Origin of the sequence: Microbacterium sp. 11MF, assembly GCF_000383475.1 — a bacterium.
GTDB lineage: Bacteria > Actinomycetota > Actinomycetes > Actinomycetales > Microbacteriaceae > Microbacterium > Microbacterium aquilitoris.
Map to the genome: position 1 here is coordinate 1,161,732 of NZ_KB911459.1, position 111,853 is coordinate 1,273,584.

Here is a 111,853-nt window from a genome sequence, read left to right on the forward strand (position 1 = left end):
CCCGTGCTCCTGGTCGCCCACTCGATGGGTGGACTCGTCTCCATCGAGTACATGGGCCGCGAGGATCCTCCCCCGGTCGAGGCGTTCATTCCGGCGGGGTGCACGTCGATCCCGCGCGGCGCGGGCCTCACGATGTACCGGACGCTGGCGCGGGGATTCGATCGTCTCCCCCGGCGTGGTCAGCCGCTCACCGACATGGTGTTGGATCGCACGCTCCCGCCCGAGACACGCGCCGACTTCGCGGCGGGCGGGTACGCGTACGACGCGCAGGACACCGCGCTCCGGAGCCTGTCGGTCCTCGATCTCGTGTCCGCGCTGAAACGCATCTCGGTGCCGATGTGGTTCGTCAACGGGCAGTGGGACCAACTTCGTCTGAACGAGCGGCTCTTCACCGCTCTGAAGCCCGAGGCCGAGCTCATCGTCGTGCCCCGGACATCCCATCTGGTCACCGCCATGCGGCCTCGGGTGTTCAATGCGGTCATCGACCTCGCCCTCGCGACGATGGCGCAGGAGCGGCCGACTTCGGGATGAGCCTCCCACCTGATAAGATCTGTTTTTGGCTTGCGTGTGGGTTCCTCCCTCACACGACCGCTGAGTGACAGCCCTCTTCTGTCGCCGGCACATCCACCTGTACCTCGAACGAAAGATACGTCGAACGTGGCGAACATCAAGTCGCAGATCAAGCGCAACAAGACCAACGAGAAGGCCCGCGAGCGGAACAAGGCCGTCAAGAGCGAGCTGCGGACCGTCGTCCGTCAGACCCGCGCGGCCATCACCGCCGGCGACAAGGCCGCTGCCGAGAAGGCTCTGGTGAAGGCGACCAGGAAGCTCGACAAGGCCGTCAGCAAGGGCGTCATCCACGAGAACCAGGCGGCGAACCGCAAGTCCTCGATCGCGAAGCAGGTCGCTGCTCTCTGAGCCGCGAACGCCGAGCTACGACGAAGGCCCGTCCCGAAAGGGATGGGCCTTCGTCGTTTGCGGCTGACGTGCCTCAGGCGCCGTACGGGGCTCGGGTCGCCACGACCGTGACGAGGCGCTCGACCGCGAACACAGCATCGCGGGACGCGCCTTTGACCTCGGCATCCGCTCGGGCGGCAGCCTGGATCGCGATGCCGAGCGAAAACTCGGTCCAGCCGGCGAGGTCGCGGCGGGCACGGTCGACCTGCCAGTCCTTCATGCCGATGCGCGCGGCGAGGGCGCCGGAGGGCTCGCGGGTGCCGGCGACGCGCGCCATGGTGCGGAGCTTCGAGGCGATCGCCGCGACCATGGGCACGGGGTCCGCCCCGGAGGCGAGCGCGTGGCGGAGGGTGACGAGGGCGTCGCCGTAGCGTCCGGCGATGGCGGTGTCGGCGACGGCGAACGCGGTCGTCTCGACGCGGCCGCCGTAGTAACGGGTGACGACCTGCTCGGTGATGTCGCCCTCGACGTCGGAGATGAGCTGCTGGCACGCGGCCGCGAGCTCGGTGAGGTCGTCGGCGAAGGCCGAGACGAGGGCGCGGAGCGCGGGCGGGGCGATGCGGCGTTTGGCGGCCTGGAACTCGCCCGCCGCGAAGTCGAAGCGGTCGGAGTCACGCTTGACCGCGGGGCAGGCGATCTCGATGCCGCCGCCGGCGCCCGAACGGATCGTGTCGAGGAGCTTCTTGCCGCGAACGCTCGCGCCGGTGTGGCGGAGCACGATCGTCGCGCCCTCCTGCGGCGCTTCGAGGTAGCGGATCGCCTCTGTCAGGAACGCGTCGGAGCATTTCTCGACACCCGAGACGCGGACGAGGCGCGGCTCGCCGAACAGCGAGGGTGATGACACCGCGAAGAGGGTGCCCGGCGCGTAGTCGTCGGCGCGGATGTCGGTGACTTCGAGGCTCGGATCCTCGGCGCGCAGGTATTCACGGATGCCGGCGGTCGCCCGCTCGGCGCAGATCTCCTCGGGCCCCGAGACGAGGACGACGGGCGCGGGCTGCGGCGCACGCCAGGAGATCTGCGGGATCGCCGACTTCGCCGTCTTCGCGGCAGGACGACGGGGGCTCGGCATGGGTCCAGCCTACCGAGGGGCGCCGACGCCTCGCCGTCGTGGCAGGACGATTCGGGACAGCGCCCACACAGCCGCGACCGCCGCGAGGAGCATCGCGCAGAGAGGTGAGCGAAAGGGCCGTGCGGGTGGGAGGCATCCGGTCAGCCTACGAGGGTCAGCCGTCTTCCCCGCGGGACCGCCACAGCCGGATCCCGTCACCGTCGCCCCAAAGAGCGACGTCACCGGACCTGTCGGTGCGGGCGATGATCGCGTGCTCCTCGCGGAGGAGGTCGAGGATCTCGTCCCGTGGGTGGCCGTAGGTGTTCTCTCCGACGGTCACGAGGGCGACGGCCGCGTCGAGCCCTTCATAGAGGCTGTGGTCCTGATCGGCGCTGCCGTGGTGCGCGACTTTGACCACCGAATAGGTGCGGTCGATCGCGTGGGAAGCGAGCAGGGATCGTTGCGGCTGCGCCGACAGGTCGCCGAGGAAGATGGCGTCGGGGACGCGGCATCCGGTGACGTCGATGACGACGCTCGCGTCGTTCCCGGAGGGATAGACCGGGTCGCGCGGCTTGGGCCACAGGGCGCGCCAGCGGCACTCCCCCAGGGCTCCGCTCTGGCCGGCGGACACCTCGAGCGCACGCGCACCGGCCACCGTGAAGCGGGCGATCACGGTGGCCGCTTCAGGATCGGGGATCGGACCGTGCAGGACGAGGTCGGCGCGGCCGACCATGACGTCTGCACCGCCGCGGTGATCCATGTCGAAATGCGTCAAGACGAGGACGTCGACACGGTCGATCGCGAATCGATCGAGGCACGCGCGGAGGGGCGCCGGCTCCGGCCCCGTGTCCATGAGCATGACCGCGTCGCCGGACCGGACGAGGACGGCGTCGCCCTGGCCGACGTCGCACGCGACGATCGCCCACTCGTCCGGGGCACGGGTGCGGTCGATGAGGGTCCGGAACGGCCCCGCCCCCAGCACGACGACGACGATCGCGACGAGCGCCCACCCCGCCCACCGCCGCAACCGATGCCGACGCGCCACGAGCACGATGCCGATCGCGGCTCCTGTCGCGGCGAGGGCGATGAGACCCGGCATCCCTTCCAGCCATCCGATGGATGCCCCGGGCAGCCGCGCGGACACGTCCGCCGTTCCCGCGATCCAGGCGGCGGGCAGCCACGCGATCGCCGCGAGCCCCTGCGCGAGCACGGGAAAAGGCAGCGCGAGGCATGCCAGCAGTCCGAGGACGGTCGCGGCCGGCGCCGCGGGTCCTGCGAGCAGGTTCGCAAGCACGCCGACGAGGGGCACGGTCGGCTCGATCAGCACGAGCAGCGGGCCGCAGGCGAGCTGCGCCGCGAGCGGCACGGAGAGGGCGAGCGCGAGGGGCGCCGGCATCCATCGCGACATCCCGTCGGCGAGCGACCCGGCGAACAGCAGGAGCGACCCGGTCGCCACCGCCGACAGGGCGAAGCCGAGGGAGGCCGCGAGCCACGGGTCGAGCACCAGCAGCACGCACACCGACGCGGACAGGATGGACATGCCCGCGCCGATGCGTCCCAGCAGGACCCCGAGCATCGCGATCGCCGCCATCGCTCCCGCGCGGACGACGCTGGGCTCGGGTGAGACGAGCACGATGAACGCGATGAGCGTCGCGAGTCCCGCCGTGACGCGGGTGCCGCGCCGCGCCCCGCAGAGGGCTGCGATGCCGAAGGCGATCCCGACGACGAGCGCGCAGTTCGCCCCGGAGACTGCGGTGAGGTGCGAAAGCGATGATGCCTTCATCTGCCGGTCGAGGTCGCCGGTGACCGCTGACGTGTCGCCGACGGCGAGCCCCGGGACGAGCCCCGCACCGGGGTCAGGGAGGCCGTCGACCGCGTTCGCCAGGCCCGTCCGCAGCTGGGCCGCCGCGGCGAGCGGGCCCGTAGGCGGACGCTCGAGCTCGAGCGACAACGCCTCGACGACGAGGACTTCCCGGTCCCCGGCATCCGCGCGGAACGCGGTCCCCGTCACGACCGCACGCGCCCCCAGGTCGAGCCCGGGCGGCCTCTCCTGCGTCCGGACGAGGACGGGAGCCGAGACCGGAGTCGTGTCGGGGCCGATCGTGACGGCGCGGGTGATCGCGTCGAAGCGGAACCCAGTGGCGGACCGTTCGACCTTGCCGACGACATCGACCTCGAACGTGGCGCTACGCCCCCCGGTGATCGGCAGGTCTGCGACGGCGTCCCGCGCGGGCTGAGCGAGCGCGACATGGGATGCCGCGCCCCCGGCGACAGCGAAGGCCACCGCGATCAGTGCCGCCGTCGTCGGCCGGGACCCTCGCGCCGCGATCGCCAGAGCAAGGACGGCAACCACCCACAGTGCGACAGCGAGAGCGGTCGCATGCTCGGGGAAGACGATCGCGGCGCCTGCACAGGCCCACGCCAAGAGAGCAACCGGCAGCAACCGAAGGTCGCGACGCCGCGCGGTCCGAACACTCACACCGTCACCAGGTCGCGGATAGACGCGAGCATCTTCTCCCCGATCCCCGGCACCGCCATGAGATCGTCGACGCTGGTGAAGCGGCCGTTCTCCTCGCGCCAGTCGAGGATCCGCTGCGCGATCGCCGGACCCACCCGCGGGAGCGTGTCGAGGGCGGCGAGGTCGGCGGTGTTGAGGTTCACACGACCGTCCCCCTCAGGGGCGGCCGAGGCACCGGCATCCGTCTGCTCGGCTCCTTCGGCCGGGATGTGCAGCTGTTCACCGTCGCTCACCGGCCGCGCCAGGTTCACGCCGTCGCGGGAGGCCTCGTCCGAGAACCCGCCCGCGGCAGCGACGGCATCGACGACGCGGGCGCCCTGGTCGAGGCGATAGAGGCCTGGGGCGCGGACCTCACCGGAGACGTGGACGTAGACCGCGGCGGGCGCGACCGTCTCGGCCACAGCATCGGGGACCGTCTCGACGGCGGACTCGGCGCCGGTGCGCACGATCCCGATCGCGATGGTCACCGCGGCCACCACGACGACCAGGACGATCGCGGCTCCGATCCCCAACCGGCGTCGAGATCCCGGCACCGCCTCCGCACCCATGACCACGATCATCGCGGCGACGACCGCTGACGCCGGCCGCAGGCCGAGGACGGTGGAGGAACGATTGCCGGACGGTCGCCGTGGAGAAGGCGACCGTCCTCACCGAGTCAGGCGACGGTGAAGCTGACGACCTTCGGCGCGCGCACGACGGCGCGGGTGATCTCCTTGTCGCCGATGGCGCGACGCACCTTCTCGTCGGCCCGGGCGAGCTTCTCGAGCTCGTCGCCCGAGATCTTCGCCGGGACGGTGAGCGTGCCGCGCACCTTGCCGTTGACCTGCACGACGGCGGTCACCGACTCCTCGACGAGGAGCGTGGGGTCCGCCTGACGCCACGGCACGACGCCGACGAACGGCTTGTAGCCGAGGATCTCCCACATCTCCTCCGCGGTGTGCGGAGCGAAGAGGTCGAGGATCATCGCAACGGCCTCCGCGGCCTCGCGGACGGCGGGGTCCGCGGCGCCGGCTCCCGAGTCGATCGCCTTGCGCGTCGCGTTGACGAGCTCCATGAGGCGCGCGACGACGACGTTGAACTTCGACTGCTCGACGAGGCCCACGACGTCCGCCCAGAGACGGTGGGTGACGCGGCGGAGCGCGGTGTCGCCCTCGGCCCAGACCACGTCCGACGGGCTCGCGACGTCGGTGGCGACGCGCATCGCACGGGCGATGAACTTCTGAGCGCCGGTGGTCGACACGTCCTCCCAGTTGATGTCGTCCTCGACGGGTCCGGCGAACGCGATCGCCACGCGGACGGCATCCGCACCCGGGTCGTCCATGCTCGACGCGAACTCGACGAGGTTGCCCTTCGACTTCGACATCTTCGAGCCGTCGAGCAGCACCATGCCCTGGTTGATCAGGCTTGTGAACGGCTCGGTGAAGTCGACGAGGCCCATGTCGAACAGGACCTTCGTGATGAACCGGGCGTAGAGCAGGTGGAGGATCGCGTGCTCGACGCCGCCGATGTACGAGTCGACCGGTGCCCACTTGGATGCCTCGGCCGTCGGGAACGGCTCCGTCGCCCCGTTCGGGGCCAGGAAGCGCAGGAAGTACCACGAGCTGTCGACGAACGTGTCCATCGTGTCGGCGTCGCGGAGAGCCGGCTCGCCGGTCTCGGGGTCGACCGTCGACATCCACTCCGTGGCGCCGCCCAGCGGCGACGTGCCCTTGGGCTTCAGGTCGAGACCCTTGGCGTCGGGGAGGATGACGGGCAGCTGCTCGTCGGGAACGGGGACGATCCGCCCGTCCTCGGTGTGGATCATCGGGATCGGTGTGCCCCAGAAGCGCTGGCGCGAGATCAGCCAGTCGCGCAGGCGATAGGTCTTCGCGGCGCGACCGGTTCCCGCCGACGTGAGCTCCTCGATCGCGCGGGCGATCGCGTTGCGCTTGGACAGGCCGTTGAGCGACCCGGAGTTGATGAGGCGTCCGTCGCCCGTCAGGGCGGTGCCCGTGCGGGCGGGGTCGATCGACTCGAGGTCATCGCCGATCGGCACGCCGTCCTCGTCGACCTCGATGACCGGGATGGCACCGGTGACCGGAGCGGTCGTGTCGACGACGACCTTGACCGGCAGGTCGAACGCGCGGGCGAAGTCGAGGTCGCGCTGGTCGTGCGCGGGGACGGCCATGACGGCGCCGTGACCGTAATCGGCCAGGACGTAGTCCGCCGCCCAGATCGGCAGACGCTCACCGTTGATCGGGTTGATCGCGAAACGGTCGAGGAACACACCGGTCTTGGGGCGATCGGCGGTCTGGCGCTCGATCTCGCTCGTCTTCTGCACCGTGTCGAGGTAGTTCCGGAAGCGCTGCTGAACCTCGGGCGAGGCGCCGTCGACGAGCTCCGCAGCGAGGTCCGAGTCAGGCGCGACGACCATGAAGGTCGCGCCGTGGAGGGTGTCGGGACGGGTGGAGAAGACGGTGATCTTCTCGGCACGACCCTCGATCTCGAAGTCGATGTCGGCGCCGATGGAGCGGCCGATCCAGTTGCGCTGCATCTGCAGCACCTTGTGGGGCCAGAAGCCCTCGAGCTGGTTCAGGTCGTCGAGCAGACGGTCGGCGTACTCGGTGATCTTGAAGTACCACTGCGTCAGCTTCTTCTTGACGACCTCGTACCCGCACCGCTCGCAGTGACCGTCGACGACCTGCTCGTTCGCGAGCACGGTCTGGTCGTTCGGGCACCAGTTGACGGCGCTCTGCTTGCGGTAGGCGAGCCCGCGCTCGAACAGACGCTGGAACAGCCACTGGTTCCAGCGGTAGTACTCGGGGTCGCTCGTGTGGAGGACGCGGCTCCAGTCGTACGACGACCCGAACGCACGGAAGCTGACCTTGTGCTGGTCGATGTTGTTGTAGGTCCACTCGCGCGGGTCGGAACCGGCGCCGCCCTTGATCGCGGCGTTCTCGGCGGGCAGGCCGAAGGAGTCCCAGCCGATCGGGTTCAGCACGTTGTAGCCGCGGTGGCGCCAGAAGCGCGCGACGGCGTCGACGTAGGCGTAGTTCTCGGCGTGGCCCATGTGAAGGTCGCCCGAGGGGTAGGGGAACATCCCGAGCACGTACTTGCGCGGGCGCGTGTCCTCGTCGCCGCCGGCCTTGAACGGGTCGGACTCCGCCCACCGGGCCTGCCACTTGGCCTGGATGGCGCGCGAGTCGAAACCGGTCTGCTCGGGAGTCGATGCGTCGGAGGAGGTGCTGGAGGACACGGTGAACCAATCGTGCAAAGTCGGGAGGGCGCGCGAAAGCGCCTTTTCAGCCTAGCGGACCAGGACTTTCACCATCCCGGTGGCAGTTCCGCCCCCAGCGCGCGAAGCGGCGCTCGGGCTTTGATCCCCACCTCCGCGACCTCGTGGGCCGCGATCGAGCCCCACGTGATACCGCCGCCGGCACCGACATAGGCCCCGCCCGGATGGGTCACGATCGAGCGGATCACCATGGCGAGGTCGAGTCCCCCGTCCGAGCCGACCCACCCGAAGCACCCCGCGAAGACACCGCGCGGCGCGCCCTCCAGCCGGTGGAGGATCTGCATCGCCGAGAGCTTCGGCGCGCCCGTCATGCTCCCGGCCGGGAAAGCGGCATCCCACAGGTCGCCGACCGTCGTCCCCGGGCGCACCCGCCCCGCCACCGTGCTCACGAGCTGGTGCACCGCGGGGTAGGACTCGACCTCGAGCAGTCGCTCCGCCGCGACCGTCCCCGTCTGGCACACGCGCTGCAGGTCGTTGCGCATGAGGTCGACGATCATGACGTTCTCGGCCTGCTCCTTCTCACTCCCCCGCAGCTGGGCGGCGAGAGCCGCGTCCTCGACGACGTCGACGGAACGCGGTCGCGTGCCCTTGATGGGGCGCGTGCGGACGATCCCCTCCGAGACCGAGAGGAACTGCTCGGGTGACGCACTGACGAGCGCCCACCCGCCGCTGCGGATGAATCCGCCGTGGTGCGCCGGCGTCGCGGCTCTCAGCCGCAGGTACGTGTCGACCGGGTCGACGGATGCCTCCGTCTCGAACCGCGTGGTGAGGCACAGCTGGTACGCACGCCCCTCCCTGATCTCTTCGCGACACTGTTCGATGAGGGCGATGTACCCCGCAGGATCGTGCCGGGCGACGACCTCGACCACGGGCGGTTCCGCGGGGCTCGGGGCCTCTCCCGTCGCGATAGCCCGAGCGACCGACGCGGCCAGCCCGTCGAGGACGTCCTCCGCACCGAAGGCGACCATCCGCTGTGCAGCGTGATCGAACCCCAGCATCCGATCGACGCGGAGCCAGACCTCTGCGGGCCCGACGTCGTCCACGGCAGGCGCGCCGGCGCGGCGGGCCGCCGCGTCGTACCCCGACCAGCCGACCCAGCCGCCACGGAAGGGTCCCGCAGCGGCATCCGTCCCACCGGAGAGGCGGACCTCGTGAGGAGGCGACGAGGGGATGCCGGTGCCCACCCAGCTCCACCCGTCGGCGGCGTCGGGCCCGGCATCCAACCAGAAGGCGTCCCCGGCATCGCCGACGACCGTCGCGAAGGCGATCGCGGGATCGAGCCAGCCGTCGAGTGCGCGGGAGGCGAGGTCGCTGGACACCCCCTCAGGGTAGACGGCGGATAATCTGAGGTCGTGAACGAGATCCTCGACTGGCTGCTCGGTACCGTCCAGGCGGTCGACCCGGTCGTGCGCGTCATCGTCGCCGGACTCGCGATGATGCTCGAGACGAGCGTCCTCGTCGGGCTCATCGTCCCCGGCGACACGATCGTCATCGTCGCCGGCACGGCCGTCGACAACCTCGCCGAGGGCACCTGGCTCGTCCTGGCCATCCTCATCGGATCGCTCATCGGCGAGAGCATCGGATTCGCGCTCGGACGCTGGCTGGGACCGCGCATCCGGTTCTCGCGCGTCGGGAAGCTGATCGGCGAACGCAACTGGATGCGCGCGGAGCTCTATCTGCGTCGACGCGGCGGGCCCGCCATCTTCCTGTCGCGCTTCCTCCCGGTCCTCCACTCCCTCGTCCCGCTCACCGTGGGGATGAGCGGATTCGCGTACCGCAGGTTCCTCGCGTGGACCGTGCCCGCGTGCACGGTCTGGTCGGTCGCGTACGTCTCCGTCGCCGCGGCCGCCGCCGAGGGGTACCGCGAACTCTCCGACAGCCTCCACTACGCGGGCTACCTCTTCGTCGCCGTCATCGCGGCGTTCGTCCTGCTCGTCTACATCGCGAAGCGCGTCATCAGCGCCCGGGAGGCACGCCACCTCGAGCTCGACGATGCGCCGGAGGCTCGGGCCGACGACGTGAAAGACTGAATCGATGTCCTCCTCCCCCCGCGACGCCAAGGTGCTCTGGCTGGCACGCCTCGAATACCGGTTCCACGCCTGGCGCGAGAAGCGCGCCCGCGCGAACGGCCGCCGGCCCACGGTCGCCGCGTTCCCCGGGTACGGCAGCACGCAGTGGGTGCGCGTCCTCGGCCGGGTGCTGATCCCCCCGAAGGCCAAGCGCCGAGAGCGGGGCGACTACGCCGGTGTGCGCGGATGGCGGAGTTTCGCCGCCGTGCCGATCGCCCACGCGCGGGTGACCGTGATGATCGACGGGGTGAGCCACGAGGTCGCCGCCGATCGCGGTGGGGTCGTCGACGCCGTGCTCCCGGCTACGCTCGCCGCGGGCTGGCAGACGATCACGATGAGCGTGGAGGATGCCGACCCGGTCGACGCCCGCGTGTTCATCGTCGGAGACGACATCCGGTTCGGGGTGATCTCGGACGTGGACGACACCGTGATGGTCACCGCCCTCCCCCGGCCCTTCGTGGCGGCGTGGAACTCCTTCGTCCTCAACGAGCACGCCCGCCAGCCGGTTCCCGGCATGGCCGTCCTGCTCGAGCGGCTCGTTCGTGAGAACCCCGGATCGCCGATCCTGTACCTGTCGACGGGTGCGTGGAACGTCGCGCCGACCCTGGTGCGATTCCAGCGGCGGCATCTGTTCCCCCTCGGCGCGATGCTCCTGACGGACTGGGGTCCGACGCACGACCGGTGGTTCCGCAGCGGCAAGGAGCACAAGCACGAGAACCTGCGCCGCCTGGCGGATGAGTTCCCCGACATCGACTGGTTGCTCATCGGCGACGACGGTCAGCACGATGACGAGATCTACACGCAGTTCACGATCGAGCATCCCGAGCAGGTCGCCGCCGTCGCGATCCGGCGACTGACTCCCGCCGAGGCGGTCCTCGCGGGCGGTCGGACGGCCGTGGACGACCACAGCGCCGCGGGCGTGCCCTGGGTCACCGGCGACGACGGCGCGGAGCTGCTCGAGCGACTGACCGACGTCGACATCGTCCGCGATGTCCCCACCTCCTCCTAGGCTGACAGCCATGTGCGGTCGCTTCGTCGTTGCCAACGTCGCCTCGGAACTGGTCGGCGTTCTCCGCGTCGACGTCGAGAGCGACGACCTCCCCGCTCCGTCGTACAACATCGCCCCGACCTCGCGGGTGGGTATCGTCCTCGACTCGGCCAAGACCGACCCGCCCACACGGCGGCTGGAGCCGGCGCGCTGGGGCCTCGTCCCCTCGTGGGCGAAGGACGTGAAGGTCGGCGCGCGGGCGTTCAACGCGCGTTCGGAGGAGCTCGAGGACAAGCCGATGTTCCGGCAGGCCCTCATCAAGCGCCGCGCGATCGTGCCTGCCACCGGGTACTACGAGTGGCAGACGACCGACGAGGGCAAGACGCCGTACTTCATCCATCCCGCCGACGGGTCCCCGCTGCTGTTCGCGGGACTCTACGAGTGGTGGAAGGACCCGGCGAAGGCCGAGGACGACCCCACGCGCTGGGTGCTGTCCTTCACGATCATCACGCGCGACGCCGTCGCGCCGCTCGGGTCGATCCATGACCGGATGCCGTTGTTCCTCGACGCCGACTTCGCCGACGCGTGGCTCGACACCGAGGTGGACAACGTCGGCGACCTCCTCGACGCCGCCGTCGACGCAGCCCCCCAGGTCGTCGCCGGCCTCACCGACCACGTCGTCTCCAGTGCCGTCGGCAACGTCCGCAACGATTCCCCCGAACTCATCCAGCCCCTCTGACCGGCCTGCGATGCCCACCCTGACGAGCGACGTCCTCGCGCGGACCGACTGGACCGAGCGGATGCGAGCGCATGCCGAGCGGGCCGATGCGCTGACCGCCGGACGCCGTCATCGCGCCGCCAGGGGCGAGACGCACCCGGTCGACGACTTCCTCTACACGTACTACTCCTACAAGCCGGCTGTCCTGCGCCGCTGGCATCCGGGGCGTGACGTCCGGTTGGCGGATGCCGCGGACTCGCCGCACGCGGGGTGGCGCTGGTACCGCAGCGAGGCGGGCACGGTCGCGGCCGACGCCGACGCGTTCCTCACCGAGAAGGCGCCGCTGGTCCGCGCGATCCGCGGCATCCTGTCGAGCACGCTCGGACGGACCGGCTCGTACGGATGCTTCGGCCTTCACGAGTGGGCCATGGTCTACCGTGACGGCGAGACGCGGCATCCCGTGCCGCTGCGGCTCGGTGGGGATGGCACAGATGCCGTCGTCGAGGCCCACGACCTGCGGTGCACGCACATCGACGCATTCCGGTTCTTCACTCCTGAAGCGACGCCTCGCAATCGCTTCACGCCCACGCGCGAGACCCAGGCGCAGAACGAGCAGCCAGGTTGCCTGCACGCCGGAATGGATCTCTACAAATGGGCGGTGAAGCTCGGCCCGCTGGTTCCCGGCGAGTTGCTTCTGGATGCGTTCGTGCTCGCCCGCGACATCCGGGAACTCGACATGCGAGCCTCGCCGTACGACCTCAGCGACTGGGGCTACTCCCCCGTGCCCATCGAGACGCCGGCGGGCAAGGCCGAGTACGTCACGGCGCAACGCGCCTTTACCGAGCGGGCGCAGCCCATCCGGAGCCTGCTGCTGCAGCTGGTTGACCCGGCCGAGAACAGCTGAATCCGGTCAAGGCCCTCGACGCAACGCTCGAGGTCCGACATGCTCGAAGAGTCGAGAGGACCCCCATGAGCAACGATCCCACGCCCGACCTGGAGCGACTCGTCGGCGGAGAGCAGGACGGCCTGCCCCCTGCGCCCCACGGTGCCCCTGATCACCCTGACGACCCGTCTCCCGAGGAGCGGTTCGTCGCTCCCGACGCCGGGGATCTCGACGTCGACGCCGCCGAGGTGGACGCGGAGGCTTCCGATTCCGCCGAGTGAGCCGGGATCGAGAGCCCTTGATTCCCGCGACGTCGCTCGTCACACATTCACCACGTGGGTCTGTTTCGTCGCGGTCGTCGCCGTGTACTTGTTCGTCGTAGCGATGCAGACGGACGAGAGCGTGAAGGGTCTTCTCGTCTTCGTCGTGCTGGGCGCGGCCGCACTCTCGTTCGCGTTGGTGTGGCTCGGCGCGCCGATCGCGTGGCTCGTGGCCCGGTGGATGCGGAATGTGCGCGGCGTCGTCGCGCACGTGATGGTGTTCTGGCTGCTTGGGGCCGTGACGTCCGGGATCGTGCTGCTCCTCCTCTCCTCGGTGACCGGCGCGGCACAGGGTTCTGATCAGGCCGGCGCCGTCCTCGCTGCGGCAGCCGTGTGCGGCGTCTGCACCGCCGCCGGACGGAGCTCCGTCTTCGTATCGGAGTGGCGTCATGCGCGTCGGCGCCGTGAGCTGCAGACCTCGGCGAGCTGAGGACCACCGGTTCGCACGGAATCAGACGTCGACGAGCGCCCCGCCGTCGGCATCGACCGCGCGCGGTTCGGAGACGATGAGAGCCGCGACCACCCCGGCGAGGATGACGGCCGTCAACGCCACGGGCACCGGGACGAGCGGGTCGATGAGGACGAGGACCGCTCCCGACGGGACGATGAGGTTCACGGCACGCCCCGCGTGCGGACGGATCGCCAGCAGCCAGACGACCCCGATGAAGATCGCGATGGGCACCGTATAGGTGAAGGATGCCGCAGGCGACATCAACGCGCTGTCACCTGTCAGCACGTCGATCTCGACCTCGATGCCGGCGGAGAAGGCGCCGGCCGCCGCGAACACGAAGTAGTGGCCGTAGCCGTACAGCAATGGACTTCCCAGCCGGTCGATCGCCAGGTGGTGCGGCGGCCAGAAGTAGATCCACCACAGCGCGGCGGTCACGGCGAGGGTGAGGACGGCGATCCCGATGAGTGGAGTCAGTGACTCGGCATCCTGCACGGCGTGGATCACCGCGTTCGCGGAGGCGAGCAGACTCTCACCGAGCAGGATGAGAGTGAACAGACCGTAGCGCTCGGTGATGTGGTGCGCGTTGCGCGGTGTGGGCGCTCTGCTCTCCGCGATGACCGGAACCGCCAGCTCCGCGAGGATCAGCCCCACGATGACGAGCCGGAAGGCACCGACCGGGAGCAGCAGTGCCGCCACCCAGAGGACCTGCACCGCCGTGATCCCGACGGCGTAGGTCACCGTCGCCGCTCGCGCCGGCCCCGCTCCCCGGAAGGCACGGATCCACTGAGCGACCATGGCGAGCCGCATGACCACGTACCCCGCGGTCACGATGCGGAAGTCGCCGTCGGCGAATGCCGAATGGACTCCTGCCGCGAGCACCAGCACGCCTCCCATCTGGACGATGGTGAGGAGACGGTAGAGCCAGTCGTCCGTATCGAATGCGGTGGCGAACCAGGTGAAGTTCATCCATGCCCACCAGATGCTGAAGAACACGGCGGCATAACTCAGGACGCCATCGACGATGTGACCGCCGGTCAGAGCGTGATGCAGCTCGACCGCGGAGATGCTGACGGCGACGACGAAGACGAGATCGAAGAAGAGCTCCAGCGACGAGGCTGCCCTGGCCGGTTCGTGCGGATCCCGCGGGGTCATGGGGACGAGGCGGAGGTCGGCTCGACTCATGTCTCGCACCGCCCCACGAGGCCCCCGCCTTCGTGCCGATCCGATGTGCATGCGCCGAGCGTACGGCATCGACGCACCCGCGGGGAGAAACACAAAAACCCCGGCGAACCGGGGTATTTGGTGGACCTGAGGGGACTCGAACCCCTGACCCCCTGCATGCCATGCAGGTGCGCTACCAGCTGCGCCACAGGCCCTTGGTCGCCGCTCGCGGCAACTCATCCAGCTTACTACACGCGGAGGAGTGCTCTGAACACGCGGCGACGACGTCACTCGCTGCGCGTGGGCTCCGCGATCGTCACGGGGATGATCGGGCAGTCCTTCCACAGGCGCTCGAGGCCGTAGAACACGCGCTCCTCTTCGTGGAAGACGTGGACGACCAGGTCGCCGAAGTCGATCAGCACCCAGCGCGATTCGTCGCGTCCCTCGCGGCGCAGGCGCTTCTGGCCCGCCTCGAGCATCTTGTCCTCGACCTCGTCGGCGATGGCGGCGACGTTGCGCTCGCTGTTACCGGTGACGAGGAGGAAGGCGTCGATCAGCGGAAGCGGTCCCGACACGTCGAAGGCGACGAGATCGGTTCCCCCCTTGCTGTCGGCGGCGGCCGCGGCCACCTGGACCAGTTCGTGCGTGTGCTCTGCAGCAACCATTAAAAGACTCCGTTCACAACGGTGAAGATGAGCACCGTCGCGAGAGCCAGCCCGAGGGCACCGGCGCAGATCGCGAGGGTCATGATGAGGCGGCTTCCCTTTTCGGGAGCCGGGGGGCGGATGATCTCATCCGCACTCTTGATCGTACTGATCGCCGCCGATGCGGCGATCGGGGTCGGTGAGGATGCCGGCGGCAGTTCGCCGTCCATGAGGGCGGCGTCGGCATCCTTACCGTCGGATCCAGGGGACGTCCCCGTGGACCCGAAGCTCTCCGGCAACGCGTAACTGCCGGTGATGATCAGTTCTCCCGTGCCGAGGATCGGGACCGAGAGCGATCCGGTCTCGGGCGTCTGCGACAGGATCAGCGCGTTAGGCGCCGACGACGAGCCGCTGCCGCCGCGCGTCAGCAAGTGGTCGAACGACGGCGGAACGTCGACGGGCGCCGCACCGTCCGCGAGGAGTTGCGCGCCGAGCTCGGGAGCGACGACCCGCGCGGGCTCCGGCGCGTCGGTGGACTCGTCGGCCTCGGCTTCCACGTCCGCGGGGGCCGCGTCGAGGGGAACTTCTGCGGAGTCGGCATCCGGCTCGACAGTGTGCTCCGGCGCGTCCGAGACGGGTTCCGCAGATTCGTCCACCGAGGTCGACCCCTCAGCGTCCTCCTGCGGCGTCTCGGCGTCGTCGGCGGACGCATGGTCGTCATCGTGGTCCCCATCGGCGGGGATCCCATCGACCGGCTCACCATCGGCGGTCTCGTGCTCAGCCGTCTCGTGCTCGGTCGTCTCGTGCTCGGTCGCCGCGGCGTCGCCTGTCGAGACCTCGTCCGTTACGGGAGCGGACTCGACGACGTCGACCGTCCCGGTGCGCAGCTTCGCGAGATGCCGCGCCTGGCGTCGCGTCACGGGGTGGGCGTCAGGGTCGAGGTCCACGTCGTCCGCGAGAACGGCCGGAGTGCGCTCCGGGGCGACCTCGGACTCGTGCTCGACCTCGGCGAGAGCAGCCTCCACGGCAGCGGCGTCCGACGCGTCGGCATCCGCTTGCGCCTCTTCGGGCGTGATGATCGGCGTGGATGCCGTGTTGCGCAGCTCCCGCAGCTGCCGCCGTGTCAGGGGCGGGGTGCTCGGCTGGTCTGGTGTGCTCATGCCTTGCTCCGATACAGGTGATGCTTCGCAATGTATTGGACGACGCCGTCGGGCACGAGGTACCAGACGGGGTGCCCACGGCTCACGCGAGCGCGGCAGTCGGTGGACGAGATGGACAGCGCCGGGATCTCGAGGACGCTGACGTCGTCCGAGGGCAGCCCGTCGACGCTCAGCGTGTGGCCCGGACGGGAGACCGCCACGAAGTGCGCGAGGTCCCACAGTTCGTCGACGTCCCGCCAGCCGACGATCTGCGCGATCGCGTCCGCACCGGTGATGAAGAAGAGCTGCGCATCGGGCCGCTGCGCTTTGAGGTCACGCAACGTGTCGATCGTGTAGGTGGCCCCGGTGCGGTCGACGTCGACACGACTGACGGTGAACATGGGGTTGGATGCCGTGGCGATAACGGTCATCAGATAGCGGTGCTCCGACGACGACACGCCGGACTTCTGCCAGGGCTGACCGGTCGGGACGAACACGACCTCGTCGAGGTCGAACGACTGCGCAACCTCGCTCGCCGCCACGAGGTGACCGTGGTGGATGGGGTCGAACGTGCCGCCCATCACACCGATACGCGGTGCCCGCGTGGTTGCCATGAACGCGGCCTCAGTGGTGGCCGTGGCCCGCCTGCTGCACGGGGTTCTTCGCGGCGTACGCCTCGGCCTTGTGGGCGTGACGGTTGGCCACGTTGCGGTACGACACGCTCACGAGGCCCAGCAGCATAAACAGCGCGAAAGCCACGATGCCGTACCCGTAGGTCGTGGCCATGACGTTTCCACCGTGGTGCTCAGTCTCGGCTGCGGCGAGGACGATGGTCGTCGCGAAGTTCATTCGGGCTCCGTTCGAGGGGTCGGGTGCAGGAACAGTTTAGGCGGTCAGGACCGGATCTGCCCGGCGCCCCGCGCCAACCACTTCGTGGTCGTCAGTTCGGGCAGCCCCATGGGCCCTCGGGCGTGGAGCTTCTGGGTCGAGATCCCCACCTCGGCGCCGAAGCCGAACTCTCCCCCGTCGGTGAACCGGGTCGACGCGTTGACCATCACGACGGCGGCATCCACTTCGGCCAGGAACCGTTCGGCGACGTCGTCGTCGGTCGTGATGATCGATTCGGTGTGCTGCGTCGAGTATCGCCGGATGTGAGCCAGCGCGTCGTCGAGGTCGTCGACGACGCGGATCGAGATGTCGAGGCTCATGTGCTCGGTGGCCCAGTCCTCGTCGGTCGCGGGTACGACATCCCGACCGAAGGATGCCGCGGCGGCATCGCCGTGGACGGTCACGCCGCGTTCCTGCAGAGCCTCGATGACGGAGGGCAGGAGACGGGATGCCGCATCGCGGTGCACGAGGACGGTCTCCACCGCATTGCAGACACTCGGACGCTGCACCTTCGCGTTGACGACGATGTCGGTCGCCCAGTCCAGCGGTGCGGTCGCGTCGAGGACGATGTGCACGACGCCGGCACCGGTTTCGATGACGGGGACGGAGGACTCGGTGACGACGGTCTCGATGAGCTGCGCGCTCCCCCGCGGCACTAGGACGTCGACGAGGCCGCGCGCCCGCATGAGGGCCCGCGCACCATCGCGACCGAAGTCGTCGACGGTCTGGATCGCCTCGGGGTCGACGCCGGCGTCGGCGAGAGCGCCCCTCATCACCGAGATCAGCGCCGCATTGGTCGACTGCGCAGCACTCCCCCCTCGCAACACCACCGCGTTCCCCGAACGGAGCGCGAGAGCGGCGATGTCGACGGTCACGTTGGGACGCGCCTCGTAGATCGACCCGATCACACCGAACGGCACGGAGACCTTCTGCAGGTGCAGCCCGTTGTCGAGGACGCGGTCGTCGAGGACGCGTCCGACGGGGTCGGGCAGCTGGGCGACGTCGCGCACCGCCGTCGCGAGGGCCGCGACCCGACTGCCGTCGAGGGTGAGCCGGTCGATGAGCCCCGTCGTGAGGCCGTCAGCTCGCCCGCGCGAGACGTCGTCGGCGTTCGCTTCGACGATCTCGTCGACGTTCGCATCGATGGCCTCGGCGATCGAACGCAGGAGGGCGGTCTTGGCGGCATCCGTCAGCAGTCCCAGCGACCGCGAGGCGGTCCGCGCCGAATGCATGCGCTCCTGGGGCGTGGCAGCGGTGATCGTCATCCGCCAAGTCTAGGGCGGCGGATGCCGGGTCTCAGCGTCTCAAGCGCCGTCGACCCGCACCGGAGCGGTAGTCACGGGAGCGGCGGGTTGGGGGTTCGGTGCGAACCAGGTGCCCACCTGTTCGCCCCGCAGGGCGTCGTGCACGAGGTCGGCGCTCGTGACGAGCACCGCGATCCCGGCGGATGCTGCCAGCCGAGCGGCCGAGGCCTTCGTCGCCGCTCCGCCCGTGCCGACACTGTTCACCACGACGGACCCGAACTGATAGCCCGACAGATCGTCGCCGTACGCGACGTCGATGATCGGGGTGGCGCCCGGCTCGTCCGGCGGGCGCGTGTAGAGAGTCTCGATGTCGCTCAGGAGCACGAGGGCGTCGGCGCCCACGAGCTGAGCCACGAGGGCCGCCAGTCGGTCGTTGTCACCGAAGCGGATCTCGTGGGTCGCGACGGTATCGTTCTCGTTGACGATCGGGAGGATGCGCAGGCCCAGGAGGCGTTCCATGGCCCGTCGGGCGTTGGAACGGTGCGTCGGGTTCTCGAGGTCCCCCGCGGTCAGGAGCACCTGCCCGGCGACGATGTCGAAGGGCCGAAGGGCCTCCTGGTAGCGGTAGATCAGGACGTTCTGCCCGACGGCGGCCGCGGCCTGCTGCGTCGCGAGGTCGCTCGGACGGGCGTCGAGCAGCAGGAACGGCATCCCGGTCGCGATCGCACCGGAGGACACCAGGACGACCTCGGTCCCGCGGGCGTGCGCCTCGGCCAGGGCATCGACGATCGGCCCGATCTTCTCCGCGTTCTCACCGCTGATGGACGACGAGCCCACCTTGACGACGACGCGGCGTGCGCCGGCGAGCCCGGCACGGTCCTGCAGCGTCACGACTCGTCCTCGTCCTCCCCGCGCGTCGCAGCGATCCGCTCGGACTCGAGCTCGGCGCGCGCCTCGGCCTTGGCATCCATCCGCTCGTGATAGCGATCACGGCGCTGCGAGGTCGTGCGACGGGGGTTCAGGTCGAGTCGGGGATCCGTGCCACGCGGCGCGGTCATGAGCTCGGCTGCGGAGCCGAGCGAGGGGTGCCAGTCGAAGACGATCCCGTCGCCGGCGCCGATGACGACCGTCGACCCGGCCTGCGCACCGGCCTTGAAGAGGCCGTCCTCCACGCCGAGCTTCTCGAGGCGGTCGGCCAGGAAGCCGACGGCCTCTTCGTTCTGGAAGTCCGTCTGCTGCACCCACCGCACCGGCTTGTCGCCGAGGATGCGGTAGATGTTGCCGTAGGTGCCACCCTCGACGCGGATCTCGAAGTCCTTCTTCGTTCCCTGCGGGCGGATGACGACGCGCTCGGGAGCGGGCGCCGCGGCCAGCGCCGCCCGGTGCTCCTCGACGATCTCACCGAGGGCGAACGTCAGCTGACGGAGGCCGTCGCGGCTGACCGTCGAGATGTCGAAGACACGGAATCCGCGCTGCTCGAGCTCAGGGCGAACGAGATCTGCGAGCTCCTTCGCCTCGGGCACGTCGAGCTTGTTCAGCGCGACGAGCTGCGGGCGTTCGAGCAGCGGAATCTGCCCCTCGGGAACGGGGTAGGCGGCGAGCTCGGCCAGGATCACGTCGAGGTCGCTGATGGGGTCGCGACCGGGCTCCAGCGTCGCGCAATCGAGCACGTGGACGAGGGCCGTGCAACGCTCGACGTGGCGGAGGAACTCGAGCCCGAGGCCCTTGCCCTCGCTCGCGCCTTCGATCAGCCCGGGGACGTCGGCCACGGTGTAGCGGGCATCGCCGGCCTGGACGACACCGAGGTTCGGGTGCAGCGTCGTGAACGGGTAGTCGGCGATCTTGGGCCGCGCCGCCGAGATGGCCGCGATGAGGCTCGACTTGCCGGCCGACGGGAACCCGACCAGAGCCACGTCAGCAACGGTCTTCAGCTCGAGCTGAACGTCGCCCTCCCACCCCGGGGTACCCAGGAGTGCGAATCCGGGCGCCTTGCGCTTCGGGTTCGCGAGCGCCGCGTTGCCGAGACCACCCTGGCCGCCGGGGGCGACGACGAAGCGGATGCCGGGCGTCGCCATGTCGACGAGAACCTCACCGGTCTCGTCCTTGACGACGGTTCCGACGGGCACCTGGAGCTCGAGCGGCTCGCCCTGGGCTCCGGAGCGGTGGTCTCCCATGCCGAAGCCGCCGTTACCGGCGGAACGGTGCGGCGAGTGGTGGTACGAGAGCAGGGTGGTGACCTGGGGGTCGGACACGAGGATGATGTCGCCGCCGTGCCCGCCGTTGCCGCCGTCAGGACCGGCGAGAGGCTTGAACTTCTCGCGCTTCACGGACACGCAGCCGTTGCCGCCCTTGCCTGCGCTCAAATGCAGCGTCACGCGATCGACGAACGTCACCATGCGGTGTCTCCTGACGGGGAAGCCGACCACGGTCGGCGGGGAAAAAGAGAGGGGCGGGCCGCAGCCCGCCCCTCGTCAAGGATTGTGTGTGGTCACTCAGCGACCGGCACGATGTTGACGACCTTGCGGCCGCCCTTCGTGCCGAACTCGACCGCACCGGCGGCCAGAGCGAACAGCGTGTCGTCGCCACCGCGGCCGACATCGGCGCCGGGGTGGAAGTGGGTGCCGCGCTGACGGACGATGATCTCGCCGGCGAGGACCTTCTGACCACCGAACCGCTTCACGCCGAGGCGCTGTGCGTTGGAGTCACGACCGTTACGGGTGGAGCTTGCGCCCTTTTTGTGTGCCATCTCTCGTGTCCTCTCGGCTACTTACTTGATGCCGGTGATCTTGACGCGCGTGAGGTCCTGGCGGTGGCCCTGGCGCTTCTTGTAGCCGGTCTTGTTCTTGAACTTCTGGATGATGATCTTCGGACCACGCTCTTCGCCGACGACCTCGGCGGTGACCTTGACCTTGGCGAGCTTGTCGGCGTCGGTCGTCACGGCGTCGCCGTCGACGAACAGGACGGCGGGGAGCTCGATCTTGTCGCCGATCTTGGCCGACTGACGGTCGAGGACGACGATCGTTCCGACCTGAACCTTCTCCTGACGGCCACCGGCGCGCACAACTGCGTAAACCACTTCACACCTTGTTTCTTCTGTGGAGCGCACGGCTCCGATTGTCTGATGAGACTGGAAGTCATGGTGCGGAAGCCAGGCTCTGCATCGCAACTGCCTGCGACACGTGACGCACCAAGGGACCAGAATACCCGATCCCCGCAGTGAGGGCAAAAGCGACCCCCGGCGCGTCGCGCGCGGTCCCGCCCGGGACGCGCCCGCCTAAGATCGGCGGATGACCGTTCTCGTCGACTCCGCGATGTGGCCCGCCCACGGCAGGCTGTGGGCCCACCTGGTCTCGGACAGCGACCTGGATGAGCTGCACGCCTTCGCGGCGACCCACGGCATCCCGCCGCGTGCATTCGATCGTGACCACTACGACGTCCCGGAGGACGCGATCGCGCGCCTGGTCGCCGGCGGCGCCGAGCAGGTCGGCGCGCACGAGCTCGTGCGCCGACTGATCGCCTCGGGACTGCGCGTCACCGCCCGCCAACGTCGGGGGCGGTGACGCGCCGGATCAGTCCTCCGGAGCCGTCTGGACGGGTGTGCCCGTGAGGGCGGCCGTCGTCACACGACGGCGCGCGCGGCCCTGACCCGGAGCCTTCGGCTCGGGGAGCGCCTCGAGGACCGAGTCGAGCAGACGATCGGCATCGGTCTTCGGCGCGGCATCCGCCTTCTTGCGACGGGGACGCTTGGCGCGCTCGGGCCGCTCGGCGACCTGCTCCTCCGCAGCGGCCGCGGCCGCCTCCTCGTGAGGCTGAATGGTGGATGCCGCGATCTGCGCGAGCGCGGACTTCACACCCTCCGTGATGACGTGGGTGTGGCCGGGTGCCGCGGCGGGGGCGTTTGCGCCCTGGTTCTGCGACGAACCGCTGTTCTGGCGCGGACGACGGTTGTTCCCGTTGTTGCCACCGTTGCCGTTGCCCCGGTCGCCGCCCGAGGAGCGGTGCTTGACGACGGGGTCGTGGTGGACGATGACGCCTCGACCGGCGCACACCTCGCACGCCTCGCTGAACGTCTCGAGCAGGCCGAGGCCGATCTTCTTGCGGGTCATCTGGACGAGGCCGAGCGAGGTGACCTCGGCGACCTGGTGCTTCGTCCGGTCGCGGCTCAGGCACTCGACGAGGCGGCGGAGGACGAGGTCGCGGTTGGACTCGAGCACCATGTCGATGAAGTCGACGACGATGATGCCGCCGATGTCGCGAAGGCGCAGCTGGCGGACGATCTCCTCCGCGGCCTCGAGGTTGTTCTTCGTGACCGTCTCTTCGAGGTTTCCGCCGGTGCCGACGAACTTGCCGGTGTTGACGTCGACGACCGTCATCGCCTCGGTGCGGTCGATGACGAGGGAACCACCGGAGGGCAGCCAGACCTTGCGGTCCAGCGCCTTCTCGATCTGCTCGGTGACGCGGAAGACGTCGAACGGGTCCTGCTCGCCCTCGTACTTCTCGATGCGCTCGAGCAGGTCGGGAGCGACGCCCGTCAGGTACGACGTGATGGTCTCGTATGCCTCGTCGCCCTGGATGAGCATCTTGCGGAAGTCCTCGTTGAAGACATCGCGGACGATCTTGACCAGAAGGTCGGGCTCCGAATGCAGGAGCGCGGGAGCCTGCCCGGTCTGCGCCTGCGTGCTGATGTGCTCCCACTGCGAGGTGAGCCGCTGGACGTCCCGCGTCAGCTGCTCCTCGGTCGCGCCCTCGGCGGCCGTGCGCACGATGACGCCGGACGACTCCGGGAGGACCTCCTTGAGGATCTTCTTCAGGCGAGCACGCTCGGTGTCGGGGAGCTTCCGGGAGATGCCGTTCATGGCGCCGCCGGGAACGTACACGAGGTAGCGACCCGGAAGGGAGATCTGGCTCGTCAGGCGGGCGCCCTTGTGGCCGACGGGGTCCTTCGTGACCTGCACGAGGACGCGGTCGCCGGACTTGAGTGCCAGTTCGATCCGGCGCGGCTGGTTGCCGGTCTCGACGGCATCCCAGTCGACCTCGCCGGAGTACAGCACGGCGTTGCGGCCGCGACCGATGTCGACGAAGGCCGCCTCCATGCTGGGGAGGACGTTCTGCACGCGACCGAGGTACACGTTGCCGATGAGCGACGCATCCTGGTTGCGGGCGACGTAGTGCTCGACGAGGACGTTGTCCTCGAGCACGCCGATCTGGATGCGACCGCCGCGCGAGCGGACGATCATGTCGCGATCGACGGACTCGCGGCGGGCGAGGAACTCGGCCTCGGTGACGACGGCGCGGCGACGACCGGCTTCGCGCCCATCGCGACGGCGCTGCTTCTTGGCTTCGAGTCGCGTGGATCCCTTGATCCGCTGCGGCTCGGTGATGACCTCGACGGCGCGGCGGCGGGGCGCGACCGGCTCGTCGTTCTGCTCGACGGCGTTGCCACCGCGACGACGGTTGCGACGACGCGAGCTGCCGCCGGACTCGGCGGACGGCTCATCACGGTCGTCACGCCCACGGTCGTCCCGGCCGCGGTCGTCCCGGTCGCGCTCGTCGCGCGCCGCAGCCGGCAACGGCGGGACCTCGGGGGCGTAGAAGTGGAGGGCCGTCGACACGGCCGAGACGAACTGTTCGGGCAGGAGCCCGAGGCTCACCGCCGTCGGGATCGTCGGCTCGGCAGGCTGCTCCGGCTCAGCGGGCTTCTGCGGCTCGGCAGGCTTCTCCGGCTCGGCGGGCTGCTCGGGCTCGGCAGGCTTCTCCGGCTCGGCGGGCTGCTCGGGCTCGGCAGGCTGCTCGGCCTCTGCGGACGGAGCGTCTTCCGTCGGCTCCTCGGGACCGGAGGACTGGACGTGCTGCTCGGGCTCGACCTGCTGCTCGAGCTGAGCTGCATCCTGATCGGACGACGCCACCTCGGCGGTCTGGTCGGCCGTGGCCGTCAGATCCCCATCGATCGCGTCGGTCGCTGTCGTGTCGTTCGTGTCATCTGCCATCTCTGGCCTACTCCCAGCCGACGGCCCCGCGTGCCGTCCGGCGAAAATCGGGCGGCGACGCTCCGGTCTCGGAGGTGCCGCGAACTCATTCGGTCTGCAGCCGATCCCCGCACACTCGGCGGGGTGATGCTGCGCGGGCGTGATCGCCCGAAGTCTTCTGGTGACATCTTGGCGGCGCGGCCGCGGGGACGTCGAGCCCCATTATCCCACTACCCGGACCCGAACCGTGACCGGAGCTCTCCGATATGCACGGCCGGCGCATCAGAAAGGTGATCAGTCCCGATGGGATAATCGCCGACATGACCACGCGGACCCGCTCTCCCCGCCCGACCGTCTTCGCACTCTGGCTGATCTTTGCCGGCGTCGTGGGGTGGATCGCGGCGTTCGCACTGACCACCGAGAAGTTCTCGCTCCTCGAGAACCCCGGCTCGTCGGCATCCTGCGACATCAGCCTTCTCGTCCAGTGCGGGAAGAACCTCGACTCGGCCCAGGGGTCCGTGTTCGGGTTCCCGAACCCGATCCTCGGGCTCACCGGGTGGGTCGCTCCGATCGTGGTGGGTGCGGCGCTGCTGGCCGGGGCGCGCTTCGCGAAGTGGTTCTGGCTGCTGTTCGGGCTCGGCGTGACCGCTGCGTTCGCGTTCGTCCTCTGGCTCACCACGCAGAGCATCTTCGTGCTCGCCACCCTCTGCCCCTGGTGCATGGTGACGTGGTCTGTGACGATCCCGACGTTCTTCGCCGTCGCCGTCCACCTGGTCCGCGAAGGGGCGCTCCCGGCATCCGCCGCCGTCCGACGACGCGCGGACGCACTCATGCCCTGGACACCGCTCATGGCCATCGTGGCGTTCGCGGTGGTGGGCGTGATCGCTCAGGTGCGACTGGACTGGATCTCCGAGTTCACCCGCTGAGACGACGACGCGCCCGCCCCGGTGATCGGGACGGGCGCGTGACGACGTGTCGTCATTCGAACCAGATTGCGAGCTCCCGGTTCGCGGACTCGACGCTGTCGCTGCCGTGGACGAGGTTCTGTTGGACGGCGAGGCCCCAGTCGCGTCCGAAGTCCCCGCGGATCGTGCCGGGTGCGGCCGTCGTCGGGTCGGTGGTCCCCGCGAGCGAGCGGAAACCCTCGATGACGCGGTTGCCTGCGAGGCGGATCGCCACGGACGGGCCCGACATCATGAACTCGAGGAGCGGCTCATAGAACGGCTTGCCCTCGTGCTCGGCGTAGTGCTGCTCGAGGCGCTCGCGATCGGGGTCGACGAGGCGGATGTCGACGAGCGAGTACCCCTTCGCCTCGATGCGGGCGAGGATCGCGCCGGTCAGTCCGCGCGCGACGCCGTCGGGCTTCACGAGGACGAGTGTCTGTTCGGTGGCCATGTCAGTCTCCGTTCTTCTCCGCCTCGGCGGCGAGTGTGGCGTTGCGCTCGTCGAGCGCGCCGCCCTTGATGGTGCCATACACGTACAACGCGCCGAAAACGGCGGCCGCGATCAGGACGGCCGGCACGAGAAACGCACCCAGGGCGACGACGACCTGCAGCAGTCCGCCGGCGATGACTCCCGCGCGATAACGGGTGAACGCACTGACGACGATCATCAGGATGCCGAGGGTGACACCACCCACGATCCCCCACCACGGCTCGATCCCCTGCGGAAGCGCACGGAGCCCGTAGACCGACAGGCCCGCGAGGAAGGCGACGATGGACTCGAAGCCGAGGATCACCGACAGGAGCGACTCGCGCGCGCCGCGCTGGCGGCGCGGACGGGGCGGACGCGGTGACCTGCTCACGATCGGTACCCCGACTTCCAGTCCTCCGCCTCGGCGAGGACGACCGCCTCGCCGGCGAGCACGACGCTGCCGGCGATGACCACCGCGCGCCGGTCGGATTCCGCCGCCCACGCGCGGGCGGCCTCGGCTGCCTCGGCGAGGTCGCGGTGGACCGTGACGGGCGTCTCGGTCTGCTCGACGAGGTCGGCGACGGCATCCGGCTCCTCCGCGCGGTCGGACTCGGGGGCGGTCGCGAACACGTGCGCGACCGCGGGGGCGAGCGTCTGGACGATCCCGGCGATGTCCTTGTCGGCGAAGGCGCCGAGCACGAGACCCCAGTCGTCGAAGTCGAACGAGTCCCCCAGGGCTGCGACCAGCGAGCGGGCACCGTGCGGGTTGTGCGCACTGTCGACGAGGACGGTGGGCGCGATGCCGACGAGCTGAAGACGTCCGGGCGAGGTCACGTTGCCGAGGCCGTCGGCGAGCACGTCGGCGGCGATGGGCTGCGACGCTCCCCCGATGAGCGACTCGACGGCCGCGATCGCCAGCGCGGCGTTGTGGCCCTGGTGCGCGCCGTACAGCGGCAGGTAGAGCTCGTCGTACGTGGCCGCGAGCCCGCGGACCGTCAGCAGCTGACCGCCGACGGCGAGCTTCTGGTCGAGCAGGCCGAACTGCTCCCCCTCGACGGCCAAGGACGCGCCCTGAGCCCGAGCCGCCGTCGTCAGCACGCTGAGCGCCGCGGTCTGCTGGGCCGCAGACACCACGGCGGCGTTCGGCTTGATGATGCCGGACTTCACGGTGGCGATCTCGCCGATCGTGTCGCCGAGCTTGTCGGCGTGGTCGATGTCGATCGGCGCGAACACCGCGACGTCGCCGTCGGCGGTGTTCGTCGAGTCCCACGCACCGCCCATGCCCACTTCGATCACCGCGACGTCGACGGGGGCGTCGGCGAACGCGACGAAGGCGAGCACGGTGAGCAGCTCGAAGAAGGTCAGCGGAGGCTCGTCCGTGCCGTCGAGCTCTTCGTCGACGAGCGCGACGATGGGCGCGATCTCGTCCCATGCGTCCGCGATCGCGGCATCGGCGATGGGCTCGCCGTCGACCATGATCCGTTCGGTGAAGCGCTGCAGGTGCGGGCTGGTGAAGAGCCCGGTCCGAAGCCCGTGGGCCCGGACGATCGACTCGGCGATGCGGCTCGTCGAGGTCTTGCCGTTCGTGCCCGTCACGTGGATGACGCGGTAGCTCCGCTGCGGGTCGCCGAGGAGTTCCAGCGCGCGACGGGTGCGCTCGACCCGGGGTTCGACCCAGCGCTCCCCCTGCCGTTCCAGGAGTGCCGCGTAGACGGCATCCGCTCGTGTCCGGTCGCTCATGAGGTCGCTCCGATCCGGCGCACGCCGATCGTGAAGGAGCCGGCATTCGCGTAGGTGCCGGCGGGGACGGATGCCGTGTGCTCGGGGCTCGAGCGCAAGGCCTCGCCGCGGAGGGCGGTGCCGTCGGCGGTGGCGACGAGGTCGGCGACCGAGAGGGTCTCCCCCGCGACGTCGGCGACGTCGAACGCCGCCGCGACCGCCTCGGCGTCGCCGTCGTCGTCGAAGGTGAGCTGCAGCGCGATGCGGTCGCTCACCTCGAAGCCGGCGGCCTTGCGGGCGTCCTGCACGGCGCGGATGACGTCGCGCGCGAGACCCTCGGCCTCGAGCTCGGGCGTCGTCGTGGTGTCGAGCAGGACGAACCCGCCTCGCGGCAAGAGCGCGATCGCGGTGCCCTCGGCGACGCCGCCCGCCTCGAGCGTGAGGTCGTACTCCCCCGGTTCGAGCGCGATGCCGTCGACGACGACCACGCCGTCCTCCTCGGTCCACAGGCCCGCCTTGGCGCCCTTGATGACGTGCTGGACCTGCTTGCCGAGGCGCGGACCCGCCGCACGCGCGTTGACGGCGAGGCGCTGGCTGATGCCGTACTGCTCGGCCAGGCCGTCGGTGAGCTCGACGACCTGAACGGCCTTGACGTTGAGCTCGTCGCGCACGATGTCCTCGAACTGCGCGAGCGCGTCAGCACCGCCCACCGCAACCGTGAGGTTCGCGAGCGGCAGACGCACGCGCTTGCCCTCCTTCTTGCGCAGCGCGTTCGCGACGGACGAGACCTCGCGGACGGTGTCCATCGCTTCGCGGATGTCGGATGCCGGGGCGAACTCGTCAGCGTCCGGCCAGTCCTCGAGGTGGACGCTCCGCCCCCCGGTGAGACCCTGCCAGATGCGTTCGGAGACGAGCGGGATGAGCGGAGCCGCGACGCGGGTGAGCGTCTCGAGCACCGTGTAGAGCGTGTCGAACGCCTCCGTCGTGGTCGGGTCGGCGGCATCCACCCCCACCCAGAACCGGTCGCGCGAGCGACGGATGTACCAGTTGGTCAGCGCCTCGGTGAACTCGCGGAGCTTCGCCGCCGCCATCGTCGAGTCGAGGGCCTCGAGGTCTGCGGCGACGTCGCGGACCAGGTCGCCCGTGAGCGCCAGGATGTGGCGGTCGAGGACGTTCGTGGAGTCCGTCCGTCGCGTCGCCTCGTAGCCGGCACCGTCTTGGCCGCCGGCCGCGTTCGCGTACGTCGAGAAGAAGTACCACGCGTTCCACAGCGGCAGCAGGAACTCGCGGACGCCCGAACGGATGCCCTCCTCGGTGACGACGAGGTTGCCGCCGCGCAGGACCGACGAGCTCATGAGGAACCAGCGCATCGCGTCGGAGCCGTCGCGGTCGAAGACCTCACTGACGTCCGGGTAGTTGCGCAGCGACTTCGACATCTTCTGACCGTCGCTGCCGAGCACGATGCCGTGGCAGGCGACGCCCGAGAACGCCGGGCGGTCGAAGAGCGCGCCCGACAGGACGTGCATGACGTAGAACCAGCCGCGGGTCTGCCCGATGTACTCGACGATGAAGTCGGCGGGGGCGTGCTCGTCGAACCACTCGCGGTTCTCGAACGGGTAGTGCACCTGCGCGTACGGCATCGAGCCGGAGTCGAACCACACGTCGAAGACGTCCTCGATGCGGCGCATCGTCGACTGCCCGGTCGGGTCGTCGGGGTTCGGACGGGTCAGGTCATCGATGAACGGCCGGTGCAGGTCGACCTCGCCCGCCTCGTTCACGGGCAGCCGGCCGAAGTCGCGCTCGAGGTCCGCGAGCGAGCCGTAGACGTCGACGCGGGGGTACTCGGGGTCGTCGCTCTTCCACACCGGGATCGGCGAACCCCAGAACCGGTTGCGGCTGATCGACCAGTCGCGGGCGCCCTCGAGCCACTTGCCGAACTGGCCGTGCTTGACGTTCTCGGGCGCCCACGTGATCTGCTCGTTGAGCTCGACGAGGCGGTCCTTGATCGAGGTGACCCGGACGAACCAGCTCGAGACGGCCTTGTAGATGAGGGGGTTCCGGCAGCGCCAGCAGTGCGGGTACGAGTGCTCGTACGACGCCTCGCGCAGGAGCCGGCCCTCGGCCTTCAGCAGGCGGATGAGCGGACGGTTGGCGTCCATCCACAGCTCGCCGGCGACGTCGGTCACCTGCGGCAGGAAGCGTCCGCCGTCGTCGAGGCTCATGATGAGCGGGATGCCGGCGGCCCCCGTCACGCGCTGGTCGTCCTCACCGTAGGCCGGGGCCTGGTGGACGATGCCCGTGCCGTCGGTCGTGGTGACGTAGTCGTCGACGAGGATGCGCCAGGCGTGCTGGGTGCCCCAGGTCTCCTCGTCGGCGTAGTAGTCGAAGAGCCGGTCGTACGCGACGTCGGCGAGGTCCGCACCGCGGACGGTCTGGTCGACCGCCTCGCGGGCCTCGTCGGCCGAGGCGTAGCCGAGGTCCTTCGCGTAGTTCGCGAGCAGGTCGGAGGCCAGCAGGTAGCGGTGCGACTGACCCTCGAGGGCGTCCTCGTGGACGTCGGCGGCTCCGGCAGGACCGCCCGGCAGGACGACGTACTCGATGTCGGGGCCGACGGCGAGCGCGAGGTTGGTCGGGAGGGTCCACGGGGTCGTCGTCCAGGCGAGGGCGCGGACCGCCGTGAGTCCCAGAGCCTCGGCCTTGGCGCCGACGAGCGGGAAGGTCACCGTCACGGACGGGTCCTGACGCATCTTGTAGACGTCGTCGTCCATGCGCAGCTCGTGGTTCGAGAGCGGGGTCTCGTCGCGCCAGCAGTACGGCAGCACGCGGTGGCCCTCGTAGGCGAGGTCCTTGTCGTACAGCTCCTTGAAGGCCCAGAGGACGGATTCCATGTACCCGGTGTCGAGCGTCTTGTAGCCGCGCTCGAAGTCGACCCACCGCGCCTGGCGGGTGACGTAGTTCTCCCACTCCTGCGTGTACTCGAGGACGGATGAGCGCGCCTTCGCGTTGAAGGCGGCGATCCCCATCTCCTCGATCTCGCTCTTCTCGGTGATCCCGAGCTGCTTCATCGCCTCGAGTTCGGCGGGCAGCCCGTGCGTGTCCCAGCCGAAGACGCGGTCGACCTTCTTGCCTCGCATCGTCTGGAAGCGCGGGAAGAGGTCCTTCGCGTAACCGGTGAGGAGGTGGCCGTAGTGCGGCAGGCCGTTGGCGAACGGCGGGCCGTCGTAGAACACCCACTCGTCGGCGCCGTCGCGCTGCGCGATCGACGCTCGGAACGTGTCGTCCTGCTCCCAGAACGCGAGGACGTCGCGCTCGAGGTCGGGGAACCGCGGGCTCGGGACGACGGCCGCGGGGGCGTCGGCGGCGGGGCCGAAGGCGGAAGGTCGGGGGTAGGTCATGTCGCTCCTGCAGGTCTGGTCCTGCGAGGACGATCCGAGGACCGCGGTACCACCCCGCTTGGTGCGACCCGGATCCGGGTGCACCCACTCACCTGCGGCGATGACGGGCCTGCCCCGCTCGGTTCTACTGGGCGGCGGACCGCTGTTCTTCCGAGAGCTCCCCGGTGATGGCCGGATCGGTGCTGATGCAGACAATCATACCGTCGGCATAGCCTGGCGTCATGGCCCGCTCCCGCATCCGTCCCGAGCCTCCCCGCATCCCGGATCCGGATCTCCCCCGGGAGTTCTCGTCCGCGACGCTCCACCGGTCGGGCGAGACGTCCGAGGCGCGCATCGACCTCGACCCCGGGACGACGGATGCCGCGCACACCCGCATCAGCGAGAGTCTCGTGGCCGCGGCATCCGTTCAGACGCTCGATCTGACCGGAGCGATCCTCACCGACGTCGTCCTCGACGCCGTGTCGACGGCCGAGCTGATCGCCCGGGAGGGGACGTGGCGGACGGTCGTCGTCCGCGGCGGGCGGATCGGGACCCTCGACCTGTCCCGCGCGCGCTGCGACGGTCTCGTTTTGGACGGCGTGCGGATCGACTACCTGACGGCGGGCGGTGCGACGCTCCGAGACGTCGAGGTGACCGGATGCCGCATCGGCACCCTCGATCTCCCCGGCGCCCGCGTGGCGCGGATGCGGTTCGCGGAGACGTCGGTGGACGAGATGGACGTCAGGGAGTGGCAGGCGGGCGACGTCGACCTGCGCGGCGCGGACGTGCTCTCCTTCACGGACGTCCGGATGCTTCGGGGCGTCACCCTGACCGCCGATCAGGCGACCTCGCATGCGCTCGCGCTCGCGGCGTCCCTCGGCATCGACGTGAGGACGGACGCGTGACCCTGCGGACGGCGCGGCTCGTCCTCCGCGACATGGGCGAGGACGACCTGCCGGCACTCCGGACGATCCTCACCGACCCGGTCGCGATGACCGCGTACGAGGGGCCTTTCGCCGAGAGCGAGTGCCGGGCGTGGCTCGAGCGCAACCTCCAGCGCTACGCGGAGGACGGGTTCGGGCTCTGGGCCGTCGAGCTCGCCGACGCCCCGGGCGAGATGATCGGGCAGTGCGGCATCACCCGGCAGCGCATCGACGACGACGAGGTCCTGGAGGTCGGGTACCTCTTCCGCCCGGCGCACTGGCAGCGGGGGTACGCGACCGAGGCCGCGGCGGCGTCCCGCGACTGGGCGTTCCGCGCGCTCGACGCCCCGGCCGTGTGGGCGAAGGTCCGCGACACGAACATCGCGTCGATGAACGTCGCCATCCGCCTCGGGATGACGGTCCGCCGCCGCTTCGTCACCCGCTACCGAGGCGTCGACATGCCGCACCTCGGATTCGCCGTGGACCGCTAGGAGGCCCAGTCCTCCGCACGGATGCCGACGGTCGCCGCCCCCTGCAGCAGGCGCGAGATCGGGCAGCGGTCGTGCGCGGCCGCGACGAGTTCGTCCGTCTCGCCGAGCGTGCGCCCCTCCGCGGAGACGAACGCCGTGACGTGGAACTCGTACCCGCCGCGCTCCGGGGAGTCGTGGAGCTCGACCTCGACGCGCACCCGCGTGCGCTGGGCGCCCTTCACGATCGCCTGCAGTGTGGCGTCGAGGCAGGTGGCCCAGGCGAGGGCGAGCAACTGCTCGGGATTGCTCCGCGACAGGTCCGCGTCGGGGCTCAGCGGGTTCGACACCGCGACCTCCAGGCCGCCCGTGACCCGGCTGACACCGGTCCCGCCGTCGTCGTTGATCGCCTCGGTCCGGTACCTGGTGCTCATGGCAGAACTATAGTTGGACGGCATCCAACAACGTCTTGAGGTCCTTTCGTGCTGTCCCCGTCCCCCGTCGAGCTCGCTCGTGCGGGCGTAGCGTACCCCGGCGGCGTGCAGGGTCTCGCCGACGTGGACCTGACCGTCGCCGAGAGCGAGATCCTCGGGATCATCGGCGAGAGCGGTGCGGGCAAGAGCACCCTCCTGAACCTCCTCACCGGCGAATTCGCTGCCACCTCGGGCTCCGTAACAGTGCTGGGCTCCGACATCGGCCGCCTCGACCGCGCCGGTCTCCGCCGCCTGCGACGCGAGATCGGCGTCGTGTTCCAGGGGGTCCACCTGCTGTCGAACCGGACGGTCCGGCAGAACGTCGAGGTCGCCCTCTCGCTGCGACCTCGACGGGAGCGGACGGCGAGCGCCGTCGACGACGTGCTGCGCTTCGTGGGGCTTGATCACCGGGCCGATGCCTACCCCGCGCAGCTCAGCGGCGGGCAGCGCCAGCGGGTCGGCATCGCGCGGGCGCTGGTGAGCCGGCCCCGGTTGCTGCTGTGCGACGAGCCCACCTCCGCGCTCGACGCGGCGACCGCGGGCGAGGTCCTCGACCTGCTCCGCGACGCGCGGGACCGCTTCGGGACGACGATCGTCATCGTCACCCACGACCTCGACGTCGTCCGCAGCGTCTGCGATCGGGTCGCCCTGTTCGAGGACGGTCGGCTCGTCGACATCCTCGCGGTCGCGCCGTCGGCACGCGGCGAGCGCGAGACCTATCTCGATCGCGCACGGCGGGAGCTCGGCGCATGAGCGGCGTAGAGGACGTCTTCGCCTCCCTGGGAGCGTCGCTCGCCGAGCGCGGTGACGACCTCGTCGAGGCCCTCGGCGAGACCGGCTACATGCTCGGCGTCTCGCTCGCGGCCGCGGTGGTGTTCGGCCTGCCCCTCGGCGCCGCCGTCTACCTGACCCGTCCCGGCGGGATCCGCCCCCAGCGCCTCGTCTGGTCGGTCGCGAACTTCCTGATCAACGTCATCCGCTCCTTTCCGTTCCTGCTGCTCGTGGTCTTCCTCGTCCCCGTGACCCGGGCGGTCTACGGCACGACCTTCGGGACACCCGCGGCGACGTTCTCGCTCTGCGTCGTCGCCGTGGCCGTCTACGGCCGGCTGGTGGAGCAGATCCTCCGCGAGGTGAGCCCCGGCATCCCCCGTGTCGCGCAGACCCTCGGCGCGACCGTCCCGCAGACGGTCCGGCGCTTCCTGCTGCCCGAAGCCCTGCCGGGCCTCGTCTACGCACTGACCTCGGCGAGCATCAGTCTGCTCTCGTACTCGACGGTGCTCGGAGTCGTCGGTGGCGGCGGCATCGGCGACTTCGCGCTGCGGTACGGCTACCAGGAGTACGACGACGTGCTCATGTACTTCACGATCCTCGTCATCCTCGTCATCGTCCTCGTCATCCAGGCGGTCGGCCAGCGGATCTCGGTCCGCCTCGACCACCGCTGACTCCGGCTCACCACCGGCATCCATCCCCATCCCACAAGGAGCGCCATGTCCCCCCGCCGCCTCACCCTCGCCGCAGCCCTCACCGCCGCCGCTGTCGCCCTCCTCGCCGGCTGCGCCTCCCCCGCCGCGCAGGGCGGCGGCGACGTCCAGACCATCCGGGTCGGCGCCGTGACCTCGCCGATGACCGACATCGTCGAAGCCGCGGCCGACGAGATCGAGGACGGCTACAAGATCCAGCTCGTCGAGGTCGCCGACTACGTCACGATCAACAAGATGCTCGCCGCGGGCGACATCGACGCGAACTTCTCGCAGCACAAGCCCTACATGGAGGAGTTCAACGCCGCCAACGGGGCGGACCTCACCGCCGTGCAGCCGATCTACAACTTCACGATCGCGTTCTACTCGAAGACCCTCGACGACATCGCCGACCTCCCCCAGGGCGCCACCGTCGCCATCCCCAACGATGCGTCCAACACGGGGCGTGCACTGAAGATGCTCGCCGACGCGAAGATCATCACGCTCGCCGAGGGCGTCGACCCCTACGCCGCGACGCTCGACGACATCGCCGGGAACCCGAAGGACCTGCAGTTCCTCGAGCTGCAGATCAACCAGCTCAACACCGCCTACGACGAGGCGGACCTCGTCTTCCAGTGGCCCTCGCACATCGCCGCGCTCGGCCTCACCCCTCAGGACGACGGCCTGCTGACCGAGCTCGACGACCGTTTCGCCCTCCAGCTGGTCGTCCCCGGTGAGGACAAGGATGCCGCGTCCACGAAGGCCCTCATCGACGCCTTCACGAGCGACCCCGTGCGCGACATCATCGACGGCAACAAGACCATCGAGACCGCGTTCTGAGCCGGCACGCACCCCGGCGGTAGACTGGCGCCGCACCCACACTCAGGCACGCTCACACAGTGCCGCACATATCGCTCGAGGAGCATCACCATGACGAACGCGCACATTCCCGACAAGCCCGCCCTGGAAGGCCTCGAGCAGAAGTGGGATGCCGCCTGGTCCGGCGCCGGCACGTACCTGTTCGACCGCGACGCGGCCAAGGCCAAGGGACGCGCGGGCGTCTTCTCGATCGACACGCCTCCCCCGACGGCATCCGGATCGCTCCACATCGGTCACGTGTTCAGCTACACGCACACGGACGTCAAGGTGCGCTACGAGCGCATGCGCGGCAAGACGGTGTTCTACCCGATGGGCTGGGACGACAACGGTCTGCCGACCGAACGCCGCGTGCAGAACTACTACGGCGTGCGCTGCGACACCTCGCTGCCCTACGACCCGGACTTCACGCCGCCCTTCCGCGGCGACGCGAAGAGCCTGAAGCCTGCTGACCAGGTCCCGATCAGCCGCCGCAACTTCATCGAGCTCTGCGAGGAGCTGACGATAGAGGACGAGAAGCAGTTCGAGGACCTGTTCCGCAAGCTCGGCCTCTCGGTCGACTGGACGCAGACGTACCGGACCATCTCGGACGACACGATCCGCACGAGCCAGCTCGCGTTCCTGCGTAACCTCGACCGCGGTGAGGCGTACCAGGCCATGGCGCCCACCCTCTGGGACATCGACTTCCGCTCCGCCATCGCGCAGGCCGAGCTCGAGGACCGCGATCAGCAGGCCTCTTACCACCGGGTCGCCTTCCACAAGAGCGACGGCTCGGGCGACATCCACATCGAGACGACGCGCCCCGAGCTGCTGGCCGCCTGCGTCGCCCTCGTGGCGAACCCCGACGACGAGCGCTACCAGCCCTACTTCGGCTCGACCGTGCGCACGCCGCTGTTCGACGTCGAGGTGCCGGTCCTCCCCCACCCGCTCGCCGTGAAGGACAAGGGCACCGGCATCGCGATGATCTGCACGTTCGGCGACGTGACCGACATCATCTGGTGGCGCGAGCTCGACCTGCCGAACCGCACGATCCTCGGCCGCGACGGCCGCATCATCGACGAGGCCCCGGACGTGCTCGTGACGGATGCGGCCAAGGCGGCGTACGCGGAACTCGCCGGCAAGACGGTGTTCAGCGCCAAGAAGCGCATCGTCGAGCTGCTGCAGGAGTCCGGTGAGCTGCTCGAGGTCTCGAAGCCCTTCACCCACCCCGTGAAGTTCTACGAGAAGGGCGACCGCCCGCTCGAGATCGTCTCCACCCGCCAGTGGTACCTCCGCAACGGTGCGCGCGACGCGGAGCTCCGCGACAAGCTCATCGAGATGGGCCGCGGCATGGGCTGGCACCCGGACTTCATGCGCGTGCGCTACGAGAACTGGACGAACGGCCTCACCGGCGACTGGCTCGTCTCGCGCCAGCGCTTCTTCGGTGTGCCGATCCCGGTCTGGTACGGCCTCGACGAGAACGGCGAGCGGGACTACGACCGCGTGCTGACCCCGGATGTCTCCCGCCTGCCGGTCGACCCGACCACGGACGTTCCCGACGGCTACACCGAGGACCAGCGCGGCGTGCCCGGGGGCTTCGACGCCGAGCGCGACATCTTCGACACCTGGGCGACGTCCTCCCTCACCCCGCAGCTTGCGGGCGGGTGGGAGCGCGACCCCGAGCTCTGGAACCTCGTGGCTCCGTTCGACGTCCGCCCGCAGGGTCAGGACATCATCCGCACGTGGCTGTTCTCGACCATGGTGCGCTCGGTCCTCGAGGACGGCCGCGCGCCGTGGACGGATGCCGCCATCTCGGGCTTCATCGTCGACCCCGACCGCAAGAAGATGTCGAAGTCGAAGGGCAACGTCGTGACGCCTGCCGACATCCTCGACGCGCACGGCACCGACGCCGTCCGATACTGGGCGGCCTCGAGCCGGCTCGGCGCCGACGCGGCGTTCGACCCGCAGAACCCGACGCAGGTGAAGATCGGTCGTCGCCTGGCGATCAAGGTTCTGAACGCGGCGAAGTTCGTGCTCTCGTTCCCCGTGCCCGAGGACGCCCGCATCACGCACGCGCTCGACGCGTCGATGCTCGCCACCCTCGATCAGGTCGTCCGGGATGCCACGAAGGCGTTCGACGCGTTCGACCACGCCCGCGCCCTCGAGATCACCGAGTCGTTCTTCTGGACGTTCTGCGACGACTACCTCGAGCTCGTGAAGGAGCGCGCCTACAACCAGGCCGACTCCGGTCAGGCATCGGCCGCGCTCGCCCTCCGTATGGCACTGTCGACGCTGCTGCGCCTGCTGGCGCCCGTCCTGTCGTTCGCTGCCGAAGAGGCGTGGTCGTGGTTCGAGGAGGGGTCCGTGCACACCGCTGAGTGGCCTGTGCCCGTGGGCATCGATGGCGACCCTGCCGTGCTCCGCACGGTCGGCGAGGCGCTCATCTCGGTGCGCCGCGCGAAGACCGAGGCGAAAGCCTCGCAGAAGACCCCCGTCGACTCGTTGACGATCACCGGCCCGGATGCGGCCCTCGACGCGATCCGCTCCGCGGAGGGCGACCTCGCCGCCGTCGGACGCATCGCGCAGGTGTCCTACGCCGCCGGGGACACCGTGTCGGTCGGCGACATCGTCCTCACCCCGCAGGAGGCCTGACGTGCAACTCGGAACCCGGTGGACCAGCGGCGACCAGCCGCCCGCAGCCGTGCCGCAGGTCCTGCGCGAGCAGATCGCGGCGGTCGACGCATCCGTGGATCAGGATCCGCTCGGTCAGCCGCGACCGCGGTGGACCCTCACCTGGCTGGAGGGCCGCCCGGTCGCGGAACTCGACACCGGCGTGGTCGTGCGCGTGGACCGCGAGGGTGAGGTCGTCGTCGGTCATCTCGACGACGACGGCATGTCCTGAGCCCGGCTCAGCCGCGGGGGTGATGCGCCAGGTGCGCGACGACGTCGGCTCGCGTGTCGTTGATGCGCTCCTCAGCCGCCGATCGAACGAGCGCCTGATCGGCGCGACGCAGCATCCGTGCGGCGACCGCCGCTTGGACCGAGGTCGTCGCCGCCCACAGCGCGGCCTCGAGCCGTGTGGGCCGGACGGTGACGTCCAGCGTGGGGATCGTGATCGTGGTCATCGTCCGTCTCCGTCCTCGGGTAGTGCGAATGCGTCCACCCGGACGGTGAACGGCACGCGGTCGGGGTCTTCCTCGTGGCCGCGCGCGGAAGCGGCGACCTCGTCGACGATCTCGGACAGTCGCCGGATCATGTCCTTCGCCTGATCGGGCGTCAGACGGATGTTGGCGGTCGAGATGATCGCCGTGCCGTCGTCTCCCTTGTCGGGATCGGCGATGCTCTCGGTCACATGCCGCATGAGCTGCTGCTGACGACGGCCGAGGAACTCGTTCATGATGAGCTGGGTCGCCGAGCGACCAGCCGGTGAGGCCATCGCCTCAGGGCTGTCGAACGACACGGACTTGTCGGACCGCTCCCACCACCGCTCCCGGGCGGATCCCCGCTCCGGGATCTCGCGGATCAGGTCCTGCTTTGCGAGGGCCCGCAGGTGGTAGCTGGTGGCGCCCGAGGACTCCCCCGTGCGCTCGGCCAGCGAACTCGCCGTCTGCGGCCCGTACTGCGACAGGATGTCGAAGAGCTGCACGCGGAGCGGATGCGCCAAAGCGCGCAACGCTCCGGCATCAAGGGTGCGGTCCGCCCGCCGCATCGGTGTCTCGCTCATGTTACAAAGATATCTTTGCAAGCTATTCTTTGCAAGCATTCCTTTGCATTCTCGATCGCGCGGGCGGCGCGCGCGGGCGACGTACGCTGGGACGATGACGGATGCCGCGACCAACCCGCTCCTCGCCCCCTCTCCCCTCCCCTTCGACCTGCCGGATTACCCGAACATCCGCCCGGAGCACTACCTCCCGGCGTTCGAGCAGGCCTTCGCCTCGCACCGCGCCGAGATCGACGCGATCGCGACGTCCTCCGACGCGCCGACGTTCGAGAACACGCTGGTCGCGCTCGAGCGGTCCGGCGAGACCCTCGGGCGAGTCGCGCGCATCTTCTACACCGTGAGCTCCGCCCACGCGACGGCCGAGATCCAGGAGATCGACGAGCAGCTCGCCCCGCTCATGGCCGCTCACCACGACGCCGTGACGCTCGATGCGCGCCTGTACGGGCGGGTCGCCGACGTGCATGCCCGCCTCGACGATCTCGGCCTGGAGGGCGAGGACCGGTACCTCGTAGAGCGCACCTACCGCGAGATGACGGGCGCCGGCGCGGGCCTCGACGAGGCGGACAAGACGGTCCTGACGGAGCTGAACCAGCAGCTGTCCATGCTCACCACGACGTTCGAGAAGAACCTCCTCGCCGACACCAACGACCTCGCCGTGGTCTTCGACGAGGCCGCCGAGCTCGACGGACTCACCGAGGGCGAACTGTCGGCGGCGGCACGCAATGCCACCGAGCGGGGCCTCGAGGGCAAGTACGTCGTCACGCTCACCCTCTTCACGGGGCACCCGTACCTCTCGTCGCTCACCTCCCGGGCGAGCCGCGAACGCCTCATGGCGGCATCCCGATCCCGGGGGCGCCGAGGCAACGCCAACGACAACCGCGAGGTGCTCACCGAGATCGTGCGGCTGCGCTCCGAGCGTGCTCGGGTCCTCGGATACGACTCGCACGCGGCCTACGTCACCGCCGACGAGACCGCCGGCTCCCCCGAAGCGGTGCACGAGCTCCTGCGCCGACTCGCGGTCCCCGCCGCAGAGAACGCGCGCCGGGAGCAGGCAGCCCTGCAGGAGATCATCGACAGCGAAGGTGACGGGTTCCCCCTCGCCGCGCACGACTGGGCCTTCTACACGGAGCGCGTGCGAGCCGCACGGTACGACCTCGATCGGACGGCCCTGCGACCCTGGTTCGAAGCCGAACGCGTCCTCGTCGACGGCGTGTTCCGCGCTGCGACGGATCTCTACGGCATCACGTTCACCGAGCGTGCCGACCTTCCCGCGTATCACCCCGAGGCACGTGTCTTCGAGGTCCGCAACGAGGACGGCTCCCACCTCGGCCTGTACGTCCTCGATCTGTACACGCGCGATTCCAAGCGCGGCGGGGCGTGGATGAACTCGATCGTGTCGCAGTCCGCACTGCGCGGCACGGCGCCGATCGTCATCAACAATCTCAATGTGCCCCAGCCCGCTCCCGGCAGCCCCACGCTCCTGACCCTCGACGAGGTGACGACGCTGTTCCACGAGTTCGGCCATGCGCTGCACGGACTCTTCGCCACCGTCACGTATCCGCACTTCGCCGGCACCTCGGTGTTCCGCGACTTCGTGGAGTTCCCCAGCCAGGTCAACGAGATGTGGATCTTCTGGCCCGAGGTGGTCGCGTCCTACGCACGCCACGTCGACACCGACGAGCCGCTTCCCGCCGACGTCGTCCGGAAGCTCCGCGAGTCTGAGGCGTTCAATCAGGGCTTCGCGACGAGCGAGTACCTGGCCGCTTCCTGGATCGATCAGGCCTGGCACAGTCTGGATGGCGAGGACACCGCCGTCGCCATCGACGTCGACGCGTTCGAGGCCACGGCGCTTGCCGACATCGGTCTCGACAACCCTGCCGTCCCGACCCGGTACTCGTCGACCTACTTCGCTCACATCTTCTCGGGCGGCTACAGCGCGGGCTATTACTCCTACATCTGGAGCGAGGTCCTCGACGCCGACACGGTGGAGTGGTTCCGCGAGAACGGCGGCCTGACGCGCGAGAACGGCGATCGATTCCGCACCAGGCTGCTGGGCGTCGGCGGGTCGAAGGACCCGCTCGAGGCCTACCGCGACTTCCGCGGACGCGATGCGCGGATCGAGCCCCTGCTCCAGCGGCGCGGTCTCACCGGCTGAGCCCGGACGAAAAGGGCGCCGCCTCCCTCCGGAGGCGGCGCCCTTTTCGATATCGGATGCCGGTGGTCAGGCGCTCTTGCGCTTCTGCCGCAGGACGAGCGTGGGCGGTGCCCCCTCTTCGACGGCCGCCCGCGTGACGATCACCTTATCGACGTCCTCCGCCGAGGGGATCTCGAACATGATCGGACCGAGCACGTCTTCGAGGATGGCCCGGAGTCCGCGAGCGCCGGTCTTGCGCGCGACGGCGAGGTCGGCGATCGCGCGGAGCGCCTCCTCCTCGAACTCGAGCTCGACGCCGTCGAGCTCGAACATGCGCTGGTACTGCTTCACGAAGGCGTTCTTGGGTCCGGTCAGGATCTCGATGAGCGCGCTCTGGTCCAGTGGCGACACCGTCGTCACGACCGGCAGACGGCCGATGAACTCGGGGATCAGACCGAACTTGTGGAGGTCCTCGGGGAGCACGTCGCGGAAGACGTCGAGCTCCTGCTCCTTGTCCTGCAGCGGAGCACCGAAGCCGACACCGTGCTTGCCCACACGCGAGGAGATGATGTCCTCGAGGCCTGCGAAGGCGCCGGCGACGATGAACAAGACGTTCGTCGTATCGATCTGGATGAACTCCTGATGCGGGTGCTTGCGGCCGCCCTGCGGCGGCACGGAGGCGACGGTGCCCTCGAGGATCTTCAGGAGCGCCTGCTGCACGCCCTCGCCCGACACGTCGCGGGTGATCGAGGGATTCTCGGCCTTGCGGGCGATCTTGTCGACCTCGTCGATGTAGATGATGCCGGTCTCAGCGCGCTTCACGTCGAAGTCAGAGGCCTGCAGGAGCTTGAGCAGGATGTTCTCGACGTCCTCGCCGACGTAGCCGGCCTCGGTGAGAGCCGTGGCATCCGCGACCGCGAAGGGGACGTTCAGACGCTTCGCGAGGGTCTGCGCGAGATACGTCTTGCCGCAACCGGTCGGACCCAGCAGCAGGATGTTGCTCTTGGCGATCTCGATCTCGTCTGCCCGCTGCTCTGCGGACTGGATCGTGCTGCGAGCGCGGACACGCTTGTAGTGGTTGTAGACGGCGACCGCGAGTGCCCGCTTGGCGGGGTCCTGCCCGACGACGTACTCCTCGAGGAAGCTGAAGATCTCGCGCGGCTTCGGGAGGTCGAAGTCCTTGACCTCGCCGTCACCGGACTCCGCCATCCGCTCTTCGATGATCTCGTTGCAGAGTTCGACGCACTCGTCGCAGATGTACACGCCGGGACCGGCGATCAGCTGCTGGACCTGCTTCTGGCTCTTGCCGCAGAAGGAACACTTGAACAGGTCGGCGCTCTCACCGATGCGTGCCATGGTGTTCCCCCTCAGGATTCAGGCCGGTGCAGTCGAGCCTAACCGCAGATCCGGACACCGGGCGGATTGCGACACGGGTGTGGACGACGATGCCCCGCCGACGGGTCGGCGGGGCATCGTCTGACAGACCTCAGGCCGTGATGGCCGCGGGCGTGCGCTTGCGGGACGTGAGCACCTGGTCGACGATCCCGTACTCCAGCGCTTCCTGCGCGGAGAGGATCTTGTCGCGATCGATGTCCTTGTTGACCTGCTCGACGGAGCGGTTCGTGTGGTGAGCCATCGTCTCTTCGAGCCAGGTCCGCATGCGGAGGATCTCCGCCGCCTGGATCTCGATGTCGGACGCCTGACCGTGACCGGACTCGCCGACGGCGGGCTGGTGCATCAGGATGCGGGCGTTCGGCAGGGCGAGCCGCTTGCCGGGCGCACCGGCCGCGAGCAGGACGGATGCCGCCGACGCCGCCTGGCCGAGGACGACCGTCGACACCTGGGGCGAGATGTACTGCATGGTGTCGTAGATCGCCGTCATCGCGGTGAACGAACCACCGGGCGAGTTGATGTACATGATGATGTCGCGGTCGGGGTCCATCGACTCGAGGACCAGCAGCTGCGCCATCACGTCGTCGGCGGATGCGTCGTCGACCTGTACGCCGAGGAAGATCACGCGGTCTTCGAACAGCTTGTTGTACGGGTCCTGGCGCTTGTAGCCGTAGGCGGTGCGCTCCTCGAACTGCGGCAGGATGTACCGGCTCGAGGGCATCATGTCGCTCTGCGCGCGACCGAAGATGGGGGTGTTCATGCGTTGTCCTCCGACGCTCAGTTCTCGGTCCCGCCGCCGCCGGTGACGTCGGCAGCGTGTTCGCGGATGTGGTCGACGAAGCCGTACTCGAGCGCTTCGTCGGCGGTGAACCAGCGGTCGCGGTCACCGTCGGCGTTGATCTGCTCGACCGACTTGCCGGTCTGGGCGGAGGTGATCTCCGCGAGACGGTTCTTCATCGACACGATGAGCTGCGCCTGCGTCTGGATGTCGCTGGACGTGCCGCCGAAGCCGCCGTGCGGCTGGTGCAGCAGGACGCGGGCGTTGGGGGTGATGTAGCGCTTGCCCTTCGTGCCGCTGGTCAGCAGGAGCTGGCCCATCGAGGCGGCCATGCCGATGCCGACGGTGACGATGTCGTTGGGCACGAACTGCATCGTGTCGTAGATCGCCATACCCGCGGTGATCGAGCCACCCGGCGAGTTGATGTAGAGGTAGATGTCCTTCTCGGAATCCTCGGCCGCGAGCAGCAGGATCTTGGCGCAGATCTCGTTCGCGTTCTCGTCGCGCACCTCGGAACCGAGCCAGATGATTCGGTCCTTCAGCAGCCGGTCGAAGACACTGGTCGCCATAAGGGGTTCAGCCATGGATGCTCTCCTGGATTCGTGTTCGTGCTTCGAATCTAGTGGCGCGTTCCGAGCGTCTCGCCCGTGTTCGCCGTGGGCATACCACCGGCGGCATCCACCGCCTCCGGCGACGTGGACGATGCCCGGAAACGACGACGGGCGGCGGGGCCCGAAGGCACCCACCGCCCGTCGATGAGGGTCACTCGCTGTCGGCGGCCTTCTTCGTGGCGCGCTTGGCGGGAGCCTTCTTCGCGGGCTCCTCGGCCGCATCCGCGTCGGCCTTCTTGGCGGCGGGCTTGCGAGCCGGCGCCTTCTTGGCGGCGGGCTTCTCGTCCGCGGCGTCGTCGGCGTCGTCCGCCTTCTTCGCGGCGGGCTTCTTGGCCGGAGCCTTCTTCGCGGGGGCCTTCTTGGCGGCGGGCTTCTCGTCCGCGGCCTCGGTGGCCTCGTCTGCAGCCTCGTCGTCCTCGGCGGCGAAGCCGGTCAGGTCGACCTTCTTGCCGTTGGTGTCGACGACGGTCACCTTGCCGAGCGCGACGGCGAGGGCCTTGTTGCGGGCGACTTCACCGACCATCATCGGGATCTGGTTGCCCTCCTGCAGGGCGTTGACGAAGTCCTGCGGCGACATGCCGTACTGCGCCGACGACTGGATGAGGTACTGGGTGAGCTCCTCCTGGGAGACCTGCACCTCGTGCTTCTCAGCGATCTTGTCGAGGATCATCTGCGTGCGGAACTGCTTCTCGCTCGCTTCGGTGACCTCTGCGCGGTGGACGTCGTCCTCGAGGCGACCCTCACCCTCGAGGTGGGTGTGCACCTCGTCCTCGACGAGCTTGGCGGGAACGGGAATGTCCGCCTTCTCGATGAGGACCTCGATGAGCTTGTCGCGCGCGGCGGAGCCCTGCGTGAAGACGGCCTGCTCCGAGACGCGCTCGACGAGGCTCTCGCGGAGTTCGCCGATCGTGTCGAACTCGGAGGCGACCTGAGCGAAGTCGTCGTCGGCCTCGGGGAGCTCGCGCTCCTTGACGGCCTTGACGGACACGGCGACCTCGGCCTCTTCACCGGCGTGGTCGCCGCCGACGAGCTTCGAACGGAACGTGGTGTCCTCGCCGGCGGTGAGCGACTCGATGGCGTCGTCGATGCCCTCGAGGAGCTCGCCCGAGCCCACCTCGTAGGAGACGCCCTCGGCGCGGTCGATCTCGTTGCCCTCGATCGTGGCGACGAGGTCGAGCTCGACGAAGTCGCCGGCCTTGGCGGGACGGTCGACGGTCACGAGCGTGCCGAAGCGGCTGCGGAGCTTGTCGAGCTCGGCATCCACCGCAGCCTCATCGGTCTCGACGGCGTCGACCTCGATGGTGATGTCGTCGTAGGCGGGAAGCTCGAACTCGGGGCGGACGTCCACCTCGACCTCGACCTTGAGGTCGCCGGAGAAGTCCTTCGTGCTCGGCCACTCCACGATCTCGGCGGCGGGACGACCGACGATGCGGACGTCGTTCGCCGTCACGGCCTCGCGGTAGAAGACGTCGAGGCCTTCGCTGACCGCGTGCTCGAGGACGGCCTCGCGACCGACGCGCTGGTCGATGATCGGTGCCGGGACCTTGCCCTTGCGGAAACCGGGGATCTGCACGTCCTGCGCGATGTGCTCGTACGCGTGCGAGATGCTCGGCTTGAGCTCCTCGGGGGTGACCGTGATGTGGAGCTTCACCCGGGTGGGGCTGAGCTGCTCGACGGTGCTGGTGACCATGCCTGTCGTTCTCCTTGTCCGGCCGCGCACACGCGCGTCCGTTCGGTGATCTGGGTTCGTGGGGCCGTTGTCGGGGCGACAGGATTTGAACCTGCGGCCTCCCGCTCCCAAAGCGGGCGCTCTACCAAGCTGAGCTACGCCCCGGGCGCGCACGCTGGCGAGCGCCGAAAAACGGCCGTTGGTAAGTCTAGCCGACCATGTCCGCTACACTCGTCGAGGCGCTGTCCTCAGCGTCGACGGGGATGTAGCTCAATGGTAGAGCCTCAGTCTTCCAAACTGATTACGCGGGTTCGATTCCCGTCATCCCCTCCACACACCCTCGCCCGGCTCACACCGAGCTGTAGGCGACGATCCCCCGCCGGACGGCGTCCAGCGCCTTCCGCGCGGTCACGGCGACGTCCGCGTCCGCGACGATCGAGAGCTGGTCGAGCAGATCGATCGTCTGCTTCGTCCAGCGCACGAAGTCGCCTGCGGCGAGGTCGGCCTCGGAGAGGACCAGATCCAACGAGCCACCGCGCGCCCACGAGTTCATGGCCTGCGCCAGGCCCGTGGCGAGCGGTTCGGTTCCCGGCAGGTGATGCTCCTGCTCGAGGTCGTCGAGGCGGCTCCAGAGCTCCTGCGTCTTCGTCAGCGCATCGCGGAAAGGACCTCGCGGCAGGCGGTACTCCCCCGCCTCATCCCGACGCGGCTCGTACACGAGGCACGACGCGAGGGCAGCCAAGCCTGCGGCATCCAGGTTCTTCCAGAGTCCGCGACGCAGCGACTCGGCGACCAGGAGGTCGCGTTCGCCGTAGATGCGTCGCATCGTGCGTCCGGCGGCGGTCAGCGCGGCCGCGCCGTCCTCGAAGGCGACGTAGTTCAGCTCGGCGAGGACATCGATGATGCGGTCGAAGATCCGCGCGACGGTGCCGGTGCGGGTCTCGATGTCGCGTCGCGTCCGGTCCGTCCGGCGCCGCAGCTTCCAGTACCGCTCCGCCCAGCGCGCGTGGTTCTCGCGGTCCGGGCAGGAATGGCAGGGATGCCGCTGCATCCGATGTCGCAGGGACTGGATCTCGTTCTGCCGCTGCTGCCGGATGCGGGCGGGCGCGGTGCGGTCGGCACGGTTGAGCTTCTCGGCGTCGCTGAGGTCGCGACGGATGCCGGAGTACTCGGCGAAGTCGCCCCGGTCGCACGTCATGGACTTCTCGTAGCCGGCAAGGGATGCCTCGGCATCCTTCACCTGGCGGGCGAGGCCGACGACGGCGCGGTCCGCCTGGAACTGGGCGAACGAGGACTCGAGGATCTCGCGGGCACGCTCGCGACCGAACTGGTCGATCAGGTTGACGGCCATGTTGTAGGTCGGGCGGAAGCTCGAGTTCAACGGATAGGTGCGTCGAGACGCGAGAGCGGCGACGGCCTGCGGATCGAGGGACTCGGTCCACTGCACGACAGCATGGCCCTCGACGTCGATGCCGCGCCGGCCGGCACGGCCGGTCAGCTGCGTGTACTCGCCGGACGTGATGGCGACCCGCGCCTCGCCGTTGAACTTCTCGAGCTTCTCGAGGACGACCGTCCGCGCCGGCATGTTGATGCCGAGCGCGAGGGTCTCGGTCGCGAAGACCACCTTGACGAGCTTGCGACGGAAGAGCTCTTCGACGACCTCCTTGAAGGCCGGCAGCATGCCCGCGTGGTGCGCGGCGACGCCGCGCTCCAGGTTCTCGCGCCACTCCCAGTAGCCGAGGACGGCGAGGTCCTCGTCCTGCAGCGGACGAAGGCGATCGTCGATGATCGCCCGGATCTCATCGCGCTCGGCCGTGTCGGTCAGCCGCACTCCCGACCGCCGGACCTGCTGGACGGCGGCATCGCAGCCGACGCGACTGAAGATGAAGAAGATGGCGGGCAGGAGGTTCGACCGGCCGAGGAGCTCCACGACGTGCGGGCGGTCCATCCGCTCGATGCGCGCCGCCGTCGACGGCCGCACGGGACGCTTGCCACCGCGGTGCGGGCGTCGGCGTTCCTGGTCGCCGCGGGACCGGTACTCGATCGCCCGGCGGTTGTTCTCGTAGGTCGCGGCCTTCGGCGAACGGATGCGGGTGAGTTCCTGGTTCACCTGCGCGGTGGCCACACCGGCACGATCATCGAACAGCGGCAACAGGTCACCGCGGACCAGCACATGCTGCTCGAGCGGGACGGGGCGGGTCTCGGAGACGATGACGGCGGTGTCGCCCCGCACGGTGTCGAGCCAGTCGCCGAACTCCTCCGCGTTCGAGACGGTCGCCGACAGCGAGACGAGCCGGACGGCCGGCGGCAGGTGGAGGATGACCTCCTCCCAGACCGGCCCGCGGAAGCGGTCGGCGAGATAGTGGACCTCGTCCATGACGACGTAGCGGAGGCCCCGGAGCGCAGGCGAATCCGCGTACAGCATGTTCCGGAGCACCTCGGTCGTCATAACGACGACCCGCGCGTTCCCGTTGATGTTCGTGTCGCCGGTGAGCAGACCGACCTGGTCCTCGCCGTAGACCTCCTGCAGCTCGCGGAACTTCTGATTCGACAGGGCCTTCATGGGCGTCGTGTAGAACGCCTTGTCCCCCGGCTCCCGCATCGCGAGATGGATCGCGAATTCGCCGACGATCGTCTTGCCGGCACCGGTCGGCGCCGCGACGAGGACGCTGCGACCGTCTTCGAGGGCCTGGCATCCCTCGACCTGGAACGGGTCGAGGTCGAACCGCTGCATCTCGGCGAACGACGCCGAGATCGGATGCCGACGGCCGGACTGCGCACGTGCGTATCGCGCCGCGAAGTCCGTCATGCGATCGGGCCGAGGAGTTCCGCCTCGCGCTTGCGCTTGCGGCGGTCGAACAGCATCGACAGGCCGGCCGCGGCGAAGAAGAGGACCGTGAGGATCGCGGCCAGGATGAGCATGCTGACGACGTCGGCCGAGGGGGTGGCGGCACCGGCGAACACGGTCGCGATCACGATCGCCACCCGCCAGCCCTTCATGATCTCGCGCCCCGTCATGACCCCCGCCAGGTTGAGCGCCACCAGGAACACGGGCGTCACGTAGGAGACGCCGACGACGATCAGGAGCTTGAAGACGAAGTCGTAGTAGTACTTGGCGTCGTAGAAGTTCGACGCCCCGTCGGGTGTGAAGCCCGCCATGAGCTCGACGAGATGAGGGAGGATGAGCCACCCCGTGAACGCTCCGGCGAAGAAGAGCGGTACGGCCGCCGCGACGAACCCGACCGTGTAGCGGACCTCTTTACGGGTCAGACCCGGCATGAGGAACGCCCAGATCTGCCACAACCAGACCGGTGCCGAGATCAAGAGGCCGACGGCGAACGCGATCCGGACGCGAAGATCGAAGGCGGAGGTCACCGTCGCGAACATGAGGGTGACGGCGTTCTCCTGACCGCGTTGCTCCGCCACCACGCGGATCGGCTCCGTGATCGCCCAGATGATCGCGTCGCCGAGCGCGAAGGACACGATCATCCCGACGACCAGTGCCACGGCGGCGATGATGAGCCGCTTGCGGAACTCGCGGAGATGGTCGCCGAGCGACATCCGCTTGTCCCGGAGAGGGGCGTCGTCGGTGGCGGCGGCGTCCCGGTCGGTGGTCGTCACCGCGTCAGGAGGAGGTGGGGCCCTGCGATGGGCCCTGCGCGGGCGGAGGCGTCAGGCCCGTCACCGACGTCGGAGCCTGCGGCTGCTGGTGCGCCGGCGTCTCGGCCGGACCGTCCTCTTCCTTCATCGCCTTCATCTCACCCTTGAACACGCGGGCGGACTGGCCGACGCTCTTCGCGAGGGCAGGCAGCTTCGCCGCTCCGAACAGAAGCAGGATCACCGCCAAGACGACGAGAAGGTGCCATCCTTGCAAGCCCATGAAAGCTCCTCGGGGTAGATGTGACCTCAGTCTAACCGCCCCAGGTGAACAGAGACCCTCAGGCGTACTGCGCGAGCCCGGCATCCGCCCAGGTGCGAGCAGCTTCTCGCGCATCGGGGGGCGAGACGATCTCGACATCGCCGCCGAGCCGCGCCGCCAGCCGCTTGAGGCTGCGTTCATCGCCGACGCGGAGGCTCACCGAGCGGAACTCGCCCTTGCCCCGGACCACGGCGCGCGCCGCGAACTCGCCGAGCAGAGGGACGACGTCCTTGCGGCAGCGCAGCTCGACCACCACGTCGGTCTCGCGCGGCTCGAACAGCCCCGGCAGAGGATCGGCACCGTGCGTGCTCGGGATGTCGGTGAGGACGACGTCCGACACGCGGTCGAGATGGAAGGTACGGATCGCCTGCCGCAGATGGCACCACCCCTGGAGGTACCACTGGCCATCAGCGATGTGGACTTTGACGGGGTCGACGGTGCGCGTCGTCGCGGGCGCGTCGGGAGCCCGGTAAGAGAAGGACACCGCGACGCCTCGCTGCACGGCGTCCGCCACCGTCGTCCGCACGTCGTCGACGACGGGCGTCGCGACGATCACCTCGGCGGGAGCGCTCGATGCGCCGGCGGCGAGTTTGGCGAGCAGACCCTGGACGACCCCGCTGTCGCCCACGCCCGGAAGGCTGGCGGCGAGTTGGAGACCGGCGAGCAGTGCGGCCGCTTCGCGCGCGGTCAGTCTCGGCGTCCGCTCCAGCGCGACGGCATTGGTGATCGAGATGGTGTCCTGCTCGTCGAGGAGGTCCCAGTCGATGTCGAAGAGGTCATTCGCCATCTGCCAGAAACCGCCGTCGCCGGGGAGCCCGATGACCGTCAGCTTCTCGACCATCGACCGCATCTCATCCGCCTCGACGTCGAAGTCCCGGGCCGCGTCCGCCACGGTGACCTCGCCCTTGGAGATGAGGTACGGGACGAGCTGCAGGATGAGGGACGCCCTATCGGTCGCCACCAGCGGCTGGGCGCTCATGCCCCGACCTCGGCATGGAGATCCCGTGCGCGACGCAGCCGCGACGCGACGAGCTCGGCGAGGTACGGCGGATCGATCACACGGACCTCGGGGCCGTACGAGGCGAGCTCGTCCGCGAAGACCTGGGCGTCGACGTAGGGCACGAGGCATCCCGTCTCATCTTCGGACAGCGCACGACGGTGGAGGCGGAGGAGCGCCTCGGTGCCGGGCTCGACCTGCAGCCGCGCCTGCTGGCGGGCGGCGACCGCATCCAGGCCGGCGATCGCCTTCTCGCCCGCTCCCTCTCGCAGGGACAGATCGAAGGACGCCCGCGTCACGACGACGTCCGAAGGGATGCGGGACAGGAGGAACGTGCGCTCGGCGTCCTGCAGGAGGTCGAAGCCGTACACGTGCCAGCGACCGTCGTACTCGACGAGGGCCCACGGCTGCACGCGGCGGCGGTGCGCGGCATCCGACCCGCCCTTGATGTAGTCGAACTCGACGACGCGACCCTGCTCGATCGCCCGCTGCAGCGGCGCGAAGGACGGCTCGCGCAAGCTGATGCGCGGCGCGTAGCCGATGATGGGCGCGTCGACCTCGATCCCCAGCGCCTGGATCTTCCGGAGTCCGCTGCGGGCGGATGCCGACATCGAGCTCTCGCCCCACACACCGCTCGCCAGGTTCAGGACCGCGATCTCGGCCGGGGTGAAGTCGATGTCGACGGGGAGCGAGTACTCCGAGGTGGGGACTCGGTAGCGCGCCTCACGCAGATCGTCGGGATCGGCGTAGTCGCCGATCGTCTCGATCGGCACTCCCAGGGAACGCAGACTGTCCTTGTCTCGTTCGAACATCTTCTCGAGTGCGTCTTTGGACGCCCCGGCCGCACCCTGCTCGCGATATCCGGACACGGACGAGAGGATCGTGTCCTTCGTCAGCCCCTGCTCGGTCGCGAGCAATGCGACCACGAGGTTGACGAGTCGTTCCTCGGGCGCGCTGCGGATCGCTTCGGTGGACACATCGCAATCCTAGGCGCGGGACCGGTGCTCGGCCCCGCGGGAGCTCACTGTGTCGCGGTCGGGGAATCGGTCGTCGGGTCGATCCCGAGGATGTCGATCACGTAGACGAGAGTCCCCGTCGGCGGCTCGTTCTGCGCCGACTGACCTTGGACCTTCGCCATGTCGGACGGAACGACCACGAGCACCTGCGAGCCGACCGTCTGACCCTCGATTGCCCGCGCGAAGCCCTCGGAGAACTGGTCCTTCGCGAACGTCACGGCTTCGCCGTTCTGCCACGTCGAATCGAACACCTCTCCGGTGTTCCAGGCGACACCCGTGTACTGCAGCCGGGCGCGGGAGTCGGCGGTGATCTTCTCACCGTCGCCCTTCTTGAGGGTCTTGATGACCAGACCCTTCGGCGGCGCGGCGTCGGGGACGATGATCCCCGGCGTGCCGTCGGGCGCGAGGACCACGGTCGGCACGTTGGCACCGTCGACGTACTGCGGGACCCCGTTGGCCGCCGGCAGGAGGACGGTGTTCACGTCGATGACCAGGACGGCCGACGCGCTCTCGGACAGCCCGGCCTGCTGCACGAACGTCGGGTTGATGTCCTTCGCGGGCATCGCCGCGACGATGCGGGCACCGGGCCGCGCGCAGTCGAGCGCCTTGCCGATCGTGGGGAACGACTGCTCGAGGACGTTCAGCGCGACCAGCTTGGTCGGCGCCGACACGAGCGTCTGACCGGTCTGACCGTTCAGCACCGTGATCCCGATCTGCAGATCCTGCGTCCCCGACGTGATCGGAGTGCCCTTGCCCGTGGCGAGGTCGGTGTACGCGGTCTTCGACACGTAGACCGGATCGGTCGTCGACGCCGTCGGCAAGCCTTCGGCACCCGTCACATCGACGAGATCGAGCGACGATGCGGGCGCGGTGACACGCTCGCAACCGCTGTCGGAGGGTCCGGACGGGGCGCACCCGACGAGGGCCAGGGCAGTCAGGCCGAGTACGGCCACGGCAGCGGGGATCTGACGCATTCGTTCAGTCTACGGTCTCGCCGGAGCGATCCTCGGCGGCCTGACGGGCACCGCCCGCCGCGCGCTGCGCATCGCGCACGCGCTTGCGGAGGTTCTTGTCGGTGATCTCACGATCCCCCACGGCGCCCGGCGTCCACGCCTCGACATCCTCATCCGCGTACGACGGCTTCTTGAGGGCGCGCTTGCGGACGTCGGGCGGCATCGCTCCGGGGGCGAGGCGCCGTGCCGTGAGCAGGAACCCGGTGTGAGCGACCATCCGGTGATCGGGTCGGACCGCGAGCCCCTCGACGTGCCACCCGCGCACCATCGTCTCGGTCGCCTCGGGCTCGGTGAACAATCCCGAGTGGCGGATGTACTCCGCGACGCGGCTCAGCTGCGTCGCGGTCGCGATGTAGCAGAGGACCACGCCGCCGGGCGTGAGTGCGTCGGCGACGACGTCGATGCACTCCCACGGCGCGAGCATGTCGAGGACGACGCGGTCGACGCTGCCGGGCTCGGTCACCTGCGGGAGCTGCTCGGCGAGATCGCCCACGACGACCCGCCACGACTCGGGGTAGTGGCCGAAGAACGTCTCGACGTTCGCCTCGGCGACCTCCGAGAACTCCTCTCGCCGCTCGAACGACAGGAGCCGCCCGGACGGACCGATCGCCCGGAGGAGCCACATCGAGAGGGCGCCCGACCCGACGCCGGCCTCGACGACGGTGGCGCCCGGGAAGATGTCGGCGGAGGCGAGGATCTGCGCGGCATCCTTCGGGTACACGATGGCGGCGCCGCGGGGCATCGACATCACGAAGTCGCGCAGCAGCGGGCGGAGCGCGAGGTATTCGTGGCTCCCGCTGTTGGCGACGACAGAGCCGTCGGGCTGCCCGATGATCGCCTCGTGCCGGAGCACGCCGTGGTGGGTGTGCAGCTCGCCGCCCTCGCGGAGGGTGACGGTGTGGAGACGTCCCTTGGGCCCCGTCAGCTGCACACGGTCACCGAGGCGGAACGGGCCACTCGGCCGCAGGTCGGCGCTCATGCGCGGACCCCCTGACGCACCTGTGCGAGGAGGTCGGCGACATCCGCCACCGTTCGTCCCTCGAGGGTCGGCCACAGGACGTGGGCACCGACCTCGTCGAGCGGGACCATGTGCGGGATGCCGACGGTCGCCGTGCCCGCGGCTATCGCCGAGCGCGTCCCGGTGATCGAGTCCTCGAACGCGACGGTGTCGGCAGGGTCCACGCCGAGCGCCTCGCACGCCTGCAGGTACGGGTCCGGGTGAGGCTTGGGGCGGGCGACGTCGTCGCCGCCGATGACGACGTCGAACGCGTCGAAGTCGATGAGGTCGGTGATGACCCGCGCCATCCGGCTCATCGACATCGTGACGAGAGCGGTCGGGATGCCGGCGTCCCGCAGGTCGCGCAGCAGTTCGCGGGCGCCCGGCCGGAAGGGGACACCCTCCTCGCGGAGCTGGCGCATGACCTCCTCGGTGAGGTGGGCGACGATCTCGTCGACCTCCATGCGCACGCCGGCGCCCTGGAGGATGCGGGCCGCGTCCTCGAGCCCGAGTCCCACCATCCCCAGTCCGTCGTCATGGGTCCAGGTGCCGCCGAAGCGTTCGACGAGCGGGGTCTCGGCAGCCATCCAGTACGGCTCGGTGTCGACGAGGGTGCCGTCCATGTCCCAGAGGACCGCGGCGGGAAGGGGGGAGATCACCGGTCAATGCTACGCGAGCGCATCCGCCCGCCTCGGGGGCAGCGGCGTATCGTGGGGGTACCGACAGAGAGGACGTCCGTGCAGGGACTGGGACAGCGGGTGCTCGTGATCGCCGTCGACGGCTGGAACGACGCCGGAGAGGCGGCCACCGCTGCGGCCTCGCAGCTGCGGACCTCCGGCACGTTCGAGAAGGTGTTCGGCGTCGACCCGGAGCTGTACTTCGACTACCAGTACACGCGGCCGCAGATGCAGGTGGATGCCGACGGCGCCCGTCGCCTGGTCTGGCCCGACGCGACGCTCTGGCGTCCGGCGACACCCCGCGAGGACGGTCCCGACCTGTGGCTCCTCACCGGCACGGAGCCCGCCCGCGCGTGGCAGGCGTTCTCCGCCGAGTTCATCGACGCGGCCCTCCGCGAGGACATCACCGGCATCGTCGCTCTCGGTTCCATGATGAGCGACGTCCCCCACACCCGGCCGATCTCCGTGTTCGCCGGTTCCGAGAACGAGGAGCTCCGCTCGTCGCTCGGGCTGGAGCGATCGACCTACGAAGGCCCCGTCGGCATCCTTTCGGCTCTCGCCGCCGCCGGCGAGGCGGCCGGCATCCCGACGGCCGGGCTCTGGGCGAGCATCCCCCACTACGTCGCCGGGCACACCCCGTCCCCCAAGGCGACGCTGGCGCTCCTCGACAAACTCGAGGAGATCACGGGCGCCACGATCGCCCGCGGCGCGCTGCCCGCGGAGGCCCTCGCGTGGGAGGCGTCGGTCGATGCCGCCGCCGCGGACGACGAGGAGATGACGGAGTACATCCGCCAACTCGAGACCGCGCGCGACGCCTGGGACTCCCCCGAGGCATCCGGCGACGCGATCGCGCAGGAATTCGAGCGCTACCTCCGCCGGCGGGGCGACGGCCCGCGCGGGCCGAAGGACGACCCGCGCCGGTGACCGGCCCCGCTCAGTAGGCCTGCAGGACGCCGAAGGCGAGCAGGATGAGCAGCACGACGCCGAGGACGACCCGGTAGAGCACGAACGGCAGGAAGCTGCCGCGCTTGAGGTAGCGCATCAGGTAGGCGATGACCACGAGGCCGACGCCGAACGAGACCACCGTTGCGATCGCGGTCTCGCCGAGGGTGAACGGCGACTGACCGGGCTCGCGGATCGCCTGCAGGAGCTCGTACAGCCCGCTGCCGAAGACGGCGGGGACGGCGAGCAGGAACGCGACCTCGGCGGCGGCGGGACGCGTGTACCCCATGGCGAGCGCGGCCGTCGTGGTGGCCCCGGAGCGCGAGACGCCGGGGACGAGGGCCAACGACTGCGCGACGCCGAGAGTGAGCCCGTGCCCGATCGTGAGGTCCTTCTCGGTGCGGACGCGCTTTCCGAGCGCGTCGGCGATGCCGAGGATGATGCCGAAGACGATCAGGACGGTCGCCACGAGCCAGAGGTTCCGGAAGGTGTCGCGGATGACGTCCTGGAAGAGGAAGCCGAGCACGCCGATCGGGATCGTGCCGATGATGACGATCCATCCCATACGGGCGTCGGGATCGTTGCGCGGCACACGCCCGGTGAGCGACTTCGCCCATGCGGCGACGATCCGCACGATGCGGTTCCAGAAGTAGACCAGGACCGCGAGCTCGGTGCCGATCTGCGTGATGGCGGTGAACGTCGCACCAGGGTCCTGCGCGTTGGGGAGGAACTCCCCCACGATGCGCAGATGCGCGCTCGAGGAGATCGGGAGGAACTCTGTCAGGCCCTGGACGATACCCAGGATGATGGCGTCGAGTATCGACATGGGGGCCTTTCAGTACGTGCGGATCAGATCGGTGAGCACACGCTGCCCGAAGACGAGGGCGTCGATCGGGACGCGTTCGTCGACACCGTGGAACATCCCGGTGAAGTCGAGGTCGGCGGGCAGTCGCAGCGGCGCGAACCCGAACCCGGCGATGCCGAGCTCGGCGAGGGCCTTGTTGTCGGTCCCTCCCCCCATAAGGTACGGGATGACCGGGATTCCGGGATCATGGCGCCCCAGCGCGCCGACCATCGCGTCGACGAGGTCTCCGGCGAACGGCACCTCGAGTCCGATGTCGCGGTGGACGACCTCGATGCGGATGTCGTCGCCGACGATCCGCTGCACCTGCGCGAGGACCTCGTCCTCGTGCCCCGGCAGGGTGCGGATGTCGATCGCGGCGGTCGCGGCATCCGGGATCACGTTGTGCTTGTACCCGGCGGTCAGACCGGTCGGGTTGGTGGTCGTCCGGAAGGTCGAGCGCAGGAAGGCGGATGCCGCGCCCGCCGTGTCGGCGACGGCGTCGGGATCGTCGGCCAGGGTCCCCGAGAGGTCGGCGAGCGATCCGACGAGCTGACGCGTCGTCGAGGTCAGTTCGATCGGCCACCCGGTGCGCCCGAGTGCGGCGACCGCCTCGGCGAGCCGGGTCACCGCGTTGTCGGGGTGGTGGCGACTGCCGTGCCCGGCCTGCCCCGTGGCGTGGAGCCGGATCCAGATGAGCGCCTTCTCGCCGACCTGCAGCAGGTAGGCGCGCTCGTCACCCACGGCGATCGAGTAGCCGCCGACCTCGCTGATCGCCTCGGTCGCGCCGGCGAACCATTCGGCGCGGTCGCGGACGACCAGCTGGGAGCCTTCGACGCCGCCGTTCTCCTCATCGGCGAAGAAAGCGAGGATGAGGTCCCGCTCGGGCCTCTCCCCCGCCCTGAGCAGCTCGGCGACCGAGGTGAGGATCATGGCGTCCATGTCCTTCATGTCGACGGCGCCGCGGCCCCACAGCATCCCGTCCTTCACGACACCCTCGAAGGGATCGACGCTCCAGTCGGCCGCGACGGCGGGAACGACGTCGAGGTGTCCGTGCAGGACGAGCGCAGGCTTGTCGGGATCGCGTCCCGGCACCCGTGCGACGACATTCGTGCGCCGCGGGATCGGCTCGTAGTACTCGGGGACCAGCCCCAACGACTCGAGGTACGCGCCGACGTACTCGGCGGCCTCGCGCTCGCCGTTCGCGCGTCCTTCGCCGTAGTTCGTCGTGTCGAAGCGGATCAGATCGCGGGCGACGCGCGCGACCTCGGGCAGATCGTCGGGAGCGGACATGCGCCCCACGCTACCCGCGGCGCACCGCGCGCCGCGTCATGCTCACCGTTCGCGGTCGTCCCAGACGAACAGCCGAGCCGCCAGGATGCCGGCGGCGAGCGTCGTCACGAGCATCAGCCCCCAGTAGAGGAACAGGAGCCCTGCGCTGGTCGTGTCACCCGCGAGGTCGGCTGCGGCGGCGCGCATGTACCAGGTGGTGGGCAGACAGTTGAGCACCCACGTCACCGGCTCGGGTATGAGGTGGGAGGGCAGAACGGACCCCGAAGCGAAGATCGCCATCACCGGCAGCACGGCGGCGAGATTGTTCACCGTCTCCGCGCGCCGCGTCCGAGACGCGAGCAGATAGGCGAGCGCGAAGAACATGGCGACGCCGAGCAGCATCGTGAACAGGAGGCGGAAGAGCTGCCAGAGCTGCGAGTATCCCAGGATCATCGAGGTCGCGTGGATCGTCACGATGACGAACAGCGCGAAGATCAGGCGCGAGGGGGTGAGGGCGGCGATGAAGGTGAACTTGGTGGCGGGCGTGGTTCCGAGGAGACGGAGGGTGCCGTTCTCGCGCATCCTCGTGAGCGGAACGGACGTTCCGATGAAGGTGATGGCCAGCAGCCCGATGCACGACAACGCAGCGAGGTTCGCCCGGAGCAGGTCGATCCACACCTCACCGTCGGTGTCCGTCACCGAGTAGGCAGTCCCGGTGCGCTCCACGGCCGCCGCCACCGCCAGCCATTGCGGGTCCGCCTCGGCGTCCAGGACGATGGCGACACCGTTGCGCGCCGCGGCGATCGTGACGTTGGCCGAGGCTTCCTCCTCTTCGGCCATCATGATGCCGGCCGACTCCAGTTCGCGGGCGATCGGAGCACTCTGCGGCACGGCGCTGTCGATCACGACCACCGGATCCGCTCGGCCGCCGACGTTGACCACGAAGTTGAGCCCGATGATCAGCAGGAAGAAGAAGAAGAAGGTGAACAGGATCGAGAACGCGCCTTTTCGGTCCCGGTAGAGGTCCTTGGCGCTCGCCGTCGCCAGCTCCACGAACGCAGAGCGCGGCTCGTATCTCGCGGTGTCAGGCATCGCCGTCGCGCCCTTCGTCGATCTCACGGGCATCCCGGACGATCGACAGGTAGAGATCTTCCAGCGTGGGACTCACGACGCGATAGGACCGGCCGCGAATCTGACGATCCCGCGTCAACAACTCCAACGCCCCATCCGGGTCGGCTGTCGCGTGGCTGACGTGGAATCCTCGAGCATCCTGGGACCACGTCACGGTGTCGGCAGGGAGCACCGATCGTGTGCGACTCAGAGCTTCCTCGCTCACGACGTCGAAGGTCAGCGTCGATCTCCCGCCGTCGATGAGTTCTGCGGGCGGCCCATCTGCCCGGATCCGTCCGGCGACGACGATGACGACTCGATCGCAGATCTGGGCGGCCTCGGCCATGTCGTGCGTGGAGAAGATGATGGTGGTGCCGTCCCGGGCAAGCGATCGGATGAGCTCCAGCAGGTGCTTCCTCGCCTCGGGATCGAGCCCGGCGGACGGCTCATCGAGGATGACGATCTCGGGAATGCCGATGATGGCGACCGCGAGCAGCAGGCGTCGCAGCTGACCGCCCGAGAGGTCGCGTGCGCGGACATCGACCTGCTCCGAGAGGCCCAGGTCGGCGATCACCTGCGCAACGTCCCGATGGGACGAGTGGAACGAGGCGTACAACCTGACCGTCTCTCGGACGGACAGGTATCCGAACACGCTGGCTGACTGCGGTTGCACCGACACCCGCCGGGTGGTCTGACGTCGCTCCCGTCGAGGATCCACGCCGAGGACGGAGACCTCCCCCGATGTCGATGCCCGCAAGCCGGCGACGGTCTCCAGCAGAGTCGACTTGCCGGCACCATTGGGCCCGAGTATGCCGACGACCGTTCCTCGGGAGATCTCGAGGTCGACGTCGTCGAGCGCCGTGCGCCGTCCGTACCGCTTCGTCAGCCGCCTCACCGACACCACCGACGCACGTTCGCGGTCGATGGTCGTGAGAGCGGGCAGGGCGGGATCGCGGTCCATGTCCACAGTCCAGGGCACGGCGCTCGAGAACGCCTCCCCCACGGGGATGACGCCTCTCCCCCTCACAGGGGAGAGGTGCCTCGTCAGCGACACCGCACCGATCCGAAACGAGAAATGGGCCCCTTTCGGGACCCATTTCTTCCTCTGTGCGCGAGGGGGGACTTGAACCCCCACGCCCTATTCGGGCACTAGCACCTCAAGCTAGCGCGTCTACCTATTCCGCCACCCGCGCAGAGTTTTTTCCCTTTGTTTCCTCCGGGATTTCGGTTTCGCAACCGAGGATCGACATTAGCACGTTCTCGGCAGTGCGGATAATCGGCCCGACTTTCCGGCCGCCTACGCGGCGGACACGCCGAACAGGAGACCCAGCAGGTACGTGATCGCCGCCGCACCGAAACCGATCGCCAGCTGACGCAGTCCCCGACGAAGGGGCGGTGCACCCGAGAGCAGACCGACCGTCGCCCCGGTCAGGAGCAGCGCCAGGCCCACCAGGGCGAGTGCCAGGGTTACGGCCGCGAGGCCGGAGAGCCCGAAGATCCACGGCAGGACCGGAATGACCGCGCCCGAGGCGAAGAACGCGAAGCTGGAGGCCGCTGCCCCGAAGGCGGAGCCGACGGACTCGAGGTCGGCAGGCGGCTCGGCGGCGCGGCGGTAGGGGACGGCACGGTCGCTCGCCTGTGCCGTGGCGACGACCTGTCGCGCCCGATCCAACGCCTCTTCCTCGTCGAGTCCTCGCGTCCGGTAGACGAGAGCGAGTTCGTTCGCGTCGAGGTCGAGATCGGGGAGGACGTGGTCGGTGTCGTTGTTCGGATGCGTCGCCTCGATGAGCTCCCGCTGTGACCGGACCGAGACGAACTCCCCCGCGGCCATCGACAGCGCGCCGGCCAGCAGACCCGCGATGCCGCTGAAGAGGACGAACTGCGGCGCGACGCCCGTGGCCCCGATGCCCATCACGAGAGCGAGGTTGGAGACCAGACCGTCATTGGCGCCGAAGACGGCGGCGCGGAAGGTGCCCGACAGCCGCATGCGGCCCCGCGCGGCGAGGCCACGGACGACTTCGCCGTGGATCTTCTCGTCCGCACGCATCGCCGGGGTGGCATGGGGGTCGTCGTCGTACGGCGAGCGGTTCTCGGCGTTCTGGGCGAGCGCCAGGACGAAGATCGACCCGAACCGGCGGGCCATCGTCGCCAGCAGTCGCGTCCGGATGGACGCCCGCGGGAGCCGCGCGGGCTCCCCGCCGAGGAGGCCCAACCAGTGGGCTTCGTGGCGCCCCTCCGCGTCGGCGAGCGCGTCGAGGATCTCGCGCTCCTCCCCCGACTTCCGGGCGGCGAGCTCGCGGTACACGCGCGCTTCGGCACGTTCGTCCGAGAGGTAGGCGGCCCACCGCCGGCGATCTCGGGGGGTGGCGTCGGGCAGGGGCGTCGCGTTCATCGTGCTCATGTCCCTTTCACGGTAGCCACGACGAAGCGCGGGAACCGCCCGAAAGCCGGAACTGCCAGCATTTCGGGGATCCGAAGGGGTCAGGAGTGGACGCGCTTGCGCAGGACCTCGATGCGCGCCTGCAGCTGTGCGACCGTCGCGCGGGCAACCTCGGGGCCGCCGCAGATCCGTCGGAGCTCGGCATGCACGGCGCCGTGCGGTTCGCCGCTCTGCCGGGCGTACAGCCCGACGAGACTGTTGAGCAGCTGCCGCTGTTCGCGGAGCGTGCGATGGAGGGCCGGGGGCAGCGTGTTCTCCGGCTCGCCGGTCGCGTCGGCCGTCGTCTTCTCCTGCGCCTCCCGCGCGTGGCGGTGACGGGTCTGCCGCGACTGCCGCTGCATCAGCAGCTCGTGCACGTGCTCGGGCTCGAGGAGCCCGGGGATCCCGAGGAACTCCTCCTCCTCGAGCGTCCCCGGAACAGCCAGCTGACCGAACTCCTTGCCGTCGTAGAGCACCCGATCGAAATGCGCCGTCGATCCGAGCGCCTGGTAGCTGCCCTCCTCGACGAGCGAGTCGGATGCCTTGTCCTCGCGCTCCGCCTCTTCGAGCAGCGAGTCCTCGAGGCCGTCGTCGTCGCTCTCCTCGCGATCGAGCGCATGGTCGCGCTCACGCTCCATCTCGTTCGCGAGGGCGAGCAGCTGGGGGACGTTGGGGAGGAACACGGATGCCGCTTCGCCGCGACGTCGCGCGCGGACGAAGCGCCCGATGGCCTGCGCGAAGAAGAGCGGTGTCGACGCACTGGTCGCGTAGACGCCGACCGCGAGCCGCGGCACGTCGACGCCCTCTGACACCATGCGGACCGCGACCATCCACCGCGTCGTCGACTGCCCGAAGGTCTCGATGCGCCCCGACGCGGCCTTGTCGTCCGAGAGGACGACCGTGGTCGGCTCCCCCGTGATGTCGCGGAGGATCGCGGCGTAGGCGCGCGCGGCCGTCTGATCCGTCGCGATGACCAGGCCCCCGGCATCCGGCACGTCCTGGCGAACCTCGGTGAGACGGCGGTCGGCCGAACGCAGGACCGCCGAGATCCACTCCCCCTCGGGGTTGAGCGCTGTCCGCCACGCCTGGGAGTTGATGTCCTTCGTGTTGTCCTGGCCGAGGTGGGCTTCGTATTCGTCGCCCGCCTTCGTCCGCCACTTCATCTGCCCGGCGTAGACGTGGAAGAGCACGGGACGCACGACGCCGTCGGCGAGCGCCCGGCCGTAGCCGTAGTTGTAGTCCGTCCGCGACAGGCGGATGCCCTTGTCGTTCGGGTGGTACTCGACGAACGGGATGGGCGCGGTGTCGCTGCGGAACGGGGTGCCCGACAGCAGGAGGCGGCGCGTCGCGCGGCCGTACGCCTCGCGGAGCGCGTCGCCCCAGCTGAGCGCGTCGCCGCCGTGGTGGACTTCGTCGAGGATCACCAGGGCGCGGGAGTCGAGGACGAGTCGCTCGTGGACGGATGCCTTCACCGCGACCTGCGCGTAGGTGACGGCGACCCCGTGGTAGTGCCGCGCCGGCGAGAAGTGCTTGTTGCTGAACCGCGGGTCGAGGCGGATGGAGACACGGGCCGCGGCATCCGCCCACTGGGTCTTCAGGTGCTCGGTCGGGGCGACGACGATGATTCGGTCGATGATCCGCCGCCGCAACAGCTCGCTCGCGAGGCGGAGGGCGAAGGTCGTCTTGCCGGCGCCGGGGGTCGCGGCGGCGAGGAAGTCGCGCGGGCCCCCGCCGATCCCGTCGGGTCCGTCCATCTCGAAGTAACGCTCGAGGGCCTCGGCCTGCCAGGCACGGAGGTTTTGCGCTGTGCCCCACGGCGCGCGCTGCGGGAAGGCGGGAGAGAGGTGCTCGGCGGCGAAACTCCCGAAGTGGGGCTCGTCCGAGGCCGCCCCCTCTTCGCTCGTCATCTCGCTCGTCACGTCGATCCACCCTAATCGCGCCCAGGGACACCGGTCGTCGATCGGGACCGGCGGCATCCGGCGGGTAGCCTCGATGCGGAGGTGCCATGCGCGAGAACGACCAGGCCCCGGATGAGAACCGGTCGCCGTACATACCGAACGCGACCGCCCACCCCTGGCGGCGCATGGTCTCGATCGGAGACTCCTTCACCGAAGGCATCGGCGACCCCTACCCCGATCGCCCGGGTGAGCACCGCGGTTGGGCCGACCGCGTCGCAGCCGTGCTGGCCTCGCAGGTCGACGACTTCGCCTACGCGAACCTCGCTATCCGCGGCAAGCTCATCCGCCAGATCGTCGACGCTCAGATCGAGCCCGCCCTCGCGCTGAAGCCCGACCTCATCACCCTCTCCGCCGGCGGCAACGACGTGATCCGTCCGCAGGGCGATCCGGATGCCGTCGCGGAGCTGTTCGAGGATGCCGTCGCCCGCCTCTCATCGCAGGGCGCGACACTGCTGGTCTTCACCGCGATCGACACCGAGTTCACGCCGGTCTTCCGCGGCATCCGCGGTCGCGTCGCGATCTACAACGAGAACATCCGGGCGATCGCCGACCGCTACGACTGCATCGTGGCCGACCAGTGGGCCTTGAAAGAGGTGCAGGACATGCGCTTCTTCGACGACGACCGCCTGCACTACAACTCCCTCGGACATCACGAGGTCGCACGCATGGTGCTCCGCGCGCTCAACGTGCCGAACGACCTGCAGCCGATGTCGCCCGAGGCCCTGCCACCGACCACGTGGCGGGCGGCCCGGGCGAACGATCTCGTGTGGGCGCGGGCGCACTTCGTCCCGTGGGTGCTGCGACGCCTGCGCCACCAGTCTTCGGGAGACAACGTCACGGCCAAGCGCCCCGACGCGCTGCCGTTCTCGTCGACGCACTCCGGCGACTGAGCTCAGCGCAGTGCCCACAGCGCGACCGCAGCCGCCGACGCGACGTTGAGCGAATCGACACCGCCCCCCATCGGGATGGTGACGATCGAATCGGCCATCGCGAGCGCTGAGGCGGACAGACCCTCCCCCTCGGACCCCATGAGGATCGCGAGCTTCTCGGGCCGGACTGCGGCGAACTCGTCGAGCGACACGGCGTCGTCCGCCAGCGCCATCGCCGCCAGGTGCATTCCCGCGGCCGCGAACAGGGGCGCGGTGGCATCCCACTCGGGAAGGCGCGCCCACGGCACCTGGAAGACCGTACCCATGCTGACCCGGACGCTACGACGGTAGAGCGGGTCTCCGCACCGGGGCGAGACGAGGACGGCGTCGGCGCCCAGCGCGGCGGCGGCCCGGAAGGCGGCCCCGACGTTGGTGTGGTCGACGATGTCCTCGAGGACGACGACCGTCCGGGAGTGCTCGAGGAGCTGCGCGGGATCGGGCTGCACCGGCCTATGCATGGCGGCGAGCGCTCCTCTGTGGACCGCGAACCCGGTCACCTGTTCCGCGACGGTGTCGGGGACGACGTAGACGGGCGCGTCACCGGCGAGAACCGCGACGTCGTCGATCCATTTCTCCTGCACGAGCACGGACCTGGGTCGATGCCCGGCACCCACCGCGCGGGAGATCACCTTCGCCGATTCGGCGATGTAGAGGCCGCCCTCGGGCTCGGCGATCCGGCGCAGCGCCGTGTCGGTGAGTCCCCGGTAGTCCGACAGACGCGGATCCGACGGATTGTCGATGCGGATCGTCGTCATGGCCCCATGCTGTCATGGGCGGGCTGTCATGGGCGGGCTGTCACGGGCCGTGGTGACCTCCGCGAAACGACGACGGCGTAGGCTCGATCCCCTGAGGAGGGCCATGAGCGTGCTGGACCTGGATGCCGAGACGACGGCTGCCGTGGAACGCGCGGCCGACGCGCTCGCCGGGCACCGCGTCGCCGTTCTCACGGGCGCCGGTGTCTCGACGGATTCGGGCATCCCGGACTACCGCGGCAAGGGCGCTCCTGTCCGGACCCCCATGACTGCTCAGCAGTTCCTCGCCGACGACTCGTCGCGGCGGCGCTACTGGGTCGGCAGCCACCTCGGGTGGCGGACGTTCGCCGCCGCAGCCCCCAACGAGGGACACCGGGCCCTGGCGGCGCTCGAGCACGCCGGCATCGCGTCGGGCGTCATCACGCAGAACGTCGACGGCCTGCACGTGCGCGCCGGCAGCCGGCGCGTGGTCGAACTCCACGGCACGATGCGGCGCGTGTCGTGCCTGCACTGCGGCCAGGTCTTCGACCGCCGCGACCTGGCCGTGCGGATCGAGCGCGACAACCCCTGGATCACGGTGCCCGAGAACGTCGAGCTCGGTCCCGACGGCGACGTCCTGCCCGCTGCGAGCGACGGCTTCGTCGTCCCCGACTGCTCCGTCTGCGGCGGGATGCTGAAGCCCGAGGTCGTGTTCTTCGGCGAGTACATCCCGCTCGAGAAGTTCCGCGAAGCCGAGCAGCTCGTCCGCTCGAGTACGGCGCTGCTGATCGCCGGATCCTCCCTGGTCGTGAACTCCGGCATCCGGCTCCTCGACCGCGCCCGCCGCCGGCGGCTGCCCATCGTGATCGTCAACCGCGGCGAGACGCGCGGCGACACGCGCGCAACCGTCAAGATCGACGCCGGGACCTCCGAGGTGCTCACGGTCCTCGGGCGTGAGCTCGCCGGCCGGTGAGGCTGCCGCCTCGTCGTAGGCTCGTCCGGTGACCCTTCTCACCCTCGTGCGCCACGGCGAGACCGACTGGAACCGCGCCCGCCGGATTCAGGGGTCGACCGACATCCCCCTGAACGACACCGGCCGGGAGCAGGCCCGCGCCGCGGGGGTCGCCCTCGCGGATGCACTCGACCGGTCGACGCCCACCGTCATCGTCTCGAGCGACCTGTCCCGGGCAAACGAGACCGCGCGCATCATCGCCGGCATCCTCGACCTGTCCGAACCGCGTACATACCCCGCACTTCAGGAGCGCGGCTACGGGGATGCCGAAGGACTCACCGACACCGAGTTCTTCGACCGCTGGGGGCCCTGGGCGACCGCGGAGGTCCCGGGCGCCGAGCCCTGGCCGGAGGTCACGACCCGAGCACTGCGCGGGATCGAGGAAGCGGTCGCCGATGCCCGCGCGCTGGTCGCACCCGACGAGCCGCACGTCATCGCGGTGGCCCACGGCGCGCTCATTCGCACCGTGATCTCCCACGCGACCTCGGGCGAGTACCCCGAGCCGGGCCACAAGCTCGCCAACGGCTCCGCGCACACCTTCCGGGTGGAGGACGACTGGCTGTCGCTCCTGACCTCGTCAGCACTACCCGTCTGACACGTTCGCCGGGCTCAGGCGAGGCCGAGCGATCGGGCGATGAGGAGCAGCTGCACCTCGGTCGTCCCCTCCCCCACCTCCAGGATCTTCGAGTCACGGAAGTGCCGCGCGACGGGGTACTCGTTGATGAACCCGTTGCCGCCGAAGATCTGCGTCGCGTCGCGAGCGTTGTCCATCGCCGCATCGCTCGAGGTGAGCTTCGCGATGGCCGCCTCGGTCTTGAACGGGCGCCCCGCGTCGCGCAGGCGTGCCGCGTGCAGCCAGGCGAGACGCGACACGTGGACGCGCTGCTGCATGCGCGCGAGCATGAACTGGATGCTCTGGCGCGTTCCCAGCGTCTCGCCGAACACGACACGGCTCTTCGCGTAGTCGACGGCCGCCTCGAGGCATCCCTCCGCCGCCCCCGTGGCGAGCGCCGCGATCGCGATGCGGCCCTCGTCGAGGATGTGGAGGAAGTTCGCGAACCCGCGCCCGCGCTGGCCGAGCAGATTCTCCTCCGGCACCCGCGCGCCCGTGAAGACGAGCGGATGCGTGTCGCTCGCGTGCCAGCCGACCTTGTCGTACGCGGGCCCGACGGTGAACCCCGGCGTGCCGTGCGGGACGATGATCGTCGAGATCTCGCGCGTCTCCGCGCCCGGCTCGCTCGTGACCGCGGTGACCGTCACGAAGCGGGTGATGGAGGTGCCCGAGTTGGTGATGAACTGCTTCGCGCCATCGATCACCCAGTCGCCCGCGTCGAGGCGTGCGGTCGTGCGGGTCGCCCCGGCATCCGATCCCGCCTCCGGTTCCGTCAGCCCGAAGCCGGCGAGCGCACGTCCGGCCAGCAGGTCGGGCAGGTATTCCTCGCGCTGCACGTCGGTTCCGAAGCGGAAGATCGGCATGGCGCCCAGGCTCACCCCCGCTTCAAGCGTGATGGCGATCGACTGATCCACACGCGCGAGCGCCTCGATCGCGAGCCCGAGCGTGACGTAGTCGCCGCCCTGGCCGCCGACCTCGTCGGGGAACGGCAGTCCGAACAGCCCCATGTCGCCCATCTGCGCGACGACGTCCATCGGCAGGGTCTTGGTGCGGTCGGCCTCGTACGAGACCGGCGCGACCACCTCGTCGGCGAACGAGCGGACGAGCCCGGCCAGCTCGACCTGCTCCTCCGTGAGGTCGTATCCCGTCATCGGCAGACTCATGCGAACACCATCGCCCTTCCCGGCTCACGCAACACGTCGGCCACGTCGGTGAGGAACCGGGCCGCTTCGGCCCCGTCCACCAGCCGGTGGTCGAACGACAGACTCAGTGTCATGACATCGCGCAGCGCGACGCCTCCCTCGTGCTCCCACGGCCGGCGCTGCACAGCACCGAGGCCGAGGATGCCGGCCTCCCCCGGCACGAGGATGGGGGTCCCGGCATCCACACCGAACACCCCGTAATTCGTGATCGAGAAGGTCCCGCCGGCGAGATCGGCCGGCGTCGTCTTGCCCGCCCGCGCCGTGTCGGCGAGGGCGCGGATCGACTGGGCGAGGTCCACGAGCGACAGGGCACCGGCGTCCTTCACCGACGGCACGACGAGCCCGCGGTCCGTCGCCGCAGCGATGCCGAGGTTCACCCGCCCGAAGCGGACGATCTCACCCGCCGCGTCGTCCCAGGTCGCGTTGAGCTCGGGGGTCCGGCGAAGGGCCAGGCATACGGCCTTCGCGGCGACGGCCATGATCCCGATGCGGGCGTCGGCGTAGCGCCGGTCGGCGCGCAGTCCCGCCACGAAATCGACGGATGCCGTCACGTCGACCGTCAGGAACGTCGCCGCGTGCGGGGCCGTGAACGCGGAGCGCACCATCGCGTCGGCGGTGTGCTTGCGGACGCCGCGGATCGGGATCCGCTCATCCACGGGCGAGGTCGCCATCGGCGCGACAGGGGCGGCGGGTGCCGGGGCCACCGCCGCAGACTCCGCGGGGTTCCGTGCCGCATAGGACTCCACGTCCTCGCGCGTGATGATGCCGTCGACTCCCTGCGCCGCCACGAGATCGAGATCGACCCCGAGGTCACGGGCGAGTTTGCGCACCGGCGGGGTGGACCGGGGACGCTCGCGCGGCTCGCGCTCGGCAGGGGCGGTCTCGATCGCGTCGTGCGGGGCCGCTTCGCGGACGGCCAGGTCGACGGCCTCTCCGCCGGCCCCTGCCCGCGCCCGCCGCTGCGGACGCGCGTCGCTACGCGGCGCGGCCCCGTAGCCGACGAGGTTCGGCTCGCGCTTCGGCTCAGGTGCATCGACTGCCCCGGCGATGTCGAACGCGATCAGCACCTCGCCGACCGGGACGACATCCCCCTCGGCGTGGTGGATGGCGGAGACCGTGCCGGCGAACGGCGACGGCAACTCGACGACCGCCTTGGCGGTCTCGACCTCGGCGATCGTCTGATTGAGAGCGACCTCGTCGCCGGGGGCGACGTGCCACTGCACGATCTCTGCTTCGCGCAGTCCCTCGCCGAGGTCGGGAAGACGGAACTCGGTGATCACGCGGTCACCTCCGGAACGCCCGAGGGGCGGCCCAGCACCCGGTCGACGGCATCCAGGATGCGGTCGAGGTCGGGCAGGTGATGCTGCTCGAGCTTCGCCGGCGGATAGGGGATGTCATGGCCCGTCACCCGCAGCGGCGGCGCTTCGAGGTAGTGGAAGCACTTCTCGGTGATGCTCGCGATCACCTCCGCGCCGACGCCCGCCTCACGGGCCGCCTCGTGCGTGACCACGACCCGCCCGGTCCGGCGGACGGATGCCGCGACCGTGCCGTAGTCCACGGGCGACAGCGAACGGAGGTCGATGACCTCGAGGGAGATCCCCTCGTCCTCGGCGGCGAGCGCGGCATCCAGCGCCGTCGTCACCTGGGCGCCATAGGTCACGACGGTGACGTCCGTGCCTTCGCGGACCACCCGCGCGAGGCCCATCGGGGCGGCGTCGGCGATGTCGGCGTCGAGGTCGACCTCGCCCTTGGCGTGGTATAGCCGCTTCGGTTCGAAGAACACGACGGGGTCGTCGCTCGCGATCGCCTGACGGAGCATCGTGTACGCGTCCTGCGGGTTCGACACCGCGACGACGCGGAGGCCGGCCGTGTGAACGAAGTACGCCTCGGGCGACTCGGAGTGATGCTCGGCCGCGCCGACACCGCCCGCCCACGGGATGCGGATCGTGATCGGCATCTTCACGCGGCCCTGCGTCCGGTAGTGGAGCTTCGCGACCTGACTGACGATCTGGTCGAAGGCGGGGTAGACGAAGCCGTCGAACTGGATCTCCACGATCGGGCGGAACCCGCGGAATGCGAGCCCGACGGCGGTCCCGACGATCCCCGACTCGGCGAGCGGGGTGTCGACGACCCGGCGCGGACCGAATTCGGACTGCAGACCGTCCGTGATGCGGAACACACCTCCGAGGCGGCCGATGTCCTCCCCCATGACGAGGGTCTTGTCGTCGTCGGCGAGCGCGCGGCGCATGGCGGCGGTGAGGGCTTTGCCCATCGTCATCTCGGTCATCGTGCGGCTCCGCCCGAGAAGCCGTCGAGGTATACGGCGAAGCGGGCGCGCTGCTCGTCGAGCCCGCTGTGCGGTTCGGCGTACACCTGGTCGAACACCCGCAGGGGCTCGGGAGCCCCGGCACCCACGACGGCGCTGCGCATCGCCGCGGTGAAACGGTCGGCATCCGCGGTCAACGTCTGGGCGAAGGCGTCGTCGAACGCACCGAGCGAGCGCAGGTACGACTCGACGCGGGCCAGCGGATCGCGGGCCTTCCAGTGCGCTACCTCGTCGGCGTCGCGGTAGCGGGTCGGATCGTCCGAGGTCGTGTGGGGGCCGACGCGGTAGGTGACGGCCTCGAGGTAGGCGGGACCGCGGCCGCTGCGGGCGTGGTCGGCGGCCCAGCGCATCGCGGCGATGCAGGCGAGGACGTCGTTGCCGTCGACACGCAGGCTCGGGATGCCGAAGCCCGGCGCGCGGTGGGAGATCGGCGTCCGCGACTGCAACTGCACGGGCTCGGAGATCGCCCACTGGTTGTTGGAGCAGACGAAGACGACGGGGACGCCGTACGAGGCCGCGAAGATCATCGCCTCGTTGACATCGCCCTGACTCGTCGCCCCGTCCCCGAAGTAGGCCACCGCGACCTGGTCGCCGCCGTCGCGCTGGATGCCCATGGCGTAGCCGACGGCGTGCAGGCTCTGCGCCCCGATGATGATCTGCGGGTTCGCGACGTGCACGTCGAACGGGTTCCAGCTCGCGTGCTGCGCACCGTGCCAGACCATCACGAAGTCCTTCGGCTGCACGCCGCGGACGACCTCGATGCCGATCTCGCGGTAGCTCGGGAAGAGGAAGTCGTCGTCGTGGCACGCCCACGCGGTACCGACCTGGACGGCCTCCTGACCCTGCGCCGGCGCCCACAGGCCCAGATGCCCTTGCCTCTGAAGGGCGACGCCCTCGGCGTCGAGCCGGCGTGAGAGGAACATGTCGCGGTACACCTGGCGGAGCATGGGGGCATCGACGTCGGCGGCCCACGGGTCCAGCCGCTCGTCGCGCACGCGGCACCCCTCGTGGTCGAGCAGGCGGGCCACATCCTCGGTATCGCTCGCCAGTGCGGCGGCGGGGGTCAGAGTGTCGGTCATCATCGTCCCTCTCTGATCGCGGACGCGCGTCTTGTGGACGGGCGACCGGCGCAGAACACCGGCTTCGTCGCCGGATGATGCGACACTAAGCCGACATCGCACCTCGCTCAAGCATCGAGCGGAACATTGAGCAGGATGCGTAAGCAGCCGACGTGGCCCCTGCTATGGTGTGGCACTATGAGCGCCCTCGACCACGTGGATCTCGAGCTGTTGAACGCCCTCGCCGAAGATCACCGGGCCACTGTGGTCGCGCTCGCGGAGCGCTTGGGGCTCTCGCGGAACACCGTTCAGGCGCGCATGGCGAAGCTCGAACGCTCCGGTGTCTTCCTCTCCTACGAACGGGCCATGTCCCCCGCCGCGCTCGGATACGCGATCGACGCGATCCTTCACGTGCAGGTGCGTCAGGCGGATCTGCCGCGCATCACGGCGGAGTTGCAGGAGATTCCCGAGGTCGTGCAGTGCCACGGCATGAGCGGACCGGTCGACCTCCTGGTCCGCGTCGCAGCGCGTGACACGCAGCACCTCTTCGACATCGACGCTCGCATCCTCGCGATCGACGGCGTCGAACGCACCGAGACGTCGCTCGCGATGGGCGAGGTCATCGGATACCGGGTGCGACCTCTCCTGGCAGCGGCTCGGCGGGGGAACTGACATCCGCGGGCGCGCGCTCCTCGAGGCGGACGAGGATCACGCCCGCGAGGATGAGCGCACCGCCCGCGAACTGCACGCCTGCCGGCGCCTCCCCCAGCAGCAGCCAAGCGAAGCTCAGCGCGAACAGCACCTCCGAGAGCCCGACGAACGACGCCAACCGCGACCCGATACGGGGAACGGCCATGATGCCGAGCGCGTACCCGGTCGCGGTGCACAGTCCCACGAGCACGAGCGGGACGAGCGGCGAGACGGTCGCCCCCAGCACGTCCACGGCAGCGGCCGACGCCGAGAGGGGCAGGATGCCGACGGCCGCGAGCAGCAGGATCGTCACCGTGCCGATGAGCAGCCCGCCCGCGGCGAGCGACAGCGGCGGCAGATCGTCGCCGGTCCGCTCGCTCATCACGAAGTAGACGCAGGCGCACACCGCTGCGAGGAGCGCGAACACGGTGCCCAGCAGGTCGAAACGCGCGCCGGCGATGTCCACCACGAGGACGAGGCCGGTCATCGCGACGACGGAACCCACGATCACGACGCGCGAGGGAGCACGGCGGGTCCGCGCCCACACGAAGAGGACGAGCATGACGGGCGCGAGGTACTGGATCAGCAGGGCGATGCCCACCGGCATCCGCTGCAGGGCGGAGAAGTAGAAGATCTGGCAGCCGACCACGGGGATCAGCCCGAAGGCGACGAGCGAGAGCCAGTGCACGCGGAGGAAGTCGCGCCGTCGGACGAGCGTCCGGATGAGCGCGGGCGAGAGCACGAGGCCGGCCACCCCCATCCGGATGGCGAGCACGGCCGCGAGCGACCACCCGCCCTCGAGCAGCGGCTTGGCGATGGGACCGCTGACCGAGAACGTCAGCGCGCTGACGACGGCCAGGACCAGCCCGCTCGGCGGCACCGTGCCGCGCGCCGGAAGCGCGGAAGACCGGACGGACATCGTGCGAGTCATCTGCTGTCCTCAGGGGCGAGATCGATTCGTCATGACCTAAGTGTCATTACACTGGTGACATTAGCGATGGCACGCGTCAGGAGTCAACACCATGTTCATCCATGACACGGAAAATGCGTTGCGCGCGGCGACCGCGCTCGTGAACTCCCTCCCCGAGATCGACGGCGAGGGGGTGGACAGACTCGCGAACCTCGACGACATGACCGAGTTCCTGCAGGAGTATCCGTACACGGGAGCGATCCGCCGCGACGATGTCGAGCTGGACCAACTCCGCTCCGCTCGGTCGCAACTGCGTCAGCTCTGGACCGGCGACCGCGTCGCCGCGGTGCCGATCGTCAATGCCATGCTCCGTGACGGCCGGGCGCTCCCCCAGCTCGTCATCCACGACGGCTACGACTGGCACATCCACGCCACCGACGACGCCGCACCGCTCGCCACCCGCATCACCGTCGAGGTGGCCATGGCCTTCGTCGACGTCATCCGTTCCGACGAGTTCGACCGCGTGCGCGTCTGCTCAGCCGACGACTGCGAGGCCGTCTACATCGATTACTCGAAGAACGGCTCGAAGCGCTACTGCGACACCGGCAACTGCGGCAACCGCATGAACGTCAACGCGTACCGTCGGCGTAAGGCCGAAGAAAGCGCGTGATGGCGGATGCCGCGGCCCGCGGCGTCTCGTAGTGGATCAGGTGCCCCACCTGGGGGATGACGACGAGGTCGGCATCCCGGAACATCTGCTGCAGCTCGAACTGGGCCGACAGCGGCGTGATGTCGTCGTTCTCGGCCGCGATGAGGAGCGTCGGGACGTCGATGCGCCCGGCGGCTTCGCGCACGTCGTGCGACACCGAGGTGACGAACGCCTCGTGCAGGGTGTCGCGGTCGGCGAACCGCGAGAAGTAGGTGTCGTGCTGGTCGTGGATGAAGGCGCGGAGGCCACGGTCCCGCGTCTTGGCCATCGCGACGCTCGTCACCCGCACGATGACACGGTTGCGCAGCAGCGCGTCGCCGAGCGGCCGGGGCAGCCGCGCGCCGGCCCAGTAGTAGAAGATCGCGAGGCGCGTGAGGATGCCGCGGGGCCCCTCGAGCGCGGGCGCCCCGATGGGGTTCACGAGGATCAGTCGCGGCGTCGCGAGCCCGCGTGCAACGGCCGCCGACGAGACGATCGAGCCGAAGGAGTGCCCGAGGACGACCGCCCCGGGTGCGACCTCGTCGGCGAAGGCGGTCAGCCACGACGCGTAGGCGTCGAGATCATGCCGGCCCGCGAACGCCGGGGTCTCACCGAAGCCGGGGAGGTCCGGCGAGATCACGCGGATGCCGTCGAGCTGCGCCACGATCGGTTCGAGACCGTGGTGGTCGCCGCGGAAGCCGTGGACCGCGAGGATCGTGGTCTCGGCATCCGCCGGTCCGTAGACCCAGTACGCCGTCGGAGTACCCGCGACGGTCACCTCGTGTCGCTCGACGGGGACGGCCGCGAGGCGCTCGGCGTACGGATTCACGGCAGTCACCCGTTGAGTCTACGAGGGGGCGATCCGCCTCCTGCCCGGCGGCGCGTCGTCCGACCCGATGTCCGCGGTCGACCGTAGCGTCGGAGCATGGGCGCTTGGCACGAACTTCCGCTGTGGGATGACGACACGTGGGACGAGGCCGCTCCTGCTGAGGTCGCCTCCGCGATCGCCCGCCCCGAGCCCGCCACGGTCGAGTCCGTCGTGGTCGCCGAGGTCCCCACCGAATCGGTCTCGCCGGGTCCGTGTGCGGGCCCGCTGGGCGTCTTCGACCTCGAGACGACCGGTATCGACGTCCGCTCCGACCGGATCGTCAGCGCCCACGTCGGCGTGCTCGACGCTTCCGGCGCCGTGATCGACGCGCGCACCTGGCTCGCAGACCCCGGGGTCGAGATCCCCGCAGGGGCGACGGCGGTCCACGGCATCACGACCGAGCGGGCCCGCACCGAGGGCCGCCCTGCCGCGGAGGTCGTCGCCGAGGTGACCGCCACGCTGCGCGACCTGTTCGCCGCCGGCATCCCGGTCGTCGCCTACAACGCGCCCTTCGACTTCTCGCTGCTCAAATACGAGGGCATCCGTCACGGTGTCGCGCCGATCGAGTCACCGTCGCCGGTCATCGACCCGCTCGTCGTCGACAAGACCTACGACCGGTACCGCCGCGGCAAGCGCACGCTCGAGGTCGTCGCCGCGCACTACTCCGTCGCCCTCGAAGGGGCGCACGACGCCGCGGCCGATGCGATCGCCGCGGGCCGCGTCGCGCAGGCGATCGCCGCGCGCTTCGACCTCGATGTCTCGGCTCACGACCTCCACACGCAGCAGGTGGCCTGGGCGCGTGCGCAGGCCGAGAGCCTCACCGAGTACTTCGTCCGCATCGGCCGACTCGACGCCGACGTGGACGGCAGCTGGCCGATCCGCTGACCGGGCCGCATCCGGAAACGACGAAGGCCCCGCCGGAGCGGGGCCTTCGAGGACGGCTGCTTACTTGCTGCCGAAGTTCTTGAAGCGCTGGTTGAACTTCTCGACGCGACCGGCCGAGTCCATGATGCGCTGCTTGCCCGTGTAGAACGGGTGCGAAGCGGACGAGATCTCGACGTCGATGACCGGGTAGGTCTCGCCGTCCAGCTCGATCGTCTTGTCGCTCGAGACCGTCGAACGGGTCAGGAAGGTCTCGCCGGAGCCGAGGTCGCGGAAAACGACGGCGCGGTACTCGGGGTGGATGTCAGTCTTCATTGGGTTCCTCACGAAGTGCCCTGGATTTTGCCAGGAGCGGGTGAAAGTCTGCAGCGCGAACGCGCCAACGCAAGATTCTATCAGGATGCCGCGCGCGCGGCGAACCGGCCGTCCTCCGACGTCAGCGTGATCGGCATCCCGAAGGTCGCCGTCAGGTTCTCCGCCGTCAGGGTCTCCGCGATCGGTCCCTGGGCGACCGCGGCGCCGTCGCGCAGCAGGAGGACGTGCGTGAAGCCGACGGGGATCTCCTCGACGTGGTGCGTGACCATGATCATCGCGGGCGTCGACTCCTCCTTCGCATACCCGCTCAGCAGGCTCAGGAGCTCTTCGCGGGCGCCGAGGTCGAGGCTCGCTGTGGGCTCGTCGAGCAGGAGGAGCTCTGGGTCGGTCATGACGGCGCGCGCGATCTGGACGCGCTTCTGCTCCCCGTCCGAGAGGGTGCCGAAGGTGCGGTCGGCCAGGTCGGCGAGACCCCACTCCCCGAGGACCCGTCGCGCACGACGCTCGTCGATCGCCTCGTAGTCCTCGCGCCAGCGTCCGACCACGGCGTAGGCAGCGGTCAGGACGACGTCGAGGACCGTCTCGTCCTGCGGCACCCGCTTGGCCATGGCCGACGAGGCGAACCCGATCCGGGGGCGGAGGTCGAACACGTCAGTGCGCCCGAGGACCTCGTCGAGGACGGTGACCGTGCCCGAACTCGGGTGGGCGAGGGTCGCGGCGAGCTGGAGCACCGTGGTCTTGCCGGCACCGTTGGGGCCGAGGACGACCCACCGCTGATCCGCGTCGACGGTCCAGTCGATCCCGTCGACGATGTTGCGGGCATTGCGGCGGACGACGACGTCGGCGAGTTCGAGCAACTGAGGCATGCTCCCAGCCTATCGACCGGCTGAGCCCCGGCCGGCAGGCTACCGGCCGGTCGCGGTGACCTCTCGGTATAGGTCCGCCGTGGCATCCGCGATCGCTTCCCAGCTGAAGTCGGATGCCGCCCGCTCGCGACCGGCCCGGCCGTAGGCGCGGGCCTTCTCGGGGTCGGACACGACCTCGGTCAGCGTCGCGGCCAGGTCGGCGACGAAACGCTCGGGGTCGACCGGTGTTCCCGTGCCGTCCTCGACCTGGTCGATCGGGACGAGGCGCCCCGTCACGCCGTCGATGACGACCTCCGGGATGCCGCCGGTCGCCGTCCCGACGACTGCGGCGCCGCACGCCATCGCCTCGAGGTTGACGATGCCGAGGGGCTCGTAGATCGACGGGCAGACGAACGTGGTGGCCGAGGTCAGAATGGCGCAGAGATCCGGCCGCGGCAGGAACTCCTCGATCCACACGACACCGTCGCGCGTCTCCTGGAGCTTCCGGACCAGACCCTGGACCTCCGCCATGATCTCCGGGGTGTCGGGAGCGCCGGCGCAGAGGACGAGCTGCACCTCGGGCGGCAGGAGCTCCGCCGCCCGCAGGAAGTACGGCAGGCCCTTCTGACGTGTGATGCGGCCGACGAAGACGACCGACGGCCGCGACGGGTCGATATCCCAGCGCGACAGGAGCTCCGGATCCTCGCGGGGCTGCCAGGCCTCGACGTCGATCCCGTTGTAGATGACCCGCACCTTGGCCGGGTCGAGGGCGGGGTAGCTCCGCAGGATGTCGCGCCGCATCCCGTCGCTCACGGCGACCACGGCGGCGGCGTTCTCGTAGGCGGTGCGCTCCACGAAGCTCGAGACGGCGTACCCGCCGCCGAGCTGCTCGGCCTTCCACGGACGCAGGGGCTCGAGCGAGTGGGCGGTGACGATGTGAGGGATACCGTGCAGCTTCGAGGCCAGGAATCCGGCGAAGTTGGCGTACCAGGTGTGACTGTGCACGACGTCGGCGCCGGCGACGTCGCCGACGATCTCGAGATCGGTGCCGAGCGTCTGCACCGCGGCGTTGGCCTCGATGAGTCCCTCGGGGACCGCGTACGAGGTGGTGTCCGGCTCGTCGCGCGGAGCGCCGAACGCGCGGACCTGGACCTCCATACGCGATCGCAGCGCCGAGACGAGTTCGGTGACGTGGACCCCCGCACCGCCGTAGATCTCCGGCGGGTACTCCTTCGTGACGATGTCGACGCGCATGGACCGAACTCTAGGCCACGCGGAACACGCGCCAAAGTCCTCGCTTGCCCGTTGCAAATCGCCTTAGTGTGAGCACATGCCAGCATCACCCAAGGTCCTCGGTATCGTCCTCGCCGGTGGCGAGGGCAAGCGCCTCATGCCGCTCACCCAGGATCGCGCGAAACCCGCCGTCCCCTTCGGCGGGCAGTACCGTCTCATCGACTTCGCGATCTCCAACCTCATCAACTCGGAGCTCCGTCAGATCGTCGTCCTGACGCAGTACAAGTCGCACAGCCTCGACCGCCACGTCTCCCAGACGTGGCGCATGTCGGCGCTGCTGGGGTCGTATGTCACGTCCGTACCCGCACAACAGCGTTTGGGGAAGCGGTGGTTCTCCGGCTCCGCCGACGCCATCCTGCAGTCGCTGAACCTCATCCACGACGAGAAGCCCGACATCGTCGCGGTCATCGGCGCCGACCACGTCTACCGCATGGACTTCCAGCAGATGATCGACGCGCACATCGCGTCGGGAGCCCGCGCTTCGGTCGCCGGCATCCGCCAGCCGATCGGCCTCGCGAACCAGTTCGGCGTCATCGACGTCGATCCCGCAGACGGCATCACGATCCGAGACTTCCTCGAGAAGCCCCAGAATCCCGCGGGCCTCCCCGACAACCCGGGCGAGGTGCTCGCGTCGATGGGCAACTACATCTTCGACACCGACGCCCTCATCGAGGCCGTCGAAGCGGACGGCGAACTGCCCACGTCCAACCACGACATGGGCGGCGACATCATCCCCTACTTCGTCTCGCGCGGCGAGGCGGCGGTCTACGACTTCAAGCGCAACGACGTGCCGGGGTCCACCGACCGCGACCGCGACTACTGGCGCGACGTGGGCACGATCGATTCCTTCTTCGACGCGCACATGGATCTGATCTCCGCGCTGCCGATCTTCAACCTCTACAACATGGATTGGCCCATCCGCTCGCAGTCGGTCAACTCCCCGCCCGCGAAGTTCGTCCGCGACGGGGTGGGCCGCATCGGGAACGCGATCGACTCGATCGTGTCGCTCGGATGCGTCCTTTCGGGAACACACCTCGAGCGGAGCGTCCTCGGTCCCTGGACCCTGTCGGGCGGCGGATCGACCATCACCGACTCGGTCCTCTTCGACCACGTGAGTGTCGGCGCCGGCGCCCGCGTGCACCGCGCGATCCTCGACAAGAACGTCGTCCTCGAGCCGGGTGCGACGGTGGGCGTGGACCGGGAGCTCGACCTCTCCCGCGGGTTCACCGTCACCGACAGCGGACTCACCGTCGTCGGCAAGAACATCCGCATCCCGTCCTGACGGACGTCGCGACGGCGTCGGAGCCGATAGCGTGGTCGGGTGCCTGACGCCCGGTTCCTCGTCGTGTTCGACGCCGACTCCACGATCATCCGCAACGAGGTCATCGAGCTCATCGCCGATGAAGCCGGCCGCGGCGCCGAGGTCGCCGCGGCGACCGAAGCGGCGATGCGGGGCGAGGTCGACTTCGCGACGAGCCTGCGCTCGCGCGTGGGCGAACTCGCGGGCGTCCCGATCGCGTCGTTCCAGCGAGTGCTCTCCCGTATCGAGCCCACCCCGGGCGTCCGCGAGCTGATCGCGGCGATCCATGAGCGCGGCGGCGTCGCCGCGGTCGTCTCGGGCGGTTTCCACGAGATCCTCGACACGGTCGCTCCTGACCTCGGTGTCGACGTGTGGCGGGCGAACCGCCTCGCGGTGGGCGACGGCATCCTCACCGGCTCCGTCGACGGCGACATCGTCGACGCCGCGGCGAAGGCCTCGGCGCTGCGCGAATGGGCGGGCGCCTACGGTGTGCACCCGTCCGCGACGATCGCGGTGGGTGACGGGGCGAACGACCTCATGATGATGGATGCCGCCGGCCTCGGCATCGCCTTCAACGCGAAACCCGCCGTACGCCTGCGCGCCGACCTCGTCGCCGGGCGGGTCGATCTGGCGGAACTCATCCCCCTGCTCCCCTGACCCCGTGCGGGATGTCGGGGGCGCGGCTTACCCTGCCGACATGGACATCATCCTGATCCCCGGCCTCTGGCTGACAGCCTCCTCCTGGGACGACGTCGTCCCCGCCCTCCGCGACGCGGGGCACACGCCGCATCCGCTGACCCTCCCGGGCGTGGGCGCCCCCAAGTCCGACATCGGCCTCGCCGACTGGGTCGACGCGGTCGTCGCCGAGGTCGACAGCATCGACGGACCCTTGGTCCTCGTGGGCCACAGCGGAGGCGGCAACGTCGCGTGGGCCGCCGCCGAGCAGCGCGCCGACCGCATCCGGCGGGTCGTCCTGGTCGACACGACGCCTCCCCCACCCGGAGCCGAGATCTCGGAGTTCCCCGTCGTGGACGGGGTGATCCCCTTTCCGGGGTGGGACTTCTTCGACGCCGAGGACACCGCGGACCTCGACGAGCAGACACGCGCCCGCACGGCGCCGATGGCGGCATCCGTCCCCCGACGCGTGCCGACCGACCCCGTCGTGATGGAGGGCACCGAGCGTCACCGCGTGCCGGTGACGATGCTCATGGGATCCATGGACGATGAGACGTTCCGTCGGGTCGTCACGGCGTGGGGCGACTTCGCCGCGGAGTTCGCCGCGATCGAGGACGCCGAGATCGTCCGGCTCGGCACCGGACACTGGCCGCAGTTCTCGGCGCCGGCCGAACTGTCGCGGCGGATCGTCGACGCGGTGCGCTGACGCGGGTCAGTGCCCCATGCCGAGACCACCGTCGACGGGGATGACGGCGCCGGAGATGTACGCCGCGTCGTCCGACGCCAGCCACACGACGGCCGCAGCGACCTCGTCGGCGGCACCGAATCGGCCCGCCGGGATGCTCTTCTTGTAGTCGGCCTGCGTCTCGTCGGGGAGCGCCGCCGTCATGTCCGTCTCGATGAACCCGGGGGCGACGACGTTCGCGGTGATGCCCCGCGAACCCAGCTCGCGGGTGAGCGAACGGGCGAAGCCGACGAGGGCGCTCTTCGAAGACGAGTAGTTGATCTGCCCAGCGGAGCCGTAGAGGCCGACGACCGAGGAGATGAGGATGACGCGACCCCACTTGGCCCGCAGCATGCCCTTCGCGGCACGCTTGACGACGCGGAAGGCGCCGCCCAGGTTGGTCGAGACGACCGAGTCGAAGTCGTCCTCGGTCATGCGGAGCAGCAGGGTGTCCTTCGTGATGCCGGCATTCGCGACGACCACCTCGACGGGCCCCAGCTTCTGCTCGACCTCGGTGTAGGCGGCATCCAGCGAGGCGGCGTCGGTGACGTCCGCACGGACCGTCAGTGTGCCTTCGGGCCCCTCTCCGGAACGCGCGGTGACCGCGACGGCGAACCCCTCCGCGACGAACCGCTCGGCGATCGCGCGGCCGATGCCGCGGTTGCCTCCAGTGACCAGGACGACGCGCTCGCGGGTCATGCTTCTCCTTGCTCCAGACCGGGTGAACCGCACCAGCCTAGCGGCGCGGCCGAGCGGTAGGCTGGGGGCAACTCGCCTGAAGGAGACGGCCGTGACCGACGCCACGAACACCTCGCCGCAGCACCCGGACGTGCCGCCGACCCCGCCCGCACCGGACGCCTCCTCGCCCGCGGCGCCGCCGTACGCACCGCCCGCATATCCGCAGGCGCCCCCCTACGGCCACCCGCAGCCCACGGCCGCCCCGGCCTACGGTCAGCCGCAGTACCAGGGTCAGCAGTACCAGGGACAGCCTTATGGCCAGCCCGCGTACGGGCAGCCGGGTTACGGCTACGCGGTCGCGCCGGCCCGTCCGACGAACGTGCTGGCGATCATCTCGCTCGTGGCATCGATCGTCGGCCTGACGATCATCCCGTTCCTCGCCTCGATCCCCGGCATCATCACCGGCCACATGGCACTCAAGCAGCTCAAGACGTCCGGTGAGAACGGGCGCGGCATGGCGCTGTGGGGCACCATCCTGGGCTGGATCGGCGCCGGCTTCTGGCTGCTGCTGCTCGTGATCTGGCTGGTCGTCGTGATCGGGCTCGCTGCGACGGCATCCAGCGTCGGCCAGTATTCCTGAGGAGCCCTCCCACGTCCCGCCGCACCAAGCACGACCACACGCCCTCTGCGACATCGCTCGCCACGGCGCCCGAGGTCGATGCCCGCTCCCGCACCCGTCGCTACGTCATCATGATGACGGTCCGCGTGGCGTGCTTCATCCTGATGGTCACCGTCACGCCCTACGGCTGGCAGACCTGGATCTTCGCCGCCGGCGCCGCTGTCCTTCCGTACCTGGCTGTCGTCGTGGCGAACGTCGGGACGGGCGAGGAGGTCATCGTCGCCGAACGCCCCTCTCGCGAGATCGACGCGACGCCTACCCGGCCCGCTCCCCCGGAAGAACCGACGGACGGCGTGATCCGCATCCAGGAGAGCCCGCCTCGGGAGGACCGATGACGTCCGCGCAGTGCTCGCGCGCGGGATGCCGGGCGGACGCCGAGTGGCAGGTCATCTGGCGCAATCCCCGCATCCACTCCCCTGATCGCCGCAAGATCTGGGTCGCCTGTCCCGACCACGTGGAGTTCCTGCGCGACTACCTCGCGTCACGGAACTTCCCCGTCGAAGTGGCCTCACTGACCCCCTCCCCGACGTCGTGAACCGCGAGACCGCGCTCCGCTGGAGCGGATACCTGGCGATGGCGATCGTGTTCGCCGTCGCCTGCGCCTTCCTGTCCAACTGGCAGTTCTCCCGGAACGCCGAGCGCGACGCCGAGCTCAGGCTCGTGGCGCAGAACTATTCGCGCGAACCGGTCCCCGTGGGAGAACTGATCCCCGACGGGAGTTCGCTCGCCCCGGACGACGAGTGGCGACCCGTCGAGATGACCGGCCAATACCTCACCGATCAGACCCTCCTCGCCCGCAACCGCCCGCACGGCGGGACGAGCGCCTTCGAGGTCCTGGTGCCGTTCCGCACCGATTCGGGACGCGTCGTCGTGGTCGACCGCGGCTGGGTGCCGCCCGGCGACGACCAGCCTGAGCCCGACAGCATCCCGGCGCCGCCGACGGGTGAGGTGACGGTCGTCGGCCGCCTGCAACCGGGCGAACGTCCCGCTCGCGAGGGACGTTCCGCTCCCGAGGGACAAGTCCCCACGATCGATCTGCAGCTGATCGGTACCGAGACCGGACAGTCCTCCGCCCTCCTCGACTCGGCCTACGTGCTCATGACGACCGAGTCGCCCGCCCCTGCGGACCGCCCGAACCCGCTCGAGGACCCGTCGGCCGATCCGGGACCGTACCTGTCCTATGCGATCCAGTGGATCCTGTTCGCCGTGATGGGGTTCGCCTTCATCGGGTACATCATCCGCACCGAGATCCGTCACCGACGCGAGGACGAGGAGGCCGGACCGGATGCCCCGCCGCGCCGACCGACGCAGCGACGTCGCGACCGCGACATGGAAGCCGAGGACGAACTCCTCGACGCCCGCTGACCCGCGTCGGGCCCGTCGGTAGGCGTCAGGCCAGGGTGATGAGGTCGATGTAGTCGCGGCCCCAGATGTCCTCGACCCCGTCGGGCAGGATGAGCACGCGCTCGGGGTTCAGCGCCTCGACGGCGCCCTCGTCGTGCGAGACGAGCACGACCGCACCCTCGTAGTGCGCGAGCGCCCCGAGGATCTCCTCACGGGATGCCGGATCGAGGTTGTTCGTGGGCTCGTCGAGCAGCAGCATGTTGGCCGAAGAGACGACGAGCGTCGCCAGCGACAGTCGCGTCTTCTCGCCGCCGGAGAGGACGCCCGCGGGCTTGAGGACGTCGTCGCCGGTGAACAGGAACGATCCGAGTACCTTGCGAGCCTCGGTCGCGGTGATGTCCGGCGCGGCCGACATCATGTTCTCGAGGACCGACCGCCCGACGTCGAGGTTCTCGTGCTCCTGCGCGTAGTACCCGATCTTCAGGCCGTGGCCGGGTTCGATGATGCCGGTGTCCGCCTTGTCGACGCCCGCGAGGATTCTCAGGAGGGTCGTCTTGCCGGCACCGTTCAGCCCCAGCACGACGACGCGGGACCCGCGGTCGATCGCGAGGTCGACCCCGGCGAAGATCTCCAGCGAGCCGTACGACTTCGACAGGTTCTTGGCCATGAGCGGCGTCTTGCCGCACGGTGCGGGCTTGGGGAACCGCAGCTTGGCGACGCGGTCGTCCTGACGGACGTCGTCGAGGCCGGCCAGGAGCTTCTCGGCGCGGGCGACCATCTGGTGGGCGGCCGCGGCCTTGCTCGCCTTGGCGCCGAACCGGGCGGCCTGCTGCTGGAGAGCAGTGGCCTTCTTCTCGGCGTTGGCGCGCTCTTTGCGACGCCGTTCCTCATCAGCGGCGCGCTGACGAAGGTAGTTCTTCCAGTTCATGTTGTAGACGTCGATGACCTGGCGCATCGCGTCGAGGTAGAACACGCGGTTGACCGTCTCGCCCACGAGTTCGATGTCGTGGCTGATCACGATCAGCCCGCCCTTGTACCCCTTGAGGAACTCGCGGAGCCACACGACACTGTCGGCATCGAGGTGGTTCGTCGGCTCGTCGAGGATCATCGTCTGCGCGTCGGAGAACAGGATGCGGGCGAGTTCGATGCGGCGCCGCTGACCGCCGGATAGCGTCTTGAGGGGCTGGTCGAGGATGCGGTCCGGGAGCGAGAGGTTGTGCGCGATCGACGCCGCCTCGGCCTCCGCCGCGTATCCGCCGAGGGCTTCGAACCGCTCGGTGAGCGAACCGTACTTCCGCATGGCGCGGTCGGCGACAGCGGCATCCGTCGACGCCATGCCTTCGGCGGCCTCGCGCATACCGATCACGAGGGAACCCAGCCCTCGGGCGTCGAGGATGCGGGTGCGGGCGAGCATCTCGGGGTCCCCGGTGCGCGGATCCTGCGGCAGGTAGCCGAGTTCACCGGTGCGGTCCACTCTGCCGTCGGCCGGCATGAGGTCACCCGCGAGCACCTTGGTCAGCGTCGTCTTCCCTGCACCGTTGCGACCGACGAGACCGATCTTGTCGCCGGGCGACACGCGGAACGACACGTCCGACATGAGCGTGCGTGCACCGACGCGGATCTCGAGATCGTGCACGGCGAGCACAGCGGACATCCGTTCTTCGGGGGAAAGCGGCCGAGTGGCCAAACCCCCAGTATACGACCGCCACCCTCCCCCGACGCTCGTCCTCTCGGGACTCCGCTCCTATGGCGCAGCTATGAACTCCCCGCGATGTGCCCGGTCCGTTACGGGTTGGGCGGACGTGCGAACCAGACTGGGCGGGTAAGGAGCTCCATGAACGTTCTGCTGGACGTCGACATCACCGACGGTCCCGTCGTGGTCCTCGTCTACCTCCTGGCGGCTGCCTCCTTCGTCACGTTGGTGGCACGAAGGCCCTCGGCCCGCTGGCGGCGGCGGCCCTGGCTCGCGACGGCAACCATCTCGACGCTTCTCGGCGGGATGATCGGGTGGGGTCTCACGTGGCTGCTGTCCGATCGCCTCGATCTCTTCGACGCAGACCTGACGCCGGTCGTCCGCGGGTGGGTCATCGCGTGCTCCGGCGCCCTCGGCGTCGCCCTCGCATCGCTCTGGCGCCCGACCTGGCCGCGGGCGATCTCGAGCGCCGCCGCCGCGGCTCTGTTCGTGGGGACGGCTGCGATGGGTGTGAACATCGACTTCGGCCAGTATCCGACGATCGGCAGCGCCCTCGGTATCACCTCGATCGACGAGGGGTTGCCTCCCCTGGCCACCGCCGGCGAGGACGCACCGTCGATCGCGTCCTGGCAGGAGCCGGAAGGGATGCCGGAGCGCGGCCGGCTCGCCTCCGTCGAGATCCCCGCCACGGTGTCCGGGTTCGTCGCCCGCCCGGCGGTGGTCTACCTGCCCCCCGCGGCACTGGTGCGGCATCCCCCGCGCCTGCCTGTCCTCATCGTGATGTCGGGTCAGCCCGGCTCCCCCTCCGACCCTCTCCTCACCGATCACCTCCGCGACCATCTCGATGCCTACTCGGCTGCCCATCGCGGGCTGGCGCCGATCGTCGTGTCGCCGGACCAGCTCGGCTCGCCGGGCACCAATCCCCTGTGCATCGACTCCGCGCGCGCCGGCAACTCGGCGACCTATCTGACGGTGGACGTGCCCCGCTGGATCCGCGCGCACCTGCCGGTCACGCTCGCCGCCGGCTCGTGGGGCGTGGGCGGTCTCTCGCAGGGCGGGACGTGCGCGAGCCAGCTCGGCGCGGAGCACCCCGAGCTCTTCGACGCGATCCTCGACGCCTCCGGCCAGCTGCATCCGTCCCTCGGACCCGACGAGAAGACCATCGCGGAGGGCTTCGGCGGAGACGCCGGCGCGTTCGCGGCCGCCGCCCCATCGGCCATCATGGCTGCGCACGCTCCCTACGCCGACACGATCGCCGTCTTCGGCGTCGGCGCACAGGACAACCGCTTCCGCCCGGGCATCCGGACCCTGGTCTCGGACGCGCGGGCCGCGGGCATGGAGACCCACTACATCGAAGTGCCGGACACGGCGCACGACTCCCACGCCTGGAGCGCGATCCTCTCGCGCGGTCTGGTCCTTATCGCCGACCACTGGGGATTCGATCACCAGGGACTCGACCGATGACGACGGCGGAGCCCGCGGCATCCGGGTTCACCGACCGGTGCCGCACCGCGGGTCGCAGCGCAGCACGCCTGGCCCGATCCGTCCCCGTCACCTGGGCGATCGCCGCGGTCGTCACCCTCGCCAGCGTCTACCGCTTCACACGGCCGGCCGGCGACTTCCGCCGCACGCTCGATGCGATCGCGTCGACCGGGTTCGACACCGTCCTTCTCAACCACGACTGGCTCTCGGTGTTCACCGCCGTCTTCTTCGTCCCGAAGCCCGGCGGCCTGTTCCTCACCCTTCTCGCGGTGATCGTCGGGATCGGGTGGAGCGAACGCCGGATGGGCCATGTCCGCACTCTCGCGGTGTTCGCCGCGGTCACGGTGCTCGGGATAGCCCTTGGCCTGTCCGCGCAGGCGCTCGGGCTCGCATCCAACCTGTACGGCGCGCAGGCGACCCGCGGGCATCACGTGTTCGACCCGACGATCGCGGTGGCCGGCACCATGATGGCGGCGAGCGCCTTCGCCCGTCCTCTCCTGCGCCGACGGGTGCGGATCATCGGGTTCGCCGTCCTGTCGGTGCTGGTCCTGTACGCGGGCGCGCCGGCCGACCAGTACCGGCTGGGCGCCGGCGTCGCCGGCGTCCTCGCCGGTCTCCTGCTGACTCACCGTCGCCCCGAGATCAAACGGCCCCGCGCGACCCGCCGCGAGGCGCGCACGCTCCTCTCGGCGGTCGTCGCCGTGACGGCGCTCGGTCCGCTGGTATCGATCCTCGCGCCGCACAGCATCGGCGTCCTGAACCCGCTGGGCTCGCTGTTCCGCGACCCGCTCCGCGATCCCACGTTCGTGGCGGCGCGCTGCGAGACGGGCGATGTCACCCGTCAGTGCCTGGATGCCGTCGCGCTGACCCGCCTGGACGGACCGGGTGCTGTGCTCGTCACCCTGCTTCCGTTGGTCGCCCTACTGCTCGCCGCGCGCGGCATCCATCGCGGCCGCCGCGTCGGGCTCTACCTCGCGATCGGCCTCAACATCCTGATGGCCGTCATCGCGGCGGTCTACTACGGATTCCTCCCTCTCGTCGCGTCCGGCCAGTACACGCGGTTCCAGTCGACGGCCGCCGAGCAGTTCGGCGCCTTCGATCTGGTCGCCACCCTGGTTCCGGCGGGCATCGCGATCATGCTGATGGTCGCTCGGCCGCTCTTCCCCACGAGGGACGCCGGACGCGTGGCCGTGAAGTTCGTCGGGCTGGCATTGCTCGCGTTCGTCGGAACCGCTACCGCCTACCTCGTCGTCGCGTGGATCGTCCGCGATCAGTTCTCCCCGACTGCGTCGGTGAGCGCCCTCATCCTCGATCTTCCGGAGCACTTCATCCCGGTCGGTTTCCTGGCCTTCGAGCCGGTGGACATGGTCGCGACCGGTCCTGTGGCGATCGCCGCGTCGCAGTGGGTCGGTCCGCTCTTCTGGATCGTCCTCATCGTCATCGCGCACCGCGGGATGCAGAGCGGGTCCCCGCTCGACACGGCTCGAGGTCCTGCTCTCGCCCGCATCACGACGCTGCTGCGAGCGGGCTCGCCGAGCACCCTGTCGTGGATGACGACGTGGGACGGGAACGAGTACTGGTTCGCACCCGGCGGCGGCGCAGTCGCGTACCGCGTGATCAACGACGTGGCCATCACCACCGGCGACCCGATCGCTCCGGCGGGCGAGGGCGCCGCCGTCGCGGAAGCCTTCGCACGGCACTGCGCCCACCACGGGTGGACGGTCGCCTTCTATTCGGTCACGGACGAGCTCCGCGCAGGGCTGAGCGAGCGGGGGTACAACTCGATCGCCGTCGCGGAGGAGACGGTCATCCATCCCGCGGGCTGGTCGTTGCAGGGCGGAAAGATGAAGGACATCCGTACCGCCATCAATCGTGCGGAGAAAGAGGGACTGTCTGCGTCGTGGGTGCGCTTCGGCGATCTGGCACCGCGCCAGGCCGCGCAGGTCCGGGATATCTCAGAGATGTGGGTCGCTGAACGGGACCTCCCCGAGATGGGGTTCACGCTCGGCGGCATCGACGAACTGCTGGACGACGCCGTCATGCTCATGGTCGCCGTCGACGCTGAGGGACGCGTCCACGCCGTGACGAGCTGGCTGCCCAGCTTCAGCGACGGGCGGGTGCGCGGGTGGACGCTCGATTTCATGCGCCGGGCACCGGACAGCATGAACGGCGTCATGGAGTTCCTCATCGCGCGGACGATCCTCCGGGCCGGCGACGACGGACTCGACTTCGTCAGCCTGTCGGGAGCTCCCCTCGCGGTGGATGTGGATCCGGACGGCCAGTCGGCCTCCTTGCGCGCCATCCTGGCGGTTCTCAGCCGATCGCTGGAACCTGTCTACGGTTTCCGATCGCTCCTCCGGTTCAAGACGAAGTTCCGGCCGGAGTTCCGCCGACTGCACCTGGTGTACGCGGACTCGCTCGCACTTCCCGCCATCGGACTGGCACTGGCCCGCGCGTACCTGCCCACCCTCACGGCCCGGCAAGCGGTGCGAGCGTTCGGTCGGCGGACGACGCCGAGAGTCGCCTCTGACAGGTGACCTCTGGTTTCCGGAGCCGTCCGGCTCGGGGTAAGGTTAGGCGACCCTAATCATTCCCCTCAGGAGACCTCCGTGCCTCGCATCCGCACTGCCCTCGCCCTCGCCGCAGCATCCGTCCTCGTTCTGACCGGGTGCGCGACCAACGCCGCGCCGGCCGCGGGTGGTGGCTCATCGTCTGCAGCTGCCGGCGACGCATTCCCCGTCACCATCGAGAACGCGTTCGGTAAGACCACCATCGCGAAGAAGCCCGAGCGCGTCGCCACGGTGGCGTGGGGCAACCAGGAAGCAGCCCTCGCCCTGGGCGTCGTTCCGGTGGGAATGCCCAAGGTGACGTGGGGCGATGACGACGGCGACGGTGTCCTGCCCTGGGTGGAGGACAAGCTCACGGAGCTCGGTGCCAAGACGCCCACGCTGTTCGACGAGGCGCAGGGCATCGACTTCGAAGGAGTCGCCGACTCCCGACCCGATGTCATCCTCGCCGCGTACTCGGGGCTGACCCAGGCGGACTACGACAAGCTCAGCAAGATCGCGCCCGTCGTCGCCTACCCGGAGGTCGCGTGGGGCACCACGTGGCAGGACATGACGATCACCAACGGCACCGCGCTGGGGCTGAAGACGCAGGCGGAGGACCTCGTGTCGACGCTGACGAAGACCCTCGACGACGAGGTGGCGAAGTACCCGGAGATCGCCGGCAAGAAGGCGATGTTCAGCTCTTTCGACCCGAGCAACCTCAGCCAGATCGGCTTCTACACGCTCGAAGACCCCCGCGCGAAGTTCCTGAAGGATCTCGGCACCGTGCCTCCGAAGACCGTCGAGGAGCAGTCGAAGACCTCGAAGGAGTTCTGGATCGTCAACAGCACGGAGGACATCGAGCGGTTCAGTGACCTGCAGGTGCTCGTGACGTACGGGGACGACTCGACGCTGGCCGCCATGCAGGCGGACCCGCTGCTGTCCCGCATCCCCGCCGTGAAGAACGGTGCCGTCGTCGTCCTGCCGTCGGTGAACGATCCGCTCGCGGCCGCAGCCAACCCGACCCCGCTCTCGATCACCGACCCCCACACCGCCGAGTTCGTCAAGATGCTCGGGGAGGCGGCGAAGAAGGCTTCCTGAGCCCTTCCGATCCATCGACATGTCCACGACTCTCGCTCCCGCCGCCACCGCGGTCCCGTCCCTGCGACGGCGACCGCGGCGTCGGCGTGTGATCTGGCTGGTCGCACTCATCGCCTTCGTGGCTGTGGCTGCAGTCCTGTCCGTGACGCTGGGGGCGAGATCCGTGGGCATCAACGACATCTGGGCAGGGTTGTCCGGGGACGTCGACACGGCATCCGCCGCCGCCGTCGCGAAGCGCGTGCCGCGGACGATCCTCGCCCTGCTCATCGGGGCGGCGCTCGCCGTGGCAGGGACCGTCATGCAGGGTGTGACGCGAAACCCCCTCGCGGACCCGCAGATCCTCGGGATCAACGGCGGCGCCTCTCTCGCCGTCGTCGTCGGGCTCGCCTTCTTCGGGATCACGGATGCCTTCGGTTACATCTGGCTCGCCATGCTCGGCGCTGCCGTCGCCGCCGTGTTCGTCTACACGGTGGGTTCGCTCGGCCGGGGCGGCGCCAGCCCGCTGAAACTCGCGCTGGCGGGCGCCGCGACCGCGGTCGCCTTCACCTCGCTGATCAGCGCGATCCTGCTCCCCCGCATCGACGTCATGAGCGTCTTCCGTTTCTGGCAGATCGGCGGAGTCGGCGGAGCATCCCCCGACAAGATCCTCCTCGTCCTCCCGTTCCTCATCGTCGGCGCAGCGATCTGCTTCGCTTCCGCCGGGGGCCTCAACTCCCTGGCACTCGGCGACGACCTCGCCGCGGGCCTCGGCGAGCGGGTGCAGACAGCGCGACTCCTGGCCGCGCTCGGAGCCGTCATCCTCTGCGGTGCGGCGACCGCCGTCGCCGGCCCCATCGGGTTCGTCGGCCTCATCGTCCCGCACGTCTGCCGGCTTATCGTCGGTCCCGACCACCGGTGGCTCCTGCCCATCTCGGCGCTCGTCGGTGGCGGCCTCCTCACCATCGCGGATGTCGTCGGTCGTGTGATCGCCCCGCCGCAGGAAGTCGAGGTCGGTGTGGTCACCGCGCTCATCGGCGCCCCGTTCTTCATCGCCATCGTGCGTCGACAGAAGATGCGTGCACTGTGACCGCGGCATCCGTTCAGCAGTCGACGCTCGACCTCGTCACGCGTGGCCGAGCACGCAGAGCGCGTCGACGTGTGCTGGTCACGAGCATTCTCGTGATCGCCGTCGCGGCCACCTACCTGGTGTCGCTGATGGTGGGTCAGAGCTTCTACTCCCCCGCCGAGGTCTGGGGCGTCATCACCGGGCAGCTCGTTCCCGGCGCCTCTTTCACGGTCGGCGAGCTCCGACTGCCCCGTTCGACGGTCGGTCTGCTCGCGGGGGCGTGCTTCGGCATCGGCGGTGCGGTGTTCCAGACCATGCTCCGCAACCCGCTCGCCAGCCCCGACATCATCGGAATCAACGCGGGGGCCAGCGCCGCGGCCGTCGTCGGAATCGTGTTCCTCTCGCTCGACCAGACCCCGGTCGCGATCCTCGCCACGGTGGGTGCTCTGGTCACCGCCCTGTCCATCTACCTCCTGGCGTTCAAGGACGGCGGGGCGGGCGCGAGGTTCATCCTCATCGGGATCGGCGTCGCCGCGATCTTCAACAGCGTCGTGGCGTACGTCCTGTCGCGGGCCGCGGAGTGGGACCTCCAGGCCGCGATGCGCTGGATCACGGGCAACCTCAACGGCGCATCCTGGAACGAGGCCGTCCCTCTCGCCGTCGCCGTGGTGATCGGAGTCCCCGTCATCCTCTGGCTCTCGCGCGACCTCGAGCTGATGCGACTCGGCGACGACACCGCCGCAGCGCTCGGAGTCCCCGTCGAGCGTCGGCGCGTCATGCTCATCATCGCCGCCGTGACCCTGCTGGCGTTCGCGACCGCGGCCGCAGGACCCATCTCGTTCGTCGCCTTCCTGGCGGGCCCCATCGCGGCACGGATGCTGGGACCCGTCGGATCCCCCGTCCTCGTCGCCGGCTTGTTCGGCGCTCTCCTGGTGCTCGTCGCGGACTTCGTCGGACAGTATCTCCTCGGTCTCCGACTGCCCGTCGGCGTGGTCACCGGCGTGCTCGGCGCGCCGTACCTCATCTTCCTTCTCATCCGCAGCAGCCGCTCGGGAGGCACCCTATGACCGCCCACCGCACCCTCACCGCGGAGGGGATCTCGCTCGCCTACGGTGACCGGACGATCGTCGACACGCTGGATCTCACCGTTTCCGCAGGCAAAGTCACAGCGATCGTCGGTGCGAACGCCTGCGGCAAGTCGACACTGCTCAAGGCGATGGCGCGCCTCCTCCCCCCCAGAGCAGGTCAGGTCCTCCTCGACGGCAAGGACATCCACCGGATGCCGACCAAGCAGGTCGCCCGCGATCTCGGATTGCTGCCGCAGTCGCCGATCGCTCCCGAGGGGATCGCCGTCTCCGACCTCGTCAGTCGCGGACGTACTCCCCACCACGGGCCGCTCGCACGCTGGACGCCGGCAGACGACAAGGCCGTGGCAGAAGCCCTCGAAGCGACCGACATCGTCGCGATCGCGGACCGTCCCGTCGATGAGCTCTCCGGCGGCCAGCGCCAGCGCGTCTGGATCGCGATGGCCCTCGCCCAGCAGACGGATGTCCTCCTGCTCGACGAGCCGACGACGTTCCTCGACGTGAGCCATCAGATCGACGTGCTCGACCTGCTGACCGACCTCAACCGGTCGCGCGGAACCACCATCGTCATGGTGCTCCACGATCTCAACCTGGCCGCACGCTACGCCGACCACCTGGTCGCGATGTCCGCCGGACGGATCTATGCTTCCGGCGCTCCTGAGCAGGTCCTGACTGCGGAGACGGTCCACGAGGTCTTCGGTCTCGACAGCCGCGTCATCCCCGACCCGCTCACCGGTCGGCCGCTGGTTCTTCCCATCGGTCGACACCACGTCCCCGCGCGCCTCGACGGCGCCGTCAGCTGATACCCGGAGTGACCGATGTCCCTCAACACCATGGCCTTCTTCCGTGCACCGGTGGCGTCCGTCGCAGACGTGACCCCCAGTTTCCGCCGCTTCACCTTCAAGGACACCGCGCTCTCCGCCTACGGCGACCCGGGGTTCGACCAGCGGGTGAAGATCCTCTTCCCCACTCCGTCCGCGCCGATCGACTCGATGCCCACCGGTGAGGACTGGTACGACCAGTGGCGCGCACTGCCCGACGACGCCCGTCCCGTGATGCGGACGTACACGACTCGCGCCGTGCGGAACGAGGCCAACGAGGTCGACATCGACATGGTGGCGCACGACGTCATGGGCCCCGCTTCGGCCTGGATCGCCGAGGCGAAGGCGGGCGACGAGGTGCTGATCCTCGCGCCGACGACCTCCCACACGGGCGTCAATTACGGCATCGACTTCGTCCCGCCCGCCAAGACGGAGAACATCCTCCTCGCGGGAGACGAGACCGCGGCGCCCGCGATCGCCCGCATTCTGGAGCAGCTCCCCGCCGACGCTCGCGGCGTCGTCGTCCTCGAGGTGCCGCATGCCGATGACATCGCGTATCTGCCCACTCATCCGGGATTCGAGCTCATCACCGCGGCCCGGGCGGGCGAGGACCACCGACACGATCACCTCATCGCCGCCGTCAGCGAAGTCGCCCACCGTCTCGCACCCCGCGGTATCGGTGCGGAGGTCGAGGAGATCGACGTCGATCACGACATCCTGTGGGAGGTCCCTCGCACGGCGAAGGGTGGAGCCGCCCTGAAGAGCGCGCCGCTGTACGCGTGGCTGGCCGGCGAGGCCTCAGCCATCAAGGCACTGCGTCGTCACCTGGTGAGCGAGGTCGGCGTCGACCGCCGTGCCGTCGCCTTCATGGGCTACTGGCGACTCGGACGGTCGGAGAACTGAAGAAGCGGTGCGACACAGTCGCACCGCTTCTTCCATCGGCCGGGTGGCCGCGGTCTTCGGGTCAGATCGAGAATCCGAGCGCGCGCATCATGTCGCGACCGTCATCGGTGATCTTCTCCGGTCCCCACGGCGGCATCCAGACCCAGTTGATCCGGAATCGGTCCACGACGCCGTCGAGCGCCTGGCCGGTCTGTTCCTCGAGGACGTCCGTCAGGGGGCAGCCGGCCGACGTCAGGGTCATGTGGATGACGAGTGCGTCGTTCTCGTCGTCCCATCCCAGGTCGTAGATCAAGCCGAGGTCGACGATATTGACCCCCAACTCGGGGTCCATGACGTCCTTGAGCGCCTCGGTGACCTCGTCGTACTTCTCGGGTGCGAGCGTCTCGGTCATGCGACGATCCTAGGCCTGCTCGCCGCCGACCGGGGCGAGGAAACGGTCGTAACCCTCGTCCTCCAGCCGCGCTGCGAGCTCCGGGCCGCCTTCCTCAGCGACGCGACCGTTCACGAGGACGTGGACGAAGTCGGGCTGGATGTAGCGGAGGATGCGGGTGTAGTGGGTGATGAGCAGGACGCCCATGTCGCTCTCCTCCTTGGCGCGGTTGACGCCCTCGGAGACGATCTTGAGCGCGTCGACGTCGAGGCCGGAGTCCGTCTCGTCGAGGATGGCGAGCTTGGGCTTCAGGAGCTCGAGCTGCAGGATCTCGTGGCGCTTCTTCTCGCCGCCGGAGAAGCCCTCATTGACGTTGCGGGCGGCGAACTTCGGGTCCATGCGCAGGTTCTGCATGGCGCCCTTCACGTCCTTCGTCCACGAGCGGATCGACGGCGCTTCGCCGTCGATGGCGGTCTTGGCGGTACGCAGGAAGTTCGTGACCGTCACACCGGGGATCTCGACCGGGTACTGCATCGCCAGGAAGAGACCGGCGCGCGCACGCTCGTCGACCGACATCGCGAGGACGTCGTCGCCGTCGAGGGTGATGGTGCCACCCGTGACGGTGTACTTGGGGTGGCCGGCGATCGTGTACGCGAGCGTCGACTTGCCGGAGCCGTTCGGGCCCATGATGGCGTGGGTCTCGCCCGTGCGGACGGTGAGGGTGACGCCGTTGAGGATCGGGGTCTCGCCGGCTTCCGTCTCGACGGTCACATGGAGGTCGCGGATCTCGAGGACAGACATGTCAGCTTCTTTCTTCAGTTCACGGCTTTGGTCACGGCGGGATCGATGAGGATGTCGTCCCCGTCGATCGTGACCTCGTAGACGGGCACCGGCTCGTAGGCCGGGAGATTCAGGGGGCGGCCGGTGCGGAGCGAGAACGCGGACCCGTGCGCCCAGCATTCGAGCGTCTCGCCCTCGACGAAGCCGTCCGCCAGCGAGATGTCACCGTGCGTGCAGGTGTCGCCGATCGCGTGGACCTCGCCCTGACCGTCGAGCACCACGGAGATGGCGACGCCGCCCACCTCGACGCGCACAGCGGTGTCCTGCTCGAGCTCGCTCAGCTGGAGCACCTTCTCGGCGGTCATCGCGTGCCCTCCCCGACGAGCTCCGCCTCGATGGCGGCGATGAACTCGTCCTCGAGGGACGGGATGCCGATCTTCTGGACGATCTCGGCGAGGAAGCCGAGGACGACCAGACGTCGTGCCTGCTCCTCGTCGATCCCGCGGGCCTGCAGGTAGAAGAGTTGCTCGTCGTCGAACCGGCCCGTCGCGCTCGCGTGCCCGGCACCGACGATGTCGCCGGTCTCGATCTCGAGGTTCGGGATGGAGTCGGCGCGCGCTCCGTCGGTGAGGACGAGGTTGCGGTTCGCTTCGTAGGAGTCGGTGCCGACGGCATCCGGTCCGATGAGGACGTCGCCGATCCAGACGGTCCGCGCCGAGGCACCCTGCAGCGCACTCTTGTACAGGACGTCGCCGTTCGTGTGGTCGCCCTTGTGGTGGAGGTAGACCTGGCTCTCGAGATGCTGGCCCGCGTCGGCGAACGAGAGGCCGTACAGGCGTCCCTGCGCGCCGGAACCGGCGAGCTCTACCGACGGGTTCACCCGCACGAGGCCGCCGCCGAGGCTGACGACGATGTGGGTGAGGGTCGCATCGCGGTCCACACGGGCCTGGTGCGCCGCGAGGTGCACGGCGTCGTCGTCCCATCGCTGGACCGACACGACCGTGAGGGCAGCGCCGTCGCGGACGATGATCTCGACGTTCTGCGCCTGAGCGGCGGTTCCCTCGTGGCGCAACACGACGGTACCGCGCGAATTCGCCTGCGCCTCGATGACGACGTGCGCATGAGCGACGCCACCGCGACCGGTGAGGGTCACGACGACGGGCTCGTCGATCTCGGTGTTCGCCGGGATCCGGATGAGCGGCGCCTCGGGCTCCTGAGCCCAGGCGATCGCGCTGACGACATCCTCGGGGCGGAAGACCTCGCCACGGGGCGCCTCGTCCTTCTGCAGACGACGGTGCTCGACGGCATCCGGTCCGGTCACCTCGACGCCGATGACGTCGTGCGGAGCGGGCTCGTCGGCCAGCAGCGCGGCGACGCGGTCGAGCGGCGTGTGCTTCCAGTTGACCTCGCGGCCGGTCGGCGCGCCGAAGTCGGCCGGGTCGAACGACCACGGACGCTCCGAGCGGGTCTGCACGGGAACGTTCCGGTCGGTCACTTTCGCCGCAGGGTCGATGTGGCCCTTCGCATCGGATGCGGGGGCCTGAGTCGCTGTCGTCATCAGCCGACGGATCCTTCCATGCCCATCTCGATGAGCTTGTTCAGCTCGAGGGCGTACTCCATGGGCAGTTCGCGGGCGATCGGCTCGATGAAGCCGCGCACGATCATCGCCATCGCCTCGTCCTCGGGCATGCCGCGGCTCATGAGGTAGAACAGCTGCTCCTCGCTGACCTTCGAGACGGTCGCCTCGTGGCCGAGCTGGACGTCGTCGACGCGGATGTCGATCGCCGGGTACGTGTCGGAGCGCGAGATCGTGTCGACCAGCAGCGCGTCGCAGCGGACCGTGTTGGCCGAGTGGTGCGCGTTGGCGTCCACCCGCACCTCACCGCGGTAGCCGGCGCGGCCGCCGCCGCGCGCGATCGACTTCGAGACGATCGACGACTGGGTGTACGGCGCCATGTGGATCATCTTCGCGCCGGCGTCCTGGTGCTGGCCGGGACCGGCGAAAGCGACGGACAGGGTCTCGCCCTTGGCGTGCTCGCCCATCAGGTAGATCGACGGGTACTTCATCGTCACCTTAGAGCCGATGTTGCCGTCGACCCATTCCATGGTCGCGCCCTCATGGGCGACGGCGCGCTTGGTGACGAGGTTGTAGACGTTGTTCGACCAGTTCTGGATCGTCGTGTACCGAACGCGGGCGTTCTTCTTCACGATGATCTCGACGACGGCCGAGTGCAGCGAGTCGCTCTTGTAGATGGGAGCGGTGCAACCCTCGATGTAGTGGACGTAGCTGTCCTCGTCGGCGATGATCAGCGTCCGCTCGAACTGGCCCATGTTCTCGGTGTTGATGCGGAAGTAGGCCTGGAGCGGGATCTCGACGTGCACGCCCTTGGGGACGTAGACGAACGAGCCACCCGACCACACAGCGGTGTTCAGCGCGGCGAACTTGTTGTCGCCCGCGGGGATGACCGTGCCGAAGTACTCCTCGAAGAACTCGGGGTGCTCGCGCAGTGCCGTGTCGGTGTCCATGAAGATGACACCCTGCTGCTCCAGGTCCTCGCGGATCTGGTGGTAGACGACCTCGGACTCGTACTGAGCGGCGACGCCGGCGACGAGGCGCTGACGCTCCGCCTCGGGGATGCCGAGCTTCTCGTACGTGTTGCGGATCTCCTCGGGGAGGTCCTCCCACGTCTGCGCCTGCTTCTCGGTCGAGCGCACGAAGTACTTGATGTTGTCGAAGTCGATGCCCGAGAGGTCGGCGCCCCACGTCGGCATGGGCTTGCGACCGAAGAGCTGGTACCCCTTGAGGCGGGTCTTCAGCATCCATTCGGGTTCGCTCTTGAGGGAGGAGATCCCGCGGACCACATCCTCGTTGATACCTCGCTGGGCGATGGCACCGGCGGCATCCGCGTCGTGCCAGCCGAACTCGTACACCCCCAGGCCTTCGAGTTCGGGACGGTCGATGAGCACATCCGACATGAATTTCCTCCTCACGGGCGGCAACGGTGTCATCCGTTCCGGCATTCCCTCCCGTGAGAGGAGTGCACGAGGGGGATGCCGCTGCTGGCCGCTCTGACGACGCGATACCGCGCCTAGAATCGTTGTGCGGGCTGCGATGGGGATCGCGCTCGCCGACTGCTTCATTCTACAGGCACGGCCGTCCCCCGCGGCGTGCCGGCCCTCGCCCGGAGGCGACCCCATGCTCATCACCGCGTCGACACCGACCGCCCCGCCCGTCACGCGGATGCCGCGTCTGCTGCCCTTCGTGGCCTGGCTCTCGTTCATCGCCGAGACGCTCATCATCGGCACCGGCGGCGCCGTCCGGCTCACCGGCTCCGGCCTCGGCTGCCCTACGTGGCCCACCTGCACGCCGGAATCGCTCGTGGCGACTCCCGAGATGGGCATCCACGGCGTCATCGAGTTCGGCAACCGGACGCTGACGGGGCTCGTCGGCATCCTCGCGCTGATCGTCGTCATTCTCGTGTGGCGGATGCGGCGTGCCCGCCGGGACCTGTTCGTCATGGCGCTCATCGTCCTCGGCGGCGTCGTCGCGCAGGCCATCGTCGGCGGCATCACGGTCCTGACGGGCCTGAACCCGTTCATCGTCGGCTTCCACTACGTCGTGTCGCTGGTCCTCGTCTGCGTCTGCGCCGCATTCCTCGTGCGCATGAAGGAGCCGGCCGCCCCCCGCCTCCGCGTGGTACCGACGTGGTACGCCGGGCTCGCGCACGCCACGACCGCCGTCCTCGCGGTGACGATCGCTTTCGGAGTCCTCACCACCGGCGCCGGCCCCCACTCGGGCGACGCGGCGGCCGGCCGGAACGGCTTCAACGCCGAGATCCTCGAGCACGTCCACGCCTGGCCGGGATACACGCTTCTCGCACTGACACTCGTGCTGGTCGGCGTCGCCTGGGCGAAGCGCCTGCGGCCCCGCACGTGGATCTCCGTCCTCCTGCTCGCCGAAGCGGTCCAGATCGCGGTGGGTCTCTACCAGGCGCGCAACGGTCTCCCCGAGATCGCGGTCGGCGTCCACATGGTGCTCGCTGCACTGACGGCGGCCACCATGACCGTGGTCATCCTGCGCCTCAAGGCGCCCGTACCGGCCGAAGACGTCGCCACCTCTCACTGAAAGTTCATAGGTTCCGCATCACCTCCCGCAGGGTCCATCGACCACAGTGGCCCGGGCCGTTCGAATCCGGACGGCTTCGACCCGGAGGAGATTCGATGAACACCCGCCCCCGCCTGACCCGTAGCATCCCGTTCTGGCTGCTCGTGGCAGGCTCCCTCGCATCCAGCGCCGCCGGCGCCGTCGTCCTGATCGACAAGCTCGGGACGATGGAGACCGCGCTGACCGCCGGTACCGCGACCGGCGTGGAGGTCTATGTCGGGCAGATCTGGGCCGTCCTGGGCGCGATCCTGATCGGCGTCGGCGCGATCGGCCTCCTGTTGGCCTTCACGCTGGGCGCCCTGCGCGCCTTCGCCGTCACCCCTCAGGCGCAGACCGCACCCGAGGCGGACGACGCCATCGAGCCCGTCGACCAGCCGGAAGACCACGACACGACCGAGCCCGTCCTCGACGGCGCGGCACGCTGACCGAGTGATCGGCCCGCTGCGGTCAGAACGGCAGCAGCGGGTCGATCGCGATGGCGACGAACAGCAGCGTCAAGTACGTGATGGAGGCGTGGAACACGCGCATCGGCTGGATCTTGTCGCCGCGCACAGCACGTGCGTACAGGACGTGGGACTCGTAGATGAACCAGCCGCCGAACACGAGCGCGGACACGGTGTAGACGATGCCCATGCCGGCGACCGGGATCAGCAGGAGTGAACTCGCGATGGTCGCCCACGCGTAGAGGATGACCTGCAGGCCGACCTGTGCACCGTCGCGGGTCGCGCCGAGCATCGGCACGTCGACCTCCGCGTAGTCGCCCTTGTACTTCATGGACAGCGGCCAGTAGTGCGGCGGCGTCCAGAGGAACACGAGCAGGAACAGGATGAAGGGCGTCCACGTGAGAGAACCCGTGACGGCCGACCACCCGATGATGACCGGGAAGCACCCGGCGATCCCGCCCCACACGATGTTCTGCTCGGTGCGGCGCTTGAGAAGGATCGTGTAGATCACGACGTAGAAGAAGATGGCTGCGGCGCTGAGCGCTGCGGCGACCCAGTTCGTGAACACCCACAGCCACACCGTGGACACGATGGCGAGCGTCCACGAGAAGACGAGCGCGCCGCGGGGCGAGACCTCACCCGTGACGAGCGGTCGGTTCTCGGTGCGCTTCATGTGCGCATCGATGTCGCGATCGAGGTACATGTTGAAGGATGCCGCCGAGCCCGCGCTCATGGCGCCGCCCAGAACCGTCGCGAGGATCAGCCAGAGATCAGGGAGACCGTTCGCGGCCAGGAACATGACCGGGATCGTCGTGACGAGCAGCAGTTCGAGAACCCGCGGCTTCGTCAGCTGAACGTACGCGCGGAGGGTTCGGCCGAACGACTGTCGAGCGGGCGCGGATACGCGCGCGCCGGTGTCCGTGAGTGCCATCGCCCCTGCCGTGTAGATCGTCCCCCGAGTCTACGGCATCCTCCGCGGGCGGTACTTCTCGACCGGATCGGACGCTTCGCTGACAGCGCACGTCACAGAGCGCCGCCCCGGCCTCGGCGGGTGCCTCGGGTCGATATGCTGAAAATCCCGACGCGGGACGTCCCTCTTCTTTCATGATCAGCAGTCGTCCGCGCCGACTCACCGACGAAAGGCTTCCAGGTGTCAGAGCTGGTTTGGGACGAGATCGATCGACGCGCGGTGGACACCGCGCGGGTGCTGGCGGCGGATGCCGTCGAGAAGGTCGGCAACGGCCACCCGGGGACCGCGATGAGCCTCGCGCCCGCGGCGTACCTGCTCTATCAGCGTGTGCTGCGCCACGATCCCGCCGACACCCACTGGCTCGGTCGCGACAGGTTCATTCTGTCCGCCGGTCACTCGTCGCTGACGCAGTACGTGCAGCTCTACCTGGGCGGCTTCGGTCTCGAGCTCGATGACCTGAAGGCGCTCCGCACCTGGGGCTCGCTGACCCCCGGCCACCCCGAGTACGGCCACACGAAGGGTGTGGAGATCACGACGGGTCCGCTCGGCCAGGGGCTCGCCTCGGCCGTCGGCTTCGCCTACGCCGCCCGGTACGAGCGCGGTCTCTTCGACCCCGAGGCCGAAGCCGGCACCTCGCCGTTCGACCACCACATCTTCGTCATCGCCGGTGACGGCGACCTCCAGGAGGGTGTCACCTCCGAGGCCGGTTCGCTCGCGGGCCACCAGCAGCTCGGCAACCTGATCGCGATCTACGACTCGAACCAGATCTCGATCGAGGACGACACCAACGTCGCCTTCACCGAGGACGTGCAGGCCCGGTACGAGGCCTACGGCTGGCAGGTGCAGACGGTCGACTGGAAGAAGACCGGCGAGTACGTCGAGGATGTCGCTGCCCTCCACGCCGCAATCGAGGCCGCCAAGGCCGAGACGTCCAAGCCCTCCCTCATCGTCCTCAAGACGATCATCGGCTGGCCCTCGCCCGGCAAGCAGAATTCGGGCAAGATCCACGGCTCCGCCCTCGGCGCCGACGAACTCGCTGCCACGAAGAAGGTCCTCGGCTTCGACCCCGAAGCGAACTTCGCCGTCGCGGACGAGGTCCTCACCCACACCCGTTCGCTCGCCCAGCGCGCAGCGGCCGACCGCGCCGCCTGGCAGGAGTCCTTCGACGCCTGGGCCGCCGCGAACCCCGAGCGGAAGGCGCTGCTCGACCGCCTCGAGGCGGCAGCCCTTCCCGACGGAATCGCCGACGCCCTCCCCTCCTTCGAGGCCGGCAAGGACGTCTCGACCCGTGCCGCCTCGGGCGTCGTGCTCAACGCCCTCGCCGCCGAGCTCCCCGAGCTCTGGGGCGGTTCGGCCGACCTCGCCGAGTCGAACCTGACGACGATCAAGGACGCGAAGAGCTTCATCCCGGCCGAGTGGTCCACGCACGAGTGGTCGGGCGACCCCTATGGACGCGTGCTGCACTTCGGCATCCGCGAACACGCCATGGGCGCGATCATCAACGGCATCAAGCTGCACGGTCCGACCCGTCCGTTCGGCGGGACGTTCCTGATCTTCAGCGACTACATGCGCCCGGCGGTGCGACTGGCCGCCCTCATGAACATCCCCTCGGTGTTCGTGTGGACCCACGACTCCGTCGCCCTCGGCGAGGACGGCCCGACGCACCAGCCGATCGAGCAGCTCGCGACGCTGCGGCTCATCCCGAACTTCACGGTCGTCCGTCCCGCGGATGCGAACGAGACGGCCGCGGCCTGGCTCGAGATCCTGCGCCGCCAGGACGGCCCGACGGGTATCGCTCTCACCCGCCAGAACATCGCCGTGTTCCCGCGCGGAGAGAACGGCTACGCCACGACGGACGGTGTCGCTAAGGGTGCGTACACGCTCCTCGACGCTCCCGAGGGAGAGCCCGACGTGATCCTCATCGCCACCGGCTCCGAGGTCCAGCTGGCTGTGGCGGCACGCGAGACGCTCGCCGCCGAGGGCATCGGCGCACGCGTCGTGTCCGCACCCAGTCTCGAATGGTTCGCCGAACAGGATGCGGATTACCGCGAGTCGGTCCTGCCCGCCGCGGTCACGGCGCGCGTCTCGGTCGAGGCGGGAGCCACGGGCCTGTGGCGCGCGGTCGTCGGCGACAGCGGACGCACCGTCGGCATCGACCACTTCGGCGCCTCCGCCGATTACAAGACCCTGTTCGAGAAGTTCGGCGTCACCGCCGATGCGGTCGTCGAAGCGGCCCGCGCAACCGTCAAGGAGAACGCATGAGCACCCCCACCGAGGACCTGTCCGCCGCCGGCGTCAGCATCTGGCTCGACGACCTCTCGCGATCGCGGATCGACACCGGCAACCTCGCCCAGCTGATCGAGACGCGCGACGTCGTCGGCGTCACCACCAACCCGTCGATCTTCCAGGCCGCCATCGGCAACAAGGACGACGACTCGTACGACGCTCCGTTGCAGGCTCTTGCGGCCCAGGGCGCGGATGTCGACACGGCGATCTTCGAGATCACGACCACCGACGTGCGTGACGCGGCCGACATCTTCCGTCCCGTGTTCGACCGCACGGACGGCGTCGACGGACGCGTGTCGATCGAGGTCTCCCCCGACCTCGCACACGACACCGACGCGACCGTCGCCCAGGCGAAGGAACTGTGGGCGAAGGTCGACCGCCCGAACACGCTGATCAAGATCCCCGCGACCCTCGCGGGCCTTCCGGCCATCAGCGCCGTCCTCGCCGAAGGCATCTCGGTGAACGTGACCCTCATCTTCAGCCTCGAGCGCTACGCGGCGGTCATCGACGCGTACCTCGAGGGTGTGCGCCGGGCGAAGGAGAACGGTCACGACATCGCGACGATCCACTCGGTTGCCTCGTTCTTCGTTTCGCGCGTGGACACCGAGGTCGACAAGCGCCTCGAGGCGATCGACACGAGCGAAGCCGCAGCGCTGAAGGGCAAGGCGGGCGTCGCCAACGCGCGCCTGGCGTACGAGCTGTTCGAGAAGCGATTCGCTCAGTCGGATGCCGCCGAGCTGATCGCCGCGGGCGCGACGGTGCAGCGTCCCCTCTGGGCCTCGACCGGCGTCAAGGACCCTGCCCTTCCCGACACCCTCTACGTGACCGAGCTCGTCGCGCCGGGCACCGTGAACACGATGCCCGAGAAGACGCTCGAGGCCACGTTCGACCACGCGAAGGTCACCGGGGACACCGTCACCGGCGCCTACGAGGACGCTCACCGCGTCTTCGACCAGCTGGCGGAGGCCGGGGTCGACCTCGTCGACGTCACCCAGGTGCTCGAGGATGAGGGCGTCGATAAGTTCATCGTCTCGTGGCACGATCTGCAGGGCACGGTGCGCCAGGCCCTCGACGGCGCGAACTGACCGATGGTTGCTGAGATCTCGCGGGGGATCAACCCCCTCCGCGATCCCGACGACCGTCGCCTCAACCGCATCGCGGGGCCGAGCGCGCTCGTGATCTTCGGCGTGACGGGCGATCTGTCGCGCAAGAAGCTCATGCCTGCCGTGTACGACCTCGCCAACCGCGGACTTCTGCCCCCCGGGTTCGCCCTCGTCGGGTTCGCGCGTCGCGACTGGGAGGACCAGGACTTCGCGAAAGTCGTGTACGAGGCGGTGCGACAGCATGCCCGCACCCCCTTCCGTGAGGAGACCTGGAACCAGCTCCTCCAGGGGATCCGTTTCGTCCAGGGCGAGTTCGACGACCCGGCATCCTTCGCTCGTCTCCGAGAGACGGTCGAGAAGCTCGACACCGAGCGCGGCACCATGGGCAATCACGCCTACTACCTGTCGATCCCGCCCAAGGACTTCCCGGTCGTGGCACGGCAGCTGCGCGACTCCGGACTGGTCGATGAGTCCGCCGGCGGACACACGTGGCGCCGCGTCGTGATCGAGAAGCCGTTCGGCAGCGACCTGCAGACGGCCCGCGAGCTGAACGAGGCTCTCGAAGTCGCCTTCCCGGCCGACGCGATCTTCCGCATCGACCACTACCTCGGCAAGGAGACGGTCCAGAACATCCTGGCGCTCCGGTTCGCCAACGAGCTGTACGAGCCGCTGTGGAACGCGAACTACGTGGACCACGTCCAGATCACCATGGCCGAGGACATCGGCGTGGGCGGTCGAGCCGGGTACTACGACGGCATCGGCGCGGCACGCGACGTCATCCAGAACCACCTCCTCCAGCTCCTCGCTCTCACCGCGATGGAGGAGCCCATCTCCCTCGACGCAGAGCACCTGCGCGCCGAGAAGGAGAAGGTCCTCGCGGCGGTCACGCTGCCCGAGGATCTCGCGACCGCCACCGCGCGCGGTCAGTACGCCGGCGGATGGCAGGGCGGCGAGCACGTCACCGGGTTCCTCGACGAGGACGGCATGGATCCGCAGTCGAAGACGGAGACGTACGCCGCCATCAAGCTCGAGATCGCGACGCGCCGGTGGAACGGCGTCCCGTTCTACCTGCGCACCGGAAAGCGGCTCGGACGCCGCGTCACGGAGATCGCCGTCGTGTTCAAGCACACGCCCCCGCTTCTGTTCCTGCGCTCGCAGGCACTGCAGCTCGGCCAGAACGCGCTCGTCATCCGCATCCAGCCCGACGAGGGCGTGACGCTCCGCTTCGGGTCGAAGGTCCCCGGCGCCGGCAACGAGGTGCGCGACGTCACGATGGACTTCGGCTACGGCCACGCGTTCACCGAGTCGAGCCCCGAGGCCTACGAACGACTCATCCTCGACGTCCTCCTGGGCGATCCTCCCCTGTTCCCCCGGCACGAAGAGGTGGAGCTCTCGTGGCGCATCCTCGACCCGGTCGAACGCTTCTGGGCCGAGCAGGACGAGCCGCTCGAGCAGTACTCCCCCGGTTCCTGGGGTCCCCCGTCCGCCGATGAACTCTTGGCCCGTGACGGCCGCGTCTGGAGGCGTCCATGATCGTCGATCTGCCCGACACCACGGTGTCCACGATCGCGAAGAAGCTCGTCAGCGTCCGCGAAGAGGGCGGCGCCGTCGCCCTCGGACGCGTCCTGACCCTCGTGATCGTCTCGACCGGAGGGTTCGACGAGGAAGCCATCGACGCCGCCAACGCGGCATCGCGTGAGCACCCGATGCGCGTCATCGTCCTCGTCGTCGAGCCGGACGCTCCGACCGGCCTCGACGCGCAGATCCGCGTCGGCGGCGACGCCGGTGCGAGCGAGGTCGTCGTCCTCCGGGCACGCGGCGAGGCCGCCGACAACCAGGAGAGCCTCGTCAACGGCCTCCTCCTCCCCGACGCGCCGGTCGTGGCCTGGTGGCCCGACGACCCGCCCGCCGACCCGGCTCAGTCGCCGATCGGCCACATGGCTCAGCGACGCATCACGGATGCCTCGACCGAGCCGTTCGCACCGGACCGTCTCGCGCAGCTCGGCTCCGCGTACGCCCCCGGCGACACGGATCTCGCATGGACCCGCCTGACGCACTGGCGGGAACAGCTCGCCGCTGTCCTGGACCAGCCGCCGTTCGAGCAGGTCTCCGCTGTCACGGTTGTGGGCGCGGGGAGTTCGCCGTCCACGGGGCTCCTCGCCGCATGGCTGCGCCTCAAGCTGGACGTCGCCGTCGAGTGGCACTACACCGACGAGGAGGAGTGGACGCACGGCATCCGATCGGTCACGCTCTCCCGCAAGTCGGGCGACATCGTCCTGGAGCGCACCAGCGCGACGGATGCGACGCTCACCCAGCCCGGTCAGCCCACGCACGACATCGTCCTGCCGCGCCGGTCGCTGCGGGAGTGCCTCGCGGAGGAGCTGCGCCGCCTCGATCCCGACCTCTTGTATGGTCGAGTCATCACCGAAGGGTGGGAGCTCCTCGACCCTCCCACGAGGTAGGAGTCGCATGTCGGAGTTCCGCGCGGAGAAGCGCGTCGTCGTCAGTCCGGATGCCCGGACCCTGGCCGAAGGTGTCGCGAAGCGCTTCTTCCAACGGATCTCGTCGCGCGCAAACGAGGGGAGGACCACGCACGTCCTGCTGACCGGCGGTACGGCGGGTACGTCCGTCCTTCAGGCAGCCGGCGAAAGCTCAGCCCGTCACGATGTGGACTGGTCGAAGGTTCACTTCTGGTGGGGTGACGAGCGCTTCGTCGCGGCCGACGATCCTGCCCGCAACGAGGTGGCGGCCCGTCACGCGTTCCTGTCGCACATCAACGTGCCCGAGCAGAACATCCACCCGATCTCGTCAGCGGATGCGGGTCGGAGCCATGACGAGGCCGCGACCGATTACGCCGCTGAGCTCGCGGAGTACGGTGCGGCCGGGCAGGCTTGGCCCCGATTCACCATCGCCTTCCTGGGGGTGGGACCGGACGGGCACATCGCCTCGCTGTTCCCCGACCGGAGCGAGATCGGCGACACCGACCACTCGGTCCTCGCCGTGCGGGACTCTCCCGTGCCACCGTCCGACCGGATCACCCTGACGCGACCGGTCATCAACTCGTCCCGGCGGGTGTGGCTCGTCCTGCCCGGTACGGACAAGGCGTCGGCGCTGGGGCTGGCCCTCGCCGGCGCGAGCTACCACTCGGTCCCGGCGGCCGGCGCGAAGGGGCGGAAGCAGACCGTGTTCTTCGTGGATGAGGCTGCCGCGAAGAACGTCCCGGAGGAACTGATAGACCCCGAGTTCTGAACGAACCCGGGGTCTGTCGTGGTGCGTCGAGCGCCGCTCAGTCCTGACCGCGCCGCTCGCGCAGCTGCTGCAGAGCGTCGCCGAGGATCGACTCCGCTTCTTCGTCGGAGCGCCGCTCCTTCACGTACGCGAGGTGCGTCTTGTACGGCTCGGTCTTGGCCAGCGCCGGCGGATTGGCCTTGTCACGACCTGCCGGAAGACCGGAGTGCGGCGAGTCGATCGTCTCGGGGATCTCGTCCTCGGCGATCCCGGCTGCGAAATAGCGCACCGTCTCGTTTCCGAGAGCGTCCCAGTACGAGACCGCCACACGGTCAGCGTGGTGACCGTGGTCCTGCTCCCCCATCGGGCCGGCACCCACGCGGGTGCCCCGAATCGCGTTCCCCCCGGTCGCCATCAGATGCTCTGGAACTTCGTGATCAGGCCGAGGGCCACGATGGAGACGAACCACACGAGCGCCAGAACGACCGTGAAGCGGTTGAGGTTGCGCTCAGCGAGGCCCGAAGAGCCCATCGCCGAGCTCATACCGCCGCCGAACATGTCGGAGAGGCCGCCGCCGCGGCCCTTGTGCAGGAGGATCAGGAGCGTGAGCAGGAGGCTGGTGAGTCCCAGCAGCACCTGCAGCACAAGCTGGAGGATGTCCACAGTCGTTGAAAGCCTTTCGGGTCGCCGAATGACTCGGCGTTCGCACGAGTATACCGGCTGAGCGGTGCGACGCCGTGAGGCGCCGCACCGCTCGAGGTCATACGCCGACGTGCTTCTGGTATCGGATGATCGCGGCGAACTCGTCCGCCAGCAGGCTCGCACCGCCGACGAGGGCTCCGTCGACGTCGGGCTCACGCATGAAGCTGGCGATGTTGCCCGACTTGACCGATCCGCCGTAAAGGATGCGGGTGCGCTCGGCTGCGGCATCCCCCAGGGCATCCGCGACCACCGATCGCAGCGCCGCGCAGACTTCCTGAGCCTGCTCGGGCGATGCGACCTGGCCGGTGCCGATCGCCCAGACGGGCTCGTACGCCACAACGATGTCCGCGTCCGACGCGACACCCTCAAGGGCGGCGCGCAGCTGCGCGACGGACACGGCCGTGGGGCCGGACTCCTCGCGCTGCTCGAGCGTCTCACCGACGCAGATCACGGGCACGAGACCGTGCCGGAGCGCCGCCTGCACCTTGCCGGCGACGATCTCGTCGGACTCCGCGTGGTACTCGCGACGCTCCGAGTGACCGATGATCACGTAGTGCACGTCGAGCTTCTTCAGGAACGCGCCCGAGACCTCGCCCGTGTACGCCCCAGAGTCCTTCGCCGACACGTCCTGCGCGCCGAGGGCGAACGGGATCTTGTCGGCGTCCATGAGCGTCTGCACGGTGCGGATGTCGGTGAACGGCGGGAAGACCGCCACCTCGACCGAGTCGGTCTCGTGCGCCGCATCCTTCAGCGTCCAATGCAGCTTCTGGACGAACGCGACCGCCTGCAGGTGGTCGAGGTTCATCTTCCAGTTGCCGGCGATGAGCGGCTTACGGGTCACGCTTCCCATCCGAGGATCTCCAATCCGGGCAGCTTCTTACCCTCGAGGAACTCGAGGCTGGCTCCACCACCGGTGGAGATGTGGCCGAAATCGTCGTCGGCGAAGCCGAGCTGCCGGACGGCAGCGGCCGAATCCCCGCCGCCGACGACCGACAGACCGTCGACCTCGGTGAGCGCCTGTGCGACCGTCTTCGTCCCGGCGGCGAAGGCCTCCATCTCGAACACGCCCATCGGACCGTTCCAGAAGACCGTCTTCGCGCCGCGGATCGCCTCGGCGAACTGCTCCGCCGTCTTCGGGCCGATGTCCAGTCCCATGCCGTCGGCACCGAAGTCGGTGTCCTCGAGGGCGTCGGCGGATGCCACGACGTGGTCCGCGTCCGCCGCGAAGCCCGACGCCATCACGGCGTCGACCGGCAGGATCAGCTCGACGCCGCGCTCGCGCGCCGTCTCCATGTAGCCGCGGACGGTGTCGAGCTGGTCGACCTCGAGGAGGCTCTTGCCGACCTTGTGGCCCTGGGCCGCGAGGAAGGTGAAGAGCATGCCGCCGCCGACGAGGATCTTGTCCACGCGCGGCAGGAGGTGCTCGATGACGCCCAGCTTGTCGCTGACCTTGGAACCGCCCAGAACGACCGCGTAGGGACGCTCAGGGCGTTCGGTGAGGCGGTCGAGGACGTCGACCTCCTTCTCGATCAGAAGGCCGGCAGCGGACGGCAGGAGCTCGGCGAGGTCGTAGACCGACGCCTGCTTGCGGTGCACGACACCGAACCCGTCCGAGACGAGCGCGTCGCCGTGGGCGGCGAGCTGCTCGGCGAAGGCGCGGCGGGCCGAGTCATCCTTAGCCGTCTCCCCCGCGTTGAAGCGGAGGTTCTCGAGGACGGCGACCTGACCGTCCGCGAGGGCGGCGACGACATCACGAGCCGAGTCGCCGACGGTGTCGGTCGCGAACGCGACCTCCTGGCCGAGCAGCTCGGACAGACGCGACGCGACCGGAGCGAGGCTGTACGTCGCGTCCGGTGCGCCGTCGGGGCGGCCGAGGTGGGAGACCGCGATGACGCGCGCCCCCTGCTCGACCAACGCGCGGAGCGTGGGGATGGCCGCACGCACGCGGCCATCGTCCGTGATGACGCCGTCCTTCAGGGGGACGTTGAAGTCGACACGGACGATGACGCGCTTGCCTGCGAGCGAACCCAGCGAATCGAGGGTGCGCAGAGCCATCGTCAGAGCTTGCTGGCGACGAGCTCGGTGAGGTCGACGAGGCGGTTCGAGTAGCCCCACTCGTTGTCGTACCAGGACGAAATCTTGACCAGGTTGCCCGACACGTTGGTCTGGCCGGCGTCGAACACCGACGAGTGCGGGTCGAGCTGGATGTCGCTGGAGACGATCGCGTCGGTGTTGTACTTCATGTACCCGACGAGGTCGCCCTCGGCAGCGGCCTTCTCGAACGCGGCGTTGATGACCTCGGCAGTCAGGCCCTCGGTCGGGGTGACGACCGTGAGGTCGACGATCGAGCCGGTGGGTACGGGCACGCGGTACGACGAGCCGCTGAGCTTGCCGTTCAGCTCGGGCAGAACGAGGCCGATGGCCTTCGCGGCACCGGTCGCGGCGGGGACGATGTTGATCGCCGCGGCGCGGGCGCGGTGCAGGTCGCCGTGGGGGCCGTCCTGGAGGTTCTGGTCGGCGGTGTAGGCGTGGGCCGTCATCATGAAGCCGCGCTCGATGCCGAAGTTGTCGTTGAAGACCTTGGCGATGGGCGCGAGGCAGTTCGTGGTGCAGGACGCGTTCGAGATGACGTGCATCGTCTCGGAGTCGTACGTGCCGTCGTTGACGCCCATGACGAACGTGCCGTCGACGTCGGTGCCGGGAGCCGAGATGATGACCTTCTTGGCGCCGCCGGCGATGTGCTTCTTGGCGTCTGCGGCCTTGGTGAAACGACCGGTCGACTCGATGACGATGTCGACGCCCAGGTCGCCCCAGGGGAGGTTGGCGGGGTCGCGCTCTTCGAAGACCTTGATGGTCTTGCCGTTGACCGTGATCGAGTCCTCGGTGTACGAGACCTCGGCGTCGAGGCGACCGCCGACGGAGTCGTACTTGAGGAGGTGAGCGAGGCTCTTGTTGTCGGTGAGGTCGTTCACCGCCACGATCTCCAGGTCAGCTCCCTGCGCGAGCGCCGCGCGAAGGAAGTTGCGTCCGATACGGCCGAAGCCGTTGATGCCGATCTTGACAGACACGTTGTCTCCCGTTTTTCTTCGCGCACGCCCCATGAACGGGGTCGACCCGCGATGTGCTGGAAATGAGAGAGGATGCCGGGGCTCAGCCCCCGTTGCCGGGAGGAGCCCGGCATCCTCACCTGTGAACGACCCTACTACTAGAGCAGGCCCGCCGTCTTCTCACGCGCGGCGTCGAGACGCTGTGCGACGTTCTGCCAGTTCGCGATGTTCCACGCCGCCTTGACGTAGTCCGCCTTGACGTTGAGGTAGTCGAGGTAGAAGGCGTGCTCCCACATGTCGAGCTGGAAGATCGGGACGGTGCCCTGCGCCGTGTTCGACTGCTGGTCGAAGAGCTGCTGGATGATGAGCTGCTCACCGATCGGATCCCAGCTGAGCACGGCCCAGCCCGATCCCTGGATGCCGGTGGCTGCCGCCGTGAAATGCGCCTGGAACTTGTCGAAACCGCCGAAGAACTCGTCGATCGCCGAACGGAGCTCGCCCTCGGGCTCGCCGCCGCCGCCCTGCGACGCAGGGGCGAGGTTGGTCCAGAAGATCGAGTGGTTGACGTGTCCGCCGAGGTTGAACGCGAGGTCCTTCTCGAGCTTGTTGACGTTCGCGAGGTTTCCGGTCTCGCGCGCCTCGGCGAGCTGTTCGAGGGCGGTGTTCGCGCCCGTCACGTAGGCCTGGTGGTGCTTCGAGTGGTGAAGCTCCATGATCTTGCCACTGATGCTCGGCTCGAGAGCGGAGTAGTCGTACGGGAGCTCAGGCAGGGTGTACTTCGCCATGTCCTCTTCCTTCTGTCGGTGCTGCGCACACGGCGCAGCCGGTCGGATTCATCCTATTGAGGGCCAACTCACCGGGCACCCGGTTGCTTCCCGGGAAGAGGGGATGTATCCCGTCAGTCTTCGAGGCCGGCCGGAACGGCGGACTCGGTGTCCGGGATGCCGTCCTGCGCGGCCTTTTTGTCGGCCATGGCGAGGAGGCGCCGGATGCGGCCCGCCACGGCATCCTTCGTCATCGGCGGATCGGCGTGGTGGCCGAGCTCGTCGAGACTCGCGTCCCGATGCGCGAGGCGCAGGTCTCCGGCCTGCTTCAGGTGGTCCGGCACGGTGTCGCCGAGGATCTCGAGCGCGCGCTCGACGCGGGCGCAGGCGGCGACGGCTGCCTGCGCGGAGCGACGGAGGTTCGCGTCGTCGAAGTTGACGAGGCGGTTCACGCCGGCACGCACCTCCCTGCGCTGGCGCATCTCCTCCCACGCGGCGGCGGTCTTCTGCGCGCCCATCATGAGCAGGGTGGCGCGGATCGCCTCGCCGTCGCGGACGACGACACGGGGCACGCCGCGCACCTCGCGGGCCTTCGCGGCGATCCCGAGGCGGTGAGCGGCGCCCACGAGCGCCATGGCTGCCTCCCCCGAGGGGCAGGCGACTTCGAGGGCGGCGGACCGCCCGGGGTCCGAGAGGCTGCCCGCTGCGAGGAACGCCCCGCGCCACACGGCGGCCAGATCGGGACGGGCGCCGGTGGTGAGCTTGTTGGGGAGACCGCGGACCGGGCGTCGTCGGTTGTCGAGCAGTCCGGTCTGCCGCGCAAGGGTCTCGCCGCCCTCGATGACGCGGACGGCGACGAGGTTGGCTGAGCGCCCGCCCGACGACTGCACGTGGGCGAGTTCAGGGCGGACGCCGTAGATCTCGACGAGGTCGCGGGCCACCCGGCGGGCGAGCACGTCCGTCTCGACCTCGGCCTCGACGGCGACGCGGCCGGCGATCGAGTGGAGGCCGCCGGAGAAGCGCAGGATCGTGGTGAGTTCTGCGACGCGTGCGGTGGGCCGCGGGTCTCGCACCGAGGTGAGTTCCGTCTTCACGTCAGCAGTCAGCGGCACGGGGATCCTTCGGTGGGGGCGATCGGGGAC

Annotated in this window: 112 protein-coding genes and 4 tRNA genes (1 of these 116 running past the window's edge); 47 read left to right on the forward strand and 69 right to left on the reverse strand. The window is 69.4% G+C overall.

The window, feature by feature from the left end; genetic code table 11:
* Both H286_RS0105775 and rpsT read left to right on the forward strand, forming a co-directional pair.
* Nucleotides 1-531, forward strand: partial view of an alpha/beta fold hydrolase gene (locus H286_RS0105775; protein ID WP_018186615.1) — the 3' portion only. 204 nt of this gene lie to the left of the window's left edge; the window shows 531 of its 735 coding nt (coding positions 205-735); the start codon falls outside the window, past its left edge; its stop codon occupies nt 529-531.
* A 126-nt stretch (nt 532-657) separates the two neighbouring features.
* Complete coding sequence (gene rpsT, locus H286_RS0105780; RefSeq protein WP_020097436.1) at nt 658-918, forward strand: 30S ribosomal protein S20; 261 nt, start codon at nt 658-660, stop codon at nt 916-918.
* 73 nt (nt 919-991) lie between these two features.
* Here the strand turns inward: rpsT and holA are convergent, their stop codons facing one another.
* The 5 genes from holA to H286_RS0105805 all read right to left on the reverse strand — a co-directional run bounded on the left by holA (nt 992) and on the right by H286_RS0105805 (nt 9,116).
* Nucleotides 992-2,026: a DNA polymerase III subunit delta gene (gene holA / locus H286_RS0105785; protein WP_020097437.1), complete on the reverse strand. Its 1,035-nt coding sequence runs from the start codon at nt 2,024-2,026 to the stop codon at nt 992-994.
* Nucleotides 2,027-2,180: 154 nt separating this feature from the next.
* Nucleotides 2,181-4,484, reverse strand: coding sequence for a ComEC/Rec2 family competence protein (locus H286_RS0105790; RefSeq protein ID WP_028497407.1), 2,304 nt, complete (start codon nt 4,482-4,484; stop codon nt 2,181-2,183).
* Complete coding sequence (locus tag H286_RS0105795) at nt 4,481-5,071, reverse strand: ComEA family DNA-binding protein (RefSeq protein ID WP_020097439.1); 591 nt, start codon at nt 5,069-5,071, stop codon at nt 4,481-4,483. Before H286_RS0105795 ends, H286_RS0105790 begins: the two co-directional genes overlap by 4 nt.
* Before the next feature lie 107 nt (nt 5,072-5,178).
* Complete coding sequence (gene leuS / locus H286_RS0105800) at nt 5,179-7,758, reverse strand: leucine--tRNA ligase (protein ID WP_020097440.1); 2,580 nt, start codon at nt 7,756-7,758, stop codon at nt 5,179-5,181.
* A gap of 68 nt (nt 7,759-7,826) precedes the next feature.
* Nucleotides 7,827-9,116: an anthranilate synthase component I family protein gene (locus H286_RS0105805; protein WP_020097441.1), complete on the reverse strand. Its 1,290-nt coding sequence runs from the start codon at nt 9,114-9,116 to the stop codon at nt 7,827-7,829.
* A gap of 33 nt (nt 9,117-9,149) precedes the next feature.
* Between H286_RS0105805 and H286_RS0105810 the strand changes: the two genes are divergently transcribed.
* The 6 genes from H286_RS0105810 (at nt 9,150) to H286_RS0105835 (ending at nt 13,205) form a co-directional block, all read left to right on the forward strand.
* Complete coding sequence (locus tag H286_RS0105810; RefSeq protein WP_020097442.1) at nt 9,150-9,827, forward strand: DedA family protein; 678 nt, start codon at nt 9,150-9,152, stop codon at nt 9,825-9,827.
* A gap of 4 nt (nt 9,828-9,831) precedes the next feature.
* Nucleotides 9,832-10,875, forward strand: a complete 1,044-nt coding sequence (locus tag H286_RS0105815) for an App1 family protein (RefSeq protein WP_018186606.1) — start codon at nt 9,832-9,834, stop codon at nt 10,873-10,875.
* 10 nt (nt 10,876-10,885) lie between these two features.
* Nucleotides 10,886-11,593, forward strand: a complete 708-nt coding sequence (locus H286_RS0105820; protein ID WP_018186605.1) for an SOS response-associated peptidase — start codon at nt 10,886-10,888, stop codon at nt 11,591-11,593.
* A 10-nt stretch (nt 11,594-11,603) separates the two neighbouring features.
* Nucleotides 11,604-12,476: a hypothetical protein gene (locus H286_RS0105825; protein WP_020097443.1), complete on the forward strand. Its 873-nt coding sequence runs from the start codon at nt 11,604-11,606 to the stop codon at nt 12,474-12,476.
* Between the two features lie 65 nt (nt 12,477-12,541).
* Nucleotides 12,542-12,736, forward strand: a complete 195-nt coding sequence (locus H286_RS0105830; RefSeq protein ID WP_018186603.1) for a hypothetical protein — start codon at nt 12,542-12,544, stop codon at nt 12,734-12,736.
* Between the two features lie 103 nt (nt 12,737-12,839).
* Nucleotides 12,840-13,205, forward strand: coding sequence for a hypothetical protein (locus tag H286_RS0105835; RefSeq protein ID WP_018186602.1), 366 nt, complete (start codon nt 12,840-12,842; stop codon nt 13,203-13,205).
* Nucleotides 13,206-13,226: 21 nt separating this feature from the next.
* On the opposite strand, the gene H286_RS0105840 is transcribed toward H286_RS0105835, so the two are convergent.
* The 11 genes from H286_RS0105840 to rplU all read right to left on the reverse strand — a co-directional run bounded on the left by H286_RS0105840 (nt 13,227) and on the right by rplU (nt 21,378).
* Nucleotides 13,227-14,408, reverse strand: a complete 1,182-nt coding sequence (locus tag H286_RS0105840) for a low temperature requirement protein A (protein ID WP_020097445.1) — start codon at nt 14,406-14,408, stop codon at nt 13,227-13,229.
* A 118-nt stretch (nt 14,409-14,526) separates the two neighbouring features.
* Nucleotides 14,527-14,602, reverse strand: a tRNA-Ala gene (locus H286_RS0105845).
* Between the two features lie 72 nt (nt 14,603-14,674).
* Nucleotides 14,675-15,052, reverse strand: coding sequence for a ribosome silencing factor (gene rsfS / locus H286_RS0105850; RefSeq protein WP_020097446.1), 378 nt, complete (start codon nt 15,050-15,052; stop codon nt 14,675-14,677).
* Nucleotides 15,052-16,191, reverse strand: a complete 1,140-nt coding sequence (locus H286_RS0105855) for a hypothetical protein (protein ID WP_020097447.1) — start codon at nt 16,189-16,191, stop codon at nt 15,052-15,054. The genes rsfS and H286_RS0105855 overlap by 1 nt, the downstream gene beginning before the upstream one ends.
* A complete protein-coding gene (gene nadD, locus H286_RS0105860) occupies nt 16,188-16,784 on the reverse strand; it encodes a nicotinate-nucleotide adenylyltransferase (RefSeq protein WP_026302841.1) in 597 nt (198 codons plus the stop codon). The genes H286_RS0105855 and nadD overlap by 4 nt, the downstream gene beginning before the upstream one ends.
* Nucleotides 16,785-16,794: 10 nt before the next feature.
* Nucleotides 16,795-17,019 (reverse strand): hypothetical protein, encoded by a 225-nt coding sequence (locus H286_RS0105865; protein ID WP_020097448.1) that lies wholly within the window; start codon nt 17,017-17,019, stop codon nt 16,795-16,797.
* Nucleotides 17,020-17,063: 44 nt separating this feature from the next.
* Nucleotides 17,064-18,323, reverse strand: coding sequence for a glutamate-5-semialdehyde dehydrogenase (locus H286_RS0105870; RefSeq protein WP_020097449.1), 1,260 nt, complete (start codon nt 18,321-18,323; stop codon nt 17,064-17,066).
* 39 nt (nt 18,324-18,362) lie between these two features.
* Nucleotides 18,363-19,193 carry a glutamate 5-kinase gene (proB, locus tag H286_RS0105875; RefSeq protein ID WP_020097450.1) on the reverse strand — a complete coding sequence of 277 codons (831 nt, stop codon included), beginning with the start codon at nt 19,191-19,193 and terminating at the stop codon, nt 18,363-18,365.
* Nucleotides 19,190-20,698 (reverse strand): GTPase ObgE, encoded by a 1,509-nt coding sequence (gene obgE, locus H286_RS0105880; RefSeq protein WP_018186594.1) that lies wholly within the window; start codon nt 20,696-20,698, stop codon nt 19,190-19,192. Before obgE ends, proB begins: the two co-directional genes overlap by 4 nt.
* A gap of 92 nt (nt 20,699-20,790) precedes the next feature.
* On the reverse strand, nt 20,791-21,048 hold the full coding sequence (gene rpmA, locus H286_RS0105885; protein WP_018186593.1) for a 50S ribosomal protein L27: 258 nt from the start codon (nt 21,046-21,048) through the stop codon (nt 20,791-20,793).
* A gap of 21 nt (nt 21,049-21,069) precedes the next feature.
* Complete coding sequence (gene rplU, locus H286_RS0105890) at nt 21,070-21,378, reverse strand: 50S ribosomal protein L21 (RefSeq protein ID WP_026302840.1); 309 nt, start codon at nt 21,376-21,378, stop codon at nt 21,070-21,072.
* Nucleotides 21,379-21,589: 211 nt separating this feature from the next.
* Here rplU and H286_RS0105895 point away from each other — a divergent pair, with 211 nt between their 5' ends.
* Nucleotides 21,590-21,862, forward strand: coding sequence for a DUF4031 domain-containing protein (locus H286_RS0105895; protein WP_018186591.1), 273 nt, complete (start codon nt 21,590-21,592; stop codon nt 21,860-21,862).
* 9 nt (nt 21,863-21,871) lie between these two features.
* On the opposite strand, the gene H286_RS0105900 is transcribed toward H286_RS0105895, so the two are convergent.
* Nucleotides 21,872-24,289, reverse strand: coding sequence for an Rne/Rng family ribonuclease (locus H286_RS0105900; protein ID WP_020097451.1), 2,418 nt, complete (start codon nt 24,287-24,289; stop codon nt 21,872-21,874).
* 299 nt (nt 24,290-24,588) lie between these two features.
* On the opposite strand from H286_RS0105900, the gene H286_RS0105905 reads away from it, so the two are divergent.
* Nucleotides 24,589-25,194 carry a vitamin K epoxide reductase family protein gene (locus H286_RS0105905; RefSeq protein WP_020097452.1) on the forward strand — a complete coding sequence of 202 codons (606 nt, stop codon included), beginning with the start codon at nt 24,589-24,591 and terminating at the stop codon, nt 25,192-25,194.
* A 52-nt stretch (nt 25,195-25,246) separates the two neighbouring features.
* Here H286_RS0105905 and ndk read toward each other — a convergent pair whose 3' ends face one another.
* Genes ndk through ileS form a run of 4 tightly spaced genes read right to left on the reverse strand, consistent with a single transcriptional unit; the run spans nt 25,247 to nt 30,795 of the window.
* Complete coding sequence (gene ndk / locus H286_RS0105910; RefSeq protein WP_020097453.1) at nt 25,247-25,663, reverse strand: nucleoside-diphosphate kinase; 417 nt, start codon at nt 25,661-25,663, stop codon at nt 25,247-25,249.
* 1 nt (nt 25,664) lies between these two features.
* On the reverse strand, nt 25,665-26,072 hold the full coding sequence (locus tag H286_RS0105915; RefSeq protein ID WP_020097454.1) for a DUF4233 domain-containing protein: 408 nt from the start codon (nt 26,070-26,072) through the stop codon (nt 25,665-25,667).
* Complete coding sequence (locus H286_RS0105920) at nt 26,069-27,421, reverse strand: bifunctional folylpolyglutamate synthase/dihydrofolate synthase (protein ID WP_020097455.1); 1,353 nt, start codon at nt 27,419-27,421, stop codon at nt 26,069-26,071. The genes H286_RS0105915 and H286_RS0105920 overlap by 4 nt, the downstream gene beginning before the upstream one ends.
* On the reverse strand, nt 27,418-30,795 hold the full coding sequence (gene ileS / locus H286_RS0105925) for an isoleucine--tRNA ligase (protein ID WP_020097456.1): 3,378 nt from the start codon (nt 30,793-30,795) through the stop codon (nt 27,418-27,420). The genes H286_RS0105920 and ileS overlap by 4 nt, the downstream gene beginning before the upstream one ends.
* Before the next feature lie 221 nt (nt 30,796-31,016).
* Here ileS and H286_RS0105935 point away from each other — a divergent pair, with 221 nt between their 5' ends.
* Both H286_RS0105935 and H286_RS0105940 read left to right on the forward strand, forming a co-directional pair.
* On the forward strand, nt 31,017-31,679 hold the full coding sequence (locus H286_RS0105935) for a hypothetical protein (RefSeq protein WP_020097457.1): 663 nt from the start codon (nt 31,017-31,019) through the stop codon (nt 31,677-31,679).
* Nucleotides 31,676-32,188 carry a GNAT family N-acetyltransferase gene (locus H286_RS0105940; RefSeq protein ID WP_020097458.1) on the forward strand — a complete coding sequence of 171 codons (513 nt, stop codon included), beginning with the start codon at nt 31,676-31,678 and terminating at the stop codon, nt 32,186-32,188. Before H286_RS0105935 ends, H286_RS0105940 begins: the two co-directional genes overlap by 4 nt.
* Here the strand turns inward: H286_RS0105940 and H286_RS0105945 are convergent.
* On the reverse strand, nt 32,185-32,598 hold the full coding sequence (locus tag H286_RS0105945) for an OsmC family protein (protein WP_018186581.1): 414 nt from the start codon (nt 32,596-32,598) through the stop codon (nt 32,185-32,187). The two genes, H286_RS0105940 and H286_RS0105945, sit on opposite strands and share 4 nt — an antisense overlap.
* 48 nt (nt 32,599-32,646) lie before the next feature.
* On the opposite strand from H286_RS0105945, the gene H286_RS0105950 reads away from it, so the two are divergent.
* The 5 genes from H286_RS0105950 to H286_RS0105970 all read left to right on the forward strand — a co-directional run bounded on the left by H286_RS0105950 (nt 32,647) and on the right by H286_RS0105970 (nt 37,851).
* A complete protein-coding gene (locus H286_RS0105950; RefSeq protein WP_020097459.1) occupies nt 32,647-33,390 on the forward strand; it encodes a methionine ABC transporter ATP-binding protein in 744 nt (247 codons plus the stop codon).
* Entirely contained in the window at nt 33,387-34,079 is a 693-nt protein-coding gene (locus H286_RS0105955; protein WP_020097460.1) for a methionine ABC transporter permease, read from the forward strand. The genes H286_RS0105950 and H286_RS0105955 overlap by 4 nt, the downstream gene beginning before the upstream one ends.
* A 45-nt stretch (nt 34,080-34,124) precedes the next feature.
* Entirely contained in the window at nt 34,125-34,934 is an 810-nt protein-coding gene (locus H286_RS0105960; protein ID WP_020097461.1) for a MetQ/NlpA family ABC transporter substrate-binding protein, read from the forward strand.
* 90 nt (nt 34,935-35,024) lie between these two features.
* Complete coding sequence (valS, locus tag H286_RS0105965; protein WP_020097462.1) at nt 35,025-37,601, forward strand: valine--tRNA ligase; 2,577 nt, start codon at nt 35,025-35,027, stop codon at nt 37,599-37,601.
* A 1-nt stretch (nt 37,602) separates the two neighbouring features.
* Entirely contained in the window at nt 37,603-37,851 is a 249-nt protein-coding gene (locus H286_RS0105970) for a hypothetical protein (RefSeq protein WP_018186575.1), read from the forward strand.
* 7 nt (nt 37,852-37,858) lie between these two features.
* Here H286_RS0105970 and H286_RS0105975 read toward each other — a convergent pair whose 3' ends face one another.
* Together H286_RS0105975 and H286_RS0105980 are read right to left on the reverse strand one after the other, a co-directional pair.
* Nucleotides 37,859-38,074, reverse strand: coding sequence for a hypothetical protein (locus H286_RS0105975; protein WP_020097463.1), 216 nt, complete (start codon nt 38,072-38,074; stop codon nt 37,859-37,861).
* On the reverse strand, nt 38,071-38,673 hold the full coding sequence (locus H286_RS0105980; RefSeq protein WP_026302839.1) for a winged helix-turn-helix domain-containing protein: 603 nt from the start codon (nt 38,671-38,673) through the stop codon (nt 38,071-38,073). The genes H286_RS0105975 and H286_RS0105980 overlap by 4 nt, the downstream gene beginning before the upstream one ends.
* A gap of 94 nt (nt 38,674-38,767) precedes the next feature.
* On the opposite strand from H286_RS0105980, the gene H286_RS0105985 reads away from it, so the two are divergent.
* Nucleotides 38,768-40,825: a M3 family metallopeptidase gene (locus H286_RS0105985; protein ID WP_020097465.1), complete on the forward strand. Its 2,058-nt coding sequence runs from the start codon at nt 38,768-38,770 to the stop codon at nt 40,823-40,825.
* Between the two features lie 66 nt (nt 40,826-40,891).
* Here the strand turns inward: H286_RS0105985 and clpX are convergent, their stop codons facing one another.
* The 5 genes from clpX to H286_RS0106010 form a co-directional block, all read right to left on the reverse strand.
* A complete protein-coding gene (clpX, locus tag H286_RS0105990) occupies nt 40,892-42,160 on the reverse strand; it encodes an ATP-dependent Clp protease ATP-binding subunit ClpX (RefSeq protein WP_020097466.1) in 1,269 nt (422 codons plus the stop codon).
* Nucleotides 42,161-42,290: 130 nt separating this feature from the next.
* Complete coding sequence (locus tag H286_RS0105995) at nt 42,291-42,956, reverse strand: ATP-dependent Clp protease proteolytic subunit (RefSeq protein WP_018186570.1); 666 nt, start codon at nt 42,954-42,956, stop codon at nt 42,291-42,293.
* A gap of 17 nt (nt 42,957-42,973) precedes the next feature.
* On the reverse strand, nt 42,974-43,807 hold the full coding sequence (locus H286_RS0106000) for an ATP-dependent Clp protease proteolytic subunit (RefSeq protein ID WP_256335383.1): 834 nt from the start codon (nt 43,805-43,807) through the stop codon (nt 42,974-42,976).
* Nucleotides 43,737-45,275, reverse strand: coding sequence for a trigger factor (gene tig / locus H286_RS0106005; RefSeq protein WP_020097467.1), 1,539 nt, complete (start codon nt 45,273-45,275; stop codon nt 43,737-43,739). The genes H286_RS0106000 and tig overlap by 71 nt, the downstream gene beginning before the upstream one ends.
* 70 nt (nt 45,276-45,345) lie before the next feature.
* Nucleotides 45,346-45,419 (reverse strand) — tRNA-Pro (locus tag H286_RS0106010).
* Nucleotides 45,420-45,513: 94 nt separating this feature from the next.
* Between H286_RS0106010 and H286_RS0106015 the strand changes: the two genes are divergently transcribed.
* Nucleotides 45,514-45,587, forward strand: a tRNA-Gly gene (locus H286_RS0106015).
* Nucleotides 45,588-45,603: 16 nt separating this feature from the next.
* On the opposite strand, the gene H286_RS0106020 is transcribed toward H286_RS0106015, so the two are convergent.
* From H286_RS0106020 to H286_RS0106055, 8 genes are all read right to left on the reverse strand, one after another.
* On the reverse strand, nt 45,604-48,063 hold the full coding sequence (locus tag H286_RS0106020) for a DEAD/DEAH box helicase (protein WP_020097468.1): 2,460 nt from the start codon (nt 48,061-48,063) through the stop codon (nt 45,604-45,606).
* Nucleotides 48,060-48,815: a twin-arginine translocase subunit TatC gene (gene tatC, locus H286_RS0106025; RefSeq protein WP_028497408.1), complete on the reverse strand. Its 756-nt coding sequence runs from the start codon at nt 48,813-48,815 to the stop codon at nt 48,060-48,062. Before tatC ends, H286_RS0106020 begins: the two co-directional genes overlap by 4 nt.
* 64 nt (nt 48,816-48,879) lie before the next feature.
* Nucleotides 48,880-49,134: a twin-arginine translocase TatA/TatE family subunit gene (gene tatA, locus H286_RS0106030; RefSeq protein WP_018186565.1), complete on the reverse strand. Its 255-nt coding sequence runs from the start codon at nt 49,132-49,134 to the stop codon at nt 48,880-48,882.
* A 58-nt stretch (nt 49,135-49,192) separates the two neighbouring features.
* On the reverse strand, nt 49,193-50,152 hold the full coding sequence (locus H286_RS0106035; RefSeq protein ID WP_018186564.1) for a helix-turn-helix transcriptional regulator: 960 nt from the start codon (nt 50,150-50,152) through the stop codon (nt 49,193-49,195).
* Nucleotides 50,149-51,147, reverse strand: coding sequence for a helix-turn-helix transcriptional regulator (locus H286_RS0106040; RefSeq protein ID WP_020097470.1), 999 nt, complete (start codon nt 51,145-51,147; stop codon nt 50,149-50,151). The genes H286_RS0106035 and H286_RS0106040 overlap by 4 nt, the downstream gene beginning before the upstream one ends.
* Nucleotides 51,148-51,191: 44 nt before the next feature.
* A complete protein-coding gene (locus H286_RS0106045) occupies nt 51,192-52,160 on the reverse strand; it encodes an FKBP-type peptidyl-prolyl cis-trans isomerase (protein WP_020097471.1) in 969 nt (322 codons plus the stop codon).
* A gap of 4 nt (nt 52,161-52,164) precedes the next feature.
* Complete coding sequence (locus tag H286_RS0106050) at nt 52,165-53,178, reverse strand: tRNA (adenine-N1)-methyltransferase (RefSeq protein ID WP_020097472.1); 1,014 nt, start codon at nt 53,176-53,178, stop codon at nt 52,165-52,167.
* Nucleotides 53,175-53,855, reverse strand: a complete 681-nt coding sequence (locus H286_RS0106055) for an HAD family hydrolase (protein ID WP_018186560.1) — start codon at nt 53,853-53,855, stop codon at nt 53,175-53,177. Before H286_RS0106055 ends, H286_RS0106050 begins: the two co-directional genes overlap by 4 nt.
* A 78-nt stretch (nt 53,856-53,933) precedes the next feature.
* Here H286_RS0106055 and H286_RS0106060 point away from each other — a divergent pair, with 78 nt between their 5' ends.
* A complete protein-coding gene (locus H286_RS0106060; protein WP_028497409.1) occupies nt 53,934-54,797 on the forward strand; it encodes a PAC2 family protein in 864 nt (287 codons plus the stop codon).
* 10 nt (nt 54,798-54,807) lie between these two features.
* Here H286_RS0106060 and H286_RS0106065 read toward each other — a convergent pair whose 3' ends face one another.
* The 7 genes from H286_RS0106065 to H286_RS0106095 form a co-directional block, all read right to left on the reverse strand.
* Entirely contained in the window at nt 54,808-55,641 is an 834-nt protein-coding gene (locus tag H286_RS0106065) for an undecaprenyl-diphosphate phosphatase (protein ID WP_018186558.1), read from the reverse strand.
* A gap of 9 nt (nt 55,642-55,650) precedes the next feature.
* Nucleotides 55,651-56,949 carry a M20/M25/M40 family metallo-hydrolase gene (locus H286_RS0106070; RefSeq protein ID WP_020097474.1) on the reverse strand — a complete coding sequence of 433 codons (1,299 nt, stop codon included), beginning with the start codon at nt 56,947-56,949 and terminating at the stop codon, nt 55,651-55,653.
* Nucleotides 56,950-56,991: 42 nt separating this feature from the next.
* The gene (locus tag H286_RS0106075) at nt 56,992-58,020 is read right to left on the reverse strand and encodes an ABC transporter permease (protein WP_231370897.1); all 1,029 of its coding nucleotides are present in this window, start codon (nt 58,018-58,020) and stop codon (nt 56,992-56,994) included.
* Nucleotides 58,013-58,999: an ABC transporter ATP-binding protein gene (locus H286_RS0106080; protein ID WP_020097476.1), complete on the reverse strand. Its 987-nt coding sequence runs from the start codon at nt 58,997-58,999 to the stop codon at nt 58,013-58,015. Before H286_RS0106080 ends, H286_RS0106075 begins: the two co-directional genes overlap by 8 nt.
* Nucleotides 59,000-59,146: 147 nt before the next feature.
* A tRNA-Leu gene (locus H286_RS0106085) sits at nt 59,147-59,231 on the reverse strand.
* A gap of 104 nt (nt 59,232-59,335) precedes the next feature.
* Nucleotides 59,336-60,439 (reverse strand): VIT1/CCC1 transporter family protein, encoded by a 1,104-nt coding sequence (locus tag H286_RS0106090; RefSeq protein WP_020097477.1) that lies wholly within the window; start codon nt 60,437-60,439, stop codon nt 59,336-59,338.
* Nucleotides 60,440-60,519: 80 nt separating this feature from the next.
* A complete protein-coding gene (locus H286_RS0106095; RefSeq protein ID WP_028497410.1) occupies nt 60,520-62,364 on the reverse strand; it encodes a DEAD/DEAH box helicase in 1,845 nt (614 codons plus the stop codon).
* 98 nt (nt 62,365-62,462) lie between these two features.
* Here H286_RS0106095 and H286_RS0106100 point away from each other — a divergent pair, with 98 nt between their 5' ends.
* A complete protein-coding gene (locus H286_RS0106100) occupies nt 62,463-63,305 on the forward strand; it encodes an SGNH/GDSL hydrolase family protein (RefSeq protein WP_018186552.1) in 843 nt (280 codons plus the stop codon).
* Nucleotides 63,306-63,307: 2 nt separating this feature from the next.
* Here H286_RS0106100 and H286_RS0106105 read toward each other — a convergent pair whose 3' ends face one another.
* Nucleotides 63,308-64,099, reverse strand: a complete 792-nt coding sequence (locus H286_RS0106105) for a TrmH family RNA methyltransferase (RefSeq protein ID WP_020097479.1) — start codon at nt 64,097-64,099, stop codon at nt 63,308-63,310.
* A 103-nt stretch (nt 64,100-64,202) separates the two neighbouring features.
* On the opposite strand from H286_RS0106105, the gene H286_RS0106110 reads away from it, so the two are divergent.
* The gene (locus tag H286_RS0106110) at nt 64,203-65,048 is read left to right on the forward strand and encodes a Sir2 family NAD-dependent protein deacetylase (RefSeq protein ID WP_020097480.1); all 846 of its coding nucleotides are present in this window, start codon (nt 64,203-64,205) and stop codon (nt 65,046-65,048) included.
* 28 nt (nt 65,049-65,076) lie between these two features.
* A complete protein-coding gene (locus H286_RS0106115) occupies nt 65,077-65,682 on the forward strand; it encodes a histidine phosphatase family protein (protein ID WP_020097481.1) in 606 nt (201 codons plus the stop codon).
* 14 nt (nt 65,683-65,696) lie between these two features.
* Here H286_RS0106115 and H286_RS0106120 read toward each other — a convergent pair whose 3' ends face one another.
* Genes H286_RS0106120 through pdhA form a run of 4 tightly spaced genes read right to left on the reverse strand, consistent with a single transcriptional unit; the run spans nt 65,697 to nt 70,307 of the window.
* A complete protein-coding gene (locus tag H286_RS0106120; protein WP_020097482.1) occupies nt 65,697-66,851 on the reverse strand; it encodes an acyl-CoA dehydrogenase family protein in 1,155 nt (384 codons plus the stop codon).
* Nucleotides 66,852-66,859: 8 nt separating this feature from the next.
* Entirely contained in the window at nt 66,860-68,182 is a 1,323-nt protein-coding gene (locus tag H286_RS0106125; RefSeq protein WP_020097483.1) for a dihydrolipoamide acetyltransferase family protein, read from the reverse strand.
* Nucleotides 68,179-69,189, reverse strand: coding sequence for an alpha-ketoacid dehydrogenase subunit beta (locus tag H286_RS0106130; RefSeq protein WP_028497412.1), 1,011 nt, complete (start codon nt 69,187-69,189; stop codon nt 68,179-68,181). Before H286_RS0106130 ends, H286_RS0106125 begins: the two co-directional genes overlap by 4 nt.
* Nucleotides 69,186-70,307 carry a pyruvate dehydrogenase (acetyl-transferring) E1 component subunit alpha gene (pdhA, locus tag H286_RS0106135; RefSeq protein ID WP_020097485.1) on the reverse strand — a complete coding sequence of 374 codons (1,122 nt, stop codon included), beginning with the start codon at nt 70,305-70,307 and terminating at the stop codon, nt 69,186-69,188. The genes H286_RS0106130 and pdhA overlap by 4 nt, the downstream gene beginning before the upstream one ends.
* A gap of 177 nt (nt 70,308-70,484) precedes the next feature.
* On the opposite strand from pdhA, the gene H286_RS0106140 reads away from it, so the two are divergent.
* A complete protein-coding gene (locus tag H286_RS0106140) occupies nt 70,485-70,958 on the forward strand; it encodes an Lrp/AsnC family transcriptional regulator (protein ID WP_018186544.1) in 474 nt (157 codons plus the stop codon).
* Here the strand turns inward: H286_RS0106140 and H286_RS0106145 are convergent.
* The gene (locus H286_RS0106145) at nt 70,906-71,895 is read right to left on the reverse strand and encodes an EamA family transporter (RefSeq protein ID WP_231370898.1); all 990 of its coding nucleotides are present in this window, start codon (nt 71,893-71,895) and stop codon (nt 70,906-70,908) included. The genes H286_RS0106140 and H286_RS0106145 overlap by 53 nt on opposite strands.
* Nucleotides 71,896-71,998: 103 nt before the next feature.
* Between H286_RS0106145 and H286_RS0106150 the strand changes: the two genes are divergently transcribed.
* Nucleotides 71,999-72,556 (forward strand): CGNR zinc finger domain-containing protein, encoded by a 558-nt coding sequence (locus H286_RS0106150; protein WP_018186542.1) that lies wholly within the window; start codon nt 71,999-72,001, stop codon nt 72,554-72,556.
* On the opposite strand, the gene H286_RS0106155 is transcribed toward H286_RS0106150, so the two are convergent.
* Complete coding sequence (locus H286_RS0106155; RefSeq protein WP_018186541.1) at nt 72,516-73,412, reverse strand: alpha/beta fold hydrolase; 897 nt, start codon at nt 73,410-73,412, stop codon at nt 72,516-72,518. The genes H286_RS0106150 and H286_RS0106155 overlap by 41 nt on opposite strands.
* Before the next feature lie 87 nt (nt 73,413-73,499).
* Here H286_RS0106155 and H286_RS14475 point away from each other — a divergent pair, with 87 nt between their 5' ends.
* Complete coding sequence (locus H286_RS14475; RefSeq protein WP_020097487.1) at nt 73,500-74,327, forward strand: exonuclease domain-containing protein; 828 nt, start codon at nt 73,500-73,502, stop codon at nt 74,325-74,327.
* Nucleotides 74,328-74,387: 60 nt separating this feature from the next.
* On the opposite strand, the gene H286_RS0106165 is transcribed toward H286_RS14475, so the two are convergent.
* The 3 genes from H286_RS0106165 to glgA form a co-directional block, all read right to left on the reverse strand.
* On the reverse strand, nt 74,388-74,639 hold the full coding sequence (locus tag H286_RS0106165) for a type B 50S ribosomal protein L31 (protein WP_018186539.1): 252 nt from the start codon (nt 74,637-74,639) through the stop codon (nt 74,388-74,390).
* 80 nt (nt 74,640-74,719) lie between these two features.
* Entirely contained in the window at nt 74,720-75,505 is a 786-nt protein-coding gene (locus H286_RS0106170) for an ABC transporter ATP-binding protein (RefSeq protein ID WP_020097488.1), read from the reverse strand.
* A gap of 39 nt (nt 75,506-75,544) precedes the next feature.
* The gene (gene glgA, locus H286_RS0106175) at nt 75,545-76,738 is read right to left on the reverse strand and encodes a glycogen synthase (RefSeq protein ID WP_020097489.1); all 1,194 of its coding nucleotides are present in this window, start codon (nt 76,736-76,738) and stop codon (nt 75,545-75,547) included.
* A 76-nt stretch (nt 76,739-76,814) separates the two neighbouring features.
* On the opposite strand from glgA, the gene glgC reads away from it, so the two are divergent.
* From glgC to H286_RS0106190, 3 genes are read left to right on the forward strand one after another with little or no spacing between them, the layout of a single operon-like run.
* The gene (glgC, locus tag H286_RS0106180) at nt 76,815-78,059 is read left to right on the forward strand and encodes a glucose-1-phosphate adenylyltransferase (protein ID WP_018186536.1); all 1,245 of its coding nucleotides are present in this window, start codon (nt 76,815-76,817) and stop codon (nt 78,057-78,059) included.
* A 39-nt stretch (nt 78,060-78,098) separates the two neighbouring features.
* Entirely contained in the window at nt 78,099-78,734 is a 636-nt protein-coding gene (serB, locus tag H286_RS0106185; RefSeq protein WP_020097490.1) for a phosphoserine phosphatase SerB, read from the forward strand.
* A 40-nt stretch (nt 78,735-78,774) separates the two neighbouring features.
* A complete protein-coding gene (locus tag H286_RS0106190) occupies nt 78,775-79,458 on the forward strand; it encodes an alpha/beta fold hydrolase (protein WP_020097491.1) in 684 nt (227 codons plus the stop codon).
* Nucleotides 79,459-79,464: 6 nt separating this feature from the next.
* On the opposite strand, the gene fabG is transcribed toward H286_RS0106190, so the two are convergent.
* Complete coding sequence (gene fabG, locus H286_RS0106195) at nt 79,465-80,175, reverse strand: 3-oxoacyl-ACP reductase FabG (protein WP_018186533.1); 711 nt, start codon at nt 80,173-80,175, stop codon at nt 79,465-79,467.
* A gap of 91 nt (nt 80,176-80,266) precedes the next feature.
* Here fabG and H286_RS0106200 point away from each other — a divergent pair, with 91 nt between their 5' ends.
* From H286_RS0106200 to H286_RS0106215, 4 genes are read left to right on the forward strand one after another with little or no spacing between them, the layout of a single operon-like run.
* A complete protein-coding gene (locus H286_RS0106200) occupies nt 80,267-80,794 on the forward strand; it encodes a DUF4190 domain-containing protein (protein WP_020097492.1) in 528 nt (175 codons plus the stop codon).
* Nucleotides 80,677-81,168, forward strand: coding sequence for a DUF3099 domain-containing protein (locus H286_RS15205; protein ID WP_269208864.1), 492 nt, complete (start codon nt 80,677-80,679; stop codon nt 81,166-81,168). The genes H286_RS0106200 and H286_RS15205 overlap by 118 nt, the downstream gene beginning before the upstream one ends.
* A complete protein-coding gene (locus H286_RS0106210) occupies nt 81,165-81,368 on the forward strand; it encodes a hypothetical protein (protein WP_018186530.1) in 204 nt (67 codons plus the stop codon). The genes H286_RS15205 and H286_RS0106210 overlap by 4 nt, the downstream gene beginning before the upstream one ends.
* On the forward strand, nt 81,365-82,198 hold the full coding sequence (locus tag H286_RS0106215) for an SURF1 family cytochrome oxidase biogenesis protein (RefSeq protein WP_018186529.1): 834 nt from the start codon (nt 81,365-81,367) through the stop codon (nt 82,196-82,198). The genes H286_RS0106210 and H286_RS0106215 overlap by 4 nt, the downstream gene beginning before the upstream one ends.
* Nucleotides 82,199-82,223: 25 nt before the next feature.
* Here the strand turns inward: H286_RS0106215 and H286_RS0106220 are convergent, their stop codons facing one another.
* Nucleotides 82,224-83,822 (reverse strand): ABC-F family ATP-binding cassette domain-containing protein, encoded by a 1,599-nt coding sequence (locus H286_RS0106220; protein ID WP_026302832.1) that lies wholly within the window; start codon nt 83,820-83,822, stop codon nt 82,224-82,226.
* A gap of 189 nt (nt 83,823-84,011) precedes the next feature.
* Between H286_RS0106220 and H286_RS0106225 the strand changes: the two genes are divergently transcribed.
* From H286_RS0106225 to H286_RS0106255, 7 genes are all read left to right on the forward strand, one after another.
* On the forward strand, nt 84,012-85,334 hold the full coding sequence (locus tag H286_RS0106225) for an alpha/beta hydrolase (RefSeq protein WP_020097494.1): 1,323 nt from the start codon (nt 84,012-84,014) through the stop codon (nt 85,332-85,334).
* Nucleotides 85,331-87,889: a bifunctional lysylphosphatidylglycerol flippase/synthetase MprF gene (locus H286_RS0106230; protein ID WP_020097495.1), complete on the forward strand. Its 2,559-nt coding sequence runs from the start codon at nt 85,331-85,333 to the stop codon at nt 87,887-87,889. Before H286_RS0106225 ends, H286_RS0106230 begins: the two co-directional genes overlap by 4 nt.
* Before the next feature lie 72 nt (nt 87,890-87,961).
* Nucleotides 87,962-88,999 carry an iron-siderophore ABC transporter substrate-binding protein gene (locus H286_RS0106235; protein WP_020097496.1) on the forward strand — a complete coding sequence of 346 codons (1,038 nt, stop codon included), beginning with the start codon at nt 87,962-87,964 and terminating at the stop codon, nt 88,997-88,999.
* 19 nt (nt 89,000-89,018) lie between these two features.
* Nucleotides 89,019-90,065, forward strand: coding sequence for a FecCD family ABC transporter permease (locus H286_RS0106240; protein ID WP_020097497.1), 1,047 nt, complete (start codon nt 89,019-89,021; stop codon nt 90,063-90,065).
* On the forward strand, nt 90,062-91,111 hold the full coding sequence (locus H286_RS0106245; protein ID WP_020097498.1) for a FecCD family ABC transporter permease: 1,050 nt from the start codon (nt 90,062-90,064) through the stop codon (nt 91,109-91,111). The genes H286_RS0106240 and H286_RS0106245 overlap by 4 nt, the downstream gene beginning before the upstream one ends.
* On the forward strand, nt 91,108-91,932 hold the full coding sequence (locus tag H286_RS0106250; RefSeq protein WP_020097499.1) for an ABC transporter ATP-binding protein: 825 nt from the start codon (nt 91,108-91,110) through the stop codon (nt 91,930-91,932). The genes H286_RS0106245 and H286_RS0106250 overlap by 4 nt, the downstream gene beginning before the upstream one ends.
* 15 nt (nt 91,933-91,947) lie before the next feature.
* A complete protein-coding gene (locus H286_RS0106255) occupies nt 91,948-92,853 on the forward strand; it encodes a siderophore-interacting protein (protein WP_020097500.1) in 906 nt (301 codons plus the stop codon).
* A gap of 61 nt (nt 92,854-92,914) precedes the next feature.
* Here H286_RS0106255 and H286_RS0106260 read toward each other — a convergent pair whose 3' ends face one another.
* From H286_RS0106260 to sufB, 5 genes are read right to left on the reverse strand one after another with little or no spacing between them, the layout of a single operon-like run.
* The gene (locus H286_RS0106260) at nt 92,915-93,244 is read right to left on the reverse strand and encodes a metal-sulfur cluster assembly factor (RefSeq protein WP_018186520.1); all 330 of its coding nucleotides are present in this window, start codon (nt 93,242-93,244) and stop codon (nt 92,915-92,917) included.
* A 9-nt stretch (nt 93,245-93,253) separates the two neighbouring features.
* On the reverse strand, nt 93,254-94,024 hold the full coding sequence (sufC, locus tag H286_RS0106265; RefSeq protein ID WP_020097501.1) for a Fe-S cluster assembly ATPase SufC: 771 nt from the start codon (nt 94,022-94,024) through the stop codon (nt 93,254-93,256).
* A gap of 14 nt (nt 94,025-94,038) precedes the next feature.
* On the reverse strand, nt 94,039-94,368 hold the full coding sequence (locus H286_RS0106270) for a non-heme iron oxygenase ferredoxin subunit (RefSeq protein ID WP_020097502.1): 330 nt from the start codon (nt 94,366-94,368) through the stop codon (nt 94,039-94,041).
* Nucleotides 94,365-95,561 (reverse strand): Fe-S cluster assembly protein SufD, encoded by a 1,197-nt coding sequence (gene sufD, locus H286_RS0106275; RefSeq protein ID WP_020097503.1) that lies wholly within the window; start codon nt 95,559-95,561, stop codon nt 94,365-94,367. Before sufD ends, H286_RS0106270 begins: the two co-directional genes overlap by 4 nt.
* A complete protein-coding gene (sufB, locus tag H286_RS0106280; protein WP_018186516.1) occupies nt 95,561-96,979 on the reverse strand; it encodes a Fe-S cluster assembly protein SufB in 1,419 nt (472 codons plus the stop codon). Before sufB ends, sufD begins: the two co-directional genes overlap by 1 nt.
* A gap of 220 nt (nt 96,980-97,199) precedes the next feature.
* Between sufB and H286_RS0106285 the strand changes: the two genes are divergently transcribed.
* Nucleotides 97,200-98,129, forward strand: coding sequence for a COX15/CtaA family protein (locus H286_RS0106285; RefSeq protein WP_020097504.1), 930 nt, complete (start codon nt 97,200-97,202; stop codon nt 98,127-98,129).
* 95 nt (nt 98,130-98,224) lie between these two features.
* Nucleotides 98,225-98,593, forward strand: a complete 369-nt coding sequence (locus H286_RS0106290; protein ID WP_018186514.1) for a hypothetical protein — start codon at nt 98,225-98,227, stop codon at nt 98,591-98,593.
* Nucleotides 98,594-98,615: 22 nt separating this feature from the next.
* Here the strand turns inward: H286_RS0106290 and H286_RS0106295 are convergent, their stop codons facing one another.
* The gene (locus H286_RS0106295) at nt 98,616-99,542 is read right to left on the reverse strand and encodes a heme o synthase (protein ID WP_018186513.1); all 927 of its coding nucleotides are present in this window, start codon (nt 99,540-99,542) and stop codon (nt 98,616-98,618) included.
* A 219-nt stretch (nt 99,543-99,761) separates the two neighbouring features.
* On the opposite strand from H286_RS0106295, the gene tkt reads away from it, so the two are divergent.
* From tkt to pgl, 5 genes are read left to right on the forward strand one after another with little or no spacing between them, the layout of a single operon-like run.
* A complete protein-coding gene (gene tkt / locus H286_RS0106300) occupies nt 99,762-101,843 on the forward strand; it encodes a transketolase (protein ID WP_020097505.1) in 2,082 nt (693 codons plus the stop codon).
* Entirely contained in the window at nt 101,840-102,952 is a 1,113-nt protein-coding gene (gene tal / locus H286_RS0106305) for a transaldolase (protein ID WP_020097506.1), read from the forward strand. The genes tkt and tal overlap by 4 nt, the downstream gene beginning before the upstream one ends.
* 3 nt (nt 102,953-102,955) lie before the next feature.
* Nucleotides 102,956-104,503: a glucose-6-phosphate dehydrogenase gene (gene zwf, locus H286_RS0106310; RefSeq protein ID WP_020097507.1), complete on the forward strand. Its 1,548-nt coding sequence runs from the start codon at nt 102,956-102,958 to the stop codon at nt 104,501-104,503.
* The gene (locus H286_RS0106315; RefSeq protein ID WP_020097508.1) at nt 104,500-105,432 is read left to right on the forward strand and encodes a glucose-6-phosphate dehydrogenase assembly protein OpcA; all 933 of its coding nucleotides are present in this window, start codon (nt 104,500-104,502) and stop codon (nt 105,430-105,432) included. The genes zwf and H286_RS0106315 overlap by 4 nt, the downstream gene beginning before the upstream one ends.
* A gap of 7 nt (nt 105,433-105,439) precedes the next feature.
* Nucleotides 105,440-106,219 (forward strand): 6-phosphogluconolactonase, encoded by a 780-nt coding sequence (gene pgl / locus H286_RS0106320; RefSeq protein ID WP_020097509.1) that lies wholly within the window; start codon nt 105,440-105,442, stop codon nt 106,217-106,219.
* Between the two features lie 37 nt (nt 106,220-106,256).
* Here pgl and H286_RS0106325 read toward each other — a convergent pair whose 3' ends face one another.
* The 7 genes from H286_RS0106325 to whiA all read right to left on the reverse strand — a co-directional run bounded on the left by H286_RS0106325 (nt 106,257) and on the right by whiA (nt 111,823).
* Nucleotides 106,257-106,613 carry an RNA polymerase-binding protein RbpA gene (locus tag H286_RS0106325; RefSeq protein WP_018186507.1) on the reverse strand — a complete coding sequence of 119 codons (357 nt, stop codon included), beginning with the start codon at nt 106,611-106,613 and terminating at the stop codon, nt 106,257-106,259.
* The gene (secG, locus tag H286_RS0106330; RefSeq protein WP_018186506.1) at nt 106,613-106,861 is read right to left on the reverse strand and encodes a preprotein translocase subunit SecG; all 249 of its coding nucleotides are present in this window, start codon (nt 106,859-106,861) and stop codon (nt 106,613-106,615) included. Before secG ends, H286_RS0106325 begins: the two co-directional genes overlap by 1 nt.
* Nucleotides 106,862-106,958: 97 nt before the next feature.
* Complete coding sequence (gene tpiA / locus H286_RS0106335; protein ID WP_028497414.1) at nt 106,959-107,750, reverse strand: triose-phosphate isomerase; 792 nt, start codon at nt 107,748-107,750, stop codon at nt 106,959-106,961.
* Nucleotides 107,738-108,955, reverse strand: coding sequence for a phosphoglycerate kinase (locus H286_RS0106340; RefSeq protein WP_020097511.1), 1,218 nt, complete (start codon nt 108,953-108,955; stop codon nt 107,738-107,740). The genes tpiA and H286_RS0106340 overlap by 13 nt, the downstream gene beginning before the upstream one ends.
* 2 nt (nt 108,956-108,957) lie before the next feature.
* On the reverse strand, nt 108,958-109,968 hold the full coding sequence (gene gap, locus H286_RS0106345) for a type I glyceraldehyde-3-phosphate dehydrogenase (protein WP_018186503.1): 1,011 nt from the start codon (nt 109,966-109,968) through the stop codon (nt 108,958-108,960).
* Between the two features lie 137 nt (nt 109,969-110,105).
* Nucleotides 110,106-110,732, reverse strand: a complete 627-nt coding sequence (locus H286_RS0106350) for a superoxide dismutase (protein WP_020097512.1) — start codon at nt 110,730-110,732, stop codon at nt 110,106-110,108.
* A 113-nt stretch (nt 110,733-110,845) separates the two neighbouring features.
* Entirely contained in the window at nt 110,846-111,823 is a 978-nt protein-coding gene (whiA, locus tag H286_RS0106355) for a DNA-binding protein WhiA (protein ID WP_018186501.1), read from the reverse strand.
* Nucleotides 111,824-111,853: the final 30 nt, after the last annotated feature.

Coding starts and splice junctions, on each gene's coding strand:
- holA (WP_020097437.1), bottom strand. CDS start 2,026: ATGCCGAGCCCCCGTCGTCCTGCCGCGAAGACGGCGAAGTCGGCGATC.
- H286_RS0105795 (WP_020097439.1), bottom strand. CDS start 5,071: ATGGGTGCGGAGGCGGTGCCGGGATCTCGACGCCGGTTGGGGATCGGA.
- H286_RS0105815 (WP_018186606.1), top strand. CDS start 9,832: ATGTCCTCCTCCCCCCGCGACGCCAAGGTGCTCTGGCTGGCACGCCTC.
- H286_RS0105820 (WP_018186605.1), top strand. CDS start 10,886: ATGTGCGGTCGCTTCGTCGTTGCCAACGTCGCCTCGGAACTGGTCGGC.
- H286_RS0105825 (WP_020097443.1), top strand. CDS start 11,604: ATGCCCACCCTGACGAGCGACGTCCTCGCGCGGACCGACTGGACCGAG.
- H286_RS0105830 (WP_018186603.1), top strand. CDS start 12,542: ATGAGCAACGATCCCACGCCCGACCTGGAGCGACTCGTCGGCGGAGAG.
- H286_RS0105835 (WP_018186602.1), top strand. CDS start 12,840: ATGCAGACGGACGAGAGCGTGAAGGGTCTTCTCGTCTTCGTCGTGCTG.
- H286_RS0105840 (WP_020097445.1), bottom strand. CDS start 14,408: ATGAGTCGAGCCGACCTCCGCCTCGTCCCCATGACCCCGCGGGATCCG.
- rsfS (WP_020097446.1), bottom strand. CDS start 15,052: ATGGTTGCTGCAGAGCACACGCACGAACTGGTCCAGGTGGCCGCGGCC.
- H286_RS0105855 (WP_020097447.1), bottom strand. CDS start 16,191: ATGAGCACACCAGACCAGCCGAGCACCCCGCCCCTGACACGGCGGCAG.
- nadD (WP_026302841.1), bottom strand. CDS start 16,784: ATGGCAACCACGCGGGCACCGCGTATCGGTGTGATGGGCGGCACGTTC.
- H286_RS0105865 (WP_020097448.1), bottom strand. CDS start 17,019: ATGAACTTCGCGACGACCATCGTCCTCGCCGCAGCCGAGACTGAGCAC.
- H286_RS0105870 (WP_020097449.1), bottom strand. CDS start 18,323: ATGACGATCACCGCTGCCACGCCCCAGGAGCGCATGCATTCGGCGCGG.
- obgE (WP_018186594.1), bottom strand. CDS start 20,698: ATGGTGACGTTCGTCGATCGCGTGACGCTGCATTTGAGCGCAGGCAAG.
- rpmA (WP_018186593.1), bottom strand. CDS start 21,048: ATGGCACACAAAAAGGGCGCAAGCTCCACCCGTAACGGTCGTGACTCC.
- H286_RS0105895 (WP_018186591.1), top strand. CDS start 21,590: ATGACCGTTCTCGTCGACTCCGCGATGTGGCCCGCCCACGGCAGGCTG.
- H286_RS0105900 (WP_020097451.1), bottom strand. CDS start 24,289: ATGGCAGATGACACGAACGACACGACAGCGACCGACGCGATCGATGGG.
- H286_RS0105905 (WP_020097452.1), top strand. CDS start 24,589: ATGACCACGCGGACCCGCTCTCCCCGCCCGACCGTCTTCGCACTCTGG.
- ndk (WP_020097453.1), bottom strand. CDS start 25,663: ATGGCCACCGAACAGACACTCGTCCTCGTGAAGCCCGACGGCGTCGCG.
- H286_RS0105920 (WP_020097455.1), bottom strand. CDS start 27,421: ATGAGCGACCGGACACGAGCGGATGCCGTCTACGCGGCACTCCTGGAA.
- ileS (WP_020097456.1), bottom strand. CDS start 30,795: ATGACCTACCCCCGACCTTCCGCCTTCGGCCCCGCCGCCGACGCCCCC.
- H286_RS0105935 (WP_020097457.1), top strand. CDS start 31,017: ATGGCCCGCTCCCGCATCCGTCCCGAGCCTCCCCGCATCCCGGATCCG.
- H286_RS0105945 (WP_018186581.1), bottom strand. CDS start 32,598: ATGAGCACCAGGTACCGGACCGAGGCGATCAACGACGACGGCGGGACC.
- H286_RS0105955 (WP_020097460.1), top strand. CDS start 33,387: ATGAGCGGCGTAGAGGACGTCTTCGCCTCCCTGGGAGCGTCGCTCGCC.
- H286_RS0105960 (WP_020097461.1), top strand. CDS start 34,125: ATGTCCCCCCGCCGCCTCACCCTCGCCGCAGCCCTCACCGCCGCCGCT.
- valS (WP_020097462.1), top strand. CDS start 35,025: ATGACGAACGCGCACATTCCCGACAAGCCCGCCCTGGAAGGCCTCGAG.
- H286_RS0105975 (WP_020097463.1), bottom strand. CDS start 38,074: ATGACCACGATCACGATCCCCACGCTGGACGTCACCGTCCGGCCCACA.
- H286_RS0105980 (WP_026302839.1), bottom strand. CDS start 38,673: ATGAGCGAGACACCGATGCGGCGGGCGGACCGCACCCTTGATGCCGGA.
- H286_RS0105985 (WP_020097465.1), top strand. CDS start 38,768: ATGACGGATGCCGCGACCAACCCGCTCCTCGCCCCCTCTCCCCTCCCC.
- clpX (WP_020097466.1), bottom strand. CDS start 42,160: ATGGCACGCATCGGTGAGAGCGCCGACCTGTTCAAGTGTTCCTTCTGC.
- H286_RS0105995 (WP_018186570.1), bottom strand. CDS start 42,956: ATGAACACCCCCATCTTCGGTCGCGCGCAGAGCGACATGATGCCCTCG.
- H286_RS0106000 (WP_256335383.1), bottom strand. CDS start 43,807: ATGCGGCCGAGGAGCCCGCGAAGAAGGCTCCCGCCAAGCGCGCCACGA.
- tig (WP_020097467.1), bottom strand. CDS start 45,275: ATGGTCACCAGCACCGTCGAGCAGCTCAGCCCCACCCGGGTGAAGCTC.
- H286_RS0106020 (WP_020097468.1), bottom strand. CDS start 48,063: ATGACGGACTTCGCGGCGCGATACGCACGTGCGCAGTCCGGCCGTCGG.
- tatC (WP_028497408.1), bottom strand. CDS start 48,815: ATGTCGCTCGGCGACCATCTCCGCGAGTTCCGCAAGCGGCTCATCATC.
- tatA (WP_018186565.1), bottom strand. CDS start 49,134: ATGGGCTTGCAAGGATGGCACCTTCTCGTCGTCTTGGCGGTGATCCTG.
- H286_RS0106035 (WP_018186564.1), bottom strand. CDS start 50,152: ATGAGCGCCCAGCCGCTGGTGGCGACCGATAGGGCGTCCCTCATCCTG.
- H286_RS0106045 (WP_020097471.1), bottom strand. CDS start 52,160: ATGCGTCAGATCCCCGCTGCCGTGGCCGTACTCGGCCTGACTGCCCTG.
- H286_RS0106050 (WP_020097472.1), bottom strand. CDS start 53,178: ATGAGCGCCGACCTGCGGCCGAGTGGCCCGTTCCGCCTCGGTGACCGT.
- H286_RS0106065 (WP_018186558.1), bottom strand. CDS start 55,641: ATGTCGATACTCGACGCCATCATCCTGGGTATCGTCCAGGGCCTGACA.
- H286_RS0106070 (WP_020097474.1), bottom strand. CDS start 56,949: ATGTCCGCTCCCGACGATCTGCCCGAGGTCGCGCGCGTCGCCCGCGAT.
- H286_RS0106075 (WP_231370897.1), bottom strand. CDS start 58,020: ATGCCTGACACCGCGAGATACGAGCCGCGCTCTGCGTTCGTGGAGCTG.
- H286_RS0106080 (WP_020097476.1), bottom strand. CDS start 58,999: ATGGACCGCGATCCCGCCCTGCCCGCTCTCACGACCATCGACCGCGAA.
- H286_RS0106090 (WP_020097477.1), bottom strand. CDS start 60,439: ATGAGCACGATGAACGCGACGCCCCTGCCCGACGCCACCCCCCGAGAT.
- H286_RS0106095 (WP_028497410.1), bottom strand. CDS start 62,364: ATGACGAGCGAAGAGGGGGCGGCCTCGGACGAGCCCCACTTCGGGAGT.
- H286_RS0106100 (WP_018186552.1), top strand. CDS start 62,463: ATGCGCGAGAACGACCAGGCCCCGGATGAGAACCGGTCGCCGTACATA.
- H286_RS0106105 (WP_020097479.1), bottom strand. CDS start 64,099: ATGACGACGATCCGCATCGACAATCCGTCGGATCCGCGTCTGTCGGAC.
- H286_RS0106110 (WP_020097480.1), top strand. CDS start 64,203: ATGAGCGTGCTGGACCTGGATGCCGAGACGACGGCTGCCGTGGAACGC.
- H286_RS0106120 (WP_020097482.1), bottom strand. CDS start 66,851: ATGACGGGATACGACCTCACGGAGGAGCAGGTCGAGCTGGCCGGGCTC.
- H286_RS0106130 (WP_028497412.1), bottom strand. CDS start 69,189: ATGACCGAGATGACGATGGGCAAAGCCCTCACCGCCGCCATGCGCCGC.
- pdhA (WP_020097485.1), bottom strand. CDS start 70,307: ATGACCGACACTCTGACCCCCGCCGCCGCACTGGCGAGCGATACCGAG.
- H286_RS0106140 (WP_018186544.1), top strand. CDS start 70,485: ATGAGCGCCCTCGACCACGTGGATCTCGAGCTGTTGAACGCCCTCGCC.
- H286_RS0106145 (WP_231370898.1), bottom strand. CDS start 71,895: ATGTCCGTCCGGTCTTCCGCGCTTCCGGCGCGCGGCACGGTGCCGCCG.
- H286_RS0106150 (WP_018186542.1), top strand. CDS start 71,999: ATGTTCATCCATGACACGGAAAATGCGTTGCGCGCGGCGACCGCGCTC.
- H286_RS14475 (WP_020097487.1), top strand. CDS start 73,500: ATGGGCGCTTGGCACGAACTTCCGCTGTGGGATGACGACACGTGGGAC.
- H286_RS0106165 (WP_018186539.1), bottom strand. CDS start 74,639: ATGAAGACTGACATCCACCCCGAGTACCGCGCCGTCGTTTTCCGCGAC.
- H286_RS0106170 (WP_020097488.1), bottom strand. CDS start 75,505: ATGCCTCAGTTGCTCGAACTCGCCGACGTCGTCGTCCGCCGCAATGCC.
- glgA (WP_020097489.1), bottom strand. CDS start 76,738: ATGCGCGTCGACATCGTCACGAAGGAGTACCCGCCGGAGATCTACGGC.
- glgC (WP_018186536.1), top strand. CDS start 76,815: ATGCCAGCATCACCCAAGGTCCTCGGTATCGTCCTCGCCGGTGGCGAG.
- H286_RS0106190 (WP_020097491.1), top strand. CDS start 78,775: ATGGACATCATCCTGATCCCCGGCCTCTGGCTGACAGCCTCCTCCTGG.
- fabG (WP_018186533.1), bottom strand. CDS start 80,175: ATGACCCGCGAGCGCGTCGTCCTGGTCACTGGAGGCAACCGCGGCATC.
- H286_RS0106210 (WP_018186530.1), top strand. CDS start 81,165: ATGACGTCCGCGCAGTGCTCGCGCGCGGGATGCCGGGCGGACGCCGAG.
- H286_RS0106225 (WP_020097494.1), top strand. CDS start 84,012: ATGAACGTTCTGCTGGACGTCGACATCACCGACGGTCCCGTCGTGGTC.
- H286_RS0106230 (WP_020097495.1), top strand. CDS start 85,331: ATGACGACGGCGGAGCCCGCGGCATCCGGGTTCACCGACCGGTGCCGC.
- H286_RS0106240 (WP_020097497.1), top strand. CDS start 89,019: ATGTCCACGACTCTCGCTCCCGCCGCCACCGCGGTCCCGTCCCTGCGA.
- H286_RS0106250 (WP_020097499.1), top strand. CDS start 91,108: ATGACCGCCCACCGCACCCTCACCGCGGAGGGGATCTCGCTCGCCTAC.
- H286_RS0106255 (WP_020097500.1), top strand. CDS start 91,948: ATGTCCCTCAACACCATGGCCTTCTTCCGTGCACCGGTGGCGTCCGTC.
- H286_RS0106260 (WP_018186520.1), bottom strand. CDS start 93,244: ATGACCGAGACGCTCGCACCCGAGAAGTACGACGAGGTCACCGAGGCG.
- sufC (WP_020097501.1), bottom strand. CDS start 94,024: ATGTCTGTCCTCGAGATCCGCGACCTCCATGTGACCGTCGAGACGGAA.
- H286_RS0106270 (WP_020097502.1), bottom strand. CDS start 94,368: ATGACCGCCGAGAAGGTGCTCCAGCTGAGCGAGCTCGAGCAGGACACC.
- sufD (WP_020097503.1), bottom strand. CDS start 95,561: ATGACGACAGCGACTCAGGCCCCCGCATCCGATGCGAAGGGCCACATC.
- sufB (WP_018186516.1), bottom strand. CDS start 96,979: ATGTCGGATGTGCTCATCGACCGTCCCGAACTCGAAGGCCTGGGGGTG.
- H286_RS0106285 (WP_020097504.1), top strand. CDS start 97,200: ATGCTCATCACCGCGTCGACACCGACCGCCCCGCCCGTCACGCGGATG.
- H286_RS0106290 (WP_018186514.1), top strand. CDS start 98,225: ATGAACACCCGCCCCCGCCTGACCCGTAGCATCCCGTTCTGGCTGCTC.
- H286_RS0106295 (WP_018186513.1), bottom strand. CDS start 99,542: ATGGCACTCACGGACACCGGCGCGCGCGTATCCGCGCCCGCTCGACAG.
- tal (WP_020097506.1), top strand. CDS start 101,840: ATGAGCACCCCCACCGAGGACCTGTCCGCCGCCGGCGTCAGCATCTGG.
- zwf (WP_020097507.1), top strand. CDS start 102,956: ATGGTTGCTGAGATCTCGCGGGGGATCAACCCCCTCCGCGATCCCGAC.
- H286_RS0106315 (WP_020097508.1), top strand. CDS start 104,500: ATGATCGTCGATCTGCCCGACACCACGGTGTCCACGATCGCGAAGAAG.
- pgl (WP_020097509.1), top strand. CDS start 105,440: ATGTCGGAGTTCCGCGCGGAGAAGCGCGTCGTCGTCAGTCCGGATGCC.
- H286_RS0106325 (WP_018186507.1), bottom strand. CDS start 106,613: ATGGCGACCGGGGGGAACGCGATTCGGGGCACCCGCGTGGGTGCCGGC.
- tpiA (WP_028497414.1), bottom strand. CDS start 107,750: ATGGGAAGCGTGACCCGTAAGCCGCTCATCGCCGGCAACTGGAAGATG.
- H286_RS0106340 (WP_020097511.1), bottom strand. CDS start 108,955: ATGGCTCTGCGCACCCTCGATTCGCTGGGTTCGCTCGCAGGCAAGCGC.
- H286_RS0106350 (WP_020097512.1), bottom strand. CDS start 110,732: ATGGCGAAGTACACCCTGCCTGAGCTCCCGTACGACTACTCCGCTCTC.